Source organism: Pseudonocardia ammonioxydans (assembly GCF_900115005.1).
Taxonomy (GTDB): Bacteria; Actinomycetota; Actinomycetes; order Mycobacteriales; family Pseudonocardiaceae; genus Pseudonocardia; species Pseudonocardia ammonioxydans.
On the sequence record NZ_FOUY01000020.1, the window covers coordinates 1 to 110,398 of the forward strand.

Below are 110,398 nucleotides of genomic sequence, written 5' to 3' on the forward strand. Positions count from 1 at the left end.
TTGGCGGATCGGCGCGATCACCGCCGCCGCCCTGGTCCTGCTCCACCACGAACACGACCGGACGGCCTGATCAACTCGCTACTGGGAAACATTCATTCTCCCGACACAGCATTCATCGGACCGCGAGTCATACGGAGTACTCGTCGCGCTTGCGCGGCCAGTCGGAGAAGTCCTCGCCGCGCCCCCGGGGTGCCCGGTCCAGAAGTTGCCAGGTGGCGTTCAGCGCCTCGGTGCCGCGGTCGTAGGTCGAGTAGGTGTGATGGACGACCCCGTCCTCCAGCGCAAAGCAGCTCAGCGCCATCAGCTCCATCACGTCGAGCATGCTCCCGCTGCCCGCTCCGTAGTCCCGGTGTGGCGTCGGGACGTGCATGTACCCGAAGAAGTCGGCGTCGAAGTCGCTGTCCCCGGACGACACCCACTCGACGTCCCAGCCCATCCGCTGCTTGTACGCGGTGAGCAGCGGTAGCGGCGAGCGCGAGGCGAGGACGAACGTCACGTCGCGGCGTGCCAGGTGCGGTACCGCGCCGATCAGGTTGTCCGTTTCGAAGGTGCACCCCGGGCACCCGTCCGGAGTGTTCGGCCCGTGCATGAAGTGCCGCACGATCAGCTGGGAACGTCCGTCGAACAGCTCGCCGAGCGTGCGCCGACCGGCCGTGGTGTCGAACCGGTACTGCTTCTCGACCGGCACCCAGGGCAGCGCCTGCCGCTCCCGGGCGAGCGCGGTCGCCCGGCGGGTCAGGTCCTTCTCCGCTTCCAGCTGCCGCTCATAGGCGGCGCGCCACTGTTCGCGCGTCCCGGTCGCGTGCGTCGTCATCGCGTCCTCCCCTGTCACGGACGGGTCCACCGGGACAGACCCCCGGCGGTGCCGGGAGTCATCGGTGGAATCCGCGTGAACGGGGAGGCGGCGGGAGTGGCAACTCGTCTTCCCCGCCCACTTCAGCTTATACAGGATCCACGGGCCTCATGAGGACTTATTTCCTCCGCCATACTCGCCGCCGCAATCCGGATCGGGGCGACGAGGGGGCAGTGAGTGGACCGTGCGGTGCAGGTCAGCACAACGGGGGGCGACGCAGCGGGGATCGGCACGGCGGGGATCAGCACGGCGGGGCCCGGTGTGGTGGGGCTCGACGCAGTGGGGATCAGTGGGACCGGGATCGACGAGGTCGGCGGCAAGGGAGCCAACCTGGGCGAACTGTCCCGGATCGAGGGGATCCGGGTACCCGACGGCTTCTGCGTGACGGCGGAGGCCTACCGCCGTGTCGTGGCGGGCTCACCGTCGTTCGCCGGCGCGCTCGACGGGCTGACGGACCTGACCCCGGCCGACCGGGAGGCGATCGGCGCGGCGAGCGCGGAGATCCGCCGGGTGGTCGAGGCGATCCCGCTGCCCGACGACCTCGTGACGGCGGTCGGCGGTGCGCTCTCCCGGCTCGGTGCCCACACCGCCTGCGCGGTCCGGTCCAGCGCGACCGCGGAGGACCTGCCGGGCACCTCGTTCGCGGGCCAGCACGACTCCTACCTCGGCGTCGTCGGTCCGGCGGCAGTGCTCGAGCACGTCCGGCGGTGCTGGGCCTCGCTGTTCACCGAGCGGGCGGTGACCTACCGGCTGCGTCACGGCGTCGACCACCGGCGGGTCGACATGGCCGTCGTCGTGCAGGCGATGGTCGCCGCGGAGGCGGCCGGCGTCCTGTTCACCGCCGACCCGGTGACCTCGAACCGCAAGGCCGCCACCGTGGACGCCGTGCGGGGCCTCGGCGACGCCCTGGTCTCCGGCACGGTGAACCCGGACACCTGCACCGTGCGCGACGACGCGGTCGTCACCAGGGCCGGGCACGACCGGCCGGTGCTGACCGACGACCAGGCGCTGCGGCTGGTGCGGCTCGGCCGGCGGATCGAGGCCCACTTCGGCCGCCCCCAGGACATCGAGTGGTGCCTGGCCGGCGACGAGTTCCACATCGTCCAGAGCCGGCCGATCACCACGCTGTTCCCCGTCCCGGAGGCCGACGACGGGGAGAACCACGTCTACGTCTCCGTGGGCCACCAGCAGATGATGACCGACGCCATGCGACCCCTCGGCCTCTCCGTGTGGCAGCGGACGACCCCACGGTCGATGGCCGAGGCAGGCGGACGGCTGTTCGTCGACGTCGCCGCGGCCCTGGCCGCCCCGGAGAGCCGCGCGAGCATCCTGGTCGGCCTCGGTGAGTCCGACCCGTTGATGGGCGACGCGCTGCAGACCGTCCTCGACCGTGAGGGTTTCCTGCCGGTGCCTGCGGACCCGGGTCCCGCCGGGGCGCCGAAGGTCGCCGGCGAGGCCGGCCCGGGCGACCCGATCGAGGCCGACCCGGCACTCGTCGCCGAGCTCGTCGAGGACACCCGGGCGTCCGTCGCCGCGCTGGAACGCGACCTGCACGCCCGGTCCGGACCCGAGCTGGTCGAGTTCGTCCTGGCCGACTTCGCGGAGCTGCGGCGGACCCTGTTCACCCCGCGGAGCGGCCAGGTGATCAGGGCGGGCATGGCGGCGGCGTCCTGGCTCAACAGTCACGTCCTGGAGTGGCTGGGCGAGCGCAACGTGGCGGACACGCTGTCCCAGTCCGTCCCGCACAACGTCACCTCGGAGATGGGCCTGGCGCTGCTGGACGTCGCGGACGCGATGCGCCCGTACCCGGACGTGGTGGCGTTCCTGGCCGGCGTCGAGCACCCCGAGGAACCCGACGACCCCGACCACGGCTTCCTCGACGAGCTCGGGGCGGTCGCGGACGGCGGGCCGGTGGCCCGGGACGCGCTGGTGGCGTTCCTCGACCGCTACGGCGTGCGCTGCGCCGGCGAGATCGACATCACCCGGCCGCGCTGGAACGAGCGCCCGGCCCTGCTCGCGTCGACGCTGCTCGGCTACCTCCACAACCACGAGCCGGGCGCGGCCGAGCGGCTGTTCGAGGACGGGCGCCGGCAGGCCCGGGAGAAGGAGCAGGACCTGCTGCGCCGCATCCGGGAGCTGCCGGACGGGCAGTGCAGGGCCGACGAGACCGAGCAGATGATCGACCGCGTCCGCGCCTTCGCCGGGTACCGGGAGTACCCCAAGTTCGGCATGATCCAGCGCTACGCCCTCTACAAGGAGGCGCTGCTCCGGGAGGCGGGTCGCCTCGTGGACTCCGGGGTCCTGCGCGCGGCCGAGGACGTGTTCTACCTGCGGCTCGAGGAGTTCGCCGAGGTCGTGCGCACGAACCGGGTGGACGAGGGGCTGATCCGCACGCGGCGCGCGGAGTTCCGGTCGTTCCAGGACCTCACCCCGCCGCGGGTGATCACCTCGGACGGGGAGGTCCCGGCCGGCGCCTACCACCGCGACGACGTCCCGGCCGGGGCGCTGGCCGGGCTGGCGGTGTCCGCCGGGACCGTCGAGGGACGGGCGCGCGTGGTCCTGGACATGGCGCGCGCCGATCTGGCGGCCGGCGACATCCTCGTCACCACCAGCACCGACCCCGGCTGGACGCCGCTGTTCGTCGGGATCGCCGGCCTGGTCACCGAGGTGGGCGGGTTGATGACGCACGGCGCGGTGATCGCCCGGGAGTACGGCCTGCCCGCCGTCGTCGGGGTGGAGAACGCGACCCGGCTCGTGCAGGACGGGCAGCGCATCCGCGTGCACGGGACGGAGGGCTACGTGGAGGTCCTGGGCCCGTACCCTCGGGGGTGATGACCTCGTCACCGGCACGTTCCCCGCGGCGGATGACGCCGCAGGCGCGGCGGGCCCAGCTGGTGTCCGCCGCGCTGGACCTCTACGGCCGGCAGGCCCCGGAGGACGTCGCGGTCGAGGACGTCACCCGCGCCGCGGACGTGTCCCGGGCGCTGTTCTACCGGTACTTCTCCGGGGTCGAGGAGCTGCAGGTCGCCGCGCTGGGCAGCGTCGTCGACGAGCTCGTGTCCCGGGTCGCGCTCTCCGGGGACGGGCCGCTGGACGCGCAGCTGGCGACGGTGCTCGACGTGTTCCTCGACGTGGTGGAACGGCACGCCCGGGCCTACGTCGCGCTGCTGCGCAGCGGTTCGGTGGTCTCGACCGGGGCCACCGACACGCTCGTCGACAGCGTCCGCGACCACATGGTCGAGCTGCTCTGCGCGCGCGGCGGGCTGGGCGAGCCGACGCCGCTGCAGCTGATGACGCTGCGCGGCTGGGTCGCGCTCGTCGAGGGCTCGGTGCTGGCCTGGCTGGAGGCCGGTCGCGCGCCGGACCGCGCCGAGCTGCGGGACTGGCTGGTGGAGCAGCTGTTCGCGATGCTCGAGGTGACCGTCCGGCGCTCGCCCTGAGCGTCAGCCCCCGACGATGCCCAGCGCGTTCGGGACCGCGCGGTGCGCGTCGTCGGAGGGGTTGTTCACCACCTGCCCCCGGTACACCAGGGTCGAGGAGCCGCCCCCGTCGAGGTTGACGCCGTCGACGGCGCCGGCCGCGCGCAGCTGCTCGGCGGTCTCGGCGAGGGTGAGACCGGCACTGGTGGACTCGCGCCCGTCCGCGGTGAGCAGGACCAGCCGTCCCTCGGCGGTGACGCCCGCGGCGCTGCGCGGGTCGCGCTCGGCCCCGTCGAGGCCGGGTACCGGGGCTCCGTCGCGCAGGATCGGGCTGCCCCCGACCGCCGTGTCGGCCGGCACCCCGGAGGCGGTCCCGGCCGAGTGCCGCACGGTGACCCGGTCGCCGACGGCGAGCCCGCGCAGCGCGGCCGCGCCCTCGTCGCGTCCGGCCAGGATCTGCTCGCCCTCCGGGATCGGGCCGCCGCCGGGCGGGCGGACGTCGGTGACCCGGCCGTCCCGGACCACGACCTCCACCCGGTCCGGCGCGCACGGCGCGTCCCGGTCGGTGTCGCTGCCGCACAGGGCGGCGGCCCGGTCGCCGTTCCAGTCGGGGGTGAACAGCCCGATGCCCCCGACCGGGACCGCGTAGGTGTTCAGTGCCCGGATCGGGAGCTTCCCGCCGGGCCCGGTCGCCGAGGCCACCAGGTCCAGCCGGTCCACCCGGGGCGTGCCGGTGGCGTCGACGGTGAGCGCGTCCCCGGGCTCGCTGCCCGGCACGGCGGGCGCGAGCCGCCGCCCGGGCGGGACCGCGGAGGTGAGCATCCGGCCGTCGCGGACCGACGGCCCGGCGGGTGCGTTGCTGCGGGCGAAGTCGAAGAAGTCCCCGTTGACGGCGGCGACGGTGCCGGCCCGTGCGGCGTGCTCGGGAACGGTGGCCCGCTCCCCGACCGCCGCACCGGTGAGCAGCGTGGCCTCGACGCCCGACCGGCGCAGGTCCGCGACCACGATGTCGGTGGTCACCGGGCCCGAGGGGGTGTCGATCCGGTTCTCCCGGTGCGTGACGGCGGGCGCCTGCTGCGCGGGAGCGGACTGCTGCTCGGCCGTCGCACCGGCCCGGGCCGCACCGCGCACGGGTCCCGCGTGGCCGGCGTCCGGGGCCACGAACGCGGCGGCACCGGCCGGTTCCGGGGCGCCGGAGCCGGTCCGGACGAGGCCCTCGGCACCGGCCGGGATCAGTGCCCCGACCACGGCCGCGGCCAGCAGCGCGGTGCCGCGGCCACGCACCCGTCCCGACATTGCCTGCTCCCCCGGATCGACGACCGAACCGGGAAGAGACGATCACGACGGGGCGGGCACGACACGGAGGATCCGGGCATGGACGGCGGGTTTCACCCGGTCGTGGGTGGTCCGTCCGTGGTGGCGGGCGACCGCGGTCACCGCCGCGACACGCGGGGGGGACTTCCGTCAGGAGCCGAGCGTGCGGTGCCCCGCCCCGGGGTGCTCCTTCGCCAGCCGGGCGCCGTCGCCGGTGCCGTACCGCTCGCGCAGGGTCGGCCCGCCGGCGTCGGCCGCCTGCGGGACCCGCCCGCGCCGGCGCAGCTCCGGCACGACGTGCGCGACGACGTCGGCCATCGTCCCCGGGGTCACCGCGTAGGCGAGGTTGAACCCGTCGAGGTCGGCCTCGTCGGCCCAGCGCTCCAGCTCGTCGGCGACCGTCGCCCCGGACCCGACGACGACCGGTCCCCGGCCGCCGACCGTGATGAACTCGGCGAGCTCGCCGACGGTCCAGTCCCGGTCCGGGCCGGTGAACGACGCCAGCGCCGAGCGCGTCGACTCGGTCTGCACGTACTCCAGCTTCTCCCCCGGCGCGGCCCCGGACAGGTCCACACCGGACCAGCCGCCGAACAGCGCGAGCGCGGCCTGCGGGTCGGTCAGCGCCAGGTACTCCTCGAGGGTCGCGCGGGCGGCCTCGTCGGTCTCCCCGGCGATCGCGGTGAGCATCGCGAAGATCTTGACCGAGCGCGGGTCCCGGCCGGCCCGCTCGGCCTCGGCGCGGATCGCGTCGACCGAGCGGCGCACCACGGCGGGCGAGGGGCCCGAGACGAACACCGCCTCGGCGTGCGTGCCGGCGAACCGCGCGCCGCGCGGCGACGCCCCGGCCTGGAAGATCACCGGGGTGCGCTGCGGCGAGGGCTCGGACAGGAACGGGCCGGGCACGTCGAACCACCGCCCGTGGTGGCCGATGTCGTGCACCCGGGCGGGGTCGGTGAACACCCCGCGCTCGCGGTCCCGGACGACGGCGTCGTCGGACCAGGAGCCCTCCCACAGCTTGTAGCAGACCTCGAGGAACTCCTCGGCGAGCTCGTAGCGCTCGTCGTGCGGGAGCTGCCCGGACCGGCCCAGGTTGCGCGCCGCGGAGTCCAGGTAGGACGTCACGACGTTCCAGGCGACCCGGCCCCGGGTGAGGTGGTCCAGCGTGGTGAACCGGCGGGCCAGTGCGTAGGGATGCTCGTAGGCGACCGACACGGTCACCCCGAACCCGAGCCGCGAGGTCGCCCCGGCCATCGCCGGGACGAGCAGCAGCGGGTCGGCCAGCGGCACCTGCGCGGCGGCGCGGACCGCGGCGTCGCGGGAACCGCCGTACACGTCGTAGACGCCGAGCACGTCGGCCAGGAACAGCGCGTCGAACCCGCCGTCCTCGAGCATCCGGGCCAGCGACGTCCAGTGCTCGAGCTCGGTGTAGCGGTGGCCCTCGTCGGAGGGGTGGCGCCACAGCCCGGCGGACTGGTGCCCGACGCAGCCCATGTCGAAGGCGTTGAGCAGGATGCGACGGCTCATACGGTGAGTTCCTCCCGTTCGGGTGTGCGGCGCAGGCCGGTCCGGAGGGTCTCCGGGGCCAGCACGGTGGACACGATGCAGATCGCGAACAGCAGCCCGAAGTATCCCCAGATCAGCCACGGACGTCCGCCGCCCGCCATCAGGAGCGCGGTCGCGACCAGCGGCGTCGTCCCCCCGATCACGGACCCGATCTGGTAGCCGAGCGACGCACCGCTGTAACGGACGCGGGTGTCGAACAGCTCCCCGTACCAGGCGGCCTGCGGTCCGTACATGGCGTCGTGGAACAGGTTCACCAGCACCAGCATCGCGACGACGATGAGCAGCGTGGACCCGGAGTCGAGCAGCAGGAAGAACGCCCCGAGGAACAGCGGCGCCCCGATCGCCCCGACCAGGTAGACCGGCTTGCGCCCGACCCGGTCGGACAGGATCGCCCACAGCGGGGTCGAGAACAGCCCGATCGCGGACGCGACGATGACCGCGGTCAGCCCGGCGTTCTCGGCGGCGTCGGTGCCCTGGGCCAGGTAGGTCAGCGCGAACGTCGTCGCCAGGATGTAGACCGAGTTCTGCGCGATCCGGGTGCCGACCGCCAGCAGCACGGTGCGCCACTCGGTGCGCAGCACCTCCAGGACGGGCTGCTTGGCCAGGGACCCGGAGTCGCGGGCCGCGGTGAACACCGCGGGGTCGGCCAGCGTCAGCCGGATCGCCAGCCCCACCACGACGAGGACGAAGCTGAGCAGGAACGGGATCCGCCAGGCCCCGGCGAGGAACGCCTCCTTGCCGGCGATCGCGAGCACCGCGGCGTACACGCCGGAGGCCAGCAGCATGCCGGCCGACGAGCCGATCTGCGGGAAGCTGCCGTAGAAGCCGCGGCGGCGCTCGTGGTTCTCCCCCTCGGCATGCTCGACCGCCATCAGCACCGCGCCCGCCCACTCGGCACCGACCGCGAGCCCCTGCAGCAGGCGCAGCACGACGAGCAGGATCGGCGCGAGCAGGCCGGCCGTCGGGTAGGTGGGCAGCAGGCCGATCAGGGTCGTCGCGGCGCCCATCAGGACCAGCGAGCCGACGAGCACGGTGCGCCGTCCGACCCGGTCGCCGAGGTGACCGGCCACGACGGCGCCGATCGGACGGGCCCCGAACCCGGCGGCGTAGGTGGCGAACGAGGCGAGCACCCCGGCCGCGGGATTGACGTCGGTGAAGAACAGCGGCGCGAACACCAGCGCGGCCGCGGTGGCGTAGAGGTAGAAGTCGTACCACTCGATGGTGGTACCGATGAGGCTGGCGACGGCGGCGCGGCGCGGGGTGGCACCGGGGCGCGCGGCGGTGGACGTGCTGGACACGGGTGACCTGCCGGGGGTGAGGGCGGACCGCGGACGATCCGGTGTGGATGCGGACGGGGCGGCGTCAGCGACAGGCCTGCGACGACAGGCGGCCGTGGTCCACCCACCGCCGTCGCGTCAGCTCCGTCCGCTCCACGCCGGACAGCCGACCAGATCGGACCTGCTCTGCGCAACGGAGAGTGATCGGAAACGCTCACGATCGGGCCCGCGCGTGCAGTTCGGCCCACTGCCCCGGGCCCAGGTCCCGGGGCAGCGCCCGCCGGTCCACGCCGCACTCCGCGGCCCACCGACCCGCGACGTCGCGGCCGAACCGCCGCCCGACCACGTCGACCACCCCACGGCCGCGTCCGGTGAACACCGAGTCGACCAGCCGCTGGTAGGGCCGCACCGGGCCACTGACCAGCGGATGTTCCCGGCGCACGATCTCCAGCACACCGCCGTCCACCGACGGCACCGGCCGGAAGGCGCGCGCCGGCACCCGGTCGTGCAACCGGAACTCGAACCACGGCCACCAGCGCGCGGTGAGTGCGGTGGTCCCACCGACGGCGGCCCGCTTGCGGGCGACCTCCCACTGCAGCAACAGCAGCGCGTGCGCCCAGCGCGGCGCGCCGAGCAGCCGGCGCAGCAGCGGGGTGGTCAACGCGTACGGGACGTTGGAGACGACGTCGACGGGCCGGTCCAGCCGCTCGCGGGTCAGGTCACCGCGGTGCACCCGCACGGTGTCACCGAAGCGCTGCCGCAGCCGGACCACCCGGTGCGGGTCGAGCTCGATCGCGGTGACGGGGCGGCCGAGCCGCAGCAGCGCCGCGGTCAGCGCGCCGTCGCCGGCGCCGAGCTCGAGCAGCGGGCGCGGGGACCAGCGGGCGGCGACCGCGGTGAGCGCAGCGGGGACGGCGGGGTCGACGAGGAAGTTCTGGCCGTGCTCGTGCCGGCCGAGAGGGCGTGACAAATCGAGGCTCCCTGCGAGGGAGCCGGACGCGCGCAGACGAGGGCGCCGCCCGGCAGGGGTACGGGGACCGGCTGCGGGACGGCGGTGCCGCGGGGAGGACCGTCGGGGTCGGGGACCGGGCGCAGCGCCGCCGTCAGGCGACGCGCAGGCGTATCGAGGCTGTCACGGGCCGCAGGTTAGACACGCGCCTCCGGTTGGCGCACCCGGTTTTCGAGGCGCCGGGTGTGCACGGTGACGCCGCCGTGCGGGCGGCCGCCGGCGAGCCGGGCGGCCCGGATGCAGGCATGCGTCCACATGTTGAGCTGCACCTCCTTGGCGACCCGCAGGCGGTTGTAGAGCAGGTGCGAGAGCCGGTCGCCGGGCCGCGCCCACGACTCGATCGTGAACCGCAGGTCCGCGCCGTCGCGCTCGACCCGGAACTCGATCCGGCCCGCTTCCAGGTGCCCGCGCAGGGTGACGAACGAGAACCCGGCCGCGTCCGCGGCACACACCCGGACCGGTCCGTCCCACGGTCCCGGCATCCGGATGAGGAACTCGTCGCCGACCGCCATCGAGCCGTCGTCGCCCCGGGTACGGCGGAACACCGCGAACTCCGGTGACCACCGGTCCGGGTCCGCGGCGAGCCGTTCCAGCAGCTCCTCGGGGCCCAGCGACGACCCGCGGATCCGGACCGCGTAGCGGCGGTGCAGCAGGGTGCCGTAGCCGTCGTCGGGGCGCTGTACGTCTCTGTCCGCCGGGGCGGGCGGCGGCAGGTCCGACCGGTCACCGGCGACGTCACTGCGGTGGATCGGGGTGGTGCGCCAGAAGTACCGCCAGGACACGAGCGCGACACCGAGCGGCCAGCGGACCAGGGCCGCCACCGACCGGGAACGCCGGTCGCCGGTCACGGGTGCACGACGGGTGCCCATGACGCCATCGCAGCACGGGTGTAGGCCCGGCGCCACGCGGGAAAGCCCTGGGCATGACGGTCGGAGGAATCCTGCGCCGGGGCGGGCTGCGCGGCGCACACCTGCAGTGGCTCTCGCTGGGATCGGTGGGGCTGGCGATCGTGATGTGGCTACGGGCCAAGACCGTCGACCAGGACGAGCGGGGCAACGCCGAGCGCCGGGCGATCTACGTGGGGTTGTGGCCGTCGATGCTCTGGGCGATCGGCGAGTCGTTACGCCGGGACGAGGGCCGCCGCGACGAGTCCGGTGCGCGGGGAGGCCGGTCCTGACCGGGCGGCGGCACGCCCGCCCGTCGGCGGTGCACCGTGCCGACGACCTGTCCGGGCTCGCCGGGCGGCCGGTGAACGTCGACCCTGCCGAGGCCCCGGACCGCCCCGGGGCGGGCTGGTACGTCGACCACGGCCGCGCGCTGGTCGGGACCGAGCCACCCGGCGACCCGGTCCCGGACGGGGACTGGGAGCGGGCGTGCGCCGTCGTGCGCGACTACCAGTTCACCGACCACCGCCGGGTCCGTGGGTTCTTCCGGCCCGCCGACCCGCTCCTCGGCCGCGACATGCTGCTCGAGGGCCGGTTCGGCCCGCTGCGCTTCCATCTCGGGGTGCGGGTCACCGAGGTCGTCGACGAGGTCCGCGACGGCGTCCGGGTGTGGGGCTGGACCTACGACACGCTGCGGGGTCACCTCGAACGGGGCCGGCTCACCTACGAGGTGGTGAAGGACCTGCGCACCGGCGAGGTGGAGTTCGTGATCCGCGCGTTCTCCCGGCCCGCCCGCATCCCGAACCCGCTCTACCGGCTGGGGTTCGCCCTGTTCGGGCGCGGGGTGCAGCTGGAGTTCTACCATCGGGTGGGGCAGCGGGTCCGCGACCTCGTCGGCGCGGCACGGGCCGGGCACCCCCTGCCACGACCGGCCCCCGGTCCGGACGGGGTCGTCGTGGCACCCCAGGGCGCCCCGCGGCACCGGACCGACGCCGTCGCGCTGCTCGTCCGCCATCCGGGGGTGTGAACCGACACGTCACCCGGGCGGTGAGGGTCACCTAAGATGGAGGCCGACATGACTCGCCCGAACCCGTTCCGCTGGCTGGCCTACGCCTTCGGCGCCCGGCTTCCCGAGCGGTACCACCGCTGGGTGCTGCACGACGTGACGTGCCGGACCTGGTGGCTGCGCCACCTCCTCCGCACCACGGTGCAGCTCGTCCCGCTGCTCCTGCTGCTCTACCTGGTCGTGCCGGGTCCGCCCTGGGTACGGCTCGGCGCGATCGTGTCCGGTGCGTTCATCGGCTACTTCTACGCGATGGTCTACGTGGTCGAGGCCTCGGAGACGCGGGTGATGAAGGCCGGGTACCCGGTGGGGGCGGCCGCGGCGACCCGGGAGGCGCGCCGCGCCGAGCAGCACGTCGAGGCCCGGATGCGCCACGACGAGCTGCACCACGACGACCGCCGCCGGGGCGACCGCGCGGGCTGACCGCTGTGGGCCGGGCGCTGTGCCACGATGAACGGCATGGAGCCCGTCCTCGCGGATCTCGGGGAGGTGTTCCGCGCGCACGGCGTCGCGGTGGCCTACCTCTTCGGTTCGCGCGCCGAAGGTCGCGCGCGCGACGGGAGCGACCACGACGTGGCCGTCCTCTTCGCGGCGGACGACCCTGCCTTCGACGCGACCGAGCGGCTCGCCGCGGACCTGGCCACGCGACTGGGAACACCGGTGGATGTGGTCGACCTGGCACGGGCCGGCCTCGAGCTGCGCGGGACGGTCGCCGAGTCCGGCAGGCTCCTGCTCGGCGCGGACGAGCCCGCGCGGGTCCGGTTCGAGGTCGACGCCCGCATACGGTGGATCGAGTTCCGCCCGGTCGTGCAGGAGACGACGCGGTCGTTCCTGCGCCGGGTCGCGCAGGAAGGACTGCGGTAGTGGTCGACGCGGACCGGGTCCGTCGCCTGCTGGTGATGCTCGAGCGCTACCGGGGCCTGCTGGCCGAGGACGCGCCGGACCCGTACCGACGCCGGCACCTCGTGCAGACCGCGGCCCAGATCTGCATCGACCTCGCGAACCACGTGATCGCTGCCGACGGTCACCGGACCCCGCGGGACTACGGCGACGCCTTCCGGGTGCTCGCCGAGGTCGGGGTGCTCGACGACGGGCTGGCCGGTCGCATGGTCGCTCTCGCCGGTGCCCGGAACCTGATCGTGCACCTCTACGCCGAGGTCGACGACGAGCTCCTCGCCCACAGTATCCGGGACGGCGGTCTCGCCGACCTGGGTGCGTTCGCCGTCCGGATCGCGGCACTCGCGACCCCGCCGGCTTGAGCGCTCAGGGACGGGCGAGGCCGAGCCGGTCGCGCAGCGTGGTGCCCTCGTAGGCGGTCCGGTACAGCCCGCGCCGCTGCAGCTCCGGCACCACCATCGCGACGAACTCCTCGAACGCCCCGGGCAGGTGGGTCGCGGCCAGCACGAAGCCGTCGCACGCCCCGGAGCGGAACCACTCCTCCATCCCGTCGGCCACCTGAGAGGGCGTCCCGACGAACCGCGGCCCCTGCAGCAGGGTGGCCCGGTGCGCGGCGAGGTCGCGGACGGTCACCGGCCGGTCGAGGTGGCGGGCGACGCCCTCGGCCAGCCCGCGGATCCCGCGCCCGGCGGCCATCATCTCCTCGGTGACCGGGTCGTCGAGGTCGTGCGCGGCGAAGTCGTAGTTGTTGACCTCCGACAGCAGCGCCAGCGACGCCAGCGGGTGCACGTACTCGTCGAGGAACAGCCGCTCCTTCTCCCGGGCGATGGCCTCGGTCTCCCCGACCACGGTGTAGGCCATCGGGAGCAGCCGGACCTCCTTCGGGTCCCGCCCGGCGTGCGCGACGGCCTCCTTCTGCTCCGCGTACTGCTGTTGCGCGACCGCGATCCCCGGCGCCGCGGTGAACACCAGATCGGCCCAGCGTCCGGCGAAGGACCGGCCCCGTCCCGACGACCCGGCCTGCAGGATCGTCGGGCGGCCCTGGGGGGTGCGCGGGACGGTCAGCGGGCCGCGCACCGCGAAGTACTCGCCGCGGTGGCCGACCTCGTGCACCTTGTCCGGGTCGGCGAACACCCCGGACTCGCGGTCCAGCACCAGGGCGTCGTCCTCCCAGGAGTCCCACAGTGCGGTGACCGCCTCCAGGAACTCGTCGGCCCGGTCGTAGCGCTCGTCGTGCCCGAGGTGGGTGTCGCGGCCGAAGTTCTGCGCCTCCGAGTCGTTGACGGAGGTCACGACGTTCCACGCGGCCCGGCCGCCGGAGAGGTGGTCCAGGGTGCCGAACGTGCGGGCGACGTGGAACGGGTCGTAGTAGGTGGTGGAGTAGGTTGCGCCGACGCCGATCCGCTCGGTGGCGGCGACGATGCCGCCGAGCACCGCGGTCAGGTCGAGCTTGACCGGGCGGGCCCCGTAGCGCACCGCGTCGGCGACCGAGTCGCCGTACACGCCGGGCATCGCCAGCCGGTCGTCGAAGAACATCAGGTCGAACAGTCCGCGCTCGAGCGTGCGGGCGATCCGCGTGTAGTAGTCCATCGACAGGAACGACAGGTCCGCCGACGGGTAGCGCCACGACCCCGAGTACACGGTGACGTTGCCCGCCTGCATGAACCCGACCAGGGTCATCCGTTCGGTCATCGGTCCTCCCCGCCGTCCAGGCCCAGCAGGGCCGCCTTCGTCCGTACGGTCTCGGCGTGCCGCAGGTGGGCCGCGTCGACCAGCATCCCGTCCAGCCCGGTCGCGCCCCGGCCCGCGGCCTCCGCGTCGCGGTAGGCGGCCACGGTGCGCCGGGCGTGCGCGATCTCCTCCGGCGTCGGTGCGAACACCGCGTTCGCCGGCTCCACCTGGGACGGGTGGATCGCCCACTTGCCGGCGAAGCCCATCGCCCCGGCCCGCTCGCACGCGAGCCGGTAGCCGTCGGGGTCGCGGTAGTTCGGATAGGGCGCGTCGACCGCCTCGATGCCGGCGGCCCGGGCCGCGACGACGATCCGCGAGCGGGCGTAGTGCCAGAGGTCGCCCGGGTAGTCGGCACGCGGGTCGAAGTTGGTGTCGACCCGCGCGCCCTGCGAGGCCGAGAAGTCGCCGGCGCCGAAGATCAGCGCCTCGAGGCGGTCCGACGAGCGGGCGATCGCGTCGACGTCCTGCAGGCCCTCGACCTCCTCGATCAGCACCTCCAGGCCGATCCGCTCCCCCAGCCCGAGCGTCTCCTCGAGCTGGGTGAGCAGCACGTCGACCCACCACACGTCCCGGGCCGCCCGGACCTTCGGCACGATGATCACGTCGAGTGCCTCGCGGGCGGCGGTGACCACCTCGATCACGTCGCCGTGCGCCCACCGGGTGTCGACGCCGTTCATCCGGATCGCCCGCGTCGTCGTGCCCCAGTCCAGCTCGCGCAGCGCCCGCGCGGCCTTGCCGCGGGCAGCCTCGCGTTCCGCGGGGGCGCAGGCGTCCTCCAGGTCGAGGAACACCAGGTCGGCGCCGGCGGCGGCGGCCTTGGCGAACATGTGCTCGTTGCTCGCCGGGGTGGCGAGCTCGCTGCGACGGGCACGGACCGTCCGGGACATCACAGCACCTCCTGTGCACGGAGTTCGGCGAGCCGGTCGTCGTCGAGTCCGAGCAGCTCGCGGTAGACCTCGTCGGTGTGCGCCCCGAGCGCCGGGCCGAGGTGGGTGATCCGGCCCGGGGTCGCCGAGAACTTCGGCACCGGTGCCTGCACCCGCATCTCGCCGAGCTCGGGGTCCGGTACGACGGGGTAGGTGCCGCGGGCGGTGAGCTGCGGGTCGGCCAGCAGCTGCGGGGCGTCGTAGACGGGGGCGGCGGCGACCTCGGCCTCCTCGAACACCGCCATCGCCTCGTCCAGGGTCCGCCCGGCGACCCAGTCGGCCATCACCGCGTCGATCTCGCCGGCGTGTTTCAGCCGTTGCTGGGCCTCGGCGAACCGCGGGTCCGAGGTGAGGTCCGGCCGGCCCACCGCGCGCAGCGCCCGCATCGCGATGGTCGGGGCGGACCCGGACATCGCCAGCCAGTGCCCGTCGGCGGTGCGGTAGGTGTTGCGCGGCGCGGAGATGTCCCAGCGGTTGCCGGTGCGGTTCGGCACGGTCCCGAGCTGGTCGTGGGTCAGCACCGGCTGCTCGATCAGCCGTGCGAGCGGCTCGATCAGGTTCAGGTCGATCAGCTGCCCGGGACCGCCGTGCACGTCACGGTGGTAGAGCGCCATCATCACCGCCCAGGTCGCGGTCAGTGCCGCGACGCCGTCGGCGAGCATGAACGACGGCAGTGTCGGCGGCCCCTCCGGATGTCCGGTGAGGTGGGCGAACCCGCTCATCGCCTCGCCGAGGGTGCCGAACCCGGGCCGGTCGGACTTCGGGCCGCCCGCGCCGTAGCCGGTGACGTGCACCGTCACCAGGCCCGGGTTGCGCGCCGACAGCGTCGCATGGTCCAGCCCCCAGCGCTCCAGTGTGGACGGGCGCAGGTTGAGCACGACGACGTCCGCGGTGTCCACCAGGCCGCGCAGCAGATCCCGGCCGGCCTCCTGACGCAGGTTCGCGGTCACCGAGCGCTTGTTGCGCGACACCGACTTCCACATCAGACCGACGCCGTCGCGCTGGGCGCCCCACTGGCGCAGCGGGTCACCGCCGTCGGGCTGCTCGACCTTGATCACGTCGGCGCCGTGCTCGCCGAGCCAGGTGGCGATGAGCGGTCCCGCGGCCAGGGTCGCGGCGTCGACGACCCGCAGGCCCGTCAGTGGTCCGGTGCTCGCCGCGCCGGTCATCGGCCGACCTCCTCCGCCTCGGTGCAGGGTGCAGGCTCTCGCAGATGTAAAGGTTTACACGCACAGCCTGCACCGAGTAGAGCACGCAGGCCACGAACGGGTCAACCACACCCCGCCACCGCACGGTCCACCCGGACCGCAGGGCGGGATCGCAGCACGTGGAACCCACCCGGCCGGGGTTGACGGATCCCGGTCGGCCGTGTCTGCTGAGGACCCACGGCACCGGTTCCGCGGGGCCGGGTCCGCCCGCTGTCGATGTAAAGGTTTGCGCCATGCCGGCTCGCTCGCGTCGCGGCGAGGTGGGTGTGGTGGACCTGGCCCGCGAGCTGGGGGTGTCGACCGCGACCGTCTCGCGGGCGCTGAACGGCAGCTCCCGGGTGCGGCCGGAGCTGGCCCACCGGATCCGCGAGCACGCCCGCGACCGCGGCTACATCGCGAACCGACACGCCCGCGCGCTGTCGTCGAACTCGAGCCGGGCGTTCGTCGGCTTCGTGATCCCCTACGTCGACACCCCGGCCTACTCGGCCGTCGCCGCCCAATGCGCCCGGCTGCTCTCCGCGGACGGCACGCAGATGATCCTCACGATCACCGAGAACGACCCGCGCCGCGAGCTCGACCAGCTCCGCGACCTGGTCGCGACCCGGGTCGCCGGCGTGGTCCTCTCCCCCAGCACCGGGATCCTGCCCGGCACCCGCGAGCTGCTGCAGGACCTGCCGGTGGTGCAGTTCCACCGCGGCTGCGGGATCGACGCCCCCGGGGTCTTCAGCGACGACGCCGCGCTGGGTGATGCGGTGACCCGGCTGGCCGACCTCGGGCACCGGAGGATCGGCTACATCGGACCGAGCCGGTCGATCTCGAACGGTGCCCGGCGGCTGGCCGCCGTCCGCGACGGCGCCGCGGCCGCCGGCCTCGACCCGGACGCACTGGCCGTCCGGCTGCTCGAGCCGGCCACCGACCACGGTGCGGGCGCGGCACGCGAGCTGCTGCACCGCGCCGACCGTCCGACCGCACTCGTCGTCGGCGGCGGGACCCTGTCGCTGTCCGTGGCCCGCGAGGTCCGGTCCTCCGGGCTGCGCGTGCCCGGGGACCTGTCGCTGGTCGTCTACGGCGACCCGGCCTGGTTCGCGCTGCACGACCCGCCGCTGACCGTCGTCTCCGTGGACTACCCGGAGCTGGCGCGGCGGGCGGCCCGCCTGCTCGTCGGCCGCATCGGCGGGGACGGCCCCGCCGACGACGTGCTGCTGACCTCCGAGCTGCATCCGGGTGGATCGACCGGTCCCCCGCCGCCGGGAGCCTGAGACCGAGCACCGACCGAGGAGGACAGTGTTGTCCGGACCGCCGTTGCCCGAACCGACGCCGCCCAGACCTGCCGTACCCCGACCCGTACCGGCTCCGGCACGCCGGGCGGCCGTGCTGCTCGTGGCCGTGCTGTGCCTGGCCGCCTGCGGTGCGGCACCGTCCGGTGCGCCACCGGGGGTGACCACGCTGCGGATCGGCGACTCCTACCCGCCCAGCCACCCGGCGTCGCGCGACGGGGTCGACTTCTTCGTCGAGCGGGCCGTCGAGCTCTCCGACGGGCGCCTGGCCTTCGACTACTTCCCGTCCGCGCAGCTGGGCGAGGCCGAGGACCACGTCGCGCTCACCCGCTCCGGCGCGATCGACATCGGCGTCGTGTCCCCGCCGTACCTGGCCGACCGGCTGCCGCTGTCGAACGTGGCCGACCTGCCCGGCATGAGCACCGACGCCTGCCGCCCGGCGGCGGCGCTGAGCGAGCTGATGTCCGCGGGCGGTCCGGACGGCTCCGGCGCCGGGATCCTGCACACCAGCGAGTACGGCCCGCAGGGGCTACGGATGCTGTTCGTCGGTGTCCAGCCCGGCTACGAGGTGATGACGGTGGGCGTCCCGGTCACCGGTCCGTCCGATGTGGCCGGCCTGCAGCTGCGCTCGTCGGGTGGGGTGCTGGACGCCGCGGTGGATGCACTCGGCGCGGCCCCGGTCTCGATCGCCGGGCCGGAGATGTACGAGGCTCTGTCCCGCGGGACCGTCGACGGGACGACGCTGCCACCGATGAGCGCCACCCCGTACCGGCTCGACGAGGTCGCCACGGACTCGACGCTCGGCGCGCCGCTGGGCAGCTTCACCCTCAGCTACACCATCGGCGAGCGGACCTGGCGGGAGCTGCCCGAGGACCTGCGCGCCGTGCTGACCCGGGCCGGGGCCGAGACCACCGCCCACCTGTGCCGGGGCATCGAGGAGGAGAACGAGCGGGCGCGCACCGCGCTCGCCGAGGGCGGCCTGCACTTCACCCAGCAGACCCCCGAGCAAGTCGCGCAGTGGCGCACGGCGCTGGAGCCGGTGCGCGGGCAGTGGGTCGCGGACATGGAGGCCCGCGGGCTGCCGGGTGCCGCGACGCTGACCGCGATGGAACAGGCACTCGCCACGGCCGAGCGGGGTGGTTCGGATGGCTGAGCGCATGCTGCGCCGCGTCGAGGACGCGCTCGGGCTCGTCGCCGGGCTCGCGCTCGCGGCGATGGTGCTGCTGATGTGCACCGAGGTGGTGGCCCGCTACGTGCTCGGCTCGCCGCTGTCGTGGTCGGTCGGGATGGTCAGCAACTACCTCATGGTCGCGTTCTTCTACCTGGGCCTGCCGGTCACCGTGCGGGAGGGCGCGCACGTGGCGATCGACGTGCTCTACGACCGGCTCCCCCGCGCGGTGCAGCCGTGGTGCGACCGGCTGGCCGCGGGAACCGGACTGGTGTTCCTGCTCGCGGTGACCGTGGGCGGGATCCTGCTGACCACCGACGTCGCCGCCGGCGGGTACGCGCCGCCCGCCGGGTCCGCGGAGCTGTCCTGGCCGGTGTGGACCTCGACGGTCATGGTCCCGCTCGGCGCACTCGTCACCGCCGCCCGGCTCGTGCTGCTGCTCGTCACCGGGGCGCCCGCCTCGGTCCCCGATACCGGGTCCGCCGTCTCCGAGCCGGAGGTGCACTGATGCTCGTCGCCGGAGTCCTGCTCCTCCTGCTGGTCCTGCTACTGCTCCGGGTGCCGGTGGGGTTCGCCATCGGACTGTCCGGTCTGGTCGGTCTGATCTCCTACGGCGGCCTGCCGGTGCTCGCCGGGTTCCTGGAGACGGTCCCGCACTCGGCCATCGCGTCGCACTCGCTGGCGCCGATCCCGCTGTTCATCCTGATGGCGCAGTTCGTGCTGCTCAGCGGGGTCGCCTCGGAGCTGTTCGACGCGGCCCGGGTCTGGGTCGGGCGGCTGCCGGCCGGCCTCGGCGTCGGGACGACGGTGTCCGGCGCCGCGTTCGCGGCCGTGTCCGGATCCTCGACCGCCGCCGCGGCGACCCTGGCCGCGACCTCCATCCCGGAGATGGAGGACCGCGGCTACGACGGCAGGCTGGCCAACGGGCTGGTCGCCGTCGTCGGGACCCTCGCGGCGATGGTGCCGCCGAGCATCATCCTGGTCTTCTACGCGATCCTCGCCGAGGCCAGCGTCGGCAAGGTCCTGCTCGCCGGGTTCCTGCCCGGCCTGCTCGTCACGCTGGCGATCATCGCGACGACGTTGCTGCTGGTCCGCCGCAACCCCGACCTCGCCCCGCGGGGTGAGGCGCACCCGATCGCGGTCAAGGTCCGCACGCTCACCGCGGTCGGCCCGGTCCTGCTGCTGTTCGCGCTCGTCGTCGGCGGGATCTACTTCGGACTCGCCACACCGACCGAGGCCGCCGCGCTCGGCGCGCTCGGTGCGTTCGGGCTGTGCGCCGCACGCCGGCGGCTCACGCTCGCCGGGATCCGCGCGGCACTGGGCGCCACACTGGCCTCCAGCGCGATGATCCTGCTGATCATCATGGCCGCGTTCCTGCTCGGCTACTTCCTGACCCTGACCCGGGTCACCCAGGGCCTGGTGGACACGATCGGCGGGCTCGCCGCCCCACCGACGGTGGTCTTCCTGCTGATCGCCGTGGTCTACCTCGTGCTCGGCGCGTTCATGGACCAGATCGCGATCCTCGCCCTGACCGTGCCGATCGTGCTGCCGGTGGTCGAGGAGCTCGGCTTCGACCCGATCTGGTTCGGGGTGATGGTCGTGCTGCTGGCCGAGATCGGACTGGTGACCCCACCACTGGGCCTCAACGTGTTCATCGTCGCCCGGGCCACGGGACGACCGCCCGAACAGATCTTCCGGGCGGTCGTGCCCTACATCGCGGCGATGCTCCTGCTGGTGCTGCTGTTCACCGCGTTCCCGCAGATCGTGCTGTGGATCCCGGAGACGATGGGGGGCTCGTAGGCCGGCCCGGGGGCGCGGCCGGCCTGCCCCACAGCAGCACCGAAACGCTCACCGGCTCTGCCGACGCTCACCGGATCTGCCGACGCTCACCGATTCCGTGGACGTTCGCGCGATCGGGTGCGCATCCACGGCAATCGGTGAGCGGTTGCGGCAGGCGCAGCGGGGCGGGCGGGGTGTCCCCGCCCGCCCCGGCTGTCCGGTCAGGGGATGACGACCGGCCCGGTGACCGGCGCCGGGTCGTCGGCCCAGCGGTGGCCGGTCTCGCGCGGGGTGACGCCCTGCTCGGTCCACGCGGCCATCAGCTGCGCGACCTTGGTGTGCATCACGGTGCGCAGCCGGTCGAACGAGGTGTCCGGGGCATCGTCGACCTGGCCGAGCAGCAGCCACCAGGCCCAGGCGACGGCGCCGGCGTTGGCGACGAAGTCCGGCAGCACCGGGACGCCGCGCGCGGCCAGCATGGCCTCCGCCTCCGGGGTGGTCGCGGCGTTCGCGGCCTCCACGACGACGCGGGCCCGGACGTCGAACGAGTTGTCCGGGGTGATCGCGTAGGAGATGGCGGCCGGGACCAGGATGTCGGCCTCGGCGGAGAGCACCGCCGAGCGCGGCAGCTGCTCGACGTTCTCCGGCAGCCGCGTGCGGTCGACCTCGTTGTACTCGTCGCGCAGGTCCAGCAGCGCCGGGATGTCCAGGCCGTCGGCGCAGTGCAGGGTGCCGGCCGCGTCGGCCACCGTGGTGACCTTCATCCCGGCCTCGTGCAGGTAGTAGGCGGCCGAGCCGCCCATCGTGCCGATGCCCTGGATCGCGACGGTCGTCTCGGCCGGGACCTGCCCCCAGGAGACGGCGGCGGCGAGGCAGGAGTGCGCGACGCCGTAGCCACCGATCACGTCACCGAGCAGGAACCCGCCCTCGACCTCGGCGTTCAGGCCCCGGCGGACCCGCTCGCAGGTGGCGGCCGGGTCGGCGGCCCGCCGGATCGCGGCGTGGAAGCTCTGGTCCAGACCGAGCCGGTCGAAGACCTCGTCGATCAGGTGCTGCGGCACGCCCAGGTCCTCGGCGGTCACCCAGTGCGCGTCGAGCCACGGGCGCATGGCCTCGAAGTAGCGCTCCATCACCTCGACGGCGCGCGGGTCCTTCGGGTCGAAGTCGACACCGCCCTTGGCCCCGCCGATCGGCAGGTCGAACGTCGCGGTCTTGTTGGCCATGCCGCGCGCCAGGTCCTCGACCTCGCTGAGCGTGCAGCCGGCGCGCATCCGGGTGCCACCGGTGGCCAGGCCGGCCCGCAGGGTGTGCACCACCAGGTAGCCGACGGCGCCGGTGACCGTGTCGTTCCACTGCAGGCGCAGGTACGGCTCGGTGCGGCGGGTCGCCGGGGCGACGGCGGGGTTCACCCCGGTTCCGGGGAGCCCGGCAGCGGTCTGCGCGGCAACCTGCGGGGTGCTCCCGCCCGGGTTCTGCATCGTCGTCATGGCGACCCACCTCCTCGTCTGTCGCACCGGCCGTCACCACCTCGGGAGGGGGCGCCGGTCGCGTATCACCTGCCGGACCTCGTCGTCCCCCGGGCGGCGGCGCCGTCCGGTGACCCCACCATGGGCCCGCACCTCGACCGGCGTCCATTTACGGATCATTCAGTGCGGTGTTCAGGGTTCCTGCACAACGACGTGGGGCCACTACCCTCGTCCGCATGGACCTCTCGCTTCCGCGCCTGCGCATGCTGCGTGAGCTGCACCGACGCGGGACGATCACGGCGGCCGCGACGGCGCTGCACTACACCGCGTCCGCGGTGTCGCAGCAGCTGGCGCAGCTCGAACGCGACGTCGGCACACGGTTGTTCGAGCGGCGCGGGCGCCGCGTCCGGCTCACCGACCTCGGGGTCCTGCTCGCCGAGCACGCCGAGGAGATCCTCGCCTCGGTGGAACGCGCGACCCAGGCGCTGGAGGAGGCCGGCGAGTCGGTGGCGGCGCGGCTCACCGCCGGGGTGTGGGCGTCGGTGGCGTCGGGGCTGCTGCCCGACGCGCTGACCGCGCTGGCCCGCAGCCATCCGGGCATCGAGGTGCGGACCCGGGAGCTGGCCCCGGAGGAGACCGCCGCCGCCGTCCGGGACGGCGCGCTCGACCTGTCGTTCGTGATCGACTACTCGAACTACCCGATGACCTGGGACCGCAGCCTGCACCGCGAGGTCGTCGCGGTGGAGCGGCTCTACGCCGCCGTCCCGGCCGGGGCGGTGCCGATGGCCAGCGTCACCCTCGCCGAGCTGGCCGAGCACCCGTGGATCGTGTCGCCGGCTCGCTCGCACTTCGGGCACGCGATCCGGCTGGCCTGCCAGTCCGCCGGGTTCGCGCCGCGGATCGACCACGAGGTCGAGGAGCAGGCGACCGCGATGGCGATGGTCGCGGCCGGCCTGGGCGTGACGGTGGTGTCGGACCTGGGGCTGGCGCTGCGGCCGCCGGGGGTCGACGTCGTCGCCCTGGGTGACGCCCTGACCCGCACCGTGTCGCTGGCCTACCGGACCAACTCGGCGCGCCGGCCCGCGCTGCTGCTGGTCGTCGACGCCGTGCGGACCTCGGCGGCCGAGAAGGGGCTGGCCGCCGACACGGCCCTGCCGGCGCCGACCACCGAGCCCGACACCGAGCAGGTCCCGCCGGCACGTGCGGCACTCGAGGAGCCCGGCGAGCGGCTCGAGCTGCGCTGACCGGGATTTCGCCGCACATCCGAACCGCACCCCACCCGTTCTCCGAAGAACGGGTGTGCCGACCGAGGAACGCGCACCGGACGACGGGCGCCGTGCGATTCTTCCGCGATTCGTGGCCGCCGCGGTGGAAATGCTCGCGATCGTCGCGGCAATCGCGTCCGGTCACCTCGTCGCGGGATTCCTGACACCCACGTCGTCACCGTTCTTCGCGGTCGGCGACGCGGTCGTGCGGCTCTCCCCCCGGCCCGTCGTCGAGTTCGCGAAGTCGGCGTTCGGGACGGCGGACAAGCCGGTCCTGCTCGCCGGGATCGGCGTGCTCCTGCTGGCGGCCGCGGTCGCCGGTGGGCTGGCCGCACGGCGCCGTCCGGCACCCGGGACCGTCCTCGTGGTCGTCCTGGGCGTGGTCGGGGTGGCGGCGGTGCTGGGTGCGCCCGCGGTGCGTCCGGCCGGCCTGGCGGCGCCGGTGGTCGCGCTGCTGGTCGGGGTGGCCGTCCAGCGGGGCCTGCACCGCCGAGCCGTCGAGGCGGCCGCGGACCGGCCTACCGGCCCGCCCGACGACCGCGACGGCCCCGGCGAGGAGGACCGCGACACCGCCCCGGTCCGCCGGCGCACCGTGCTGGCCGGGGCCTCGGCGGCGGTCGCCGTGGGTTCGCTGGTCGCGGGCGGGGCGGGTGCCGCGCTCGCCTCGGGGCGTGGCCTCGCCGACTCCCGTGCCGCGCTGACCCGGCGGCTCGCCGCGGCCCGGCCGTCCGGGCCCGGCCCCACCGTGCCCGCGTCGGCCACCTTCCCCGGCCCCGGCACGGTCCCGTTCGTCACGCCGAACGCCGACTTCTACCGCATCGACGTCGCCCTGCAGGTCCCCGCCGTCCCCGCCGAGGACTGGTCCCTGCGGATCCACGGGCGGGTGGCCCGCGAGCTCACGCTGACGATGGACGACCTGCTGGCCCGCCCGCTGGTCGAGCGGATCATCACGATGACCTGCGTCTCGAACCCGATCGGTGGCCACCTGGTGTCCACGGCGGTGTTCACCGGGGTCGAGCTGGCCCCGCTGCTGCGGGAGGCCGGCGTCGACCCGGGCGCCGACCAGATCGTCTCCACCAGCCGGGACGGCTGGACCGCGGGCACTCCGACGGCGACCGTGCTCGAACCCGGCCGGGGCGCGCTGCTCGCCGTCGGGATGAACGGGGAGGCGCTCCCGGCCGAGCACGGCTTCCCCGCGCGGATGGTCGTGCCCGGCCTGTACGGCTACGTCTCGGCGACCAAGTGGGTCACCGAGCTGGAGCTCACGACGTTCGCCGAGCGCAGCGCGTACTGGCGTGACCGCGGGTGGGCCGTGCGCGCCCCGATCAAGACCCAGTGCCGGATCGACGCCCCGGCCGGGTTCGCCCGCCTCGCCGCGGGCCGGGTGCAGGTCGGTGGCGTCGCCTGGGCGCAACCGGTCGGGGTCGCCGCGGTCGAGGTCCGGGCCGACGACGGGCCGTGGGTCCCGGCGGAGCTGGCGACCGAGGTCGGCCCGGACACCTGGCGGATGTGGCGGGCCGAGCTCGACCTGGGCCCCGGCAGCCACACCCTCCAGGCCCGTGCCACGGACCGGCGCGGCGACACCCAGACCGGGCAGCGGGCCGACCCGGTGCCGGACGGCGCGACCGGATGGCCCTCGGTCCTCGTCACCGTCACCTGATTCCGCGGAAACTGCTGCGTCACCGTTTTTCCACCGCTTCCGGCGAACCGTACGGCGGCGGGATCCGAATACCCACCGGCACCGACATATTCTTCCGAGAGGAACCGAGACAATGCGCGCGACCCGTACCCTCGCCACCATCGGCCTGTTCGCCACCCTGACCCTCGGCCTCGCCGCCTGCGGTGGCGGCGCCGAGCCGGCGGCCCCCGCGGAGTCGGCGCCGCCGATGTCGTCCGGGCAGCCGATGTCGTCCGCACCGGCCATGCCGGCATCGGACGGCGTCACCACCGACGCCGACGTCTTCGGCCCGGCCTGCGGGCAGCTCCCGCAGGGCGACGAGCCCGGGTCGATCGACTCGATGGGACCGCAGCCGGTCGCCACGGCGGCGAGCAACAACCCGCTGCTGAGCACGCTGGTGACCGCGGTCGGCAAGGTGCCCGGCCTGGCCGACACGCTGAACCAGCAGGAGGCGATCACGGTGTTCGCGCCGGCGAACGACGCCTTCACCGCCGTGCAGGAACAGCTGGGCGAGGAGCAGTTCAACGCACTGCTCGCGGACACCGAGACGTTGCAGGGCCTGCTGTCCTACCACGTGACGCCGCAGCGCATGGACGCCGCGGGCCTGGTCGAGGCGAAGACCCTGACCCAGCTCGCCGGTGGGGACCTCACCGTCGGCGGCACCCCGGAGGCCCCCACCGTCACCGACGGCATGGGGAACACGGCCAACGTCCTGTGCGGCAACATCCCGACCGCGAACGCCACCGTGTTCGTGATCGACAAGGTCCTGATGCCGAAGGGCTGACGCACCCGCCGGACCCGTCCGCTCGGAGAGGCGCGCGGCCGGGACCCCGGCTGATAGACAGGTCGCGATACCCGCACGCGAGGAGCAAGGGAGCTTCCCAGTGGCTTTCCCCGGACTGCAGCACGTCGCGCTGACCGTCAGCGACCTCGAGCGCAGCACGACGTGGTACGCGGCCCTGTTCGGCGCCGATCCGGTCCTCGACGAGGACGAGGACGGTGGCCGCTTTCACCACACGGTGTTCGCCCTCGACGGCGGCATGCTGTTCGGCCTGCACACCCATCAGGGGCGCGAGTCCCGCGACCGGTTCGACGAGCAGCGCACCGGGCTCGACCACGTCAGCTTCGCCGCCGGCTCGCACGCCGAGCTGGAGCAGTGGGCGAGGAAGCTGACCGAGCTGGGCATCGAGCACGACGGCATCAAGAAGTCCCACTACGGCAGCGGGATCTCCTTCCGCGACCCGGACGGCATCGCGCTGGAGTTCTTCGCCTTCCCGGAGAGCTGAGATCCACCCGCGGGCCCGGCGTGTGCCGGGCCCGCGGGCCGGCTCAGGCCGCCGGCGTCCGGCGGCGCAGCGCGGTACGCGCCACCGCCAGGTGCTGGGCGACCTCGGCGGTGATCAGCTCGACGTGCAGCCCCTCGGAGTCCTCGGTCCGGAGGGCGCGATGGCGCCGGACGAGGTCCTCGAGGCCGTCGAGCAGCCGGGTACCGGGATCGGTGGGACCGGTCATGGTGCTCTCCCGTGGTCACAGGGTCGATGGACGGGAACGGGTCACGGCCGACAGAGTGACGCGTGCGTGAGCCCGTGGTCGACGACACGCCGCCGGGACAGGACGGTGCGGGTCATGTCACCACTCCCGCCCGTCTACCGGCGACCGCAGCGAGCAGCTCTCTGGTGTGGTCGTCCCGCGGGTCGGTGAACAGCTCCGCGGTCGGCCGCAGCTCACGCAGCCGACCGTCCCGCAGGACGCCGGTACGGTGCGCGACCCGGCGGACGACGGCCAGGTCGTGCGAGATGAACACATACGACAGGCCGTCGCGGTCCTGCAGCTCGGCGAGCAGCTCCAGCACCCGGGCCTGCACCGACACGTCGAGCGCGGACACCGGCTCGTCGCAGACCACCAGGTCCGGGGACAGCGCGAGTGCGCGGGCGATCGCGACCCGCTGCCGCTGCCCGCCGGAGAGCTCCGCCGGCCGCCGGTCCAGCACCGACGACGGCAGCGCCACCCGGTCGAGGAGCTCCGCGGCCCGGGCGTCGCGCTCGCGGGCGGTGCCGACGGAGAACGCGCGCAGCGGCTCGGTGACGACCTCGCGGATCCGGAACCGCGGGTCCAGCGACGCGTACGGGTTCTGGTAGATCAGCTGGGCCCGTCGGCGCAGCCGCCGCCACGCCTCCCCGCGGACCGCCGTGACGTCCTCGCCGCCGATCAGCACCTGCCCGGAGGTGGGGTCCTCCAGGCGCAGCAGCAGCCGGGCCGTCGTCGACTTGCCCGATCCGGACTCGCCGACCAGGGCGAGCGTCTCGCCGCGGGCGACGGTGAACGACACCCCGTCCACGGCGCGGTGGGTGCCACGGGTCCATTCTCCCCGGGCCCGGGGCAGCGGGAAGTCCTTCACCAGGTCCCGCACCTCGGCGACCGGCGTGCCGGAACCGTCGACGGCGGGCCGGTCCCGCGGTGCGGTCACGGCGAGCCCGGGCGCGGCGTCGAGGAGCTCGCGGGTGTAGGGGTCGCGGGCACCGGCGAGCAGCTCGGCGGGTGTGCCCTGCTCGACGACCCGCCCGTGCCGCAGGACGACGACCCGGTCGGCCCGGTCGGTGGCGACCGCCAGGTCGTGGGTGATCAGCAGCAGCGCGGTGCCGAGCTCGCGGCGCAGCGTGTCGAGGTGGTCGAGGATCCGGCGGGCGACGGTGGCGTCGAGCGCGCTGGTCGGCTCGTCGGCGATCACCAGCGCCGGGCCGGCGGCGATCGCGATCGCGATGAGCACCCGCTGGCGCATCCCGCCGGACAGCTCGTGCGGGTACTGCCCGGCCCGGGTCCCCGGGTCCGGCAGCCCGGCCTGCTCCAGCAACTCCACGGCGCGGGCGGGCGCCGAGCGCCGGTCGGCGAGCCCGTGCGTGCGCAGCACCTCGCCGACCTGGGTGCCGATCTTCTGCACCGGGTTGAGCCCGACGCCGGGGTCCTGCGGCACGAGCCCGATCCGGGCCCCGCGCACGGTGCGCAGTGCCCGTCCGGACAGCCCGGTCAGCTCGGTGCCGTCGAGCACGGCGCTACCGCCGGTGACGCTCCCGCCCTCGGGCAGCAGCCCGATCACGGCCTGGGCGAGGGTCGACTTGCCCGACCCGGACTCGCCGACCAGGGCCACGACCTCCCCCGGCGCGACGTCGAGGTCGACCCCGCGCACGGCCTGCACCGGCCCGCCGGTCCCGCGGTAGCTCACCGCCAGGTCCCGCACCGTCAGCAGCGCGCTCACACCGACCGCCCCCACTCGCCGTCCAGGGCACGGGAGATGCGGTTGACCGACAGCACGGTCGCCGCGATCACCAGGCCGGGCATCGCGCAGATCCACCAGGCCACGGCCAGGTAGTTGCGGCCGTCGGCGACCAGCGAGCCCCACTCCGACGCGGGCGGCGGGGCGCCGTAGCCGAGGAACGACAGGGCGGACACGGCGAGGATCGCCAGCCCGAACTCGAGCACGGCGAGCGCGGTGACCGGCCCGGCGGCGTTCGGCAGGACGTGCCGCCACAGCGTGGTGAGCCGGCGGGTGCCGACCGCGCGGGCGGCCTCGACGTAGAGCGAGCGGCGCACCCGCAGCGTCTCGGCCCGCGTCACCCGCGCGAAGCTCGCCACCCCGGCGATGCCGACCGCGATCGCCACCTTCACCGTCCCGAAGCCGAGCGCGGTGATCAGCGCCAGCGACAGCAGGATCGCCGGGATCGCGAGCAGCACGTCGACCCCGCGCATCAGGAGCTCGTCCAGCCGGCCGCCGGCGTACCCGGCCGCGAGCCCGACCAGCCCGCCCACGACGAGCGCGACGGCCACCGCGAGCACGGTGGCCTGCAGCGACAGCGCCGCACCGTGCACCACCCGGGTCCACACGTCGCGGCCGAGGTGGTCGGTGCCGAACCAGTGGCCCGGGCCGGGCGGCAGCATCCGCTGCGCGGTGTCCCCGACGGCCGGGTCGCCCGGTGCGAGCAGCGCCGGGACGAACGCGGCGGTCAGCACCAGCACGACGACCACGACGGCGGCCACCAGCCCGGGACGGCGGCGCAGGAACCGGCCGAGCCGGGCGCCACCACCGGACCGCCCGGCCCGGCGCGGCCCCTCGCGGCCGGCCGAGCCGGTACCGGCCGGGTCGGGTGGAGTGCGGTCGCGCAGCTCCGGTGGCGGGTGCAGCGTGGTCATCGGGCACCTCCGGAGACGGTGATCCGCGGGTCGAGCAGCGGGTAGGCGAGGTCGACGAGCAGGTTGACCACGACGAACGCCAGCGCGGCGAACAGCACGACCCCCTGCACGACCGGGATGTCCTGCACCCCGACCGAGGCGACGGTGAGCCGTCCCAGCCCGGGCCGGGTGAAGACGGTCTCGACGACCACCGACCCGGCCACCAGGTTCCCGACGACAGTGCCCAGGACCGTCAGCGCGGGCAGGGTGGCGGTGCCCAGCGCGTGCCGCAGCAGTACCGCCGCCTCCCCGACTCCCTTGGCCCGGGCGGTGGTCACGAACGGCGACTGCAGCGAACGGGTGAGGCTCGCGGCGAGCACCTGGGCGATCAGCGCGCCGGTCGGGAGCCCGAGCGCGATCGCGGGCAGGACCAGCGACCCCGGCCCGCGGGCCCCGACCGCGGGCAGCCAGCCGAGCCGGAAGGAGAACAGCTGCACCAGCATCAGCCCGACCCAGAACACCGGCAGCGACACTGCGAGCGAGGGCACCGCCCCCAGCGCCTGGCGCAGCCACGCGTGGCGGCTACCGGTGGCGGCCAGTGCGACCGCCGTGCCACCGGTGACCGCGACCAGCAGGCCGGCGCCGGCGATCTGCAGGGTGGGCGGGAGCGCGGCGCCGATCGCGGACCGCACGGGCTCGCCGGTCGCGAACGAGATGCCCAGGTCGCCCTGCAGCGCAGCCCACAGCTTGGTGCCGTACTGCACGATCAGCGGCTGGTCCAGGCCGTAGCGGGCACGCAGCGCGTCCAGCTCGGCCGGGCTCGGCTGCTCACCGTCCCCGGCGGCGGCCATCGTCGCCACCGGGTCGCCGGGCAGCAGGTAGAGCACGACGAACGAGACCGTCCACGCCGCCCACAGCACGGCGACCGCCAGGCCCAGGCGGCGCAGCAGGTACGGCAGGCTCACCGGTCCACCACCCTCACTCCGGCTTCCCTCACTCCGGCTTCCCTCACTCCGGCTTCCCTCACTCCGACTTCCAGGCGTCGTGCAGCTGGATCCGCGACGACGCGTCGAAGGCGACGTCGTGCGCCGTGGGCCCGACCCCGAGGACCGTGGTCAGCTCGACCACCGGGATCTGGTGGTGTCCCGCGGCGAGCAACCGCTGGGCCTCGCCGGCCTGCCGCGTCCGCTCGGCGGGGTCGACGGCGGCGGCCTGGGCGACGAGCGCGTCGTCGAGCGGGCCGCCGGCCGGGAACCGGTAGAAGTTGTTCCCGCCGGACCAGTAGCTCGAGCGCAGGATGTCCGGGTCGGCGCGGGTGAGGTTCGCCCAGAGCGCGACGAAGTCGCCCTTCTGCTGGATCACCGCGGTCTCCGAGATCTGCCGTTCGACGAGCTGCAGATCGACACCGATCCGGCGCAGCTGCTGCTGCACCAGTTCCAGCGCCGGCTTGGTGGTCGCGATGTTCTGCGCGAAGTTCAGCGGCACGGTGAGCCGCTGCCCGCCCTTCGCCCGGATCCCGTCCGGCCCGGGCAGCCAGCCCGCGGCGTCCAGCACGGCGGTGGCGCGGGCCGGGTCGTGGCCGAGGTGCCCGGTCTGGTCGGCGTGGGACGGGGTGGTCGACGCCAGCGCGCTGGTCGCCGGCCGGGTCTGCGAGGGATACACCGCGGCCACGAGCTCGTCGCGGTCGATGCCGCGCGCGAGGGCCTCGCGCACCGCGGGGTCCGCACCGAGCGGGGTGTCGTGGTTGAACGTGATCCCGAACGGGATGCCGGGGTTGGCCCGGGCCGGCAGCTCGGCGCCCGCGGCGATGAGCGGGGCCTCGTCCTGCTGGCCGACCGAGGCGATGGCGTCGATCTCGCCGGCCTGCAGGCTGCCCGCCCGCACCCCGGACTCGGGGACCACGCGGAACTCGGCGCGGTCGAGGTACGCCTCGCCGGGGTGGGTGAACAGCGCCGAACCCCAGTCGTAGCCGGGCCGCTTCGCGAGCACGGTGACGTCGTCGGTGACGTAGCGTTCCAGGGTGAACGGCCCGGAGCCGATCACCCCGGCGCAGCGCTCGTCATCGGAGGCCGCGGCGCTGTCCGGGGACAGCAGCCCGAGGCTGTGGGTCGAGGTGCCCTGCAGGAACTGCACGTTGGGCTCGTCGAACCGGACGGTGAACTCGGTCGGCCCGGCGACGTCGGTGCCGGCATATCCGGCCAGATAGCCCTTGGGCAGGCTCCCCCGGGCGCCGAGCTCCGGCACCCGGTCGAAGTTCGCCTTCACCGCCGCCGCGTCGACCGGGACTCCGTCGGAGAACGTCGCACCGGGGCGCAGGGTGAACGTCCACGCCGTCGCGTCGGCGTTCGACGACCACGAGGTGGCCAGCCAGGGCACGATCTCGCCGGTGTCCGGGTCCTGGTCGGTCAGCGAGTCGACGACCTGGCGCAGCGCGTAGATCGAGTCGTTGCTCGTCACCTGCTGCGGGTCGGCGCAGCCCTGGTCGGAGGAGACGGCGACGACGAGCGTGCCGCCCGGGCGGGGCGGCCCGGCGTCGGCCTGCGCCCCGCCGGCCCCGGAGCCGCAGGCGGTCAGGGTCAGGGCGGTCGCTGCGAGGAGCACGGCGCCGCGCCCCGCGGGCAGGAACCGCAGCAGCCTGCTCACGACGCCACCGCCGGCCGGCGCCGCTGCCCGAACCGGGACGGGTGCGCCAGGCCGAGGTTCTCGCGCAGCGTCCCGCCGCCGTAGTCGTTCCGGAACACCCCGCGCTCCTGCAGGATCGGCACGACCCGGTCGACGACCTCGTCCAACCCGGACGGGCTGACGTGCGAGCCGAGGATGAACCCGTCGCAGGCGTCGGCCTGCACATAGCGGTCGATCTCGTCGGCGACGCGCTCGGGGGTCCCGACGAACACGGCCCGGTCGAACACGTGCTTGACCGTCTCCCGCAGCGACCAGCCGCGGTTGCCCGCCAGCTCGCGCCAGGCGGCGACGGTGGCGTGCGCGTCCTGGGTCAGCGGCGCCCGGCCTTCGATCCACTTCGGAGCGTCGGGGGTCGGGTCGACATCGGGCAGCGGACCGTCCGGGTCGAACGCCGACAGGTCCCGGTTCCACACCATCTCGGCGAGCACAATCGCCGTCCACGGGTCGACCTGCCGGTCGTGGATGTCGGCGTGCCGCTCGCGGGCCTCGTCCTCGGTGTCACCGAGCACGACGCCGGCGCTGGGCAGGATCCGGACCTCGTCCGGGTTGCGGCCGGCGGCGCGGACCCGGGCCTTGACGTCGTCGTGGAAGGCGCGGGCCTCCTCGAAGCGCTGGTAACGGGAGAAGATCGCGTCCGAGTGCGCGGCGGCGAAGTCGCGCCCGGCCGGGGACTCCCCGGCCTGCAGGATCACCGGGTGCCCCTGCGGGCTGCGCGGGACGCTGAACCGCCCGGCGATGTCGAACTGGTGGCCCGAGACGGCGAAGTCGCCGACGTGGCCGTCGCGCAGGAACCGTCCCGACGCCGGATCGGCCACGACCGCATCCGACCCCCACGAGTCCCAGAGCGCCCGCACCGCGGTCAGGGTCTCCCCGGCCCGCTCGTAGCGCTGGTGGTGGCCGAGGAAGCCACCGCGGCGGAAGTTCTCCCCGGTCGGGACGTCCGAGCTGGTGACGACGTTCCAGGCGGCCCGCCCGCCGGAGAGCGTGTCGAGGGTGGCGAACTTGCGAGCCAGCTCGTAGGGCTCGTTGAACGTCGAGTTGATCGTCCCGGCGAGTCCGATGTGCTCGGTGACGGCGGCGAGCGCGGCGAGCACGGTGAACGTGTCCGGGCGGCCCACGACATCCTGGTCGAAGACCTCCCCGCCGCGGGTGCGCAGGCGCAGCCCCTCCGCCAGGAAGAGCAGGTCGAGCTTCCCGCGCTCGGCGGTGCGCGCCCAGTGCTCGAACGACTCCCAGGCGATGTGGCTGCCGGAGGCGGGGTCGCTCCAGACGGTGTCGTGGTTGACGCCCGGGAAGTAGGCGCCCAGCACGATCTGCTTCCGGTCGGTCCTGCTCATGCGGTGGCTCCGGTGGGGGTCGGGGCGGGGACGAGCGCGGGGTCGGCTCCTGCGGCGTAGCGGCTGGCCGGGCGGGGCAGCCCGAAGCGTTCGCGCAGGGTGGTCTCGGTGTAGCCGGTGCGGAACGCGCCGCGGCGCTGCAGCTCGGGGACCAGGCCGTCGACGATCGCGTCGAGGTCGGTGGGCAGCACGGCGGGGCGCAGCCGGTACCCGTCGAGGCCGGCTCCGCGCCAGGCGAGCAGCGTGTCGGCGAGTCCGGACGGTGTGGTCGCGAGGACAGCGGCGTCGCTGGAGAGCGGGTCGCGGGCGTCGAGCCGCGCCAGCCGGTCCCGCGCCTCGGCATCGGTGTCGCCCAGGACGACGACCAGATCACCGAGGATGCGCAGCGGCGGTGCGGTGCGCCCGGCAGCCCGCTCGGCGGTGCGGACCTGGGTGACGATGCGGGCGGCGTCGTCGGCGTCGTGCGGGGTGGTGAACACGACGTCGCCGACCCGGGCCGCCAGCAGCGACGGCGCGTACCCGTGCGCGAGCGAGGTGACCAGCGGCTGGCCCTGCGGCGGCCGGGGCACGATCGACGGGCCGCGGACGGAGAAGTAGCGGCCCTCGAAGTCGACGTGGTGCAGCGCGTCCCGGTCGACGAACCGGCCGGTGGCCGCGTCCCGGATCTCTGCGCCGTCCTCCCAGGAGTCCCAGAGCCTGCGCACGACCTCGACCGCGTCCGTGGCCTCGCCGAACAGCTCGGCGACCAGCGCGCGCCCTCGCGCGGTGTCCAGCTCGGAGCGCCGGACGCCGGGAATCACGCGGCGTCCGACGTGCGCCGCCTCGTCCGCGCGGATCGAGGTCTGGACCCGCCAGCCGGCCCGGCCGTGCGAGTCGTGGTCCAGCGTGGACAGCGCCGAGGCCACGTGGAACGGCTCGGTGTGCGTGGTGGTGACGGTCGGGACCAGCCCGATCCGCGACGTCAGCGGGGCCAGGAACGCCGCGACCAGGGACGCGTCGAACCGGCCCTGCACGCGGTCGGTGCGGCGCTGCGATCCGGTGAGGTGGTCGCCGGACTGCAGACCGAACGCGTCCTCGATGGTGAGCAGGTCGAGCAGCCCGCGCTCGGCGGTGTGCGCCAGGTCGGCCCAGTAGCGGGCGCCGAACAGCTCACCGGGCCGGGCACCGGGCTCACGCCAGGCCGCGGGGTGCCAGCCGGCACCGTCGAGGGCCACCGCGAGGTGCAACGACGAGGGCGCTGTCCGATCCTGTGTGGATTGGTCGTTTGGAGACACGAGGGGTCGCTTCCTTCACGCCGGGGCGTGGGACGAGAGGGGGCCGCGACGACCGGACGGTCCGTCGCGCGAACGCGACCGGAGGTCGCGCGGGATGCTCGGGTCAGGCCGGACAGGCCGCGCCGGCGACCCGCAGCAGATCCACATGACGCCGGTAGCGCGGGTGGTGCGCGGCGCGCACCTGCTCCCCCGTCGACCGCATGACTCCTCCATCGTCCCCGGCGGGAGCACCCGCACCCGCGTACTGCGGGGGGTTGCTGCGGCGTCGTCGAACCGGGTCTCTCGGCCGCTCCGGATGGTGCGTCACCGACTGTACGGAGATCGGGCAGGCTTCTGTCAACCCGTCGGGGCGCTCCGTGACCCGCGCCGCGCTCCCCGTCCCGAGCAGCAGGAACGCGACACCGCCGGACGCCCCCGCTGTCCGGACACCCGCTCCGGGGTCCACCGGCCGGGACAGTGAGGGCAATCCCAACACCGAGGGTTGGGTTTCCGGCCCGGTGCGGCTAGCGTCATCGTCATGACCGGGACCACGCTGCTGACGACGCGGGGGCACATCGACCTCCAGCGGGTCGCGTCGGCGCTGTGTCCGGGCTCTCCGCGGTAGCCGCAGCACCGCCCACCCGCCCCGCGCTCTCGCGGGTGCTCCACCGGACGCGCACCACCGATGCGCTCCGCCGTCCACCCCGCACCGCACCGCCGTCCACACCGCGCGCACCTCCGGTCCGCTGTGGACGGTCACGGTGCCGGTTCGTCCTGTCCACCCTCGCAGGGAGCCCCCATGACCACGACCAGCGAGCGGGCCCGCGCCCAGGCGCCGCCCGCCGTCGAGACACTCCGGACCGTCCGCGAGCGCGGCCCGGACCGGGTACCGCGCTGGCTGGTGAAGACGGCGTCGCCGGTCGTGCTCGTCGCGCTGTGGCAGGTGCTCTCGAGCACCGGCCTGCTGCCGCGCGACGTGCTCGCCTCGCCCGCCACGGTCCTCACCACCGCCGCGGACATGTGGGCCGAGGGGACGGTGCAGAGCGCCGTCGGCGTCTCCCTGTTGCGCGTCGTGGCCGGGATCGCGATCGGGCTGGTCACCGCCGTCGTGCTCGCCACCCTGTCGGGCCTGTTCCGCCGGGGCGAGGACGTGATCGACGCCCCGGTCCAGATGCTGCGCACGGTGCCGGTGATCGGCCTGATCCCGCTGCTGATCATCTGGTTCGGCATCGGCGAGGAACCGAAGATCGTCCTGATCGCGCTGGCGGTGACCTTCCCGCTCTACATGAACCTCTTCGGCGGCATCCGCAACGTCGACGCCACGCTGGTCGAGGCGGCCCGCACCCTCGGGCTCGGCTGGTTCGGCCAGGTCCGGCACGTGATCCTCCCGTCGGCGATGCCCCAGTTCCTGGTCGGGCTGCGCTACTCGCTCGGCACGGCGTGGCTGGCGCTCGTCTTCGGCGAGACGATCAACGCGACCTCGGGCATCGGCTACGAGATGAACACCGCGCGGGAGTTCTTCCAGACCGACGTGATCGTCGTGTGCCTCGCACTCTACGCACTGCTCGGCCTGCTCGGTGACGGCATCGTGCGACTGCTGGAGAGGGGGTTCCTGTCATGGCGACCGGCGTTCAGCGGGCGGTGAACCCCGTCTCGGTCCGCGGCCTCAGCCGCCGCTTCGGCGACCGCACCGTGCTCTCCGATCTCGACCTCGACATCGAGCCGGGCCAGTTCGTGGCGCTGCTCGGTGCGTCCGGCTGCGGCAAGTCGACGCTGCTGCGGATCCTCGCCGACCTCGACCACGACGTGACCGGCGAGGTCACCGTCGCGCGGCGGCGCGCGGTCGGCTTCCAGGCGCCGCGGCTGCTGCCGTGGCGGAAGGTGTGGCGCAACGTCGTCATGGGCCTCCCGGGCCGGCCCGACCGGGCCCGGGCCGAGGCGGCGCTGGAGGAGGTCGGCCTGTCGCACCGCAGCGACGTGTGGCCGAAGGTGCTCTCCGGTGGCGAGGCGCAGCGCGCCGCGCTGGCCCGGGCCCTGGTCCGCGAACCCGACCTGCTGCTGCTCGACGAGCCGTTCTCCGCGCTCGACGCGCTCACCCGGATCACCGCCCGCGGGCTGGTCGACGAGCTGTGGCAGCGGCACGGCTGCGCGGTGCTGCTGGTGACCCACGACGTCGAGGAGGCGCTCGTGCTCGCCGACCGCGTCCTGGTCATGGACGGCGGGCGCATCGCCCACGACGCCCCCGTCGACCTGGACCGCCCGCGCGAGGTCACCGATCCCGACTTCCAGCACCTGCGCGCCGAGCTGCTCGGCCGCCTGGGTGTGCACTGACACCGAGGAGCAACGATGCCCGTCGAGTTCATCGGCATGATCGGGACCCAGGAGGTCTCCGAGATCCGCCCGGCCACCGGCCCGGTGATCGACCGCAGCACCGTGCGCCGGTTCGTCACCGCCCACGAGGCCGCCGGTTTCGACAAGGTCCTGGTCGGACACTCGTCGTCCACACCGGACGGCCTGCAGGTCGCGGCGTACGGCGCCGCGCACTCCGAGCGGCTCGGGTTCCTGGTCGCGCACCGGCCGGGGTTCACCGCGCCCACGCTGGCCGCCCGCCAGTACGCGACCCTGGACCACTTCTCGGGCGGCGGCCGGGTCGCGATGCACGTCATCTCCGGCGGCAGCGACACCGACCAGCGCCGCGACGGCGACTGGCTGGACAAGGAGCAGCGCTACACCCGCACCGACGAGTACCTGTCGGTGCTGCGCCGGGCCTGGGCCGCCCCGGAGGCCTTCGACCACCACGGCGAGCACTACCGGGTCGCGGGCGTCCGCCAGGAGATCCGCCCGCTCGCGCCGATCCCGGTCTACTTCGGCGGGTCCTCGGACGCCGCCTACCGGGTCGGCGGCCGGCACGCGGACGTGTTCGCGCTGTGGGGCGAGCCGCTCGCCGGAACCCGCGAGCAGATCACCCGCGTGCACGACGCCGCCCGGGCCGCCGGGCGCAGCGAGCTGCCGCGGATCAGCGTGTCGTTCCGCCCGATCCTCGCCGACACCGAGGAGCAGGCCTGGGCCCGGGCCCACGCGATCCGCGACCGGATCGTCGCCGCGAAGGGCGGCCACGGGTCCTTCACCGGCACCCGGATGCGGGAGGCCGGTGCGCCGGCCAACGTCGGCTCGCAGCGGCTGCTCGCCGCCGCGGAGGCCGGCGAGGTGCACGACCGCTGCCTGTGGACCGCGACCGCCGCCGCCTCCGGTGCGGCCGGGAACTCCACGGCGCTGGTCGGCACCCCGGACACGGTCGCCGCGGCGCTGGCCGACTACGTCGACATCGGCGTCACGACGCTGCTGATCCGGGGGTACGACCCGATCGCCGACGCCGAGCGGTACGGCCGGGAGCTGCTGCCCGCGGTGCGCGCCGAGCTGGCCCGCCGCGGCACGGCGGCCGTTGCGGCGGGGGTGCCGGCATGAGCGCCCCCGCTCCCGCCGCACCGACGGTCTGGACTCCGGAGGGCACCTCGCGCGGCACCGTCGTGGTGCTGCCCGGACGGGGCGAGCACCCCGGGGTCTACGCCCGGCTGGGGCGGCGCCTGTCCTTCGACGGCTGGACCGTCTCGGTGCCGGACCTCGCCGGGCCGGGGCCGGCCGGGCCGGTCGCAGCCGCCCTCGGCACGGGCGGGACACGTCCGACCGGACCGGGCCCCGACGGACCCACCGCGATCGACGGTCCCGGCCCGGCGGGGGATCTCCCTGCCCCGGCGGGCGGAGGTCCGGCCCCCGCTGCCGACACCCCGGTTCCGGCAGCCGGCACCCCCGGCGGAGCCGGGCCCGTCACCGGCGTGACCGACCCGGCCGCCGCCGCGGTGAACTCGGCCCTCGACGACGCGACCGGTGCCCGGGTGCTGCTCGGCTCGGACACCGGGGCGCTGCGTGTGCTCGACCTCGTCGCGTCGGGGTCGGTGCGGGCCGATGCGGTGGTGCTGGCCGGGCTCCCGGCAGGCGACGCCCCGACCGGGCCCGCTCCCGGCGACCACGTCGCGGAGCTCGACGCGCGCACCGCCTGCCCGATCCACCGCGGCGTGCTCGAGGCGGACCCCGACTTCCGCTGGGGCGAGCTCGCCGACCCGGTCCCCGCTCCCCCGGGCCCCGCACTCCCGGACACACTGCCCGACCTGCCGGTGCTGTGGCTGCACGGCGACGCCGACCCGATCGCCCCGGTCGCGGCGGTGCGCGCGCTGGCCCGCGGCACCGACGACCTCGCCGTCGTCGCCGACGGGGTGCACGACGTGCTCAACGACCAGTTCCACCGGATCGTCGCCGCCCGGCTGGTGCAGTTCCTGGAGCGGGTGGCCAAGGGCGCCCGGTTCGTCGAACCGGCCCCGGCTGCACCGGCCTCCGGGCGCCGCGCCGCGCCGCTGCAGGTCTCGGCCCGGCTCGACCACGCCATGCGCGGGCTCGCCGAGCTGGTCGCCTCCGGCGACGGGCCGGTGACCTGCGAGGCGATCTCCCGCGCGCGTGGGGTCCCGCTGAACTCGCTGGTCAACGTCATGTTGCAGCTGCGCCGCGCCGGGCTGGTGACCAGCCGTCGCGGCTGCGAGGGCGGCTACCGGCTGGCCCGCCCGGCCGCGGAGATCACCGTCGCCGACGTCGTCCGCGCCACCGAGGGGTCGCTGGCCGCGGTCCGCGACACCGGACCGGCCGCTCCGCTGTGGGCCGACCTCGAGCGGACCGTCGCCGACTTCCTCACCACCCGCACCCTGACCGCGCTCACCACGGAGGCCCCGACACCGTGACCGACACCTTCCATCCGGACCTCCCGGCCGGCCCGGCCGGACCCGCCGCGCACGCCCGCGTGCACCTGATCCGCGGTGCCGAGCTGTCCGGCGACACCGCGCAGACCTCCGGCATGTCCCGGCGCGAGGCCGTCAGCGGCCGCACCGTCGGCTCGCACAAGCTCTGGACCGGCGAGACGCACGTCGCCCCGGCCACGAACTCCGGCGACCACCACCACGGCGAGGCCGAGACCTCGATCTACGTGGTCAGCGGACGGCCGCGGTTCGTCTTCCACGACGGCGACGGCGAGGTCGTGCTGCAGACCGAGCCCGGCGACTACGTGTTCGTGCCGCCCTACGTCCCGCACCGCGAGGAGAACCCGGACCCCGACAACCCGGCGGTCGTCGTGATCTCCCGCAGCACCCAGGAGGGCATCGTCGTGAACCTGCCCTCGCTCACCCCGCTCACCGATCCGGAGCCCACCCCGTGACCCGCCTGCTGCTGCCCCTGCTCGCCGCGCTCACCCTCCTGCTGGCCGGCTGCTCGGGTGGTTCGTCCTCCGACGGCCCGGTCGACCTGTCGCAGGTGACGCTGCGGGTCGGCGACCAGGCCGGGATCCAGCAGGCGCTCGTCGAGGCCTCCGGCGTGCTCGAGGGCGCCCCGTACACCGTCGACTGGGCGCAGTTCCCGGCCGCCGCGCCGGTGCTGGAGGCGCTGCGCGGTGAGGCGATCGACGCCGGCATCGCCGGGGACGCGCCCACGCTGACCGCGCTGTCGTCCACCGACCGGATCAGGATCGTCACCGCGACCCGGTCGCCGAGCCAGGGCGGTCTGGCCCTGCTCGTCGGCAAGGACTCCCCGATCCGCTCGGTCGCCGACCTGCGCGGGAAGACCGTCTCCCCGACCACCCAGGGCAGCATCGGCCACTACCTGCTGCTGCGCTCGCTGGAGGAGGCAGGCGTACCCGCGGACCAGGTGAACATCTCGTTCCTGCAGCCGGTCGACGCGGCCGCCGCGATGAACTCCGGCGCGATCGACGCCTGGTCCACCTGGGACCCCTACACCGCGGTCGCCGAGCAGGAGTCCGGCGCCCGGATCCTGCGCGACGCGACCGACCTCGGCACCGGCCTGACCTTCCTCAACGCCAACACCGCCGCCCTCGACGACGCCGGCACCCGCGCCGCGCTCGCCGACTTCACCGAGCGCTACGCCCGGGCACTGCAGTGGGCCCGGGACAACCCGCAGGAGAACGCGGCGATCTACGCGAAGCTGACCGACCGCCCCGCCGCCGTCGCCGACCTGATGGCCGACCGGGCCCAGCGAGCGGCCAAGCCGCTGTCGCCGGAGCTGACCGCCGAGCTGCAGGAGGTCGCCGACCGCTACGTCGGCTACGGCGTGCTGCGCAGCCCGGTCGACGTCGCTGCGGCCATCGAGGACCTCGGCGCCCCGGCGCCCTGACGGACTTCCGTCCCACCGTGCCGGGCCGTATGTCCACCTCCTACCGGTACCGGACGGTGCGGCGGAGCCCCTCGACAACCTGCACGAGCATTGGCGAACTGAATTCACTTTGGTGGCTTCGTCCCATGACGGCGGCATCGACGCACCCGGCAGCAGCTCCCATGACGATCGGGGGCCTCACCCTGCGGAACCGGCTCGTGGTGTCCGCCCACGGCCTGGCCACGGTCACCGACGGCGCCCCGAACGCCCACGACGAGGCGTACTGGCGGCGCCTCGCCGCGGGAGGTGCGGCACTCATCGTCGCGGGAGGCACACAGGTCTCACCGGAGTCGATGCCGAGGAACCGCATCCTGACCGAGGCGTTCAACGAACGTGCGGCTCCCGGGCTCGCCGCCCGGGCCGCGGCCATGCGGTCCGGTGGCGCTGCCGCAGGAATTCAGCTGGGCCACCTGGGGCGCGAGACACTCGGTGCCGGAACCTTCCTCCCGTTCGTGGCCCCGAGCCCGATCACCGGCCCGCGCGAACCCGCACCGGCCCGACCACTGGGCATCGACGAGATCACGGTGATCGCGGAGGACTTCCGCCTCAGCAGCCGCCGTTGCGCCGACGCCGGCTTCGAGGTCGTCGAGATCCACGCGGCCCACGGGTACCTGCTGGCCCAGTTCCTGTCGCGCTCGGCGAACGCCCGGCGGGACCGTTACGGCGGTGCACCGGCCAACCGGGCGCGCGCGTTGAGTCAGGTCGTGCAGGCCGTTCGCGCCGGTGCAGGTGAGGACGTCGTCGTCGGTGTCCGGGTCTCGGTCGAAGGCGACGGCCCGGCGCATCTGCGACTGGAGGAACTCGCGGAGCTGCTGACCCACGTACAGGCCGAAGCACCCTTCGACTACCTGAACCTGACGTGGGGTGATCGCGGCCGCTACGTGCCGGACATGGCCACCACCCACCCGCCGCTGCTGGGACGCACACACGAGCTGCGGGACACGCTGGACGTGCCGCTGCTGCTCTGCGCCGCGTTCCGACGGCCGGCCGACATCGCCGAGGCACTGGAGTCGGGCGCGGCCGATCTCGTCGGGTCGGCACGCGCCCACATCGCCGACCCCGACTTCGCCACCAAGGTCCTCGACGGCCGTTCCGACGACATCCGGCCGTGCGTCGCCTGCCTGCAGGACTGCCGCAGCTATGAACCGACCGGTCTGTGCGCGGTCAACCCCGACCTGGCACCCGCGGGCTCGCCGCGGAAGCCGGCGTTGCCCTGGCGACCGAACGGGCACCGGCCGCAGGGCTCACGCGTCGTGGTCGTCGGCGCCGGGCCCGCGGGGCTGGAGTTCGCGGTGACCGCGGCGGCCCGGTCCGGGATCGAGGTCACGGTGCTGGAGCAGTCGGACCGGATCGGGGGCCAGCTGCGCATCGCCGCGAGCGCACCGCACCGTGCCGGATGGTCCGACCTGCTGGGCTACTACCAGCGCCGCCTCGAAGCCCTCGGAGTCGATGTCCGGCTCGGCACCGAGGCGACAGAGGACGACCTGGCCGGCGCAGACGAGATCGTGTGGGCGACCGGAGCGCGGGAGAACCCGCCGTCGCTGGACGGCGCCGTCACCGCCGAGGCGTTCCTCCGCAACCCGTCGGAGCTCCTGGCCGGCGCGGACAGCGTGGCGGTCTGCGACGACGGGTTCGGCAGCTGGCCGGGGATCGGTGCAGTCGAGGCGGCCCTCGCGGCGGGGCTACCGGTCACGCTCGTCACCCCCGGCACCGGGTTCGCCGGCGGCATCCCGGCGGAGTCCCGGACCCAGTTGCTCGAACGGTTGACCCGCCGGCCACTCGAGGTGCGGCCGCTGACCGGGCCGGACCGGTGGTCGGACGGCGTGCTGCACGTGCGCACCGTGCTCGACGGAACCGCGCACGCGGTACCGGCCGACGTGGTCGTGCAGGTCGGCACCCGGCATCCGAATGAGGTGCCGTTCCCGGGCCGGACCGCGACGTGGATCGGGGACTCCGTCGCGCCGCGGGGAGTGAGCCACGCGATCGCCGAGGGCCGGGCCGCTGCCGAGGAGCTGGCAGCGCCCATCGGCTAGATGTGTGGTTCGGAGAGGTGGGTGACGCGGTCGGCGGGTACGCGGCCTCGGATCTCGGTGTGGGGTCGGTGGAGGTTGTACCAGTCGAGCCGATCCCCGATTGCGACCTGCCGTTCGGTCTCGGGCTGATAGCTCCGGCCCAGCAGGTGGTGATGGGCGACCTGACAGTGCTCCGCGGCGCGACGCAGGTCCGGCCGTCGTCGACGACGCACCGGGCCGGGCGTTACGGGAGCACGACCCCGCGCACGTTCTGCCCGGCGGCCTGGTCCGCGAAGCCGTCCTGAATCCGGTCCAGCGGGTAGCGGGCGGTGACCAGGCGGTCGAGCGGGATGCGGCCTCGCTGATACAGGTCGAGCAGCGTGCGCAGGCCTTCCCGCGGCGACCACGATCCGGCCAGGCAGCCGACCAGCTGCTTCTCGTAGGACTGCATGTCGCGCAGGCTCATCCGGACCTCGTGCTCGGCGTCTCCGTGCACGTTGACCACGACCGCACGTCCCTGTTTCCCCAGCAGTGCCATGGCGTCGGCCGTGGCGGAGCTGTCGCCGGTGCCCATACAGAGCACGACCTGATCCGCCAGCCGCCCCCGCGTCTCGTCGCGCAGCACCGGCAGGAGCTCGGCCATCGACGCCGCCGTTCCGTCGGCACCGAGGTCGGTCGCGGCCGCACGTTTGCCCGGGACGGGGTCGACCGCCCACACCTGGGCGGCCCCGGCGTACCGGGCGCCGAGCAGGGCCATCGCTCCGATCCCGCCCATCCCCACGATCACGGCCGTGTCTCCTGTCCGGATAGCGGCCGTGTTGACCGCGGCGCCCCATCCGGTCACACCGGCGCAGCCGAGCAGGCAGACCGACTCCATCGGCAGGGAGGGGTCGCACCGCACCACACTGCGCTCGTGCACGACCGTGCGGGTCGCGAAGGAGCCGAGGAAGCAGAACGACCCCAGCTCGGTGCCCCGGGCCCGCCTGCGGGCGGTCCCGTCCGCGATGGCGAGCCCCTGCGGGACCCCCGCGCCCAGCTCGCAGAGGTGCTGCCGGCCGCAGGCGCAGTCCGTGCAGACCCCGCACGCCGGCATGAAGGCGAACACGACGTGGTCGCCCTCCCGGACCAGGGTCACGCCCGGGCCGACCGCCTCGACGACGCCCGCGCCCTCGTGCCCCCCGACCATCGGCCGGCGCAGGCCCGCATATCCGCCCGACGCCAGGTGGGCGTCGCTGTGGCACAGGCCCGCAGCCTCGACGCGTACCAGGACCTCGCCCTGGCCGCGTGGGTCCACGTCGACCGCCTCGACCGACCAGGTGTGTCGATCGGGCCAGACGACGGCGGCTCGTTCCTTCACGGCGTCCTCCTTCGGGGTGCGCTCAGCGCCGGCTCGGCTCGCGATCGACCGCGAGCGAGCGCGCGAGCCGGGTCGCGTCAGGCCGGGACAACTTGCCGACCCGGTTCTGCGGGAGCGCATCGACGACGAACACGTGCTCGGGCCACTTGTTCTTCGCCAGGCCCGCGTCGCGTAGGTGCTCCTGCAGTACCTCCATTCCGAACTCGCGCTGCGGGGTCACGAGCAGCACCGCGACCCGCTCTCCGAGCACGTCGTCCGGGATCGGGACCACGCAGACCTGCTCGATCGCGGGGTGGCGGGCGACGGCGCTCTCGACCTCGTGAATGTCGATGTTGCGGCCGCCCCGGATGATGATGTCCTTTTCCCGGCCGCGCACCGACACCCGGCCCTCGGCGTCGATCGACATGAGGTCGCCCGTCGTGAGGTAGCCGTCGGCCGTCAGGTCCGGGGTCCCGACGGTGCCCGAGCGGGCGTACCCGGCGTACAGCGAGGGCCCCCGGACCTGGGCGCGCCCGGCCGTCCCGGCCGGGACGACGGACCCGGACTCATCGACGACCCGCAGTCGGGTGCCCGGGAAGGGCACACCATCGGTGCCGAGGCGGACGTCCTGCGGGTCGGACGGACGCGACGTCGTGTGGCCGAGGCACTCCGACATCCCGAACACCCGCAGGATCCGCGTTCCCAGCCACTGCTCCGCTCGCGCCAGTGCGCCCCGGTCCATCGGGCCACCGCCGACGGTCATCGCCGTCATCGCCGAGAGCATCCCGGATTCGGGCGCCTGCATGCCCATCTGCAGGGCCATCGTCGGCACGCACATCGTCCACCGGGCACCGTGCTCGGACAGCATCCGGACGGCGTCGGGCGGGCTCCACTTCTCGGCGAGCAGGGCCGGGCCGCCGAGCAACAGCGGAAGGTACAGGCCGAAGCACACGGCGGCGGCGGACGACAGCGGCACGATCGCGCCGATCGGGTCTCCCGGCTGCAGACCGATCGCGTCGATCGTCGAGCGGCAGGCGTACCGCAGGGCTGCTTCGGACTGGACGACGCCCTTGGCCCGGCCGGTCGACCCGGAGGTCAGACCGATGACCACCCCGTCGCCCCACCGGCCCGGGCGGGATCCGGGCCGTCCGGCGAGGACCCAGCCGTCCAGGACCGGCGCCCCGATCGGCCCGACCGCATCGATCGCCCATGCGTTGGCGAGCACCGGGTCCGCGACGACCACGTCCGGGTCGATGTCCTCGCGGGCCGCCGTGAACTCCGGGCCGGTGGCATGCCCGTTCAACAGCGCGAGTGTCCCCCGCACCCGCCCGACCGCCAGCGCACACACGACCGTGCGCCACGTGTTCTCGGCCTGGAGCAGGACGGTCGGGCTGGGGCCACTCGCCTCGGTGAGGGCGTCCGCGAGTTCCGCCGCGGCCGTCATGACCGAGCGCAGGGTGTGCGGGCCGGCGCTGTCGATGGCCACGATCTGCTCGGGGTCGCCCGCGACCCGACGGTCGAGATCGGAAATCAGCTCATGCATGTCGGAACATCTCGCGCTCGTCACCGAGCAGGGCCAGACGCCGCCCACGCATGGAGCCGACGTGGCGCACCGCGGCCTTCCACTCTTCGCTCGCGAGGGCGGCCCGAGCCGCCTTCTCGTCGTCGAAGCTGAGAACCGACAGTCCGTCCCATCCCTCGGAGCGCTCCTCGAGGGCGCTTGTGACAGCGGTGTGCCGCCACGCACGCAGGCCGGGGAGCGGGTAGGTCACTTCGGCGTGCTCACCACGCCACCAGGCGATGAACTCGTCGTGCGTCCATTCCGGAGGCCGGGCGGCGAGCAGGGCGAGGTTGAACATGACGCCTCCTTGCGGCAGTGGTCGGCAGGTCCCGACTCAGAGCTTCTCGATGTCCATTTCCGGCGACCGGCCGATCATCAGTGCCGCCACCCGCCCCTCGGGGTCGAGCCGGGCCGAGGCCACGAACGTCGACTCGAAGACACCGGATCGGCGGGCCTGGCCGAGCACCATCTCGTCGCGACCGACTACGGCCTGCGACAGCACGTGATGGGTCAGTGAGCCCTTCTCCCGCTGGGCGAGGTAGCCCTCCATCTCCGTGCGGCCACCGGCGAAGTCCGTCGCCGCGCCGCCTCCGGTCCCGAACACGATCGAGAACCGGAACCCGGGCGCGATCAGGTCGAGGATCTTCTCCGGTTCGGCCGAGTCCATCGTGGCGAACCAGCGGGTGAGTACCCCGTCCGACGGCGTCATGCGGGCACCCCCGGCAACGGATACATCGTGAAGCTCGGGTGGAAGAAGGCCTGGTACCGGGCGAGCCGCCCGTTCTCCGACACGAGTCCGACGGAGACGAACCCCCCGGTACCCCGGCCGTCGCCCTCAGTAATGACGCCGTAGACCATCTCGAGATCACCGTCGACGGACCGGCGCAGCACATTGTGCCGGCGTCCGACGTCCGGCCGGCCGGAGATGTAGTCGGCCAGATCGTCGTGCCCGGAACCGGCGAGCTCACCGGCCGGCAGCGCCAGCAGGAACTCGATGTCCGGCTCGACCAGCTCGAGTCCACTCAACGGACTCGGCCCGTCGAGGCGGGCCAAGTAGTCGTCGATGACCATACAACCGTCCTCTCCGACGGAGTGACTTGAATTCAGTTCTGCTAATGGACCCTAGATCGTGTCCGACCATCGGGCAAGAGCCGCAGCGGATCACGGAGTGCGTGCCCGACCGGCTACTCCGAGGGGCCGGAAACGACCATGCGGGCGCAGCACCCGCCGATGAACTCGGCGATGGCCGGCAGCTCCGTGGAGCCGTCCGGCCGGTACCACCGCCAGACGCTGACGACGAGACCGAGCAGGCTCCGTGCCATGAGTACCGGGTCGTGCCGTGCGAACTCTCCGCGCTCGATACCCTGCTGTACGAGGTCCGCCCAGTTGCGCTCGATCCGCGCGACGAGCTTGCGGCACGCCTGTCGCTCAGCCTCCTCGCGCTCCGAGGCACGCCGCCCGGACAACAGAGCGATGTTGGCCTGCAGGATGCGGTTCTGCTGAACCTCCTGAGGCGATACCTCGAACGCCGCCCGAACCGCGGCGCGCAGCGCGTCGTGCGTCGCCCCCTCCTCTGCCACCGCCGCCCTGAAGGCATCGTCCGAGTTGCGCAGCCCGAGCCGCATGATGGTCAGCAGACAGTGGGTCTTCGACTCGAAGTAGTGGTAGAGGGCCGGTTGGCCGATACCGACCCGGTCGGCAACCTGCGACCACTTGGTGGCTTCGAAGCCGACTTCCCCGAAACACTCGACGGCCGCCGCCAGGATGGCCGGCCGCTTGGAGCGGGGACCGTCGTCGGCCTCGGTCAGCGCTTCGATGCTCATCCGGGCAACCTTTCGCGAGGCGGTGCCACCAGCGTAGCCAGTGACCCGAACCGGCTTCGGGTCACCTCGCCCGCGCCGGCTCGAGGATGTCGTCGAGCAGGTCCTCGACACCCCCGGGGGCACCCTCGGGCAGCACCCGACTCGAGGCGGCCCGCCGCACGTGCAGATGGGCGGGGTGCTCCCAGGTGAAGCCGATCCCGCCGTGCACCTGGACGTTCTCACCGGCCACCCAGGAGTACGCCTCCCCGCACACGAGCGCGGCGGTGGCCGCGGCCGTCCGCAGCTGATCCCGGTCATCGGCGGCGCACGCGGCGGCCCAGAGCGACGCCGATCGGGCGGCCTCGAGCCGGACCAGCATGTCCGCACAGCGATGCTTGATCGCCTGGAAGGTGCCGATCGGCCGCCCGAACTGGATGCGGTCACCGGCGTGGCGGACCGACATGTCGAGTGCCGCGGCGGTCCCCCCGGTCTGCTCGCACGCCAGCGCCGCCCGGGTGCGGTCCCGTACCCGCTCGAGCACCGCACCCGCCGTGTCCGGCCCGGTGACCAGCCGAGCCGGGCTGTCCCGGAAACCGAGCGTCGCCAGCGGGCGGGTGGGGTCGAGGGTCCGTGCGGGAGCCGCCGTCACCCCGGGTGCGGCGGCCTCGACCGCGAGCACCACCGGCCCGTCCGGCGACGCCGCCGCAACCAGCAGGACGTCCGCGGTGGCCCCGTCGACGACCAGGTTCTTGGTGCCGGTCACCCGCCAGCCGCCGCCCGGTGCCGGCTCCCCGGTGACCGGACCGGCAGTACGGTCGGTGACAGCGGGGGCGTCGAGCAGCGCGACCGCGGCCGTCTCCGCGCCGCCGGCCAGACGGGCGGGCAACTCCTCGTCGCCGGCCTCGGCGAGCAGGCCGAGTGCCATGACCGAGGTCGAGAGCCACGGCAGGCCGGACAGTGAACGGCCCATCTCCTCGGCCACCACCGCGACCTCGCGGAAGCTCGCTCCGGCGCCGCCGAGGTGTTCGGGCAGGTCCAGCGCCGCGGCACCCAGCTCCCCGGCGAACCGCCGCCAGACGCGCCTGCGCGCCGGGACGTCGTCCGGTTGTCCGCGCAGCACGGCGTCGGTGTCCCCGTGGCGGGCGAGGAACTCGCGCACCACCTCCCCCAGCGCCGCGGCGTCCGGGTCGGGCAGCAGGGCGGGGGTCATCGCAGCTCCCCGTCATCGCCGGCCTCGGCGAGGACCTCGGCGAAGCGTTCCCGCGCCTGCGCCTGTCTCGTCGGACGGATGTAGGGCGGGAACAGACCGTCATCGGGTTCGGTACCGCGCAGCAACACCTGAGCCAGGTTGACCTTGTGCACCTCGGTCGCCCCGTCGGCCAGGCCCATGTGGAACGACTCCATGACCCACTTGCCGAAGGGGAGCTCCTTCGAGATGCCGAGCGAGCCGTGGATCTGGATCGCCCGCCCCGCGACGTCGGCGAGTACCCGGGGCATCGCGGCCTTGACCGCGGCGATGTCGGCGCGCACCCGCTTGTAGTCGTTGTACCGGTCGATCCGCCACGCCGTCCGCAGCACCAGCAGCCGGAACTGCTCGATCTGGATCCACGAGTCGGCGATCATCTCCTGGACCAGCTGCTTGTCGGCGAGGCGGGTGCCCTTGCTGGTCCGGGAGACGGCCCGGCGCTTCATCATGTCGAAGGCGGACTGCACCAGCCCGACGGTGCGCATGGCGTGGTGGATCCGACCGCCGCCGAGTCGGGTCTGGGCGACGGCGAACCCGGCGCCCCGCTCGCCGAGCAGGTTCTCGGCCGGTACCCGGACATCGTTGTAGCGCAGGTACTGGTGGGTTCCGACCGGTTCCTCGTGCCCCCACACCGAGACGTCCCGGACCCGCTCGACGCCCGGCGAGTCGGCCGGCACGACGAACATCGACATGGACCGGTGCGGCGGCGCGTCCGGTTCGGTCACCGCCATGACGATGAGGAACTCGGCGAACAGGGCGTGGCTGGAGAACCACTTCTCCCCGTTGATGACCCACTCGTCGCCGTCCCGGTGGGCGGTCGTCCGGAACCCCGTGGGATCCGAGCCGCCGTGCGGCTCGGTCATCGAGAAGCAGGACACGATGTCGCCCGCGACGAGGGGATCGAGGTAGGTGCGGCGCAGGTGCTCGGTGCCGTAGTGCGCGAGGATCTCCGCGTTGCCGGAATCGGGCGCCTGACATCCGAACACGACGGGCCCGGAGTGGGTGCGGCCCAGTTTCTCGTTGAGCAGGGCCAGCCGTAGCTGTCCGTACCCCTTCCCGCCGAGCTCGGGGCCGAGGTGGCAGGCCCACAGATTGTGCTCGCGGACGGTCTGCTGCAACGGCTTGATCAGCGCATTGCGGACCGGGTCCCGCGGGTTCCACGCATGCTCGACGACGTCGTCGACCGGCTCGACCTCCTCCCGGATGAACGTCTCGACCCAGTCGAGCTCCCGTTCGACGTCCTCGTCGGACTCGAAACCCCAAGCCATTTCTCGACTCCTCAGCGTGTGAGCACCGTGCAGGCGGAAATGCCGGGTGCTCCGTAGACGTGGGTGAACCCGACCTGCGGCGCGCCGGGTACCTGGCGCGCACCGGCGTCACCGCGCAGTTGCAGCACGTTCTCGTGCACCTGCCGCAGCCCGGACGCGCCGATGGGTTCCCCGTTGGCCAGGCAGCCGCCGTCGGTGTTGATCGGCAGCCGGCCGTCGATCTCGGTCGCCCCGGCCCGGATCAGGTCCGCCTGCTCGCCGTCGGAGCACAGCCCGGTCTCGGCCATGTGCATGAGTTCGGCACCGGACTCGGTGTCCTGCACCTGCGCGAGATCGACGTCGGACGGTGCGACGCCCGCGGCCTCGAACACCGCGCGGGAGGCCTCGACGGTCGGTGACGCGGCACGATCGAGCGCCACCCAGGGCGAGAACACCTCGAACGAGCCGTAGCGTCGGCTGCGGAACGCGGCGCCGCGCAGGAACACGGGGCGGTCGGTGTAGGTCCGGGCGAGGTCGTCGCGGCACAGGACCAGCGCGACCGCCCCCTCCCCCGGCGAGCAGTACATGTACTGGGTCAGCGGGTGGGAGATCATCGGTGCCGCGGCGATCTCCTCGGCACCGAGCGCCGTCCTCCGCCAGGCCATCGGGTTGCGAGCGCCGTTGCGGAACGCCTTCTCCGCGATGGTGGCGAGCACGGCCGGGTCGATGTCGTGCTCGTGCAGGTAGCGCTGGATCTTCATACCGAAGAACTGTGTGGTGACCATCAACCCGGTCTCGCCGTACCAGGACCCGATCCCGTGATCTGCGGGGTCGGTGTCGAACGCCCCGCGGGGGTGCTTGTCGAAACCGATCACGATGCCGACGTCGTGCGCCCCCGACGCGATCGCCGCCTGCGCGGAGATCAGCGCCGAGCCGCCGGTGGCGCACCCGTTGGCGACGTTGATGAACGGCAACCCGGTCAGGCCGAGCTCGGAGACCAACGTGTCGGCATCACCCGCGGAGTGCGAGCCGCCGAAGCCGAACTGCATGTCCTGGAACGTCAGGCCGGCGTCGGCGAGCGCGGCGCGTGCGGCGTGCACAGCCTGCGCACGGCCGGACACACCTTCGGTGCGGCCGAACCGGTGCATCCCGGCCCCGACGATCGCGACGCCGGTCATCGGTCCGCTCCGGTGACCGGTGCGAACGCGAAGGTGCGGGTCGGTCCGCCGCCACCGTCGTCGTCGCGGAAGGAGCGGATCACGAGTTCCATCGGCAGTCCGATCCGCAGCCGGTCGGGGTCGGACTCGGTGAGCCTGGACTCGACCAGCAACTGGTCGGCGAGCTCGACGTAGCCGACCCCGTAGGGCTCGTGGGTCTCGGTGCCGGTGTAGGGCGGCTTGGGACGGAACCCCTGCACCGTCCACGTCCACAGCCTCCCGGTACGGGCGAGCGGAACGTCCTCCATCGCGGAGCCGGTGCAGCGCGGGCACCCGGCCTGGCGGGGGAACGTGTGGGCCGAGCAGTTCGTGCACCGGCTCCCGAGCAGGGCCGGCCCCTCCGGGGTCTCGGTGAGCAGCGAGTCGTCGACGAACGTCACGGCGCGGCCAGCCGTCCACCGTCGACGGCCAGCAGGCTGCCCGTCGTGTACCCGGCCGTGGGTCCGCACAGGTACAGCGCGGCACCCACGATCTCCTCGGGCTCACCGACGCGGCGCGACGGCCAGCTCTGCGCCATCTCGTCGACCGCGTCCATGTCCCAGGCCTTGCTGATGTCGGTCCGGAACGGCCCGGCGACGATGGTGTTGACCCGCACCGTCGGGCCGTACTCCTGGGCGAAACCCGCGGTGAGCGTGTTGAGGGCCGATTTGGCGGCCGCGTACGGGAGGTCCGCTGCGGTCGGCCTGCCGGACGCCATCGACGAGACGTTCAGCATCACTCCCCCGCCCCGCTCGGCCATCCGCCGTCCGGCCACCGCCATCATGCGGAACGGCCCCTTGAGGTTCACCGCGAGGACCTTGTCGAACAGCTCCTCGCCGACCTCGTCCAGGCTGGGATAGACAGGGGCGATTCCGGCATTGTTGACCACGACGTCGACCGGCCCGAGCCCGTCCTCCACCTCGTCGAGCAGCCCATCGAGCTGCCCCCACTCGCCGACGTGCGCGCCGTGTCCGGTGACGCGCTGCCCGGTAGCGGCGGCCAGCTCGGCGGCGAGTTCGACGCACGCGTCCTTCTTCCGGGAGACGATGGCGACATCGGCGCCGGCGGCGGCGAACGCGATCGCGATCTCTCGGCCCAGCCCGCGCGACCCGCCGGTGACCAGCGCGGTACGGCCGGCCATCGGTGAGTCGGCCGAGCGGGTCGCCGCCACGGCTTCGGTCACGGTTCTACTCATCGGGGGATGTCCTTCCAGGGCACGCCTCGGTCGGCGCGCGGTTCCACGGGGAGGCCGAGCAGGCGCTCGGCAATGATCGTGCGCTGGACCTCGTCCGAGCCGCCGGCGATCCGGTAGCCGGGGGCGCCGAGCACGTGCTCGGTCCAGTGGTACGTGCCGTCTCCGGCATCGGCCACGAGGCGGGGACCCAGGATCCGCGCCGCCGTCTCGGAGACCAGGGCGAGCCGCTGTGCCCAGACGAGCTTGCGCAGCGACCCGAGCGCACCCGGCTCGTTCCCGGCGAGCCGGGCCTCCCGGTCACGCTGTGCGGACAGCTCCGCGATCTTCTCGGCGACCCACACCTCGCCGAGCAGCCGCCGGGCCTCCGGGTCGTCGGTACGCCCGAGCTTGCGGGCGTCGCGCAGCAGGTCGGCGAACCCACCACCCAGATCGGCGTTCGCGCCGGAGTGGCCGCGTTCGAAGCCGAGCGTCGCGAGCGTGACGCCCCAACCCGCGCCGTCCTCGCCAAGGCGCAGCGCATCCGGGATGCGGACGTCGTCGAGGAAGACCTCGCAGAACGAGGTCCCGCCGGACATCTGCCGCAACGGCCGCACCTCGACGCCAGGGGTGTCCATCGGCAGCAGGAACGCCGTGAGCCCCTTGTGTTTCGGCGCGTCGGGGTCGGTGCGGCAGATCAGCTCGCCCCAGCCGGCGAACTGGGCCCCCGAGCTCCACACCTTCTGCCCGTTGACCACCCAGGTGTCACCGTCACGGACCGCACGGGTCGAGAGACCCGCGAGGTCCGATCCGGCCGAGGGCTCGGAGAACAGCTGGCAGGCGAGCTGGTCCCCGCGCAGCAACGGACGCACGAGCCGGTCACGCTGCTCCGGTGTGCCGAACCTCTGCACCGTCGGCGCGATCAGCGCGGTGCTCACCGAGGTGAGTTCGTGCTGGCCGGGGGCCTCGAACTCCCGCTCGGCGTCGGCGAAGACCTCCTCGTGCAGGCCGGTCAGCCCGGCCCCACCGTCCTCGACAGGCCAGGTCAGGGCGCCGTAACCGGCGTCGAACTTGATTCGGAGCCAGTCCTGGATACGCGCGATGAGCGCCTGCTCGTCGGCGAAGGGCAGGTCATGGAAGACCGACACCGGACGCCGGTCGTCGTCGCGGCGCGCAGGCAGCCGGTCGGCGAGCCAGGCTCGCGCCGTCCGGCCGAACTCGGCGAGCTCCTCCGCACCCACCGCAGTGGTCGTGCTCATCGGGCTGTCCACCCCCCGTCCACGGCCAGGACCTGCCCGGTGACATAGGAGCTCGCCGGGGAAGCCAGGAACAGCAGCGCGGTGTCGAGCTCGGCAGGATTCCCGGGCCGTCGAAGCATGGTGTTCCTCTCGATCCAGCGGACCGAACGCTCGTCGGCGAACAGACCCTCGTTCATCTCCGTCCGGAACCACCCCGGCGCGAGTGCGTTCACCCGGACCCCCGCCCCACCCCAGTGGCCGGCCAGCTCGCGCGTGAGCCCGGTCAGTCCGGCCTTCGACGACGCGTAGCTCGCACCGCCGAGCGGCGCCGCGGACACCAGGCCGAGCACCGAGCTGATGTTGACGACGGACAGCCCGTCCGAACCCGGGTACCGCGCGGCGAGCTGGGACAGGTGGAACGGGGCGACGAGGTTGGTGTCCAGCACCCGGCCGAATGCAGCCGGGGTCTCCTCCGCGGGCTTCGCGCCGCTGTCGACACCCGCGTTGTTCACGAGGACGTCGATCGCGCCGGAGCCCGCTGCCCGTGCCGCGTCGATCAGTGCCACGCGGTCGGTCTCGTCGGAGACGTCGGCCACCACCGGATGCAACCGGTCGTCGTCCGCGGTGATCTCGGTCAGCTTCGCGGCACGGCGCGCCGCGACGACAACCGTCGCCCCCGCCGCGGCGAGGACGCCGGCGAAACGCACGCCCAGTCCGGAGGACGCGCCGGTGACGACCGCGGTCCGCCCGGTCAGGTCGAACAGCTCGGCCGGGGCGTGTGCCGTCACGCCGGCGCGCCGTCGAGCACCGACCCCGCCGACCGGATGAGGGCGAGGATCGTCGGGGGCAGCTGCTCCTGCACCGGGTCGTGGTGCCTGCCCTCGCGGTGTCGGCGCAGGTTGTGCCCCATGATCGCCGCCATCTTCAGCCGCCCCAGCGCCCGGAACCACGGGACGGCCTCCCCGGTGCCACCGTCGGTCCCACGAGCCTCCCGGTATACCTGCGCGAGCTCGTCCTCGTCGGGCAACCCGGACACGGCGCTCCCGACCCCGGGAAACACGGCACCGTCGGTGAAGACGCCGAACCAGCCCAGATCGACCCGGGGATCACCCAGCCCCCAGATCTCCCAGTCGATCAGTGCGGTCGGCCGGGCACCGTCGCAGAGCAGGTTGCCCAGGCGGAAGTCGCCGTGCACGAGGACGGGCTCCACGGGCGCGGGAACCGTCGCGGCGAGACATTCGAGAAGCTCCGCTGCGCCCGGCCGCAGGTCGGCCGGCACCGCCTCCATGGTCCGGGTCCACTGTTCCAGCTCGTCGGCCGGACCGGACACCTCCGGCGGCGTCCCGCCGGCCGCGGCGATCCCGTCGGTGGCCACGTCGAGCGCGACCGCGTGCAGGGCACCGAGCACGCGGGCCGCCGCCAGCATCCGCGTCCGGGACAGCACGCCGTCGGGTCCGGGAGCAGGCTCGAGGACCGGCTCGAGGGCCTCACCAGGCGCGAACTCCATCGCGAACCACCCGGGTGGCTCCGCATCGCTCGCCACCACGGCCGGGACGGGAACGCCGGTGCCCGCCAGCGTCGACAACACGTACGACTGCCGAAGGACATCGTTGCGCCCCACCGGCTCGCGGCCCGGCGGCACCGCCTTGACCACGAGCGGATGCCCGTCGACGTCGATCCGGTAGGTCAGGCCCGAGCGGCCGCCCTCCAGCACCGTGAGAGGCCCCGAGGCGTCCGCTCCCAGCTCGGCGCGCACTCGTGCGGCGAGCTGCGGATCAGCGTCCGGGGGGACGTCGGTCCTGGGCATGTCTGTTCTCCTCGACGAGATCGGGGCCGCGTGGGTGGAGCCGACGGTTCGGGCGGCACACCGAACCGTCGGCGTCAGGCGGTCGGGTCTCAGCGACCCGTCCACTTGGGCTCGCGCTTCTCGAGGAAGGCGGCGACCCCTTCGGCGGCGTCGTCGGAGTTCAACGTGACCCCGACGGCCATGTGTTCGAGCACCATCAGCGAGGCGATGTCGGCGTCGAGGCCCCGGTCGACCGCCATCTTGGTCAGCTTCATCTGGAACGGGCTCTTGTCGGTGAGGTGGCCGATGAACTCCTCGACCGTCGCGTCCAGCTTGTCGGCCGGTGCGCTGGCATTGACCAGATCGAACGCGTCGGCCTCAGCACCGCTCAGCAGCTTCCCGGTCAGCATCAGCTCCTTGGTCTTGCGGATACCGAGCATGCGCGGGAGGCGGTAGATCGGTCCGGCGCCGCCGAACAGCGCACGACGGATGTGGAAGTCACCGATCTGCGCGGTCTCGTCGGCGATGGCGAAGTCACACGAGATCATGACCTCGAACCCACCGGCGGTGACGTAGCCCTCCAGCACCGCGACCGACGGCGTCGACATGTTGTACAGCCGGTCGCACACCTTCGCCGACACCACCGCGACGTCCATCGCCGTGCTGGTGCCGATGTAGTCGGACTGCAGGTTGTCCAGGTCGAACCCGGAGGAGAAGGTGTTGCCCCGGCCGCGCACGACCGTGACCCGCAACTCCGGATCCGCGTCGATCTCGGTGATGATCTCGTCGAGTCGATGCAGCATCGCGACCGTGATGCAGTTCCGCTTCTGCGGGCGGTTCAGCCAGATCCGGGCGACGTGACCGTCCCGCTCGAACTGGATGTCGTCCTCGACTGCCATGCGTCCTCCAGAAATTGAATTGAACTCAGTTAAGCTTGCGAGAGTGGGCTGATCCTGTCAAGCCCCACGCGCTCACGAGGGGCGCAGCACGCCCTTCAGCGGCTCCGGCCCCGCCCGCGTCGCGTCCCAGCCGTCCCAGTGCACGACCTCGTCGACCGACGGCCTGCCCGCTCGGCGGAAATCCGTGCCCACGGTCCATGCCAGCGGAGTGAGACAGACCTGCTGCACCCGGTCGTAGGGGATGTCGAGCAGCTCGGCGGCCTCGCGTTCACGGGCGAGATGCATCGTGGTCCAACAGGTCCCCAGCCCGCGGGCACGTGCGGCCAGCATGAAGCTCCAGATCGCCGGCAGCACCCCGCCGAGGAGCGAAGAGCTCGTCATCGCCGGAACCCCGTCCAGGCGGACCCCGTCCAGACAGCCGACCACGAGTGTGCCGACCTCGTGCAGCGCCCGATCGAGGGCGTCCGCGGACCGCGCGGTCCGCTGCTGCCGGCGCGCCGCGGCCGGATCCGATGTGGGCACCCGCCCGATGTAGCCCGGCGAGTCGCGGTAGCTGTGGCGGTAGACGTCGGAGTAGAGGTCCGCCAGCCCCTTCCGGAGCGTCGGATCCCGGACGACGACGAATCGCGTCCGGGTGACCGCCGAACCGGCAGGCGCTTGGAGTGCGAGATCGACGCAGTCCCGGACGAGCTCGACAGGCACCTCGCGACTGGGGTCGAGCCGCCGCCGGACGGCTCGCGTCGTGGACAGGGCCTCGTCGATGTGCATAATCTGAACCAATATCAATTCAGGTTGGATGTCAAGACAGTCGCGGCCAGGGTCGGCACACGACCCACCCGGGAACGGAGTAAGACATGACCGCACGCCTGCTCGACCACACCGTCGTGCTGACCGGAGCGACCGGCGGCCTCGGCACCGCCATCGCATCCCGGCTCATCGAGGAGGGTGCCGAGGTCGTCCTCACCGACGTCGACGAGGACCGATGCGCCGAGCTCGCCGCGACGCTCCGTGGCCGTACGCGCACCGCCGTGCTCGATGTGTCGTCCGAACAGGACTGGGCGGGGCTCGTCGGGCGGCTCGGACGGCTGGACGGCCTGGTCAACAATGCCGGGGTCGGCAGCCTGGGCACCGTCGTCGACGAGACCCGGGCACGGTGGGACGACGTCATCGCCATCGACCAGCTCGGGACCTGGCTCGGCATGAAGTACTGCGGGCCCCTCCTGGAGGACGGCGGCGGCGCCGTCGTCAACATCGGCTCGATCCTCGGCACGACGGGCGGCCTGGGCAACAGCGTCGCCTACGCCGCCGCCAAGGGAGCCGTCCGCTCACTGACCCTCAACGCCGCGCTGCACTGGGCCACGTCGGGTGTACGGGTCAATGCGGTCGTCCCGGGGTTCATCGGCACCGACCAGCTCCACGAGCGATTCGCGGGTACCGATCGGCATCGATCGATGCTCGCCAACACTCCGATGGGCCGTTTGGGGCGGCCGGCCGAAGTGGCAGCCGCGGTCGCCTTCCTGCTCAGCGAGGACGCCGCCTACACGACCGGCACGGAGCTGCTCGTCGACGGTGGCTGGTCTGCTCGCTGAGCGGTTTGCTGAGCGGCTCAGTCCGGGACGAGTACGGCACGTCCGACGATCGCCCCCCGGCGCAGCTCGGCGAACGCCCGCTCCGCCTCGGACAACGGGAACGTGGTCGTGCGTGCCGTGAGCACCCCGGACCGGGCCAGGTCCACGGTGGCGACCAGTTCCTCCCGCGAGCCCCAGAACGGCAGTCGCAGCACCATTCCGGACGGGAGCGGCCCCGGCTTGCCCACCGGGATCATGCCGCCGGCACCGCCCACCAGCACGAGCTCGCCCGCGGTGCGCAGCAACGGCACCGCGACGTCCAGGGTGGACTGCGCCGCGACGAAGTCCAGCACGACGTCGGCCCCCCGCCCCTGCGACAGCTCGGCCACGGTGGCGGCCGCGTCCGGCCCCGCGACCGCGTGCGCCCCGCAGGACCGGGCCAACTCGAGCGCCTCGGCCCGGGTGTCGACGGCGACGATCCGCGCGTCGGTGCACGCGCGCAGGATGGCGACCGCCATGTGCCCGAGGCCACCGACCCCGATGACCACCGCGACGGCGCCCGGCTCGACGAGCGCGTCGGCACAACTCGTCACGGCGTGATAGGAGGTCAGGCCGGCGTCGGTCAGGGCCGCCGCCGTGCTGGGATCCAGGCCGTCGGCGGGTACCAGCCGGGACTCATCGACCGTCACCGTATCGGCCATCCCGCCGTCGACCCCGAGCCCGATACCGGCGGCGGGGAGCGAGGCCCGGTGATCGCAGTAGTTGGTCCGGCCGCGCACGCAGCGGGGACATCGGCCGCAGCCGACAGGAGCGTGCACGACGACCTGGGTGCCGATCAGCTCCTCCCGTACACCGGGGCCGACCGCGTCCACCCGCCCGCAGATCTCGTGGCCGAAGGTGAACGGGAGCTGCCAGCCCAGTCCGCCCCGGTCGACGACGTGCAGGTCGGAGTGGCAGAGACCGGCCGCCAGCACGGCCAGCCGGACCTCGCCGGCCGCCGGGTCCGGCACCGGGAGAGCCATCGTCCCGGCCGCGCCGGAGGACGTCATGCGGTAGGCACGCATCAGACCGCGCTGTAGCCGCCGTCGACGGCGTACGCCGCCCCGGTGACGAATGATGCGCGCGCGCTCAACAGGAACGTCACGACGTCGGCGATCTCGGTGGGGGCGGCCGCCCGCCGGATCGGCGGTACGACCCGTCCCGGCACCCCGGTCCGGGCCTCCGGATCGAGGCCGACCCGCGCAGAGCTGTTCCCGGCCAGCCCGGTGTCGACCAGGCCGGGGCAGACACAGTTGGCCCGGAGGCCACGATCGGCGTACTCCGCGGCGAGGCCACGGGTCAGTGCCAGCACCCCGCCCTTGGAGGCGTCGTAGGCCGCGGAACGACCCGCCGCCACCAGGGACCCGACCGAGCCGACAGTGACGACGGCGGGCGCCTCGCCGGCCAGGAGCGACGGCAGCGCGGCACGGATGCAGAGGAAGGTCCCGGTCAGGTTCACGCCGAGGACGGTCTCCCAGGACTGCAGGGTCATCTCGGTCGTCGGCGAGCCGTCGGTGACTCCGGCACAGGTCACCAGCCCGTCCATGCCGCCCAGGAAGTCGGTGGCCGTGGCGAACGCTGCGGCCACCGACGATTCGTCGCGAACGTCGCAGCCCACCGGCAGGAGCCCGTCATCCGTACCCGCGGCGGCGTGGTCGCGGTCCGGGACGAGGTCCATGGCCACCACCGACGCGCCCTCCTCCCGCAGCCGGGCGGCGACGGACCGTCCGATGCCGCTCCCGGCACCGGTCACCACGACACGGCGCCCCCGCGCCTCGCCTGACATCGTCATGAACTCCTTCTGTCGAGAGGTGGTTCCGATCGGCGCTCGATCACTGTGCCCGTCACACGGCCGACGCCGAGCTGTCGGTCCGTTGCGCGTCGCCGGCCAGCTCGTCCCGGGAGGTCTCGCGCATCCAGCCGACGGTCAGCAGGCCGACCACCGCGGCGAAGACCATGTAGAAGCCGGGGGCCAGCGTATTGCCGGTCATCGAGACCAGGCCGGTCGCCACCACGGAGACGGCGCCCGAGCCGATGACCCCACCGATGTTGAAACCGATCGAGACCCCGCTGTACCGCACGCGGGTGGGGAACTGCTCCGTGTACACGGTGTAGACGACGCCCTGGGAGACGGCGAAGGGCACGTTCAGCACGAGCGCGGCGATCGTCGCCAGGACGAGCGAGCCCTGCTGCATCACCCAGAAGCACGGCACCGCGAGCACGAGGAAGCTGACGAGCCCACCGGCCAGCACCGTCCGCCGGCCGAATCGGTCGCTCAAGGCCCCGGCCCACGGGATCAGACCGATCGGCAACAACATGATCAGCACGATCAGCCAGAGCGACCAGGTCAGCGAGTAGCCGAGCACCGCGGAGAGGTGCACGAGCAGATATACCGAACTCAACCCGCCCGTGGTCATGGTCGCGTAGGCGATGAGCACCACCCGGAGGACCGAGCGGGGGTGGTGGCGCAGCACCTCGGTGATCGGCGCCTTCGGCGGGGCCTTCTCCGCGACCATCTCCTGGAACAGTGGCGAGTCCTCGACCCGCATCCGGTAGAGGACCGCGAGCACCAGGAGCGGGCCGGCGACGATGAAGGGGATCCGCCAGCCCCAGGCCGCCATCTGCTCGGGAGTGGCGAGCGCGCTGATCGTCCCCACGACACCCGCTGCTCCGGCCATACCCAGCGTGATGCCGATCGAGGTCGCCGACCCGAAGAGTCCACGCCGGCGCTGAGGCGCGGACTCGGTCGCCAACGACGCGGCACCGCCGATCTCTCCCCCTGCCGAGAAGCCCTGGGCGATCCGCAGGACGGTGAGCAGGATCGGGGCCAGCACACCGATCTCCGAGTAGGTCGGGAGCAGTCCGGTGAGCACCGTCGCGATCCCCATCACGGCGACGGTCACCATCAGCACGGACCGGCGACCACGACGGTCGCCGAGCCGGCCGAAGAAGAAGCCACCCAGCGGGCGCGCGACGAACCCGCTCGCCGCGATACCCAGCGTGCCGAGCAGACCGATCAAACCGTCCGTGGTGGGGAAGAACAGCGGGGCGAGAACGACCGCCAGGTAGCCGTAGATCGCGAAGTCGTAGTACTCGATCGCAGTTCCTACCGCGGCTGCGGTGCTGGCCCGGCGTCCTGCCCGTTCGGCGGTCCCTGGAGATGACTGTGACATCGGCGCTCCTTTGCGCATGCGAGTGGCGCGACACATCCTCTCGACGGAAGTTACGCCTAAACTGATCTCAGTTCAATCTGTTCGACCGCATCGTCGACCGCAGACAACCCGAGGACGACGGCCGGGGCGAGACCACCGGCGTAAGCGTTGCGGTAGAGACCACCGATGTCGGAGCCGGCGGCGTACAGCCCCGGGACGGGAGCACCTGTACTCCCCCGCACCCGGCCCCGGCCGTCGACCCGGACACCGGCGAACGGGAACGTGATCGCCGCCGTCGCCTCCAACACGTAGTAGGGCGGCTCGTCGAGCGGGCGTGGGTCCCGGGCCCGGCCGGGCGTGGGTGCGCCGGACAGGGTGTGCGCGAGCTCCGCGGCGATACGCTCGCCGTCGTATCCCCACTCCGGTGGCATGCTCGCGAAGTCCTCGACCGAGTCGGCCACCACGGCACGAGCCCCCCTCCGGCCTGCCAGCGCGAACTTGTCGTTCGCCGGCCCGCCCTCGACATAGGACGCCACCACGTGCTCGCGGTACCCCTTGGCGTCGGTGACCAGCAGACCGCGCGCCTCGGGCTGATCGACGAGTGCCATCGTGGTGAGGTGGTCACCGAGCGTCTCGTCGACGAATCGCTCGCCGTGCAGGTTGAACAGCACCGCGTGCTCGCTGTAGTAGAGCGCCAGCTCGACGAAGATCTCGGGCGTGAGCGTGACGCCGGTCGGCACCAGGTGCCCGTAGAATCCACCGCCGCTGTTGGCGACGACCCCGCCGACCGCCTCGGCGAGGCGGAGGCCGGCACCGTTGCTGTGCGGGTTCGACCGCAGCGGGATGTCCACCGCGGACCGGTGGACGTGGGCCGCCCGCAGGCCGGGGTCGGCCTGGAATCCGCCGGTCGCCAGCACCGTCGCTCCCGCCCGGACCGTACGGCGCGTTCCGTCGGCGAGCACCAGCTCCGCACCACGGATGCGACCCTCGTCGTCCGGGCACAGCCGCTCCGTCCGCGCCCCGAGCAGGAGCTCCCCCGCCGCGGCGATCCTCGATCGGGCCCCATCGATGAACGCGGAGGTATCGAACTGGTGACCGATCCCGTACCTCAGCACCGGGACGCCGGGACCGCACGGCACCCCCAGGTCACGGACGAATTCCAGTGCCGCGGGAAACCCCTCGACCACGGCAGCGCGCAGGTCACGATCGCCCTGCGGGTTCACCTCGTCCATCACGTCACGGCTCGGCGCCGTCCAGAGGTACCCTGCGTACCGCGCGGATCCCCCCACCTCGGCGGCCTTCTCCACCAGCACGACGCGCAGACCGCGCTGGAGCGCCCGGACAGCCGCCGTGAGCCCTGCCATGCCACCCCCGATCACGAGGATGTCGACGTCGTCCGGGGCGTGCGCAGAGCTCACGAGTCCTCCTGCTGCTTGACCGACTAAACTGAAATTACTTCAATTCAGGATTGTCGCCAGCGCGGCTCCGGTCAAGAGTGACGTCACGCCACCGGCCTCCGGGCACGCCCCGTCGGCTCCAGCGGGCGGCCGAGCCGTTGTCGCCGGAGCTGACCGCCGAGCTGCAGGAGGCCGCCGACCGCTATGTCGGCTACGGCGTGCTGCGCAGCCCGGTCGACGTCGCTGCGGCCATCGAGGACCTCGGAGCCCCGGCACCCTGAGCCACTCCGTCAGCTCGGGTGCCCCGGCAGGAGGCTCATGGCGACGTCGATGATGTCGGCACGGGGCTCGAGGCGGGGCACCTCGGCGATCGGTACCCACCGTGCGAAGTCGGTCGTGCCACCCACCTCGGTGGTACCCAGCTCCCCGCCCGTGATGGTGGCCGCGAGGACGAAGCGCTGGGAACGCCACGGACGACGATCACCGGTGCGTGGAGCGGTGACGTGGTGCTCGGCCAGGACCTGCCCCACCTCCACCCGGTAGCCGGTCTCCTCCCACACCTCCCGGACGACCGCGGCCCCGATGGACTCGTCGAACTGACCCCGCCTCCCGGCATGGTCCAGCACGGATCGGCGTGTGCACTCCCGTTGAACCAGGTCAGCAGGATCTGGCCGTCGTCGGTCGTCAGCAGTCCGTAGGCCGCGAGCCGGATGTCGTACTCGGTGAAGTGCACGGACCGACGCTACCGCTCGATGATCACCGGTCCTGGACGGTCTGCCGGTCCCGGACCGCGGCGAGGAGCACCAGCGCGGCGACCGGCGCGACGGCCGTGGCGGCGAACCCCGCCGCACCGACATCGGTGTAGAGCGGGACCCAGATCAGCGGCGCCAGCGCCCCGCCGAAGAACTGGAACGCCAGCGCCAGCGACGCCGCGCCGGCGCGGTTGCCGTCCGTGCTGGTCGCGGCGATCGCGTTCACGGTGGTCCGCAGGCCGGTGACGGCGACCCCGACCGCGGCGATCCCCAGGCCGAGCAAGGCGACCGAGGGCCCCAGTGCCGCGACCAGCAGCCCGGCGGCGAGCAGCAGGTTCATCAGCACCCCGGTGCGCCGCGGGCCGAACGCGTCCAGCCGCCGTCCCAGCAGCGGCGCCGCGAGCAGCCCCGCGACGCCGAACGCGGCCGCGAGCAGACCGCGCTGCCACGGGCCCAGCCCGAAGTCGTCCTCCGCCCGCAGGATCGCCAGCACCGTGAGCCCGACCGCGGCGAGGTAGCAGAGGAACGACAATCCGCAGGCCAGGGCCAGGTCCCGGTTCAGCAGCGCCCGCACCGGGGGCGGGCCGGTCGGGCGCGGGCCGGCCGTCATCGTCGGTGGCAGCACGGCCAGCACGACCGCCACCAGTGCCGGGAAGGCGAATGCGAGCCGCCAGTCCAGCGCCGCCGCCGGGCCGGAGACCAGCGGGCTCGCCGCCTGCCCAGCCGCCTGCATCCCCGCGAACAGGCCCAGCGCGCGCCCGAGCCCGGCCCGCGGGACGAGATCGGTGATCGCGGCGACCAGCAGGGGGGTGGTGAACGCGTTCGTGACGCCCTGCAGCGCGCGGGCCGCGAGGAACCACCCGATCGTCGGCGCGAGCACGCAGCACGCGCAGGCCACGACGAACGCCACCAGCGAGACCTGCATGGTCCGTGCCCGGCCCCAGCGCTCGGCGAGCGTGCCCGACACCAGCATCACCGCGGCGAACGGCAGCATGTAGGTGGTCACGGCGGCGGCCGCAACCTCCGGCGTGCTCCGCAGGCCGGTCGCCACCTCGTGCACCATCGGCGTGACCATGGTGCTGGCGTACGGACCGAGGAAACCTCCGACGTAGAGCGGCCACGCCCGGACACCCGGGCGTGGCCGCGTGCCGGCGGTCGCCTGCTCAGACATTCACCAGGTTCTGCACCAGCGCATCGAACTTCTTGTCGTCCTCGATCAGTCCCCAGGACACCATCCAGTCATAGGTGCGCTGGAACTGCGCCTCCGGGTACGGCGCCGGGTCGACGTAGCGCAGCCGGCCCAGCGGGATCTCGTGCGGCTCGACGGTGCCGAGCTCCGCCGGGATCTCCGCGGTGATGTGGTGCAGGTACGGCCGCGGGTCCTCGTTGATCTTCGCGACGGCCCGGACGACGGCCCGGTTGATCCGCGCGTAGGTGTCCTCGTCGACCTGCGGGCTCGCGATCTCGGCGCCGACGTAGAACGCCTCGGCGAGGATCTTGTAGCCCTGCTTCTCGGCGAGGGTGATCCACGGCTCCATCAGCGCGGCGGCCTCCACGGTACCGTCGCGCAGCGCCTCGAACCGGACCTGCGGGCCGCCGTAGTGCGCGACCTGGATCTCCTCGCGGGGCAGGAAGCCCTCCAGGGTCTGCAACGCGACGTAGTGCGAGCCGTGGTGGAAGTTGACCGCCACGGTCAGCCCGGCGAGGTCCTGCGGGTGGGTCGCCGGGTGGTCGCCCCGGACCATGATCGCCTGACCGTTCACGGCCGCCCGCTTGGAGACGACCCGGCCGCCGACCGTGGTGTCCTGGGCGCGGCGGACCTGACCCCACTCGCACGCCCGGTACAGCGAGGCCTCGCCGCTCTCGAAGTGCGACTTGGTCTGCCCGAACGCGCTGAGCAGCTGGTGGTCCTCCAGCGGGGAGACGCCGGCGTCGGCGTAGGCCTTGGTGACGAACTCGACGTCGACGCCCTCGTCGGCGAAGTAGCCCTCGTCCTGGGCGACGAGCTGGGGCAGGGAGAACACCAGGGAGAGCAGCTCCATGGTGACCTTCGGACGCTCGGTCATGTCGGTGGTCCTTCCGGTGGGTGCCGGCTCAGGCGAGCGCGGCGACGATGCGGGTGTGCAGGTCGAACAGGTACGGGTCCTCGGCCGAGCGGGGCCGCTCCCGCTCGATCCGGTGCTCGGCGGCGACCCGGGCCGGGCTGCCGGCCAGGACGAGCACGCGGTCGGCGAGCAGCGCCGCCTCCAGGGGGTTGTGGGTGACGAGCAGACCGGTGCGCGGACGGCTCATCCACAGCTCCTGCAGCAGCAGCCGCAGCTTGCGGGCAGTGAGCTCGTCGAGGGCGCTGAACGGCTCGTCGAGCAGCACGAGATCCGGCTCGACGGCGAACGCCCGGGCCACCGCGACCCGCTGGCGCTGCCCGCCGGAGAGCACGCTCGGGTAGGAGCCCGCGTAGCGGGTGAGCCCGACCGCCTCGAGCACGGTGTCGGCGGCGTCCGGGTCGAGCCCGGCCGCCTCCAGGGCCAGCACGACGTTCTGCCGAACCGGCAGCCAGTCCAGCAGCCGGGGCTGCTGGAACACGACACCCAGGCGGGGCCGTCCGATCTCGACGGTGCCGCGGTCGGGTGTGCTCAGTCCGGCGACGATGTGCAGCAGGGTGGTCTTGCCGGTCCCGGACGCGCCGACCAGCGCGACCAGCTCCCCCTCGTCCACGGTGAGGGAGAAGCCGTCCAGCACGGTCTGCGGGGCGCCGGTACGGGCGTCGACGAAGGTCTTGCCGACCCCGTCGAGCCGGATCGCGGTGGTGGTGGCGAGCTCGCTCACACGATCACCGCCTTCCGCCAGCGGCCTGCGCGGCGTTCGAGTCCCTGCAGGACGCCGTACTCCAGCACCGCCATGACGACGGCGAACAGCAGCGTCCAGGCCAGCACCGCGGCGACGTTCTGCTCGGCGAAGGCGTTGTTGAGCTGGTAGCCCACGCCGGAGGACATCCCGAAGACCTCCACGAGCACGATCACCTTCCAGCCGAGCGAGAGGCCGAGCCGTGCGCCAGCGAACAGCGACGGCGCCAGCGCGGGCAGCCAGAGCCGGCGCAGCCGGGTGGTCCGGGAGAACCGGTAGACGTGTGCCATCTCCAGCAGGTCCGGGTCGACCGACCGCACGCCCTGGTAGATCGTCAGCGCCAGGGCCGGCGCCGACGACAGCGCGACCGCGATGACCGGGTTGGCCAGCCCGACGCCGAACCAGATGACGCACAGCAACGCCCACACCAGGCCGGGGATGGTCAGTCCGAGCAACACCGCCGGCTCCCCGAACCGTCGGACGAACTCGTTGCGCCCCATCGCGATCCCGGCAGCGACGGCGACGACGAAGGCCAGCGCGAAACCGAGTGCGACCCGCAGCACGGTGATGCCCAGATGCTGGGCGAACGAGCCGTCGACGACGATCCCGACGAGCTCGCCCGCGACGTCCCCGACGCCCGGGACCAGCACCGAGTCCACCAGGACGGCCATGAGCTGCCAGGCCGCCGCGGCGAGGACGACGAACAGCGCGGCCGGGCCCACGGCCCGCAGCAGGCGGCGGCGCCGCGGCGTCGGGACCGTGGCGTCGGTCGCTGCACCTGCCCCGGCGCCGGTCGCCCCGGTCCCGGGCGCATCGGTAGCGGTCGATCCGGCAGCAGTCGATCCGGCAGCAGTCGATCCGGCAGCAGTCGGTCCGGCAGCGGTCGGTCCGATGGCGGTCGATCCGGCAGCGGTCGATCCGGCAGCGGTCGATCCGGCAGCGGTCGATTCGGTAGCGGTCGATTCGGTAGCGGTTCGTCCGGTGCCGGTGCTCATGCCGCCCCCAGCTCGGTCCACGGCTGCTGCGCGGGCACGGCCTTCACCAGGCCCACCTGCTGGGCGATCTCGACCTGGCGCGCGAGGTTCGTGAACGCCGTCGCGCCCCATTCGACCGGGTAGACGTCGCGCAGCCGCTCGGGCAGCAGCGCGATCGCCGCGCGTTCCTCGGCCGGGATGCCGTAGGCCTCGTGCAGCTCCGCGAGGACCGCGGGGCGCTCCCGGATCAGCTCGTGCACGCGCAGCCGCACGCCGGCGACCGCACGGGCGGCGGCCGGGTCACCGTCGAGGAACTCCCGCAGCGCCCCCTGACCGTTGAGGATCAGCGAGTTCGGGTCCTCCCCGGTGCCCTGTGCCCACAGCTCGCCGACGGTGGCGATCTGCCGGGCACCGCGCCCGACCAGCCGGGTCGCGTTGGGCTCGATGGTGACGATGGCATCGACGTCACCGCGGTCGAACAGGGCCAGCCCCGCCAGCACGGCACCCGGGAACAGCTCGTACTCGGCGTTCAGGTCGGTGCCGTTCACGGCGGCGGCCAGCTGGGTCGACCGGAACGCGTCGCTGTTGTTCGGCGGGATCGCGATCCGCTTGCCGCGCAGGTCGGCCGGGGTGCGGTAGGGGCTGTTCTCCGGCACCAGCCAGCGGACGTGGTTGTTGAGGTTCGGCGAGAACAGCACGACGTCGGACCCGGCCTCGCCGGCGACGACCGCCCCGAGCGGACCGAAGCTGGCCGCGTCGAGCGCACCGGAGAGCAGCTTGTTCTGCACGTCGCCGGGGCCGGTGCCCGCGACGTAGGAGAAGTCGAGGTCGGTGAGCAGGCCGTTCTGCTCGGCGATCGGGCGGATCACCGAGCTGGCGGTGCCGCCGCCGGAGTCCTCGACCCGGGCGCTCACCCGCCCGCCCGGTCCGCCACCGCAGGCGGCGAGCAGCGGGGCGGTGGCCAGGCCGGCGGCGCCGAACAGGGCGGCGCGCAGGAGCGTGCGCCGGTCGGTGGTCAGGGGGCGTGCGGGCATACGGGTACTCCGTGGAGGTGTGCGGGTCCGCGGCAGGGCGCGGCGAGGCGACCGGTCGCGCGCGGCGCGGCCGGTACCGGAGGAGGTCGTGCGAGGTGTCGGAAGGGGCGTCAGCAGCCCGGACAGGTCCCGCCGTTGACGTGGCAGTGGTCGATGTGCCGGCGTCGGGTCAGCACGCGGGCGCCGCTCACCGCAGCGCCTTCAGCGTCTCGTAGCCGGAGCGGCCATCGGTGAGCCGCCAGGAGCGCATCCAGGCGTAGGTCTCGGTGAACCGCCGCTCGGTGAACGGCACGATGTGGGTGTACCGGTGGTAGTCCCGGCGCAGGTCGGCCGGGTCGAGCCGGTCCCCGGCCTCCGCGGCGATCAGCGGGGCCCAGCGGTCCCGGTCGGCGTTGATCAGGTCGACGGCCCGGTCGACGGCGGCCCGGTAGGCCTCCTGCTCCGCTGCCGTGAGGTCCGGGCTGATCACCTGGGAGCCGCGGTAGCTGTAGGTGCCGAGCACGTGGGCGCCGCGGGCCAGTGCCGCGCTGAGGAACGGCTCCATCAGCATCGTGGCGCGGGAGTCCCCGGCCAGCAGGGCGTCCAGCCGGTCGGCCGGCGGGCCGCCGTGCACCAGGGTGATCCGCTGCCGGGGGACGGTGCCCTCGAGCAGGTGCAGCGCCGTGTAGTGCGAGCCGGTGTACTCGTTGATCGCGACCGGGACGTCGGCCAGGTCGTGCGGCTCGTTGAGCCCGCCGTCCAGGCTGACCAGGGCCTGGGCGACGACGGCGGCACGCAGGTGCCCGATCCGGCCGCCGCGGGCACCGCGCTCCAGGCGGTCGATGCCGCCCCACTCGCAGACGTTGTAGACGTCGGCGTGCGCAGCGGCGAACTGCGACTCCTTGTGCCGGGCAGCGGGATTGCGCCGGGTGTCGGCGGCCGGGTCGGCCGGTGTCCCGAAGCGCACGGTGAGCCCGGCCTCGGCGAACAGACCCTCGCGGACCGCGACCAGCTCGGGCAGGTCGAACACGACATGGTTCGGCGACACCACGATCTCGTCGCGTCCGGCGCCCATCGTCCGACCTCCCTCCCCCGATCCGGTGATCTCGGGCGATCTCACCGTAAGGAGCCGGGACCATGCCCGTCAACAGGTGATTTGCAGGATGCGGGACACATTCCCGCAGTGCGCAATGTACGGACAGGTGTCCATTTCCGCGGCGGTGGCCGGGTCAGAACTCGCCGAAGGCCATGGACACCGGGAGCCCCTCGAGAGCGTCGGCGGCCGACCGGACCTGCGCACCGATCTCGTCCAGTGCGGAGTCGGGCAACCGGCTGACCGGGCCCTGGATCTCGACGGCCATCCGCACCAGGTCCCCGGCTCCCAGCACGGGTGCGGCGATCGCCCGCAGTGCCTCGTCGTGCGGGTCGTCCAGCACGGTGTAGCCGCGGAACTGGCCGGCCATCAGGTCGACCTGCGCCGCCCAGGTCTCCGGCCCACCGGAGCGGGCCAGCACCTCGGCGGCCCGGTCGACCGGATCGGCGCCGAACGCGACGATCGCGCAGCCGATCGCCGACTCCAGCAGCGGGACCCGGTCACCCGGACGCCCGGTGTAGCGCAACGACCGGGTGGAGGGCACCGAGAGCACGATGAGGACGTCGTCACCGCGACGCATGCCGATGCTGGCCGTCTCGCCGGTGCGGTCGGCGAGCTCCTTGAGCACGTCGGCGGCCTCGGGCACGCCCGAGGCACCGAGCGACTTGCGGGCCAGCCGCAGCAGCAACGGGCCGGGCAGGAACCGCTCGGAGGTGGCGTCCCGGCACAGCAGGTCGCCCGACACCAGGGTGTGCGCCAGCCGGTGCACAGTGGACACGGTCATCCCGGTGATCTTGGCGATCTCGGTGGTCGTGAGCCCCTCGTCGCTGTCCACGACGATGCCGAGCACCGCCGCCGCCCGGGCGACCGACTGGATCTCCGAGCCGCGGGCGGGAGCGCCGGGCTCACGTGCGCGGCCGGTCACCAGCGGTCCTCGTGCACCGATCTCGACACCGGCCCACCGTAGTCCGACCCGGTGACGAGCCGGTTCAGGGAGCCAGCAGCCGGCGGGCCGCGGAGTCGAGGCCGTAGCCCAGGGCGCCGATCACCAGGATCACGGCCATCACCTTGTCGTAGGCGAGCTGGTCACGGGAGTTGAGGATCTCGTAGCCGAGACCGGAGGTGACACCGAGCATCTCGGCCGGCACCAGCACCACCCAGCCGATGCCGAGGGCGAGCCGGATACCGGTGAGCAGGTGCGGGCGGACGGTCGGCAGGACGATCGTCGTCAGGGTCTCCCGCCGGGTCGCCCCCAGCGAGCGTGCGACCAGGGTGAGCTTCGGGTCGACCGCGCGGACCCCGGCAACGACGTTGAGCACGATCGGCCAGATCGCGGCGGCGGCGACCAGGAACACCACCGGGCGGTGCCCGATCCCGAACACTCCGATCGCGACCGGGGCCCAGGCCAGCGGTGAGATCATCCGCAGGAATTGGAACACCGGCCGGGTGCCCTGCTCCAGCAACGCCGACGAGCCGACCGCCAGCCCGGTGACGACACCGAGCACCCCGGCGACGAGCAATCCGAGCACCAACCGCCAGAGGCTGGTGGCGATGTCGGTGACGAGCACGCCGTCGGTGGCCAGCGCGCCGACGGCGGGGATCGCACTCTGGGGGGCGAACGCCCGCAGCAGGCTCTCCGGCCCGGCGAGGACCGTGGTGATCAGCCACCAGACCCCGACGGCGGCGGCCGTACCGGCCACGGGCGCGACGAACGCCGTCCGGAGGCCCGGTGACGCGGGCCGGGTCGTGCGGGACGCGACGACGGTGCTCATACGGCGGTCACTTCCTCGGTGCGGGTGAGCGAGGCGGGCAGGCCGAACGCGGCGGGTCCGCCGTGCCGGTCGATGCTGCGGCGGACGAAGCGGTCGTCGGTCAGATCGGCGTGCACGGCAGCCGGGTCCAGCCGGTCCAGGAACGTGGTGTCGCCGTCGACGACGGTGTCGCGCATGGCCTCGACGAGGCGGCGCGTGTACCCGGGGAACGGGAACGGTTCGAACCCGATGCGCTCACCGTGCCAGTCCGGGTTGTGCGGTGAACCGGGCGGCTGATCCAGCGCTCGGCTGATCGCCGGTAGCGGCTGCGGCAGGTAGCGGCCGCTCGAGAGCACCGACGCGGCGTCGCCGCGGGCACCGTCGATCCAGCGTTGGGCGCCGGTGATCGCGTCGGTGACCCCCTGGACCGCGCCGGGGTCGGTGTCGACGAGCTCCTGCCGGACGACGACCACACAGCAGGCGTGCCGGCGCCAGGCGTCGCCGACGAACCGGGCGATCCGGCCGACCTCGCGGATCTCGGCGGCCGCGTTGAACGGGTCCGCGACGATGTAGCCCGCCACCCGGCCGGTGTCGAGTGCCGGGAGCATGTCGGCCGGGCTGAGCACGACCAGGCCGACCGTCCCGTCACGGGCCGAAGGGTTCTCACGGACCACGGGCCGCAGCCCGGCACCGCGCAGCATCCGCTGCAGCACGACGTTGTGCACCGACCACCAGAACGGGATCGCCACCTGTCGACCGGCGAGCGCGGCGAGTTCGCCGATGTCCGGGGAGACGGTCAGCGCGGAGCCGTTGGTGTGCCCCCAGGCGATCATCCGGATCTTCGCGCCGAGCGCGTAGCGCAGCTGCACCGCGAACGGCATGAGCAGGTGGACGACATCGACCTCGTCGGCGAGGAACGCCTGGGCCAGGGACTCCCAGCCGCGGAACAGCACCGGGCGCTGCACGTCCAGACCAGCCGCGGCGAACCGGCCCTGGGCGTGTGCGACCAGCAGCGGGGACGCGTCGGTGATCGGCAGATAGCCGACCCGCAGCCCCTCCCCGGTGCGCGCGGTGCTGCGCCCGGCGGTGGCGAGGTCGGCGATACCGGCCACGCCACCGCCGACGGCCGCGACCGCACCGGCCCCGGCGGCGGCACGCAGCAGCGTGCGCCGGTCGACCGGGCTCACCGGGCGCCCACGACCTGGGAGCGGTACCCGGCCAGCACCTCGTCGCGCAGCGGGTGGCCGCCGGGCGCCTCGGACGGCTCCGGGATCCAGCGCCCGCCGATACCGCCCTCACCGTCCAGTGCCGCGACGTGTGTGCCCAGGTAGAGCGCCTCGTCGACGTCGTGGGTGACCAGGACCAGGGTCAGGCCGTCGGCCTCGGCGAGCCCACGCAGCCAGGTCTGCAACCCGGCCCGGGTCGCCGGGTCGAGCGCCCCGAACGGCTCATCGAGCAGCAGGACGTCCGGCCGGACCGCCATGCCGCGGGCGATCGCCACCCGCTGCGCCTGCCCACCGGACAGCGCCGCCGGTGGCGCGTCGGCGTGCCCGGCCATCCCGACGCGGTCGAGCAGGGCGTCGGCGTGCGTGTCGGTGAACCGGTCGCGGTTGGCGCGATAGCGGCCGCCGAGCCGGACGTTCTCCCGCACGGTCAGCCAGGGCAGCAGCAGTGGCTCCTGGAAGACGGTCGAGGTGACCAGGTCGTCCGGCCGCGCCACGGTCCCGTCGTCGAGGGTTTCCAGTCCGGCGAGCAGCCGCAACAACGTCGACTTCCCGCTGCCGGTCGGGCCGAGGACGACCTGCCGGACGCCCCGTTCGATCTCCAGGTCGACACCGTCGAGGACAGTGTGCGATCCGTAGCGGCGTACGCCACCGTTCACTGCGAGCGCGACAGTTCCCATCGCAGGTGTCCTTCCGTGGGGGCCTGGACCGGGAGGAACGCGCCCTCGCGGAGCCGGCGGGCGACGTCGCTGGCGGCGACGTAACCGGCACCACCGTGGGCCGCGGACTCGACCCGGGTGGCGTCGGTGGCGGTCGTCGCCGCGTCCAGGCGCAGCCGCAGCAGGTCCGCCGGGGCCGCGGCCACCGGATCGGCGGCCAGGGTGTGCAACCGGTCGTGGACATCGGAGGCGCGGGCCGCGACGGCGCGCGCGTCCGGGGCGAGCGGCTCGGCCCCTCCGGTGGCGGCTTCGACCGCGGAGGTGGCGGACCGGGTCGCGAGCCCGCTGCAGAATGCGCTCTGGACCAGCAGGAACGTCGGCCGGATCGCGCCGACGAAGCCCGGGAGGTCCTCGGAGAGCACGGCCTCGGCCGGGATCCGGACCTCCTCGAGGCGGACCGAGGTGGACCCGGTGCCGTTCAACGCGAGCAGGGTCGGTCGCGGTGCCCGGACGACACCGGTGTCCGCGGTGCAGATCCGCACGACGGCCCGGGCACCGCCGGTGGGGCCGAGCCGGACCGGGAGGACGACCACGGCGTCGTCGAACAGGTTCGACGCCCACCGGATCGGCCCGTCGAGAACCAGCCCGCCGTCCGACGACGGCCTCGCGACCACCGGCACCGGTTCGAGCCCGGCGAGGTCACGCAGAGCCGGGGCCATCGCGGTGGCCCCGACCCTGCTCCCCCGCCGGATCTCATCGCTCAGCACGTCCTCGGGGTGCGCCGCCCGAACCAGGTACTCGTAGGCCATCCGCTGCGCCCAGGTGGCGAACGCCGAGCTCATGCACTCCCCGGCGATCCGCTCGACGAGCGCTACCGCGTGCGCGGTCCCGGACCCGGGCGGCGCGATCAGGTCGGCGTCGCCGAGCCGGCGCAGGCCGGTCCGGACGTCGTCCTCACCACGGTCGACCGGCCCCGCGGCCGCCCGGAACCAGGTACCGAGGTCGGGGTCGGCCGCGGCTGTCACCGGTCGTCACCCGCCAAGGTGTGCAACCGGTCGATCGGGGTGTCGACGGCCTTGCGGCCACGGACCACGTCCTCCTCGCCCGGGGCGTCGTAGAAGCACAGACACTTCTCCATGTCCTCGCGGACGTAGGTGCGCAGGAAACTGACCTCCGGGACGTCGGCGTACCGCGGGGCCTTCGCCTTCTTCCGCTCCAGGTAGGTGTCCATGTCCAGGCCGTCGGGCAGGTCCCACTCGACCAGGTAGCCGGCACCGGGCCGGGCCGCCTTGAGCGCGTCCAGGTCGGCACCGACGAGCCGGACCTCGTCCGGCCCGGACGTCGCGGCGACTCCCGGCAGGGCGTCGAACCGGCCGGCCAGTGCCTCGCGCGAGGCCGCCTCGACGACGGTGAACACGCGGTCGTGCGCGCCGGTCACCTGGGACTCGATCAGCGTGCCGCCCGCGGCCGACGCCACCCGGTCGACGGCCGCGAGCAGGTCGGCCACCGCGGAGCGCTCGGCGGTGCTGGGCACGAACTCGAACAGGAACAGCGACATGGAGCGGCCTCCTCAAGGATGCGTCACGGGTGCCGCGACCGGGTGCCACAGGGCTCCGGAACGCGCGGGGCCGGCCGGCCGCGCTCGGCGTCTCGGAGCGGCGACAGGCCCGGTCACGGTTCACGGGGCACCCACGCAACCGGGTCGGGACCGGACGTGACGCGGGACGAATGGAACGGATCGACGGAGCGCGCCACAGGAACGGGCGCGCGCGGCAGGTGTGTCAGGCCTGCGGCGAGGGACGACGACACGCCGCGGTGACGACCCTGAGCAGGTCGACATGGCGGCGCTTCACCAGCCAGAACGTCCTCACGGCGACGACATTAACAGACAGATCGGTCTATCTGTCCAGTCCGGCGTTATGCTGATCTCGTGCCGACCACCACCGCCGGCCCCGCCCAGCGTCTGCTCGACGCGGCGGCACGGCTCTTCGACCGGGAGGGCATCCGCGCGGTCGGCATCGACCGGATCCTCGCCACGGCCGGGGTCGCCCGGGCCAGCCTCTACCAGCACTACGGCTCGAAGGACGCCCTGGTCACGGCGTACCTGGAGCGTGCCGACCGGAACGACAGGAGCCGTTACCGGCAGAGCGTGCGCGGGCTCGACGACGACCCGCTGGGCCGGATCCGGGCGGCGTTCGACCTGGCAGCGGCCGCCGCGCGGCGGCGCGGATACCGGGGCTGCCTCTACCTCAACGCCGCCACCGAGTTCCCGGGCCCGGCCTCCCCCGTCGCGGCTGTCGTGGCGGAGCACCGAGCGCGCCAGCGCACCGTGTTCCGCGAGGCCCTGGTCCAGCTCGGACACCCGGACCCGGACGAGACCACCGCGCGGATCCAACTGGTCTACGACGGCGGGCTCGCCGGGTCGAAGGCCGAGCGCAGCTCGGAACCGATCGAGCGCGCCGCCGGCCTCGCGATCGCGATGGCGACCTCGTCCTGAGCCGGATTCCGCGCGTGGTGCTCGGAGCTGCCCGACCGGCTCGACTGCTCCCGCAGTGCGGACACGGCTCCCACGGCGGCACCGGGTGTCCGCACATCTGCGCCCACGTCCCGCGGACCGGACGCCCGTCTTGCCCGGCCCGGACACCCCGTGGTCACCTGCCGGGGTGACCGAGCGCGCGACGGGGACCGGACCGCTCGGCGGCCCGGGACACCTGCTCACCCGCCGCCGGCACGTCGACCTCCTCCGGCTCGCCGGCTGCACCTGTCGCTGACGCCCGGCCCCGGCGCGCAGCGCACCCGCCCCCTGCGCCCGGGCCGCTCCGTCCCGTTCGGACCCGCCCCGCCGTGCGGCACCCGCCGGCGGGCGCACACCCACGCGCCCCGGGAGACACCTGTGTCCTCGACCACCCTCGCCCGCACCGCGGGCGACCGGGACGTCGCCGCCACCCGCGCGACGACGCCCCGCCCGACCCGCCGCCGGCCCGACCTGCGCCGGTGGATCTCTCCGGTCACGATCGTGCTGCTCTGGCAGCTGGCCTCGTCCACCGGTGTGCTCGCCGAGGACGAGCTGGCCTCACCGGTCCGTGTCGTCACCGCGGCGATCGACGTGACCGTCAGCGGGGAACTGCCCGAGGGCCTGCTCGTCTCCCTCGGCCGCGTCGCGCTCGGCCTCGTGCTCGGGCTGACCGTCGGCGTCACGCTGGGGCTGGTGTCCGGGTTGTCCCGCTGGGGCGGCCATCTCGTCGATCCGCCGGTGCAGATGCTGCGCACGCTGCCGCACCTGGGCCTGGTGCCGCTGTTCATCCTGTGGTTCGGCGTCGGGGAGCTGCCGAAGGTGCTGCTGGTCGCGCTCGGCGTGCTGTTCCCGATGTACCTGAACGTGCACGCCGGTGTCCGCGGGGTGGACCCGAAGCTGCTGGAGGCCGCGTCGGTCTCCGGCTTCACCCCCGCCGAGCGGCTGCGGCACGTGGTGCTGCCCGGCGCGATGCCCTCGACCCTGACCGGGTTGCGGCTGGCGCTCGGGATCGCCTGGCTGTCGATCATCGTCGCCGAGACCACCGCGGCCGACGCGGGTCTCGGCTACATGATCATGAATGCCCGGGAGTTCCTGCGCACGGACGTGATCGTCGTCGGGCTCGCGGTCTACGCGCTGCTCGGGCTCACCACCGACGCCCTGGTGCGCCGGCTGGAGCGCACCGTGCTGGCCTGGCGTCCGGCCGGCCCGGCGGGAGCGGACCGGTGAGCGCGCGCGTCCACGACCTGGTCCGCGAGTTCGGCGGCCGCCGGGTCCTCGACCGGCTCGACCTCACCATCGGCGACGGCGAGTTCGTGGCCCTGCTCGGCCGGTCCGGATCCGGCAAGTCGACCCTGCTGCGGCTGTTGGCCGGGCTCGACGGCAGTGCCGACGCCGGGGTGAGCGGCACGGTCGAGGTCCCCGGCTCGGTGGCGGTCGCGTTCCAGGAGCCCCGGCTGCTGCCGTGGCGGTCGGTGCGCGAGAACGTGTCCCTCGGCCTGCACCGCGACCTCGGTGCCGACACCCCGGCCGGGGTCGCCGACACCGCGCTCGCCGAGGTCGGCCTGGGCGCACGGGCCGACGCCTGGCCGCTGACGCTGTCCGGCGGCGAGGCCCAGCGCGCGTCGCTGGCGCGGGCACTCGTGCGTGAGCCCGGGCTGCTGCTGCTCGACGAGCCGTTCGGCGCCCTGGACGCGCTGACCCGGATCACGATGCACCGCCTGGTGCTCGACCTGTGGCAGCGGCACCGGCCGGGCGTGCTGCTGGTGACCCACGACGTCGACGAGGCGCTGCTGCTCGCCGACCGGGTGCTGGTGCTCACCGACGGCCGGATCGGCGCCGAGCACCGGCCCGGCCCGCGGCCGCGGGACCCGGACACGCTGTCCGCACTGCGCCGCACCGTCCTCGACGAGCTGGGGGTGGCCGCCGATGCCGCGTGAGGCCCACCGCGTGCCCTACCGGTGGGTCCTCCCCGCACTGCTCGCCGCGCTGACGCTCACCGGGTGCTCCTCGGTGCCGCTGGAACGACCACCCGTCCAGCCCCCGGTCGACGACGCCGCGCTGGCCGGGGTGACGCTGCACGTCGGCGACCAGAAGGGCGGCTCGCAGTCGCTGCTGCGCGCGGCGGGCCTGCTCGAGGACCTGCCGTACCGGATCGAGTGGCGGACCTTCACCTCCGGTCCGCCACTGATCGAGGCCGCCCGGGCGGGCGCGATCGACGTCGGCGCCACCGGCAACACCCCGGCGATCTTCGCGGCCGCCGCGAAGGCCCGGGTCCAGCTCGTCGCGGCGAACCGCGGCAACGTCACGAGCGATGCGATCCTGGTCCGCGAGGACTCGCCGCACCACGCGGTCGAGCAGCTGCGCGGCACCCGGATCGCGGTCGCCAAGGGCAGCTCCGCCCACGGCCAGCTGCTCTACACGCTGCGTGCGGCCGGGCTCACCCTCGACGACGTCGACCTGACCTTCCTGGCCCCCGCCGACGCGTTCGCCGCGTGGCAGCAGGGCGAGGTCGACGCCTGGGCGGTCTGGGACCCCTACACCGCCCAGGCCGAGGCCGAGGGCGGGCGGGTCCTCGCCGACGGCGAGGGCACCGCCAACGGGTTCGGGTTCCAGGTCGCCTCGAACGCCGCGCTCGCCGACCCGGCGCGCAGCGCCGCCGTCGCCGACCTGCTGGCCCGGGTCGCCGCCGCGCAGACCTACTCCGACACGCACCGCGCGCAGCGGGCGGAGGTCTGGAGTGCGGAGACCGGCCTGCCGCTCGCGGTCACCCGCCGGGCCGTCGACCGCGGCCCGGACCTGCCGATCCCGTTCGACGACGGGGTGGTCGCCTCCCAGCAGGCGCTCGCCGACGCGTTCTCCGACGCCGGTGTCATCCCCGGCCGGGCCGACTTCGCCGCCCTCGTCGACCGGCGTTTCGAACCGACCACCCGGCACGCCGCCCGGACCGGGATCCCGGGCACCCCGACCCACCGAGGAGGCACTCCGTGAGCCCCATCGTCCCGCACTGGTTCCTGCCCACGTCGGGTGACGGCCGCACCATCCTGGCGCGCCGGCACGCCGACCGCGGCCAGGCAGGCCACGCCGACCGCGATGCCGGCATCGACTACCTCGCCCAGGTCGCGCGCGCCGCCGAGGCCCAGGGCTTCCACGGTGTCCTGACCCCGACCGGCACGTTCTGCGAGGACGCCTGGCTCACCACGGCCGCGCTGCTGCGCGAGACCCGCACCCTGCGGTACCTGGTCGCGTTCCGGCCCGGGGTCCTCTCCCCCACCCTCGCCGCGCAGATGGCGTCGACCTACCAGCGCGTCGCCGACGGGCGGCTGATGCTCAACATCGTCACCGGCGGCGACACCGTCGAGCAGGAACGGTTCGGCGACCACACCGGGCACGACGAGCGCTACACCCGCACCGACGAGTTCCTGTCCGTGCTGCGCGGGGCGTGGGGCACCGACTCGTTCGACTTCACCGGCCGGCACTACGACATCCGGGGCGCGACCACCCTCGCCGCCCCGGACCCGGTGCCGCCGGTCTACTTCGGCGGGTCCTCGGACGCGGCGCTGCCGGTCGCGGCGCGGCACGCCGACGTCTACCTCACCTGGGGCGAGCGGCCGGACGCGGTCGCGGAGAAGATCGGCCGGGTCCGCAAGCTCGCCGACGACCTCGGCCGCAGCCCGCGGTTCGGCATCCGGCTGCACGTGATCACCCGGGACACCGCCGGCGAGGCCTGGGCCGAGGCGCAGCGGCTGCTCGACGCACTCGACCCGGCCGAGATCGAGACGGCGCAGGCCGCGCTGCGCACCAGCCAGTCGGTGGGTCAGCAGCGGATGCTCGCCCTGCACGGGGGCACGCACACCGGCTCCGCCGCAGACCTCGCGATCGCGCCGAACCTGTGGGCCGGTGTCGGGCTGGTCCGCGGCGGCGCCGGGACCGCCCTGGTCGGGAGCCACGCCGAGGTGGCCGACCGGATCGCCGAGTACCACGACCTCGGGATCGACGAGTTCGTGCTGTCCGGCTACCCGCACCTGGAGGAGGCCTACCGGGTCGGCGAGGGGGTCCTTCCCGAACTGCGCCGGCGCGGCCTGCTGTAGGGCAGGCCGATCCGGGAACACCGCCGGGGGCGGGGGCGGTTGCAGCAGGGAGACGGTCGGTGCGCCACCCCCGCACCACGGACCTCGGGAGGCCACCGCATGCCGCGCAAGCAGATCCATCTCGCCGCGCACTTCCCCGGCGTCAACAACACCACGGTGTGGAGCGACCCGGCGTCGGGCAGCCACATCGAGTTCGACTCGTTCGCGCACTTCGCGCGCACGGCCGAGCGGGCGAAGTTCGACTTCCTGTTCCTCGCCGAGGGGCTGCGGCTGCGCGAGCACCGCGGGCAGATCTACGACCTCGACGTGATGGGCCGGCCGGACACCTTCACGGTCCTCAACGCGCTGGCCGCCGTCACCGACCGGCTCGGCTTGGCCGGGACGATCAACTCGACGTTCACCGAGCCGTACGACGTCGCCCGCCAGTTCGCCAGCCTCGACCACCTCTCCGGCGGGCGGGCGGCGTGGAACGTCGTCACCTCCTGGGACGCGTTCACCGGCGAGAACTTCCGCCGCGGCGGCTTCCTGCCGAAGGACAAGCGCTACTCCCGGGCGAAGGAGCAGCTGGCCGCCACCGCCGCGATCTGGGACTCCCGGACCGGGCCCGACGACCGCGGCACGTTCGAGTTCGCCTCCGACCAGTTCGACATCCACGGTCGGTTCGCGCTGCCGCGCAGCCCGCAGGGCCGTCCGGTGATCCTGCAGGCCGGCGACTCCGAGGAGGGCCGCGAGTTCGCCGCCGCGTCGGCGGACGCGATCTTCTCCCGGCACTCCGAGCCGGTGGCGGGACGGGCGTTCCTGGCCGACGTGAAGGGGCGCCTCGCCCGTTACGGCCGCGGGTGGGACGACCTGAAGATCCTCCCGTCGGCGACCTACGTGCTGGGTGACACCGACGCCGAGGCGGCCGAGCGGGCCGAGGTGGTCCGCTACCAGCAGGTCAGCCCGCAGACCGCGATCGTGTTCGCCGAACAGCTCTGGAACACCGACCTCTCGGACCGGGACCCGGACGGCCCGCTGCCCGAGTTCGACCCGGTCGAGGGCGAGCTCGTCTCGCAGGGCCGGGCCAGCGTCCGCCAGTACCGGGACCCGAAGGCGGTCGCCGAGCAGTGGCGGTCACTCGCCGCCGAGAAGAACCTCTCGTTGCGCGAGACCGTGATCGAGGTGACCGGGCGGCACACCTTCGTCGGCAGCCCCGCGACGGTCGCGGCGGCGATCGACGACGCCGTGCAGTCCGACGCCGCGGACGGCTACGTCCTGGTCCCGCACGTCACCCCGGGCGGGCTGGACGAGTTCGCCGACCGGGTGGTCCCGCTGCTGCAGGACCGCGGCTCCTTCCGCACCGACTACACCGGGACGACGCTGCGCGAGCACCTCGGGCTGCCCCCGGTCGCGACCACCACCGACCCGACCGAGGCCGCCGTCTCCGCGCCGGGGGCCTGAGGAGGGACCCGGGCCCCGGCGCCGTCCGAACCGCCGGGACCCGGGAGCTCAGGGGCGGCGGTCCTCGCCGTCGTCGCGCTGTCCCTCCTCCTGGCCCTCCCGCTTCGCGCGGACGGCGATCATCGCCATCGCGAACGGGATGCCGAGCAGCAGGCCGAACGACAGCAGTCCGGCCAGCCACTCGTTCGGCACCAGGACCAGCACGATCACCCCGATCGCGACGGCCTGCAGGATGCGGTCGAGCGGCGCCCGGTCGGCGGCGCCCGACCCGGCGCCGGTGGACTCCAGCGACGACATCTCGGACTCCAGGTCGGGGTCCGAGCTCCGCAGCTCCCGCTCCAGGCCGGAGAGCGAGCGCTCCTCGGCACGGTTCAGCGGCTCGGCGGACGGCCGCGGTTCGGGGTCCGGCCGGCCCCCGGCCGGCTGCGACGGCGGGGGTGGCAGGGGCGGTGGCGTGACAGACATGATCTTCCTCCTCGGTGCCGGCGGTCCGGCCATCCGAGCTACCCGTCGGAACCCCACCCATGGTATCGAAACGGACAAAGTTCCGCGCCCGGGCCGAACGGCCTATCGCTCGGTGTCGCGCCCGCTGCCGGGGGTCCCGGCGAGCTCCTGCCCGTCGGTCCCGGCGGCGCGCCGCCGGCGCGAGACGACCAGGCTGGCGACCGCCGCGACCGCGATCGTTCCCGTGATCACCAGCAGCGACAGCCAGATCGGCACCTCGGGCACCGGCACCGGCTGCCCGCCGTTGATGAACGGCACGTTGTTCTCGTGCAGCGCGTGCAGGGTCAGCTTCACGCCGATGAAGGCGAGGATCACGGCCAGGCCGTGCGCCAGGTAGATCAGCCGCTCGAGCAGGCCACCGATGAGGAAGTAGAGCTGGCGCAGCCCGAGCAGGGCGAACGCGTTGGCGGTGAACACCAGGAACGGCTCCTGGGTCAGGCCGAAGATGGCCGGGATCGAGTCGAACGCGAACAGCAGGTCGGTCAGCCCGATCGCCACGATGACCAGCGCCATCGGGGTCAGCATCCGCTTGCCGTCGATCCGGGTGAGAAGCTTCGACCCGTCGTACTCGGTCGAGGTGGGCAGGACCTTGCGGACCATGCGGATCAGCTTGGTGTCCCCGGCGTCGGCCGGGTCCTGGTCGTGCCCGCCGGACAGGGCCTCCTTGATCTGGGAGTACGCCAGCCAGAACAGGACGATCGCGAACAGGTAGAACGCCGCGACGAACCGCTCGATGATCACCGCACCGACCGCGATGAACGCGCCGCGCATGACGATCGCGATCGCGATGCCGATCAGCAGCACCTTCTGCTGGTGCACCCGGGGCACCGCGAACGCCGTCATGATCAGCAGGAAGACGAACAGGTTGTCGACCGAGAGCGCCTTCTCGGTCAGCCAGCCGGCCATGTACTCGCCGCCGTACTGCCAGCCGGAGAAGACGCCGACACCGACACCGAAGAGCAGGGCGAGCGCGATGTAGCCGGCCGACCAGATCGCCGACTCGCGCAGGGTCGGCTCGTGCGGGTCGCGGGCGTGCCCGATGAAGTCGAAGGCGAGCATGCCGATGATGGCGGCGATCGTCGCCAGCCATACCCAGAGCGGGACGTTCACAGATCCTCCAGCGCAGGTTCGAGCGCTGAAGGTCTCCTCCGCCCGCCGGTGGCGGACCGGCGCCACCGGGACCAGCACGTCCTGGTTCCGTGGTGACGGCAGCGCCGTGTTCGGGAGTACTCCCCTTCGCTGAACCGAACGCTAGGGCACGACGCCCGATTCCTGACACCCGGGGTGCAAGCGAGCTTCGTCACCCCTGTCCGGATACGCCCGAATCACCCGTCGGGTGGACGGCTCAGCCGGTGGCCAGCCGCACGGTGGCGCCGTGGTACCCGGGCCCCTGGACCGGGCGCGGCGGCCCGGGCAGCCGGTGGACGACGACCCGGGTGCGCCCGGTCCCCTCGATCCCCGGACGCGCCGGCACCGCGGGCAGCGGTCCGGTGCCGGACTCCCGCGCGACCGGCGACCCCGCGGCCGGGACGTGGGCCGGTCGGGCCGGCAGTTCGGGCAGCACGGACGGGCCGCCACCGCCGGCCGGGACCGCGCGGACCGGGGACGGCGCGTCCCGGAACGGCGTCGGGACGGGCGAGGGCCGGGTGTGCCCGGCCATGGGCCCCGGTTCCGGCCGGGGACGCCCGTGGCCGGTGACGCGGGCCGCCAACCGCCCGGCGGGCCGGGTGACCAGGCGCTGCAGCCGGCCGGGCAGCGACACCGTGCGGCCCCGGGCCAGGTCGCGCAGCGAGCGGTGCACGACCTCCGCGGGCTGCGACGCCGCCCGCCCGGCGACGACGACGGTGATCGTCACCCCGGTCCCGTGCAGGGACGCGGCGACCGGGCCGGCGATCGCCGCCGGCCGGGACCATGCGTCCTCGTCCGGACCCGGGTCCTCGGCGACGGCGAGGATCCCGCCCCGTCCGCGAGCGGTCATGGCGGTCGCCGCCGCCCGGACCAGCTGATCAGTGGCCCCGGCGGCGATCCCGGTGGCCCCGGCCGCGGTGTGCACCAGCAGCTCGACCGGCGGGGCGGGGTCGGCGATCCGCCGCTCGACCGCGGTCACCCCGGCCGGGTCGGCGAGATCCGCGGCCAGCGGCTCGACGATGGCGCCGGTGGCGCGGCCGATCCGCTCGGCCATCTCGGCCAGGAGATCGGCGTCCCGGGCGACCAGGACGATCGAGTACCCGCGTTCGGCGAGCTCGCGGGCATAGGCCTCACCGAGCCCGTGGCTCGCCCCGGTCACCAGTGCTGTCGGCATGCAACGCACGGTAGGGACCGTTCGCTGTGGCGCCACTGAGAAGCTGTGGGCACGCTCAGGTCCGTGTCCGGCGGGGTTGTCGGCACCGGGGTCGAGGACTACGGTCGGCGATCCGGCTCGCACGGCTCCCCGGGGCCGTGCCTCGATCCGTTCAACACGCAGCGGACCCCGCACCAGCCACCGGCGAACGCGAGGACGTCCATGCGCACCTCCACCCTCCCCGCCGCGGCGGACACCGCCCGCGACGGCCGGCACGCCTACGACCACCTGACCCCCGCGCTCGAACGGCTCGCCGCCATCCCCAGTGGGGACGCGGAGCGCCACGAGCTGCGCGAGCACGTCATCCGGGAGTTCCGGCCACTGGTCCGCAACCTGTCGCGACGGTTCGCGCCGGGCGGTAACGGCGCCGAGGACGTCGAGCAGGCCGGCATGCTCGGCCTGGTCAAGGCCGTCGACCGCTACGACCCGGCCGCCGCGACCGGCGGGCCGCTCGGCTTCCTCGTGCCGAGCATCCGCGGCGAGATGAAGCGCCACCTGCGCGACCGCTCCTGGTCGGTGCGGGTGCCGCGCGACCTCAAGGAGCTCGCCATCCGGGTCCGCAACACCGCGGACACGCTCGGGCAGCAGCTGGGGCGTGCGCCACGCCCGTCCGAGCTGGCCCGCGAGCTCGGCGTGAGCACCGACGAGGTCATCGACGCCCTCGGCGCCCTCGACTCGCACCACGCCCGTTCGCTCGACGCCCACGCCGGCGCCGGTGACGGGTCCGACTCCGGCGACGACACCCCGCTCGGCGAGCTGATCGGTACCGACGATCCGGGCCTCGAGCTCGCCGCGCACCGCGCGGAGCTGCACACGGTGATCGGCGAACTGCCCGAGCGGGAGCGGACGATCCTGACGATGCGCTTCTTCGGCGACCACACCCAGTCGCAGATCGCGACGCAGCTGGGGATCTCGCAGATGCACGTGTCCCGGCTGCTGTCGCGCACGCTGCGCCGGCTGCGCGAGCAGCTCGCCGAGCAGGACTGACCCTCCTCAGCCCGGCATCGTCTCCCCACCGACCGGGGCGAGCACCTCGCCCGTGTAGTACGACGACAGCGCCGGGGCCGCGAAGAACACGTACGACGGGGCGATCTCGTCCGGGGCGGCGGGCCGGCCCATCGGGACCTGCTGCCCGAAGCCCTCGACCTTCTCCTCCGGCATCGTCGCCGGGATCAGCGGCGTCCACACCGGACCGGGAGCGACGCAGTTGACCCGGATGCCGCGCGGGGTCAGCGACTGCGCGAGCGAGTAGGTCAGCGACTGCACCGCACCCTTGGTCGCCGAGTAGTCGAGCAGGGACTTGTTGCCCCGCAACCCGTTCACCGAACCGGTGTTGATGATCGCGGCACCGTCGGGCAGGTGTTCCAGGGCGGCCCTGGTGACGCGGAAGAAGCTGTGCACGTTCACCTCGAAGGTACGCAGCCATGCCTCGTCGGAGATGTCGGTCAGCGAGTCGTACGGCTCCTGGGTCGCGATGTTGTTGACGACCGTGTCCAGCCGGCCCAGCTCGTCGACGGTGCGGTGCACGATGTCCGAGCAGTGCGCGGCGTCGCCGAGATCGCCGCGCAGCAGCAGGCACCGCCTGCCCTCGGCGCGCACCAGGCCCGCGGTGTGGTCGGCATCGGCGTCCTCGGACAGGTAGGCCACGGCGACGTCGGCACCCTCCTTGGCGAAGGCCACCGACACCGCGCGGCCGATCCCGGAGTCACCCCCGGTGACCAGCGCGACCGTGCCCTCGAGCAGGTCACGCCCGCGGTAGTCGCGCATCTCGTCGCGGGGGTTCGGCTCCATCTCACCGGTGTCACCGGGCGGTGGCTGCTGCTGGGCGGGCGGGTTGTCGCTCACTGATCCTCCCTCGGAGCGTCGGTGGGGTCGGGACGGCGGCTACCCCGCTCCGGGTACGGCAAACGGTCGCACCCGGCCCGCGGCGGCTCGATCCCGGGCGACGCGGGACCGGAGGGTTCCGCGCGGCGTGCGCGGGTAGTCGCGGGGCACGAGCCGATCCGGCAGGCCAGATCATGGAGGTGAACCGTGCGACACGGCGAGTCCGGCCGCGGGCAGGCCGACCTGCACCCGCACGACCACGTCGACCGGATGACCATCGACCCGAGGGACCCCGGCCCGAGCAACGCCGCCCCGGGGACGGCGGCACCGCGGGACCCCGGTGCACCGCCGGGCGGCGCCGTGCCGACCGGTCCGGAGGACGACCCGGCGCCGGACCTGCCCGAGGCCGGGCGCTACCCGCCCCCGGAGGCGGCGGCGGACCCGTCCCCGACGATCGCCCCCGGTCCGGGACCGGTGATCGTCGGCGTGGACGGCACGCCCGCCTCGCGGGCCGCGTTGTCCTGGGCGGTGCGCACGGTGGCGACCGACGGCGCCCGGATCGTGGCGGTCGCGGTCTGGCAGGAGCCGGTGCAGACCTCGGCGATCGCGGCCCGCGGCGGCCACCGCCGCCAGGCGGACGCGGAACGGATGCTCGACGACGCGCTGCGGGGCGCGGGCGCCCCGGACGGGGTCGAGCGGGTGGTCGAACGCGGCCGCCCGGGCACCGTGCTGGCCGAACGGTCCCGTGAGGCCCGGCTGCTCGTGCTCGGCAACCGCCGGCGCGGACCGCTGGGCTCGCTCGGCTCCGCCGTGCAGGACTGCCTGCGACACGCGTCGTGCCCCGTCGTGGTCGTCCCCGACGGCGGCCCGGACGGCCGGCCCTGACCACAAAAACCGAGAGGAGCACCGATGGATTCCGAGCGGGCACGGACCCTGCTGAACGAGGAGCTGACCCGGACCGACGAGACCGCCGACATCGCCACCGCGGGCCCGTCGGAGGGCGCGGGCGCGGACCGCCTGGCCGCGGGGACGGACTTCGGCGACGCCGGGGCCCGCGCCACCGAGTCCATGGACCGCGACCTCACGGTGAACACCCTGCAGGGGCGCCGCGAGCGGGTGGAGGCGGCGCTGGCCCGGCTGGACCGGGGCGAGTACGGCCGGTGCGCGGTCTGCGGTGCCGAGATCGACGACGAACGTCTGGAGATCCGGCCCGAGACCGACCGCTGCCGCGAGCACCCCGAGGACGACGCACAGCTGCCGGGGCCGGTCGAGGACTGACTCTCCGGCCCGCGCGCTCCCCGGCCCACGCACGAGCGGCCCGGACCCTGCACGGGTCCGGGCCGCTCGTCGTCCGTACGGCGGTTACGCCGTCGCGCCCTGCGGGTGCACCGGGTGCTTCCCCTCCGCGAACTCCTCGATGATCTTCGCGCAGAACGCGTCGAGGTCGTCGGGGTTGCGGCTGGTGACCAGCCCCTCGTCCGTGCAGACCTGCTCGTCGACGACGGTCGCGCCGGCGTTGCGCAGGTCGGTGCGGATGCTCGGGTACGACGTCACGGTCCGGCCGCGGACGACGTCGGCCTCGACCAGCGTCCACGGGCCGTGGCAGATCGCGCCCACCGGCTTGCCCGCCGCGAAGAACGCCTGCACGAACCCGACGGCGTCGCCGTTCACCCGCAGGTTGTCCGGGTTGACGGTGCCACCGGGCAGCACCAGCGCGTCGTAGTCGTCGGCGGACACGTCGGCGACCGCCCGGTCCACCTCGAACTTCTCCGCCGGGTTGATGTCGGAGTTCATCGACTGGATCGGCTCGGTCGACAGCGACACCAGATCGACCCGCGCCCCGGCCCTGCGCAGTTCCTCGCGGGGCCGGGTCAGTTCGACCTGTTCGACGCCGTCGGCTGCCAGGATCGCGACCGTCCGGCCCTCGAGTGCGTTCGCCATCTCGGATCCCTCCGTTCTCGTGGATGCCGTCACCGGTGTTGTCCGGCTCTCTCGCCCGCTGCATTCCCCGCGACGCGGCGTCCAATCCCGCCGGCCGGCCCCGTCACGCCGCGGTGTGCCCGTGCCGCCACCGGGTAGCCGCCGTGCGGACCCCGGCACCGATCGAGGAGGTAGGCGATGAACACCGGCTCGCGGAGCACGGGATCGCGGAGCACGGGATCGCGGAGCACGGGATCGCGCAGCACCGGACAGGACAGGGCCGAGCGGGAGCGCCGCCGCGAGGGCTACCGCCAGGGCCTTCCCGACCACCACGACCCCACGGCGGGTGTCGGGGGTGCGCCGCCAGCGCACAGCGCACTCACCCTGCGGGCGGTGCTCGCCGGGTTCGGCCTGGTCGTCGCCGTCGTCGGCGCCGTGCTGGCCGGGGCGGCCGGGATCACCTGGTTCGCCGTGGTGCTCGCGGTGATCGCGGTCGTCGCACTGGTCGATCTGGTCTGGATCCTCCACCGCAAGCGCCGCGGCGAACCGGGCTGATCCGTCGCCGTCGTCGCGGGTCGGGTAGCCTCCCCTCTGAGTAGCTCAGCGATACCCAGACCAGCGCTAGTCAGGCCCACCGGGGAGCAGAAGATGGACGCACGGGAGGCCGCCGCGGCCCAGGTCTGCTCCGTCGCGCGCACCGCCGCGGTGCTGTCCGACCCGTGGACCGTGCTCGTCGTGCGCGACCTCGGCCGCGGCGTGCACCGGTTCGACGACCTCGTCCGCGGCCTCGGCGTGGCCCGGACCGTGCTCAGCCGCCGGCTGGCCACACTGGCCGAGGCCGGCGTCGTCGAACGGGTGGACTACCGCGAGCCCGGCTCCCGGACCCGGGCCGAGTACCGGCTCACCCGGCGCGGCCGGGACCTGGGTGTCGTCGTCGCGGCGCTGATGGACTTCGGTGACCGGCACCTCGCCGACCCCGCGGGGCCGCCGGTGCTCCGCGTGCACGAGGACTGCGGGGCACCGGTCCGGCTGGTCAGTGTCTGCGCCGACGGGCACCGGCTCGGCGCCGGGGACCGCGTGCTGCTCCGGCCGGGGCCCGGTGCCCCGGCCCGTGACCCCGACCTCGATCCCGGCCCCAACCCCGATCAGGAGCAGCGATGACCGCCGAGACCAGCACCCGCCGCCGCGAGCACGAGTGGTCCGACCCGCGGGAGCTGGCCGCCGCGGCCACCGGCCTCGACGGGCTGGAGTTCCTGCAGCGGATCACCGACGGCCGCCTCCCCGGCGCCCCGATCGGCAGCCTGGTCGGCTTCCGCCCGGTGTCCGCGGAACGCGGCACGGTCGTGTTCGAGTTCGAGCCGGGCGAGCACCAGTACAACCCGATCGGCTCCGTGCACGGCGGCGTCTACGCGACGCTGCTCGACTCGGCGTGCGGCTGCGCGGTGCACTCCACGCTGCCGGCCGGGACCGGCTACACCAGCCTCGACCTGTCGGTGCGGTTCCTGCGCCCGATCACCGTCGACACCGGCACGGTCACCTGCACCGGGCACGTCGTGCACGCGGGCCGGCGCACCGCGCTGGCGCGGGCCGAGCTGACCGACGCGGCCGGGAAGCTGCTCGGCGAGGCCACCTCGAGCTGCATGATCCTGCCCGGCTGAGGCTCGGCCTCAGTCGTCCCGCGCGGCCGGTGAACCCGCCACCCGCTCGGCCGCGTCGACACAGCTCGCGGCGCGGACGACGGCCGGTGCGCCGGCGTCGATGCCGTAGAGCTGCGGGCCGGGCAGGTCCGGGGTGAGCGCGCGGGCGTCGTCGGTGACGGCGGCGAAGCCCTGGCGGCCGTAGGCCCAGACCGCCCGGTCGCTGTCGGCCCCGGTCAGGTCGTCGCCGGTCACCCGGGCGGCCAGCAGGACGTGCGCGCCGTCGGTGACGGCGTAACGCTCGTCGGCGGCCACGGTGTCCGCGGGCAGCGCGCCGGCGAGCGCGTCGAAGTCGGTGGCCCGGGCCGCGGTGCAGGAGGCGAGCGCGGCGCGCGGGTCGTCGGCGGCGAGGCGGGCGAACCGCTGCGCGGACGTGGCGGCGCCGTCGAGCTCCTTGCCCGCCTCCGCCTCGGCCGGGCCGACGAGCGCCCCGAGCCCGACGACCACGGCGCTCAGCACCGCCGCGCCCGCCAGGACGACCCCCACACACCAGGCCACGGTCCGCAGGACCAGGGACCGGGGTGCGCGCATGCCGTCGACGGTAGCGGCGTCGCGGGCCCTCGGCCGCACGATCATGCGGTCGTGCACGATTTTCACCCCGCCCGCTCAGCGGAGGGATGCGGAGGCGCGTGGTCGTGACCGGCCGCCCGCCCGGCGAGCCGCGTCGCGCGGGTGCCCACCTCGCCGTCGCCGATCCGGCCGGCACCGACCAGGACCTCCTCCAGCACGGCGAGCCAGCAGGCGTAGTACGCGCGTGCGGGGTCGACGGAGATCCGGGCGATCAGCCGCTCCCGGAACTCGTCCCAGGTGATCCGGCCGCTCTCGGCCAGCGCCACCGCCATCCCGAACGCACGGCCCTCCCACGGTGCGGCGAAGACCAGCTCACCGTTCGCCCGCGGCGGGGCTCCCGGCCCGGTCGTGTCCGTCGTGATGCTCACCGGGCGGCCACCTCCGCCACGCCGACGATCGCGTCCCGGGTGACGAGCGCGGCGAGCTCCTCGGCGGGCAGCCCGGCGGTGCCGGCGGGCCGGCGCGGCAGCGTCAGGTAGCGGACCTCGGCCGAGGAGTCCCACACCTCGATCCGGCGTTCCCGCGGGACGTCGAGGCCCATCTCGGCGAGCACCGTCCGCGGTTCGCGCACCACCCGGGCCCGGTAGGCCGGGTCCTTGTACCAGCTCGGGGGCAGGCCGAGCACCGGCCACGGGTAACAGGAGCACAGCGTGCAGACCACGACGTGGTGCACGTCGGCGGTCTGCTCCAGCACCACCATGTGCTCGCCCTGCGGCCCGGTGAACCCGAGCGAGGCGATCGCGGCGGTGCCGTCGTACAGCAGCCACGCGCGATATCCGGGGTCGGTCCAGGCGCGTGCGACGACGGTCGCGCCGTTGAGCGGCCCGACGTCCTGCTCGTAGGTGCGGACGAACCCGTCCAGCACGGCGCGGTCGACCAGCCCGCGCTCGACGAGCAGCTCCTCGAGCGCCTCGGTGCGCAGCGACGGGCCGGGGGGCCCGGCGGGGTCCGGGGTCATCGCGGCTCCAAGTGGGACTCGAACAGGTCGGCGTGCACGGTGGCGTCCTCGGCACCGTCGCCCCACAGCTCCCGGGCCGCGAACGCGACGCCGTAGACGTGCTGCGGGTGCTCCCCCGCGAACACGGCGTGCGTGTCCGGCAGGACGTGCGGCGGCCGGACGGCGGTGACGACACCGGCCCGGCCACGCAGGTACCGGGGCAGCTTCGCGGCCGGGGCGGGGGCCTCGGCGAGCGGGCGGACCGGGTCGCCGGTGGCGAACCGCGGCGCTCGCGCGAGGCGACGCAGGGATCCGGGTGCGGTCGGGGCGTAGTCGGGCCGGGCGGGCTCGGGCACCGGCGGCTCGGCGAGCTCCTCGCCGCGCAACCGCCGTGCCCGCGCCTGCACCGCGCCGGGTGCCAGGACCGCCGAGTCGGTGAGCATCTGCTCGGCGGCGTGCAGCCAGCGGCCGTAGTAGCCGTCGTCGAGGTAGGCGGAGCGGTCCAGCCGGGACAGCGCGTAGCGGAACGCGTCGAGGTTCCGCCCGGAGACCCGTCCCATCGTCAGGACCGTCAGCGCGAACGCCCGGCCCTCCCACCGCTGCCCGAAGGGCGGTTCGGGCTCGACGTCACCCGGCGCGACGACCGGCCCCCAGCCGGCTGTCCCGCCGAGGTCGGCGGTGTCCATTCAGGCCCCCAGCGCGAGCACGTCGCAGACGTCGCCACGGCCGCCGGTGGAGGTGATCCCGCGCCGCGAGCGGATCCGCTCGCCGAGGAACTCCGCATCGGCGCCCACCCCGGAGAAGCGCCCGGAACCCCAGGTCCACTGCCAGGGGAGGCCGAGGAAGAACAGCCCCGGCGTCCCAGTGACGCCCCGCCGGTGGCTCGGCGTGCCGCGCCCGGTGAACACCGGGACGTCCACCCACGACCAGTCCGGCCGGAACCCGGCGCACCACACGACGGAGGTGATCCCGGTCGAGGCCAGCACGAGCTCAGTGGGCTCGCTCTCCGGGCGCCACACCGGGGAGTAGCGCTCCTCGACCGGCGCGTCGATCCCCCGCGACGCGACGAACCCGTCGATCGTGTCCTTGATGGACTCGCTGACCTCGTCCGCGTGGTCCAGCGACGCGGCCAGACCGGGCCGCAGGTGCAGCGTCCCCGCGCGGTGGTCGACGAGCGCGCCGTGCAGCCGCATCCCCTCCGTGGCGAAGCGGCGCAGGTCGATGTCCCGGCCGCCGTCGCGACCGGTCACGTAGTGGTTGGCCTGCGCGCGGACGGCCTCGCGGCGCGGATGCCGGGTGACCGGCATCCGGTAGTAGCCCATCTCGTCGAGCCAGTCGGTGACGTCGCGTCCCCGGTAGAACCGGGCCACGCGCGGCGCGTTCCCGACGACGAGATGTACCTGCCTGCCCTCGAGGTGCAGGTCCTCGGCGATCTGGGCCCCGGACTGGCCGGAGCCGACGACCAGTACCTCGCCCGGGGGCAGCTGCCCGCCGTTGCGGTAGTCCTGCGACTGGACCTGGGTGATCGACGGCGGCAGCGGCTCGGACAGGGTCGGCGTGACCGGGGTGTGATAGCCGCCGGTGGCGACGACGACCTGGTCGGCCGTGCAGGTACCGGCCGAGGTCTCCAGCCGGAACGTGCCGTGCTCGTCGCGCGAGACCCGGGTGACGGACACGCCCTCCCGCAGCGGCGGGTCGACGAACGCCCGGTAGGCCTCCAGGTAGTCGACGATCTCGCTGCGGACCATGAACCCGTGCGGGTCCGGGCCCGCGTACGGGAAGTCCGGCAGGTCGCACTGCCAGTTCGGGGTGACCAGGCAGAACGTGTCCCAGCGGTGCCGTTTCCAGGAGGACGCGACCACGTCGCGCTCCAGGACGAGATGGTCGATCCCGCGCACGTCCAGGCAGCGGCTCATCGACAGGCCGGCCTGGCCACCGCCGACGACGATCACCGCCCGGTGCTCCCCGTCCAGATCGGACGTCATCGGACCTCCTCCACTCGTGTGTTGGGCGGTCCACACTCGACCCGCGAGATTGCGGAACCGTGTCGTCCGGACGACCGGAATGTTGCCTCGTGTTACGCAACGAAACGTTCACAACTCCCCCATTCGGAATTGCTTCCGCAGTCCGCACGAAACGGTTCCGAAACGCGGCGCTGATGTCGTGTGGCCCGTCGAAACCGGACCATCACGAGGAGTCGCACCATGACCAGCGCCGAGCTGACCGACATCGAGAAGAAGAGCCTGGAGGAGATCCCGCACCCCTCGCTGCCCGCGGGGTCGAGCATCTACGGCGGCACCAAGGTCTTCCCCGATCTGCAGGCCGAGAACGGCGAGGCCTACTTCACGCTGGTCCACGGGATCGCGCACGAGTCCTCGGTCAGTTTCGTGGCGGTCCTGCAGGCGACCCGGGCCCTGCGCAAGGGCTTCGAGTCGGCGATGTACTTCTACGGCCCCGGCTCGCTGAACTGCCTGGCCACCCGCGGGTTCCCGACCACCGGAACGTCCGCCTTCCCGGGCGAGCACAACATCAACGACCAGCTCGCGACGTTCATGGGCGAAGGCGGAAAGGTCTTCTGCTGCCGGTTCGGGCTGTCATTGCACGGCGCCCGCGAGGAGGACCTCATCTCCGGCGTCATCCCGACGCACCCGCTCGACGTCCAGGACGCGCTCATCCACTACGCCCGCAAGGGCGCGATCATCAACTCGACCTACCAGCTCTGAGCGCCCGTGAGTGGTTATCGCGGTCCTGACCGCGATAACCACTCACGGCCCAGGAGGTCCGCCGTATGTCCGCTCCCTCCCCCGATCCCACCGACCTCGCCGAGCTCACCGAGCTCGGGCTGCAGGCCCGCGCCGAGATGGCCGTCCGCGGTGTGGCGCTCGATCCCGGCACCCCGCCGGGCCGCGGCTCCGGCACGGTCACCGAGCTCGGCTCCGTGATCCCGCTGCGCCGCCCCGGCGGCGCCGGCCCGTCGGCCGACGGTCACGTGCTCGTCGACGGTCTGAGGACCACCGTCCCGATCGTCGCCGACTCCCCGTTCCGGCTCCGCGACGGGCGCCTGGTCCGCAGCGAGCCCGGCGGCGGGGTGACCGACATGGGCGTCGCCGTCGACACCGTCGCGCGGCCCGCGTTCTACGACCTGACCACCGCCGACGGCGTCTCCTACGAGCAGATCGCCCGGCTGCACGGCAACGACGTGCTCGCCTCCACCGTCGTCCAGACGTGCGTGCGCTACGGCGAGTCCGACCGCTGCCGGTTCTGCGCGATCGAGCAGTCGCTGCGCTCCGGCGCCACCACCGCGGTGAAGACCCCCGCCCAGCTCGCCGAGGTCGCCGAGGCCGCGGTCCGGCTCGACGGGGTGCGCCAGATGGTGCTGACGACCGGCACGTCGAACGGCCGCGACCGCGGCGCCCGGCACCTGGTCCGCTGCGTGCGCGCGATCAGGGCCGCGGTGCCGGGCCTGCCCGTGCAGGTGCAGTGCGAACCGCCCGCGCCCGAGGACATCGCCGTGCTCACGGACCTGAGGGCGGCCGGCGCGGACGCGATCGGCATCCACGTCGAGTCGCTCGACGACGACGTCCGCCGGCGCTGGATGCCCGGCAAGGCGACCGTCCCGCTGTCGCAGTACCGCGCGGCATGGGACGAGGCGGTGCGGGTGTTCGGCCCGGACGCCGTGTCCACCTACCTGATCGTCGGGCTCGGCGAGGACCCGGACGAGCTCGTCGCCGGGGCCGCCGAGCTGATCGCGCGCGGTGTCTACCCGTTCGTCGTCCCCTACCGCCCGATCCCCGGCACCCTCGCGTTCGACGACGGCGTGCCCGGCCCCGATCCCGCGCTGCTCGCCGAGGTGACCGCCCGGGTCGCGGCCGAGCTGCGGGCGTCCGGGATGCGCGGCGCCGACCAGGCCGCGGGCTGCGCGGCCTGCGGGGCGTGCAGTGCCCTGTCGGCGGCGGGGGGCTGAGGCATGACCGTCCAGGACCACGGCGCCGCTGCTGCGCACCGGCTGACCCCGGCGTCCCGGTGGGTCGCCGACGAGCTGCTCGGCGGTCGCCCGCGGACCGCCACCGGCCGGGCCACCACGATCACCGAGGTGCGCGCCGCCGACGCGGCCGACCCCGGCGTCGTCGCCTACCGGGCGCTGCGCCGCGAGGTGTTCGGCCGCGAGCAGGCGCTGTTCGCCGACACGACCACCGGCGACCTCGACGACCACGACGCCGACCCACGGTCGGTCGTGCTGCTGGCCCGCGACGCCGCGGGGACGCTGCTCGGCGGCGTCCGGCTCGGGCCCGCCGATCCCGCCGGGCCGGACATCGGCTGGTGGAGCGGCAGCCGGCTGGTCGTCACACCGGCGGCCCGGCGGCGCGCCGGGATCCGGATCGGCGCGGCCCTCGTCCGCGCCGCGTGCGCCCGCGCCGAGTCCGCCGGTGCGCTCCGGTTCGACGCCGACGTGCAGCTCCGCAGCGCGGCGATGTTCACCCGGCTGGGCTGGGACCGGGTGCGCGACACCGTGGTCGCCGGGGCGCCGCACGTACGGATGCGGTGGCCGCTCACCCGGCTCCACGCGCTCGTGTCGGCGACCAAGGCCCCGCTCGGGGCGCTGCTCGGCGCGGTCGGCCCGGCCGGCTTCGTCGGCGACGACGGCGCCCCCGTCCCCGGGACCGACGTCGTCGCCTGCTGCGACGCGATCGTCCCGGCGATGGTGGAACGCGACCCCGAGTGGGCGGGCTGGGCCGGCGTCCTGGTCAACGTCAACGACCTCGCCGCGATGGGCGCCACCCCCGTCGGGCTGCTGGACGCGGTCGGCGCCCGGGACGCGTCGTTCGCGTACCGGGTGCTGTCCGGGGTGCGGGCCGCCGCCGACGCCTACGGCGTCCCGCTGCTCGGCGGCCACACCCAGCTCGACGTCCCCGCCGCACTCTCGCTGACCGCGCTGGGCCGCACCGCACACCCGGTCCCGGCCGGTGGGGGGCGGGTGGGGCACGCCGTCCGGCTGACCGCCGACCTCGGCGGCGGCTGGCGGCCCGGCTACCGCGGGCGCCAGTGGGACTCGACGACGTCCCGGACCCGTCCCGAGCTGGCGGCGATGATCGGCGCCATCGGCCCCGCCGCCGCGCACCGGCCCGCCGCGGCGAAGGACGTCTCGATGGCCGGCATCGCCGGGACCCTCGGCATGCTCGCCGAGGCGTCCGGCACCGGCGCCGTGCTCGACGTCGCCGCCGTCCCGCGCCCGGACGGCGCGAGCGCCGGCGACTGGTTCACCTGCTTCCCCGGGTTCGGCCTGCTCACCGCGGACGTCCCGGACGCCCCCGCGATCGAGGCCGGTCCGGCCGTGTCGGCCGCGTGCGGCGAGCTCGTCGCGGGGGCCGGGGTCCGGCTGCGCTGGCCGGACGGCGAGGAGACCGAGGCCGTGCCCGGCGGCGTCACCGGGATGGGACCGGCCGCCGGAGAGGAGATCGCATGACCACCACGACGTTCGCCGCTGCCGCGCAGGGCTTCGTGCGGGACCTGGAGGAGGACTTCGCCCGGGTCGCCGCGACGATCGCCCAGGCCCGCGCGAGCGGCGCCGACCTGCTCGCCCTGCCCGAGGCGGCGCTGGGCGGCTACCTGTCCTCGCTGCACGACGACGGCACCGGCGGCGCAGGTCCGGACGTGCCGCCGGTGCTGGATCCGGACGGCCCGGAGATCCGCAGGCTCGCGGCGCTGGCCGGGGACATGGTCGTCACCGCCGGGTACTGCGAGACCGGCGACGACGCGTCCGGTGGGCGGCCGTACAACAGCTGTGTCGCCGTGACCGGTGACGGCGTGCTGGGCAGGCACCGCAAGGTGCACCAGCCGCTGAACGAGCACAGCTCCTACGCCGCGGGCGACCGGTTCACCGCGTTCGACACGCCGGCCGGCCGGATCGGGATGATGATCTGTTACGACAAGGCGTTCCCGGAGGCGGCACGGGCACTGGCCCTCGACGGGGCACGGACGGTGGTGTGCATGTCGGCCTGGCCCGCATCGCGGACCGACCGGGCCCCGGTCCTCGCCGAGGACCGCTGGGCGCGGCGGTTCGACCTGCACGACCGCGCCCGCGCCCTGGAGAACCAGATCGTGTGGGTGTCGGCGAACCAGGCCGGCACGTTCGGGGACATGCAGCTCGTGGCCGGTGCGAAGGTCGTCGACCCGGGTGGTGAGGTCCTCGCGACCACCGGGCCCGCCCCCGGGCTCGCGGTCGCGAGCATCGACGTCGACGCCGCGGTCGACGCCGCCCGCCGCCACATGGGGCACCTGCGGGACCGCCGCCCCGCCACCTACGGGGCCGCCCCCGTCGCCGCGGGGGCGTGACGGGTGCGGGTCGCCGCGGCCGCCGCGCACTTCGGCCGGGACCTCACCTTCGACATCGGCCGGATCGGCGTGATCATCGCGCACGCCCGGGAGGCAGGCGTGTCCGTGCTCGCGCTGCCCGACGGCGCCCTCGGCGGGTACGTCCACGACCTGCGCGCCCCGGACCCGGCCGACCACCGGGTGCTGCCACCGGAGCTCGACCCCGGCGGGCCCGAGGTCCGGGCGGTCGTCGAGCTGGCCCGGGAGATGGTCGTCTGCCTGGGCTTCTGCGAGGCGGGCGGCGCCGACGGCGAGCGGTACAACGCGGCGGTGTGCCTCACCGGCGACGGTGTGCTCGGCCGGCACCGCAAGGTGCACCAGCCGGCGGGCCTCGCCGGGGTGTTCGCCTCCGGCGACGGGTTCACCGCCTTCGACACGCCCGCGGGGCGCATCGGGATGCTGATCGACCACGACAAGACCTTCCCCGAGGCGGCCCGGTCGCTGGCCCTCGACGGGGCCCGGACGATCGCCTGCCTGTCGGCGTGGCCGACGTCGCTGACCAACCGGGCACCGCGGATGGCCCAGGACCGGCAGGCCCGGTTGTTCGATCTCTACGACCAGTCCCGGGCGGCCGAGAACCAGGTGCTCCTGCTCTCGGCGAACCAGAGCGGGCGCCACGGCTCGCTGCACTTCCTGGGCCGGGCGAAGGTCGTCGGGCCGGGCGGGGAGGTCCTCGCCCGCACCTGGTCGAAGGGCGGCCTCGCGGTCGCCGACGTCGACCCGGACGCCATGATCGACGCAGCCCGGGCCGTGCTGCACCACCTGAAGGAGCGCCGCCCTGATCTCTACCGCGCCTGACCGGCTCCGGATCCGGCTGTCCACCTACTCGACCCGGCCCCGGGGCGGCGTCGTGCACACCCTGGCCCTGGCCGAGGCGCTCGCCGCGGCCGGGCACCAGGTCGAGGTGTGGTCGCTGGCCCGCGGCGGGGACTCCGGGTTCTTCCGCCGGGTGTCCCCGCGGGTCCGGGTCCGGCTGGTCCCCGTGCCGGAGGTCCCCGGCGAGCCGGTCGGCGCCCGGATCCTCCGGTCGATCGACCTGCTCGCCACGGCGCTGGGCACCGGCGGGGAGACGGACGTCCGGCACGCCCAGGACTGCCTGTCCGCCAACGCCGAGGGCCGGGCGCACGGCTACCGGACGCTCCTGCGCACCGTGCACCACATCGACGAGTTCGCCACCCCGGAGCTGGCGGCCTGCCACGAGCGGGCGATCGTGTCCCCCGCCGCGCTGGTGTGCGTGTCCCGGGCCGTCGCCGCGGAGGTCGGCGCCGGCTGGGGCCGCGCGGCCACCGTGATCGGCAACGGGGTGGCCGCCGCCCGGTTCGCCGGAGCCGACGGAGCTCCCTGGCGCGCACGGTTCGGCCGCTACGTGCTCTCGGTCGGTGGCATCGAGCCGCGCAAGGGCACCGCCGACCTGGTGGAGGCGATGGCGCTGCTCCCCGGTCTGCGGCTGGTGATCGGCGGCGGCGAGACCCTGTTCGACTACCGCGACTACCGGGCGGCGGTACTGGCCCGCGCCGCCGGTCTGGGGGTCGTCCCGGAGATCCTCGGCCCCGTCGACGACGACGAGCTGCCCGGCCTGATGGCCGGTGCCGCCGCGTTCGCGTTCCCGTCGGTCAAGGAGGGCTTCGGGCTGGCCGCGATGGAGGCCCTCGCCGCCGGGGTGCCCCTCGTGACCCGGGACCTGCCGGTGCTGCGGGAGGTGTTCGGCGACGCGGCCCGGTTCGCGACGGACCCGGCCGGATTCGCCGCCGCGCTGGCCGCCGCCGCGACCGAACCGGACCCGGCCCGCCGCCGCGCCGGCCGGGAGCTGGCCGCGGCGCACTCGTGGGCGACGGCAGCGGACCGGCACGTCGCGCTCTACCGGCGGTTCCTCCGGGCCGGGCCCGCGCGCCCCGGCCGGTGACCGGCGCGTCAGCCGGTGGTCTCCAGCACGGCGGTCCCCAGCGTCCGGCAGGCCAGCAGGGCGACCTCGAGGTCCAGGCGCCCGTCCGAGAGCGATCTCCCCCGCGCCTCCTCGGCACGGCGCAGCCGGTACTGCACCGAGTTCTTGTGCAGGTGCAGCTCCCCGGCCGCGGCGGCGAGGCTCCCGCCCGCGCCCAGGTAGGAGCGCACGGTCTCGCGCAGCCGCTCGTGCTGCTCGTCGTCGGTCGCGAGCCCGCCCAGCACCTCGCGCACCCACGAACCCAGCAGCTCCACGTCGGCACCGAGCAGCAGCAGCGGGCCGAGCGCGGCCGCCGTGGTGACCGGCCGGCGGGCCCCGGGCGCGGCCGCGGTCACGACCGCTTGGACCTGCCGGGCCCGCCGGTGCGAGCGGCGGAACCCGTCGAGGCCGGGCTCCGGGGTGCCGAGCGCCGCGAACACCTCGCCCGGCCCGAGCTCGACCGGGGCGGGCCCGGGCGCCGGGTACCAGGCCCACAGCGTGGCTCCGTCGGGGGCGACGACCAGCGGCGGCCGCGGGCACCCGAGCGTCTCGCCCGCCGCCGCGACCGCCCGTTCCAGCGCCCGCCCCGGGTCGGCCGCGCCGGGCGCGGACCAGAACACCGCGGCCAGGTGCTCGCCGTCCAGCGGGTGTCCGAGCGCGCGTTCCACCTCGGCCGCCGACCCGCCCCGGCCTGCCAGGACGGCGTCCACCATGGCCAGGCGGGCCGCGTCGCGGCGACGCACCCAGCCGTCCCGCTCGGCCTGGTGCACCGCGACCATCTCCTCCGAGACCCGGTCGACGTAGCCGAAGGCCACCGAGGACAGTTCCCGCACGACGGCCGCGACCTCGTCCGCGGCCAGACCGGCCGTCGCGATCCGGGAGATCAGCACCTGCTGGAAGGCCGCCTGCCCGAGCCGGTAGGCGCGCAGCAGCACGGTCACGGCGACGCCCTGCTGGGCGAGCCGGCGGGCGATGTCGGTGGCGGCCGCGGGGACCGGCGCGTCGTCCGGGTCCCCACCGCCGGTGAGCACACTCAGCGCGCCGTCCAGCGAGCCCTCGACCGTGGCGACCAGCAGCTCGCGGACCCGGGGATCACGGCCCAGGTCGGGCAGCCCGGCGTCGATCTCGGCGAGCACACACCCGGCAAGGTCACCGGCGTCGTCCCGGACCGCGGCGGCCAGGCGGGCGAGGACGTCGGTCACCGGTGGCACGGCCGGACCGTAGCGCGCCCGCCCGCGCCCGGCTCACACCTCCTCGGGGCTCAGGGCCACGAAGTCGACCTTCTCCCGGACGCCGCAGTCCGGGCAGGTCCAGTCGTCGGGGATCTCCGACCAGGCGGTACCGGCCGGGAAGCCCTCGGCCTCGTTGCCGGCCGCGACCTCGTAGGTGTAGCCGCAGCCGGGGCAGCGGGCGGCGGTGACACCGTCGGCGTGCTCCCGGCGGGAGACGTCGGCGAGCTCCTCCTCGGCCGCCACACCCGGCGGCGGGTAGGTGGCCAGCAGCGCCTCCCGCTTCGACGGCTGCAGGTTGGCGAGCCGCAGGTCGCCGTCGTAGTGCGCGAGCACCAGCGGATCCATGAGCCTGCGGAACAGCGGCGGGATCAGCGCGGCGATCATCATCCCGGTGTAGCCGGTCGGCAGCACCGGGGCCTCCGGGAAGTCGCGCAGCGTCTGGAAGCGCCGGGTCGGGTTCGCGTGGTGGTCGCTGTGCCGCTGCAGGTGGTAGAGCAGCACGTTGGTGGCGATGTTGTTGGAGTTCCACGAGTGGGCCGGGGTGACCCGCTCGAAGCGTCGGCGGTCCGGCGGGCCGACCTTCTGGCGCAGCATCCCGTAGTGCTCCATGTAGTTCACCAGCTCGAGCAGGGTGAACCCGACGACGGCCTGCAGCAGCAGGTAGGGCAGCGTGCCCCAGCCGAACAGTGCGATCACCGCGCCCCACAGCACCACCGACATCAGCCAGGCGTTGAGCACGTCGTTGCCGATCCGGTACGGGTGCCGGTCGCGGCGGGCGAACCGCTTGCGCTCCAGCCGCCAGGCGCTGGTCAGCGAGCCCGCGACGGTCCGCGGCCAGAACCGGTAGAAGCTCTCGCCCATCCGGGCCGAGGCCGGGTCCTGCGGGGTGGAGACGCGGACGTGGTGGCCCCGGTTGTGCTCGACGTAGAAGTGCCCGTAGAAGCTCGGCGCGAGCGCGATCTTGGCGGCCCAGCGCTCGACGTCCTCGCGCTTGTGGCCGAGCTCGTGCGCGGTGTTGATCGCGACGCCGGCGACCGTGCCGAGCGTGACCGCCAGCCCGATGTCACCGGCCAGGGGTGCGCCCGCGTTCGCGATGTACCACATGCCGGTGAACAGTCCGGCGTACTGCAGCGGGAGGTAGGCATAGGTGACCCAGCGGTAGTAGCGGTCCTCCTCCAGCTCCTCCATCACCTCGTCCGGCGGGTTCGTCGGGTCGTGCCCGGCGACCAGGTCGATCGCCGGGACGACGACCAGGACGACGACCGGCCCGAGCCACAGCACCGCCGACAGGCCGGTGAGCAGGTGCAGCCCGATGGCGAGGAACGGCAGGATCGGGACGACCAGGCCCAGCAGCCAGGCGTAGCGCTTGCCGTCCTGCCAGGTGTCCTCCCCGTCCACCGGCCGGGACAGTGCGTAGGTCTTCACGGCGGTCTCCCTTCGCGTCGGTGCGATGGGCCGACCGTAGGGAGATCACGGCGGCGTTCCTTCGGTCCCGGGGACGAACCCGGCCGCCGCGTTCGGTCCGGGAGACCAACGGGGTCACTCCCAGCGGAACCAGCGGGCCGCCCCGAGACCGGCGACCACGGCGGTGACCGCCGGCCCGAGCACCGGTGCGAGGTCCGGTGGCACCCCGCGCCAGGCCGCGCCCAGCACGTGCACGGTCGCCCCGAACGGCAGCACCCGGCCGGCCTCGGCGAGCGGGCCGGGCAACGCGGACGCGTCCCCGAACATCCCGCCCACGGCACCCGTGCCGAGGAACAGCACCAGGCCCGCGGCGATCGCCGCGTTCGTCGTCGGGGCCAGCGCGGCGACCAGCCCGCCGAGCGCGAAGAACGCGGCGCTCGCGAGCAGCAGACCACCCAGCGCGACCCCCGGCGACGACGGCGGCCCGGCGCCGAAACCCCACATCGCGACCAGCAGGGCCAGCAAGCATCCGGCCACGACCTGGGCGAACCCGACGACACCCTGGGCGACGAGCACCGGTACCGGCCCGGCCGGGGTCACCCCGAGCCTGCGCAGCACCCCGGCGCGCCGGTAGTGCGCCAGGAAGCTCGGCACGTTGACCACCCCGACCATGCCCACGACGACGGCCGCCGCGAGCGGGAGCCCCACCACCTCCAGCGGGGTGCGGCCGCCGAACACCTCGGGCGGCACCCCGGCCGTGGTCAGCCCGACCATCACCAGGATCAGCAGCGGCAGCCCCAGCGGGACGACCAGCCCGGCGGTGTCGCGGGCGACCATCCGGGCCTCGGCGCCGACCAGCGCCGCCCAGCCGGCGGGCGGGAGGCGGGTGCTCATGCCGCCACCTCCCCATTCCGGCCGGCGCTGTTCCGGCCGGCGCTGCTCCGGCCGGCGTCGAGCCGGCGGCCGGTCAGCTCCAGGAACGCGTCGTCGAGGGTGGGCCGCTGCTCGCGCAGCCCGGTCGCGACGACCCCCTGGCGCACCAGCTCGGTCCCGACGACGCCGACGAGGTCCCCGGCCCCCGAGACGACGACCTCCTCCCCCACCCGGGTCACCTCGTCCACACCGGACAGACCGAGCAGTGCGGACCGGTCGAACCCCCCGGCCGTCCGGAACCGCACCCGCTCGGTGAGCCCGGCCGCGGAGATCAGCCCGGCCGGATTCGCGTCCGCGACCAGCCGGCCGTCGTCGAGCAGCAGCACCCGGTCGCAGAGCCGCTCGATCTCGTCCATCCGGTGGCTGACCATCAGGACCGTCACCCCGCCCGCCGCCAGCTCGCGGACCAGCTCGAGCACGTCCTCGCGCGAGCGGGGGTCGAGCCCCGTGGTGAGCTCGTCGAGGATCACCACCCGGGGCGCACCGACCAGCGCCAGTGCCACCGACAGCCGCTGCTGCTGCCCGCCGGAGAGCCGGTCGAACCGGGTCCCCGCCGACTCCTCGAGCCCCACCGCGGCGATCAGCCGTTCCGGGTCCGCACCGTCGCGGTGCATCGACCGGTGCACCCGCACGAGCTCGGCGACGGTGAGCATGTCGTGCAGCGCCGCCTCCTGCAGCTGCACCCCCAGCACCGCCCGCAGCGCGCGCCGGTCCCGGCGGGGATCCAGCCCGAGCACCCGGACGGTGCCGCGGTCCGGGCGGCGCAGCCCGGCGATGCACTCGACGGTCGTTGTCTTCCCGGCGCCGTTGGGGCCGAGCACGCCGGTCACCGAACCGTCCGCGGCGGTGAAGCCGACCCCGTCGACGGCTACCCGGCCGCGGTAGCTCTTGTGCAGGTCGTGCACCTCGATCGCTGTCATGGTGGCCACGATGCGGGTCCGGCCGGGCCGCCCACGAGTGCCGGAGGTCGTGATCGACGACCATGACTTCCGGCACTCGGCAACGGCGCCGGTTCCTTCTAGTCTGTCCGATATGCGCAGGATCGACCCCAACGTCGTGGCCGGGGCGATCATGACCGCGCTCTGCGTGCTGCTCGCCGTACCGGTGGCACTCGAGCAGCTCGCCGGGTCCACCCGCACGCTCGGTCCGCAGTGGGTCTGGTGGGCCGTGTTCGCGGTGTTCGTGGCCGCGCTGGTCCTGGCAGGCTGGCTGGACGAGTTCCTCGGACCAGCCGTGACCCGGTGGCTGCTCGCGGTCCTGGTCACCGCGGCCGCCGCGCTGGTGCTGCTGGCTCCCCGGTTCGGCTGGGTGCCGATCCTGCTGGTGTTCACGGCCGCGCTGTCGGTCTACCACTCCCCCGGCCGGGTCACGGCCGCGATCGTGGTGACCAACGTCGGCGTCGTCGCCGCGGCCGGGTTGCTGTCCGGCTCGCCCACCTCGGGTGCGCTCACCGCCGGCGGGATCTACCTGATGCTGCAGACCGCGTCGGTCCTGAGCGTCATGGCCCTGCGCCGCGAGGAGCAGGGACGGCGGCGCCTCGCCGAGGCGCACGCCGAACTCGCGGCCGCCGGGGCCGTCCTGGCCGAGACCAGCCGGGCCGAGGAACGGCTGCGGATCTCCCGCGAGCTGCACGACCTCGTGGGGCACCAGCTCACCGCGCTCACGCTCGAGCTCGAGATCGCCACCCACCGCGCCGACAACGCCGAGCACGTCGAGCGGGCCCGGGGCATCGCCCGCGACCTGCTCACCGACGTCCGGTCCACGGTCGGGGAGCTGCGCCGGCGCGCCCCGGACCTGGCGACCACGCTGCACCGGATCACCGAGCAGCTACCGCGCCCGCTCGTGCACGTGAGCGTCGCCGAGGCCGTGGCCGGGGTCGCCGGTGCCGGGGGCACCGCACCGGACGAGGAACGCACCGTCGCCGTCGTCCGCTGCGTGCAGGAGATCCTCACCAACGCGATCCGGCACGCCGACGCCGAGAACGTCTGGATCGAGATCGGCCCGGGACCGGACGGCGGGCTGCGGCTGCACGCCCGCGACGACGGCCGCGGCGCCGCCCGCGCCGTGGTGCCCGGCAACGGGCTGCGCGGGCTCACCGAACGGGCCGCGGCGCTCGGTGGCACCGTCGACTTCGGACCGGTGCTGCCGCGCGGCTTCGCGGTGACGGCGGTGTTGCCGTGACGGTGCGGGTGTGCCTGGCCGACGACCAGACGCTGGTCCGGCACGGGATCCGCGGGCTGCTCGAGCTGGCCGGCGACGTCGAGGTCGTGGCGGAGGCGGGCGACGGGGCCGAGGCCGTCGACGCCGTCGTCGCGCACCGCCCGGACGTCGTCCTGCTGGACCTGCGGATGCCCCGCCACGACGGGCTGTGGGCGCTCGACGAGCTGCGTGCCCGCGCCCTCGACGTCCCGGTGCTGGTGCTGACCACGTTCGACGACGACGAGCTGGTCCTGCGTGCCCTGCGCGCCGGCGCCCGCGGCTACCTGCTCAAGGACGTCACCCTCGAACAGCTCGTCGGGGCGGTGCGCACGCTGGCCGGCGGCGGCACGCTGATCAGCCCGGCGATCACCGAACGGCTGCTGCGCGCGGTACGGGACGTGCCGGCCCCGCCCGACGGCGGCGGCCCCGTCCAGGAGCTCTCCGAGCGGGAGCTCGAGGTGCTGCGGCTGCTCGCGGGCGGATACGCCAACCGGGAGATCGCGCAGGTGCTCGTGCTGGCCGAGGGCACCGTGAAGAACCACGTGTCGAGCGTGCTGGGCAAGCTCGGCACCCGCGACCGGACCCGCGCGGTACTGCGGGCCCTGCACCACGGACTGCTCGCCCCGCCCCGCCCCTCGGAGGACGCACCGTGACCACGCCCGCACCCACCACCCGGATGGCGGCACCCGACCTCGCCCGCGGCGCGATGCTGCTGCTGATCGTGCTCGCGCACGCGCCGCTGTACCTGACCGGGACGCCGCCGGCACCGTCGCTCGCCGACGAGGTGGTCGCGGTGGCGGGCACGCTGCTCGTGGACAGCCGGGCGTACCCGATGTTCGCCGCGCTGCTCGGCTACGGCCTCGTACTCAGCGTCACCCGGCTGCGCGCCGCCGGGGTGTCCGACGACGACGCCCGCCGCTCGATCCGCCGCCGCGGCCGCTGGCTGCTCCTGTTCGGTCTCGTGCACGCCCTGCTGGTCGCACCGATCGAGATCCTCGGCGCGTACGGCCTGGCGCTGCTGCTGATCGCGGGGCTGGTGTTCTGGCCGGACCGGGTACTGCGCCGGACCGGGTACGCCCTGCTCGCACTGAACGCCGTGGGCATCCTGCTGTTCAGCTCCGGTGGGGTGGACGGTGGCGCGTCCGGCGAGTACGCGCCCGGGATGCTCGGGCACGACGTCGAGGGCCTGTTCGTGCGGCTGATCGTCTGGACCGTGGCGGTGGTGTCCAACGTGGTCGTCTGGCCGGTGCTGGTCGCGCTGCTCGCCGGCGTCCTCGCGGCCCGGCACCGGGTCCTCGAGGAGCCGGCCCGGCACGCCGTGCTGCTGCGGCGGCTGGTGTGGACGGGCATCCCGGTGGCGGTGCTGGCCGCGGTCCCGCTGGTGCTCGTCGAGCAGGGCGTGCTCCCCGCGTCGCTGACCGCCCCGGCGACGCTGGTACAGATCATGTCCGGGCTGGCAGGCGGGCTCGGCTACGCGGCCGCGTTCGGGCTGCTCGGCGCACGGCTGTCGGGGGCACCGCTGCCCCGGGCGCTGCGACCGCTCGCCGCGACCGGCCGCCGGTCGCTGACCTGCTACCTGCTGCAGTCCTGCCTGCTGGTGGGGATGCTGTCGCAGGCGTTCGCCGGGTTCGGGGCGGGTACCGGCGAGGCCGGGGCGGTGCTGGCCGCGGTGCTGGCGTGGGTGGTTGCGGTGCTGGTCGCGACCGGGCTGGAGCGCGCCGGGCTCCCCGGCCCGGCGGACGCGTTGCTGCGCCGCCTGGTGCGCCGAGGACTGCCCCACCGCGACACCGACCACGACCCCGGTGCCCGTACCGGACCCTGAGCTCACGAAGATCACCCGTCTGCCGCGGTTGTGCCACAGCGGGATGGGTACCTCGCTCCCGACAGAGTTCGATCACGGGAGGACGACACACATGGACGAGCCGTGGACCGGCGCGGGTGATGCGGTCACCCGCCTGCTCGCCGAACTCGGGCCGGGTACCTGCCCGGACACGGTCGCCTCCGTCGTCCGGGAGGCCTGCGACGACCTGCGCGGGAGCCCGGCCGGGGCGCTGCCCGAGCTGGTGGAGCGGCTCGCCCGGGTCCGGCTCGCCCCGGCGACGGCGGACGTGTGACGGTGGTGCCGGTGTGCGTCCCGGGTCCGCGGGGTACCCGGATCCCGTGACACAGCAGGACCGCAGCGACGGACCCGGCCGGGAGCCGGACACCCCGCTCGACCCGGAGACCGCGGTCGACGAGCTCGAGGAGCGGGTCACCGGCCGCCGGACCGCCGAGGAGGACGAGCCCGACCACGACGCCGGCGACGACGGCCGCAACCCCGTGGAGGGCGACTCCGGCACCGGCGTCGACGAGGAGTCCAGCGGCTGACCGGGGGGCGGGTACCGGTGGCGGCATCATGACCGCTGCCCGTTCCGGACGACCCGAGGAGTCCACCGTGCCCGTCGAGCCGACACCCGTGCGCTACGGCCCCGAGCCGTCACAGTTCCTCGAACGCTGGGAGCCCGGCGGGGCCGTGACGCGTCCGGACGTCCTGCTGCTGCACGGCGGCTGGTGGCGCCAGAAGTTCGACCTGCACCTCAACGACGGGCTGGCCGCCGACCTGGCAGGCCGGGGCCACCGGGTGTGGAACGCGGAGTACCGGCGCATCGACGGCGGTGACGGCGGCTGGCCGGAGACCCTGACCGACGTGCTCGCCGCCTGCGAGGCGATCGCCGAGGCAGGCACCCGTCCCGGCTCGGTCGTGGCGGTCGGACACTCCGCGGGCGGCCACCTGGCACTGCTGGCCGCGGCCGGGGCCGGGCTCGCCGGTGCGGTCGCGCTCGCCCCGATCGTGGACCCGGTCGCCTGCGCCACGGAGGGCCTCGGCGAGGGGGCGACCCCGCTGTTCTTCGGCGGAGGGCCCGACGCGGTGCCGTCCGCCTACACCGCCGGGTCACCGCTGGACCGGCTGCCGCTCGGTGTGCCGCAGCTCGTCGTGCACGGCACCGAGGACGAGCGGGTCCCGGTCGCGCACAGCCGCCGCTACGTCGAACGGGCCCGCGCACTCGGGGACCCGGTGGAGCTGCGCGAGGAGGTGGGCGGTGACCACTTCTTCGTCCTCGACCCGCTCCATCCGTACTGGGCCGGCACGGTGGACTGGATCGCCCAGCGCTGAGCGCGGCCGCGGACCGTACGATGTCGTCGTGACGACGGTCGCAGAACCGGAGGAGATCCTCGCTCCGGTCCCCCCTCGCCGGTTGATCGTGAGCGTGTACGGCCTGTACGCCCGCGAGCGCGGCGGCGTGCTGTCGGTGGCGGCGCTCGTCCGGCTGCTGGGTGATCTCGCGGTCGACGGGCAGGCGGTGCGCTCGGCGGTGTCCCGGCTCAAGCGGCGGGGGCTGCTCGAGCCGGAGAAGGTCGGGGGCGCGGCCGGGTACCGGTTGTCGGCGGCCGCGGGGGACGTACTCGCCGAGGGCGACGAGCGGATCTTCTCCCGGCGCCGCGCCGGGGCGGGTGAGGGCTGGCTGCTGGTCGCCTTCTCGGTCCCGGAGAGCGCCCGCGACCAGCGTCATCAGCTGCGCACCCTGCTGATCCGGCTCGGGCTGGGTACCGTCGCCCCCGGGTTGTGGGTGGCGCCGGCGCACCTGGAGGCGGAGATCTCGCACGCGCTGGAGCGCGCCGGGCTGCGCGGGTACACCGAGCTGTTCCGCAGCCGGCACGTCGCCGGGCGTCCGCTGCCGGAGACGGTCGCGTCGTGGTGGGACCTCGACGCGCTGGATGCCCAGTACACCGCCTTCCTCGACCGCCACGAACCCGTCCTGCGGGCCTGGCAGGACGCCGACGGGACCCCGGCACAGGCGTTCGCCGACTTCGTGACGGTGGTGACGGTGTGGCGACGCCTGCCGTACCTCGACCCGGGGCTCCCCCTGGAGGGGCTCCCGCACGACTGGGTCGGCAGCCGCGCCGAGGAACTGTTCGGTGACCTGCGGGCCCGGCTGGCCGGCCCGGCCCGCGAACACGTCACGACGGTCCTGGACGGGACCTCGACGCAGCCGGAGAGATGATCCCGGCGGATGCTGTGACGCGACCCGGGGACGCCCCGGGAGCAGCCGCGCGGGTCAGGCCCGCCGCGCCGCCACCGCCTCGATCTCGATCAGCGCCTCCGGCTGCCACAACGCGCTGACCCCGACCCCGGTCATCGCCGGGAAGGTCCGCCCGCACAGCTCCTTCCAGGCCGCACCGATGTCCTTGCCCCGGGCCTGATAACCGGGGACGTCGGTCAGGTAGATCCGCACCGACAGCAGGTCGGACGGCTCGGACCCGGCACCGCGCAGCGCGGTGAGCACATTGGACATCGCCTGGCGGAACTGGTCGACGATGTCGCCGTCGACGATCCGCCCGCTCGCGTCCATCGCGGTCTGCCCGGACAGGTGGATCGTGTCGCCGTACCGCACGGCGTGGGTGAAGCCCGACGGCTTCGCCAGGGTCTCCGGGTTGATCAGCTCGATGGGGGCGGTACCGGTGGTCATCGCTTCCTCTTCCTCATGTCGGCGGCCAGGGAGACGGCTCGGTGGTCGGGGAGATCGCGCAGCTCAGACGCCCACGTCGGTCAGGTGCTCGAAGCGCAGCCCGAGGTCGGTGACGGCGACGGCGACCGGGGCGAGCGCGGCGCGCAGGTTCGCGGCCACGCACGGCGGCAGGTCGTCACGGGCCAGCGTCTCGGTGAGCCGGGTGTAGAGGTCGAGCACCGCGCGCTCGTGCTCCTCGAGCGGGTTGCCCAGCAAGTCGGTGGTCATTCCCGTGGTCCCTTCAGCGCGCCGGGCGGAGGTCGGTCAGCCGCTTGGCCTTCAGCTCGAACCGGGGCAGCTCCCCGGTGGCGGCGCGGCGCAGCAGGAACCGCAGTCCCTCGTGGGCGTCGGCCAGCTCCACGCCGAGCCGGCCCGACAGCAGGTCCCAGCCGCCGGCGTCGACGGTCGCGCAGGTCTCGACGAGCAGCTCGATCTCGTCGCGCTCGCCCTGCCGGGAGATCCGGACCTGGAACTCCTCGATGCCGTCGAACCCGCGGACGATCGCCTCGATCGCGCCCGGGTAGACGTTCGTGCCGCGGACCAGCTTCATGTCGTCGACCCGGCCGATGATCCCGCCCTCGTAGAGGTCCCAGGTCCGTCCGGACGACGAGCGGCTGTGCGGGATCTTCACGACGAGGTCGCAGGTGCGGTAGCGCAGCAGTGGCGTGGTGGAGCGGCCGAACGAGGTGCAGACCCGCTCGCCGCGCTCGCCGTAGCCGACCTCCCGCCCGGTCTCGGGGTCGATCACCTGTTCCAGCAGGTGGTCCTCGATCACGTGGCAGGCGATGGGCTGCGCCGCACCGATCTCGCGCCCCGGTGTGTCCGGCTCGAACATGACGATCGTCGACACCTCGGTCATGCCGGCGGTGTCGAACGCGTGCGCACCCCATTTCCGCTCGATCAGTGCCTTGGTCTCGGGGATCGAGCCGGCCGGCTCACCGGAGAGGATCAGCGTGCGGACCGGGCCGTTCACCAGGTCGATGCCGAGCTCCTCGGCCTCGCTCGCCAGCCGCAGCGCGTAGGTCGGGGTGGAGGCGACGACGGTCGCGCCGAAGTCGTGGATCTGGTGCACCCGCTGCGCGGTCGTCTGCGCCCCGCCCGGGATCGTCAGCGCGCCGATCTTCTCGAGGCCGTTGTGCAGTCCCCAGAACCCGATGAACGAGCCGTAGCCGAAGGCGACGTAGCCGATGTCGTGCGGCCGCACGCCGGCACCCCACAGCGCGTAGCACCACATCTCCGCCGCCCAGGACCAGTCCTTGCGCGAGTCGAGCGCCCGCAGCGGTGTCCGCCCGGAGGTGCCGGACGTGGTGTGCATCCGGATGGCGTTCTCCGGGCCGGTGACCGGGAGCTCGCCGAACGGCGGATGCGCATCCTGCGAGGTCATCCACTCCTCGCGGGTGAGCAGCGGGATGCGGTCGATGTCGGCCCAGGTGCGGATCTGCTCTGGCTCGACGCCGGCGAGCGTGCGCCGGTAGTGCGGGCTGCGCGCCTTCGCCCACGCGACGACCCGGCGCAGCT

General features: G+C 74.0%; 120 protein-coding genes (1 of these 120 cut by a window edge). 51 read left to right on the forward strand and 69 right to left on the reverse strand.

Annotation, left to right across the window (positions count from 1 at the left end; all coding sequences use genetic code 11):
- Positions 1-127 precede the first annotated feature (127 nt).
- Positions 128-814, reverse strand: coding sequence for a DUF899 domain-containing protein (locus tag BM093_RS19015; RefSeq protein ID WP_093346433.1), 687 nt, complete (start codon positions 812-814; stop codon positions 128-130).
- A gap of 228 nt (positions 815-1,042) precedes the next feature.
- Here BM093_RS19015 and rph point away from each other — a divergent pair, with 228 nt between their 5' ends.
- A complete protein-coding gene (gene rph / locus BM093_RS19020) occupies positions 1,043-3,685 on the forward strand; it encodes a rifamycin-inactivating phosphotransferase (RefSeq protein WP_245773635.1) in 2,643 nt (880 codons plus the stop codon).
- Complete coding sequence (locus BM093_RS19025; RefSeq protein WP_093345921.1) at positions 3,685-4,293, forward strand: TetR/AcrR family transcriptional regulator; 609 nt, start codon at positions 3,685-3,687, stop codon at positions 4,291-4,293. The genes rph and BM093_RS19025 overlap by 1 nt, the downstream gene beginning before the upstream one ends.
- Before the next feature lie 3 nt (positions 4,294-4,296).
- On the opposite strand, the gene BM093_RS19030 is transcribed toward BM093_RS19025, so the two are convergent.
- The 5 genes from BM093_RS19030 to BM093_RS19050 form a co-directional block, all read right to left on the reverse strand.
- A complete protein-coding gene (locus BM093_RS19030; RefSeq protein WP_093345925.1) occupies positions 4,297-5,568 on the reverse strand; it encodes a phosphodiester glycosidase family protein in 1,272 nt (423 codons plus the stop codon).
- A 168-nt stretch (positions 5,569-5,736) separates the two neighbouring features.
- Complete coding sequence (locus tag BM093_RS19035) at positions 5,737-7,110, reverse strand: LLM class flavin-dependent oxidoreductase (protein ID WP_093345929.1); 1,374 nt, start codon at positions 7,108-7,110, stop codon at positions 5,737-5,739.
- Positions 7,107-8,447 carry an MFS transporter gene (locus BM093_RS19040; protein ID WP_093345933.1) on the reverse strand — a complete coding sequence of 447 codons (1,341 nt, stop codon included), beginning with the start codon at positions 8,445-8,447 and terminating at the stop codon, positions 7,107-7,109. The genes BM093_RS19035 and BM093_RS19040 overlap by 4 nt, the downstream gene beginning before the upstream one ends.
- A 193-nt stretch (positions 8,448-8,640) precedes the next feature.
- A complete protein-coding gene (gene erm, locus BM093_RS19045; RefSeq protein ID WP_093345937.1) occupies positions 8,641-9,396 on the reverse strand; it encodes a 23S ribosomal RNA methyltransferase Erm in 756 nt (251 codons plus the stop codon).
- Between the two features lie 176 nt (positions 9,397-9,572).
- On the reverse strand, positions 9,573-10,304 hold the full coding sequence (locus tag BM093_RS19050; RefSeq protein ID WP_093345942.1) for a DUF1990 family protein: 732 nt from the start codon (positions 10,302-10,304) through the stop codon (positions 9,573-9,575).
- Between the two features lie 53 nt (positions 10,305-10,357).
- Between BM093_RS19050 and BM093_RS19055 the strand changes: the two genes are divergently transcribed.
- From BM093_RS19055 to hepT, 5 genes are read left to right on the forward strand one after another with little or no spacing between them, the layout of a single operon-like run.
- The gene (locus tag BM093_RS19055) at positions 10,358-10,612 is read left to right on the forward strand and encodes a hypothetical protein (RefSeq protein WP_093345947.1); all 255 of its coding nucleotides are present in this window, start codon (positions 10,358-10,360) and stop codon (positions 10,610-10,612) included.
- A 29-nt stretch (positions 10,613-10,641) separates the two neighbouring features.
- On the forward strand, positions 10,642-11,346 hold the full coding sequence (locus BM093_RS19060) for a DUF1990 family protein (RefSeq protein ID WP_093345952.1): 705 nt from the start codon (positions 10,642-10,644) through the stop codon (positions 11,344-11,346).
- A gap of 48 nt (positions 11,347-11,394) precedes the next feature.
- A complete protein-coding gene (locus tag BM093_RS19065; RefSeq protein ID WP_245773636.1) occupies positions 11,395-11,805 on the forward strand; it encodes a DUF5313 family protein in 411 nt (136 codons plus the stop codon).
- Between the two features lie 36 nt (positions 11,806-11,841).
- Positions 11,842-12,246, forward strand: coding sequence for a type VII toxin-antitoxin system MntA family adenylyltransferase antitoxin (mntA, locus tag BM093_RS19070; RefSeq protein WP_177238575.1), 405 nt, complete (start codon positions 11,842-11,844; stop codon positions 12,244-12,246).
- Positions 12,246-12,641: a type VII toxin-antitoxin system HepT family RNase toxin gene (gene hepT, locus BM093_RS19075; RefSeq protein ID WP_093345967.1), complete on the forward strand. Its 396-nt coding sequence runs from the start codon at positions 12,246-12,248 to the stop codon at positions 12,639-12,641. The genes mntA and hepT overlap by 1 nt, the downstream gene beginning before the upstream one ends.
- A gap of 4 nt (positions 12,642-12,645) precedes the next feature.
- Here hepT and BM093_RS19080 read toward each other — a convergent pair whose 3' ends face one another.
- Genes BM093_RS19080 through BM093_RS19090 form a run of 3 tightly spaced genes read right to left on the reverse strand, consistent with a single transcriptional unit; the run spans position 12,646 to position 16,105 of the window.
- Complete coding sequence (locus BM093_RS19080; protein ID WP_245773637.1) at positions 12,646-13,971, reverse strand: LLM class flavin-dependent oxidoreductase; 1,326 nt, start codon at positions 13,969-13,971, stop codon at positions 12,646-12,648.
- Complete coding sequence (locus tag BM093_RS19085) at positions 13,968-14,897, reverse strand: HpcH/HpaI aldolase/citrate lyase family protein (RefSeq protein WP_093346444.1); 930 nt, start codon at positions 14,895-14,897, stop codon at positions 13,968-13,970. Before BM093_RS19085 ends, BM093_RS19080 begins: the two co-directional genes overlap by 4 nt.
- Positions 14,897-16,105: a CaiB/BaiF CoA transferase family protein gene (locus tag BM093_RS19090; protein ID WP_093345972.1), complete on the reverse strand. Its 1,209-nt coding sequence runs from the start codon at positions 16,103-16,105 to the stop codon at positions 14,897-14,899. The genes BM093_RS19085 and BM093_RS19090 overlap by 1 nt, the downstream gene beginning before the upstream one ends.
- A gap of 272 nt (positions 16,106-16,377) precedes the next feature.
- On the opposite strand from BM093_RS19090, the gene BM093_RS19095 reads away from it, so the two are divergent.
- The 4 genes from BM093_RS19095 (at position 16,378) to BM093_RS19110 (ending at position 20,389) form a co-directional block, all read left to right on the forward strand.
- Positions 16,378-17,403 (forward strand): LacI family DNA-binding transcriptional regulator, encoded by a 1,026-nt coding sequence (locus BM093_RS19095; protein WP_093345977.1) that lies wholly within the window; start codon positions 16,378-16,380, stop codon positions 17,401-17,403.
- A 112-nt stretch (positions 17,404-17,515) separates the two neighbouring features.
- Positions 17,516-18,574, forward strand: a complete 1,059-nt coding sequence (locus BM093_RS19100; RefSeq protein ID WP_177238576.1) for a TRAP transporter substrate-binding protein — start codon at positions 17,516-17,518, stop codon at positions 18,572-18,574.
- Positions 18,567-19,097, forward strand: a complete 531-nt coding sequence (locus tag BM093_RS19105; protein WP_093345984.1) for a TRAP transporter small permease — start codon at positions 18,567-18,569, stop codon at positions 19,095-19,097. Before BM093_RS19100 ends, BM093_RS19105 begins: the two co-directional genes overlap by 8 nt.
- On the forward strand, positions 19,097-20,389 hold the full coding sequence (locus BM093_RS19110; RefSeq protein ID WP_093345988.1) for a TRAP transporter large permease: 1,293 nt from the start codon (positions 19,097-19,099) through the stop codon (positions 20,387-20,389). Before BM093_RS19105 ends, BM093_RS19110 begins: the two co-directional genes overlap by 1 nt.
- A gap of 200 nt (positions 20,390-20,589) precedes the next feature.
- Here BM093_RS19110 and BM093_RS19115 read toward each other — a convergent pair whose 3' ends face one another.
- Positions 20,590-21,855, reverse strand: coding sequence for a Glu/Leu/Phe/Val dehydrogenase dimerization domain-containing protein (locus tag BM093_RS19115; protein WP_177238577.1), 1,266 nt, complete (start codon positions 21,853-21,855; stop codon positions 20,590-20,592).
- A gap of 215 nt (positions 21,856-22,070) precedes the next feature.
- Here BM093_RS19115 and BM093_RS19120 point away from each other — a divergent pair, with 215 nt between their 5' ends.
- The 4 genes from BM093_RS19120 to BM093_RS19135 all read left to right on the forward strand — a co-directional run bounded on the left by BM093_RS19120 (position 22,071) and on the right by BM093_RS19135 (position 26,063).
- Positions 22,071-23,078, forward strand: a complete 1,008-nt coding sequence (locus tag BM093_RS19120; protein ID WP_245773638.1) for a LysR family transcriptional regulator — start codon at positions 22,071-22,073, stop codon at positions 23,076-23,078.
- A gap of 55 nt (positions 23,079-23,133) precedes the next feature.
- Positions 23,134-24,759 (forward strand): molybdopterin-dependent oxidoreductase, encoded by a 1,626-nt coding sequence (locus BM093_RS19125; RefSeq protein ID WP_245773639.1) that lies wholly within the window; start codon positions 23,134-23,136, stop codon positions 24,757-24,759.
- A 112-nt stretch (positions 24,760-24,871) separates the two neighbouring features.
- Entirely contained in the window at positions 24,872-25,561 is a 690-nt protein-coding gene (locus BM093_RS19130) for a fasciclin domain-containing protein (RefSeq protein ID WP_093345992.1), read from the forward strand.
- Positions 25,562-25,661: 100 nt separating this feature from the next.
- Entirely contained in the window at positions 25,662-26,063 is a 402-nt protein-coding gene (locus BM093_RS19135) for a VOC family protein (RefSeq protein ID WP_093345996.1), read from the forward strand.
- 43 nt (positions 26,064-26,106) lie between these two features.
- Here the strand turns inward: BM093_RS19135 and BM093_RS19140 are convergent, their stop codons facing one another.
- From BM093_RS19140 to BM093_RS38205, 8 genes are all read right to left on the reverse strand, one after another.
- Positions 26,107-26,289, reverse strand: coding sequence for a hypothetical protein (locus BM093_RS19140; RefSeq protein WP_093346000.1), 183 nt, complete (start codon positions 26,287-26,289; stop codon positions 26,107-26,109).
- 112 nt (positions 26,290-26,401) lie between these two features.
- Positions 26,402-28,030, reverse strand: coding sequence for a dipeptide ABC transporter ATP-binding protein (locus tag BM093_RS19145; RefSeq protein ID WP_218162832.1), 1,629 nt, complete (start codon positions 28,028-28,030; stop codon positions 26,402-26,404).
- Positions 28,027-28,962: an ABC transporter permease gene (locus tag BM093_RS19150; RefSeq protein WP_093346006.1), complete on the reverse strand. Its 936-nt coding sequence runs from the start codon at positions 28,960-28,962 to the stop codon at positions 28,027-28,029. The genes BM093_RS19145 and BM093_RS19150 overlap by 4 nt, the downstream gene beginning before the upstream one ends.
- Positions 28,959-29,906, reverse strand: a complete 948-nt coding sequence (locus BM093_RS19155) for an ABC transporter permease (RefSeq protein ID WP_342743022.1) — start codon at positions 29,904-29,906, stop codon at positions 28,959-28,961. Before BM093_RS19155 ends, BM093_RS19150 begins: the two co-directional genes overlap by 4 nt.
- A 58-nt stretch (positions 29,907-29,964) precedes the next feature.
- On the reverse strand, positions 29,965-31,584 hold the full coding sequence (locus tag BM093_RS19160) for an ABC transporter substrate-binding protein (protein ID WP_245773640.1): 1,620 nt from the start codon (positions 31,582-31,584) through the stop codon (positions 29,965-29,967).
- Positions 31,581-32,960 (reverse strand): NtaA/DmoA family FMN-dependent monooxygenase, encoded by a 1,380-nt coding sequence (locus tag BM093_RS19165; protein WP_093346009.1) that lies wholly within the window; start codon positions 32,958-32,960, stop codon positions 31,581-31,583. The genes BM093_RS19160 and BM093_RS19165 overlap by 4 nt, the downstream gene beginning before the upstream one ends.
- Positions 32,957-34,186 (reverse strand): LLM class flavin-dependent oxidoreductase, encoded by a 1,230-nt coding sequence (locus tag BM093_RS19170; RefSeq protein ID WP_093346013.1) that lies wholly within the window; start codon positions 34,184-34,186, stop codon positions 32,957-32,959. The genes BM093_RS19165 and BM093_RS19170 overlap by 4 nt, the downstream gene beginning before the upstream one ends.
- Before the next feature lie 151 nt (positions 34,187-34,337).
- Positions 34,338-34,436 (reverse strand): putative leader peptide, encoded by a 99-nt coding sequence (locus BM093_RS38205; protein ID WP_342743023.1) that lies wholly within the window; start codon positions 34,434-34,436, stop codon positions 34,338-34,340.
- A 315-nt stretch (positions 34,437-34,751) separates the two neighbouring features.
- Between BM093_RS38205 and BM093_RS38370 the strand changes: the two genes are divergently transcribed.
- The 8 genes from BM093_RS38370 (at position 34,752) to BM093_RS19205 (ending at position 42,510) form a co-directional block, all read left to right on the forward strand.
- Positions 34,752-34,838, forward strand: a complete 87-nt coding sequence (locus tag BM093_RS38370) for a putative leader peptide (protein WP_425439180.1) — start codon at positions 34,752-34,754, stop codon at positions 34,836-34,838.
- A 174-nt stretch (positions 34,839-35,012) separates the two neighbouring features.
- A complete protein-coding gene (locus tag BM093_RS19175) occupies positions 35,013-35,858 on the forward strand; it encodes an ABC transporter permease (protein ID WP_093346017.1) in 846 nt (281 codons plus the stop codon).
- The gene (locus BM093_RS19180) at positions 35,831-36,544 is read left to right on the forward strand and encodes an ABC transporter ATP-binding protein (RefSeq protein ID WP_093346020.1); all 714 of its coding nucleotides are present in this window, start codon (positions 35,831-35,833) and stop codon (positions 36,542-36,544) included. The genes BM093_RS19175 and BM093_RS19180 overlap by 28 nt, the downstream gene beginning before the upstream one ends.
- A 15-nt stretch (positions 36,545-36,559) precedes the next feature.
- The gene (locus tag BM093_RS19185; protein WP_093346023.1) at positions 36,560-37,678 is read left to right on the forward strand and encodes an LLM class flavin-dependent oxidoreductase; all 1,119 of its coding nucleotides are present in this window, start codon (positions 36,560-36,562) and stop codon (positions 37,676-37,678) included.
- On the forward strand, positions 37,675-39,000 hold the full coding sequence (locus BM093_RS37420; protein WP_093346027.1) for an Rrf2 family transcriptional regulator: 1,326 nt from the start codon (positions 37,675-37,677) through the stop codon (positions 38,998-39,000). The genes BM093_RS19185 and BM093_RS37420 overlap by 4 nt, the downstream gene beginning before the upstream one ends.
- Positions 39,001-39,059: 59 nt before the next feature.
- A complete protein-coding gene (locus BM093_RS19195) occupies positions 39,060-39,470 on the forward strand; it encodes a cupin domain-containing protein (protein WP_245773650.1) in 411 nt (136 codons plus the stop codon).
- On the forward strand, positions 39,467-40,438 hold the full coding sequence (locus BM093_RS19200) for an ABC transporter substrate-binding protein (RefSeq protein WP_093346031.1): 972 nt from the start codon (positions 39,467-39,469) through the stop codon (positions 40,436-40,438). The genes BM093_RS19195 and BM093_RS19200 overlap by 4 nt, the downstream gene beginning before the upstream one ends.
- Before the next feature lie 161 nt (positions 40,439-40,599).
- Entirely contained in the window at positions 40,600-42,510 is a 1,911-nt protein-coding gene (locus BM093_RS19205) for an oxidoreductase (protein WP_218162833.1), read from the forward strand.
- A 223-nt stretch (positions 42,511-42,733) separates the two neighbouring features.
- Here the strand turns inward: BM093_RS19205 and BM093_RS19215 are convergent, their stop codons facing one another.
- The 16 genes from BM093_RS19215 to BM093_RS19290 all read right to left on the reverse strand — a co-directional run bounded on the left by BM093_RS19215 (position 42,734) and on the right by BM093_RS19290 (position 56,739).
- A complete protein-coding gene (locus tag BM093_RS19215) occupies positions 42,734-43,846 on the reverse strand; it encodes an alcohol dehydrogenase catalytic domain-containing protein (protein ID WP_177238579.1) in 1,113 nt (370 codons plus the stop codon).
- Between the two features lie 22 nt (positions 43,847-43,868).
- On the reverse strand, positions 43,869-45,368 hold the full coding sequence (locus tag BM093_RS19220; RefSeq protein WP_093346048.1) for a class I adenylate-forming enzyme family protein: 1,500 nt from the start codon (positions 45,366-45,368) through the stop codon (positions 43,869-43,871).
- Positions 45,361-45,684 carry an EthD family reductase gene (locus tag BM093_RS19225; RefSeq protein WP_093346053.1) on the reverse strand — a complete coding sequence of 108 codons (324 nt, stop codon included), beginning with the start codon at positions 45,682-45,684 and terminating at the stop codon, positions 45,361-45,363. Before BM093_RS19225 ends, BM093_RS19220 begins: the two co-directional genes overlap by 8 nt.
- Positions 45,685-45,720: 36 nt before the next feature.
- Entirely contained in the window at positions 45,721-46,095 is a 375-nt protein-coding gene (locus tag BM093_RS19230) for a hypothetical protein (protein ID WP_093346057.1), read from the reverse strand.
- Positions 46,092-46,457 (reverse strand): hypothetical protein, encoded by a 366-nt coding sequence (locus BM093_RS19235; RefSeq protein WP_093346063.1) that lies wholly within the window; start codon positions 46,455-46,457, stop codon positions 46,092-46,094. The genes BM093_RS19230 and BM093_RS19235 overlap by 4 nt, the downstream gene beginning before the upstream one ends.
- A gap of 113 nt (positions 46,458-46,570) precedes the next feature.
- A complete protein-coding gene (locus BM093_RS19240; protein WP_093346067.1) occupies positions 46,571-47,209 on the reverse strand; it encodes a TetR/AcrR family transcriptional regulator in 639 nt (212 codons plus the stop codon).
- Between the two features lie 61 nt (positions 47,210-47,270).
- Positions 47,271-48,398 (reverse strand): acyl-CoA dehydrogenase family protein, encoded by a 1,128-nt coding sequence (locus BM093_RS19245; RefSeq protein ID WP_093346072.1) that lies wholly within the window; start codon positions 48,396-48,398, stop codon positions 47,271-47,273.
- On the reverse strand, positions 48,395-49,702 hold the full coding sequence (locus BM093_RS19250) for an acyl-CoA dehydrogenase family protein (protein ID WP_093346076.1): 1,308 nt from the start codon (positions 49,700-49,702) through the stop codon (positions 48,395-48,397). The genes BM093_RS19245 and BM093_RS19250 overlap by 4 nt, the downstream gene beginning before the upstream one ends.
- A gap of 11 nt (positions 49,703-49,713) precedes the next feature.
- Complete coding sequence (locus tag BM093_RS19255) at positions 49,714-50,859, reverse strand: thiolase family protein (RefSeq protein ID WP_093346081.1); 1,146 nt, start codon at positions 50,857-50,859, stop codon at positions 49,714-49,716.
- Complete coding sequence (locus BM093_RS19260) at positions 50,856-51,278, reverse strand: Zn-ribbon domain-containing OB-fold protein (protein ID WP_093346084.1); 423 nt, start codon at positions 51,276-51,278, stop codon at positions 50,856-50,858. Before BM093_RS19260 ends, BM093_RS19255 begins: the two co-directional genes overlap by 4 nt.
- On the reverse strand, positions 51,275-52,072 hold the full coding sequence (locus BM093_RS19265) for an SDR family NAD(P)-dependent oxidoreductase (protein WP_093346089.1): 798 nt from the start codon (positions 52,070-52,072) through the stop codon (positions 51,275-51,277). Before BM093_RS19265 ends, BM093_RS19260 begins: the two co-directional genes overlap by 4 nt.
- The gene (locus tag BM093_RS19270; protein ID WP_093346473.1) at positions 52,069-53,307 is read right to left on the reverse strand and encodes an acyl-CoA dehydrogenase family protein; all 1,239 of its coding nucleotides are present in this window, start codon (positions 53,305-53,307) and stop codon (positions 52,069-52,071) included. Before BM093_RS19270 ends, BM093_RS19265 begins: the two co-directional genes overlap by 4 nt.
- On the reverse strand, positions 53,304-54,074 hold the full coding sequence (locus tag BM093_RS19275) for an SDR family NAD(P)-dependent oxidoreductase (protein WP_177238580.1): 771 nt from the start codon (positions 54,072-54,074) through the stop codon (positions 53,304-53,306). Before BM093_RS19275 ends, BM093_RS19270 begins: the two co-directional genes overlap by 4 nt.
- The gene (locus BM093_RS19280) at positions 54,071-55,093 is read right to left on the reverse strand and encodes a phosphotransferase family protein (RefSeq protein ID WP_093346093.1); all 1,023 of its coding nucleotides are present in this window, start codon (positions 55,091-55,093) and stop codon (positions 54,071-54,073) included. The genes BM093_RS19275 and BM093_RS19280 overlap by 4 nt, the downstream gene beginning before the upstream one ends.
- 89 nt (positions 55,094-55,182) lie before the next feature.
- Positions 55,183-55,971, reverse strand: a complete 789-nt coding sequence (locus BM093_RS19285; protein ID WP_093346098.1) for an enoyl-CoA hydratase/isomerase family protein — start codon at positions 55,969-55,971, stop codon at positions 55,183-55,185.
- 72 nt (positions 55,972-56,043) lie between these two features.
- A complete protein-coding gene (locus BM093_RS19290; RefSeq protein ID WP_093346103.1) occupies positions 56,044-56,739 on the reverse strand; it encodes a nitroreductase family protein in 696 nt (231 codons plus the stop codon).
- Between the two features lie 86 nt (positions 56,740-56,825).
- Between BM093_RS19290 and BM093_RS19295 the strand changes: the two genes are divergently transcribed.
- Positions 56,826-57,560, forward strand: coding sequence for an SDR family NAD(P)-dependent oxidoreductase (locus BM093_RS19295; RefSeq protein WP_093346108.1), 735 nt, complete (start codon positions 56,826-56,828; stop codon positions 57,558-57,560).
- A gap of 17 nt (positions 57,561-57,577) precedes the next feature.
- Here BM093_RS19295 and BM093_RS19300 read toward each other — a convergent pair whose 3' ends face one another.
- The 4 genes from BM093_RS19300 to BM093_RS19315 are packed head-to-tail and all read right to left on the reverse strand — an operon-like array spanning position 57,578 to position 62,148.
- Positions 57,578-58,603 carry an alcohol dehydrogenase catalytic domain-containing protein gene (locus BM093_RS19300; RefSeq protein ID WP_093346112.1) on the reverse strand — a complete coding sequence of 342 codons (1,026 nt, stop codon included), beginning with the start codon at positions 58,601-58,603 and terminating at the stop codon, positions 57,578-57,580.
- Positions 58,603-59,370 (reverse strand): SDR family NAD(P)-dependent oxidoreductase, encoded by a 768-nt coding sequence (locus BM093_RS19305; RefSeq protein ID WP_218162834.1) that lies wholly within the window; start codon positions 59,368-59,370, stop codon positions 58,603-58,605. Before BM093_RS19305 ends, BM093_RS19300 begins: the two co-directional genes overlap by 1 nt.
- Positions 59,371-59,422: 52 nt before the next feature.
- On the reverse strand, positions 59,423-60,751 hold the full coding sequence (locus BM093_RS19310; RefSeq protein ID WP_093346117.1) for an MFS transporter: 1,329 nt from the start codon (positions 60,749-60,751) through the stop codon (positions 59,423-59,425).
- A gap of 56 nt (positions 60,752-60,807) precedes the next feature.
- Positions 60,808-62,148 (reverse strand): FAD-dependent oxidoreductase, encoded by a 1,341-nt coding sequence (locus BM093_RS19315; protein WP_245773641.1) that lies wholly within the window; start codon positions 62,146-62,148, stop codon positions 60,808-60,810.
- A gap of 77 nt (positions 62,149-62,225) precedes the next feature.
- On the opposite strand from BM093_RS19315, the gene BM093_RS35215 reads away from it, so the two are divergent.
- Positions 62,226-62,408 carry a hypothetical protein gene (locus BM093_RS35215; protein WP_143105440.1) on the forward strand — a complete coding sequence of 61 codons (183 nt, stop codon included), beginning with the start codon at positions 62,226-62,228 and terminating at the stop codon, positions 62,406-62,408.
- A 9-nt stretch (positions 62,409-62,417) separates the two neighbouring features.
- On the opposite strand, the gene BM093_RS19320 is transcribed toward BM093_RS35215, so the two are convergent.
- The 14 genes from BM093_RS19320 to BM093_RS38210 all read right to left on the reverse strand — a co-directional run bounded on the left by BM093_RS19320 (position 62,418) and on the right by BM093_RS38210 (position 74,307).
- A complete protein-coding gene (locus tag BM093_RS19320; RefSeq protein WP_218162835.1) occupies positions 62,418-62,753 on the reverse strand; it encodes an NUDIX hydrolase in 336 nt (111 codons plus the stop codon).
- Between the two features lie 130 nt (positions 62,754-62,883).
- Positions 62,884-64,050: an MFS transporter gene (locus BM093_RS19325; protein ID WP_093346121.1), complete on the reverse strand. Its 1,167-nt coding sequence runs from the start codon at positions 64,048-64,050 to the stop codon at positions 62,884-62,886.
- Positions 64,043-64,945, reverse strand: coding sequence for an ABC transporter substrate-binding protein (locus BM093_RS19330; protein WP_093346124.1), 903 nt, complete (start codon positions 64,943-64,945; stop codon positions 64,043-64,045). Before BM093_RS19330 ends, BM093_RS19325 begins: the two co-directional genes overlap by 8 nt.
- A gap of 28 nt (positions 64,946-64,973) precedes the next feature.
- The gene (locus BM093_RS19335) at positions 64,974-65,705 is read right to left on the reverse strand and encodes an ABC transporter ATP-binding protein (protein ID WP_245773642.1); all 732 of its coding nucleotides are present in this window, start codon (positions 65,703-65,705) and stop codon (positions 64,974-64,976) included.
- Complete coding sequence (locus BM093_RS19340; protein WP_218162836.1) at positions 65,702-66,445, reverse strand: ABC transporter permease; 744 nt, start codon at positions 66,443-66,445, stop codon at positions 65,702-65,704. The genes BM093_RS19335 and BM093_RS19340 overlap by 4 nt, the downstream gene beginning before the upstream one ends.
- Positions 66,446-66,714: 269 nt before the next feature.
- A complete protein-coding gene (locus BM093_RS19345; protein WP_093346127.1) occupies positions 66,715-67,731 on the reverse strand; it encodes an ABC transporter substrate-binding protein in 1,017 nt (338 codons plus the stop codon).
- A gap of 187 nt (positions 67,732-67,918) precedes the next feature.
- Positions 67,919-68,785 carry an ABC transporter substrate-binding protein gene (locus BM093_RS19350; protein WP_093346132.1) on the reverse strand — a complete coding sequence of 289 codons (867 nt, stop codon included), beginning with the start codon at positions 68,783-68,785 and terminating at the stop codon, positions 67,919-67,921.
- A 154-nt stretch (positions 68,786-68,939) separates the two neighbouring features.
- Complete coding sequence (locus BM093_RS19355; protein ID WP_093346135.1) at positions 68,940-69,728, reverse strand: IclR family transcriptional regulator; 789 nt, start codon at positions 69,726-69,728, stop codon at positions 68,940-68,942.
- 64 nt (positions 69,729-69,792) lie between these two features.
- Positions 69,793-70,575 carry an ABC transporter permease gene (locus BM093_RS19360; protein ID WP_093346139.1) on the reverse strand — a complete coding sequence of 261 codons (783 nt, stop codon included), beginning with the start codon at positions 70,573-70,575 and terminating at the stop codon, positions 69,793-69,795.
- Entirely contained in the window at positions 70,572-71,741 is a 1,170-nt protein-coding gene (locus tag BM093_RS19365; protein ID WP_093346144.1) for an ABC transporter substrate-binding protein, read from the reverse strand. Before BM093_RS19365 ends, BM093_RS19360 begins: the two co-directional genes overlap by 4 nt.
- A complete protein-coding gene (locus tag BM093_RS19370; RefSeq protein WP_093346147.1) occupies positions 71,738-72,457 on the reverse strand; it encodes an ABC transporter ATP-binding protein in 720 nt (239 codons plus the stop codon). Before BM093_RS19370 ends, BM093_RS19365 begins: the two co-directional genes overlap by 4 nt.
- On the reverse strand, positions 72,433-73,461 hold the full coding sequence (locus tag BM093_RS19375; protein ID WP_093346152.1) for an acyl-CoA dehydrogenase family protein: 1,029 nt from the start codon (positions 73,459-73,461) through the stop codon (positions 72,433-72,435). The genes BM093_RS19370 and BM093_RS19375 overlap by 25 nt, the downstream gene beginning before the upstream one ends.
- Positions 73,458-73,994 carry a DUF4242 domain-containing protein gene (locus tag BM093_RS19380; RefSeq protein WP_093346158.1) on the reverse strand — a complete coding sequence of 179 codons (537 nt, stop codon included), beginning with the start codon at positions 73,992-73,994 and terminating at the stop codon, positions 73,458-73,460. The genes BM093_RS19375 and BM093_RS19380 overlap by 4 nt, the downstream gene beginning before the upstream one ends.
- Positions 73,995-74,217: 223 nt before the next feature.
- A complete protein-coding gene (locus BM093_RS38210) occupies positions 74,218-74,307 on the reverse strand; it encodes a putative leader peptide (protein ID WP_342743025.1) in 90 nt (29 codons plus the stop codon).
- 59 nt (positions 74,308-74,366) lie between these two features.
- Between BM093_RS38210 and BM093_RS19385 the strand changes: the two genes are divergently transcribed.
- The 7 genes from BM093_RS19385 (at position 74,367) to BM093_RS19410 (ending at position 80,479) form a co-directional block, all read left to right on the forward strand.
- On the forward strand, positions 74,367-74,933 hold the full coding sequence (locus BM093_RS19385) for a TetR/AcrR family transcriptional regulator (RefSeq protein WP_218162837.1): 567 nt from the start codon (positions 74,367-74,369) through the stop codon (positions 74,931-74,933).
- A gap of 166 nt (positions 74,934-75,099) precedes the next feature.
- Entirely contained in the window at positions 75,100-75,207 is a 108-nt protein-coding gene (locus BM093_RS38375) for a putative leader peptide (RefSeq protein ID WP_425439177.1), read from the forward strand.
- A 122-nt stretch (positions 75,208-75,329) separates the two neighbouring features.
- Entirely contained in the window at positions 75,330-76,178 is an 849-nt protein-coding gene (locus BM093_RS19390; RefSeq protein ID WP_093346162.1) for an ABC transporter permease subunit, read from the forward strand.
- Positions 76,175-76,888 carry an ABC transporter ATP-binding protein gene (locus BM093_RS19395; RefSeq protein ID WP_093346167.1) on the forward strand — a complete coding sequence of 238 codons (714 nt, stop codon included), beginning with the start codon at positions 76,175-76,177 and terminating at the stop codon, positions 76,886-76,888. Before BM093_RS19390 ends, BM093_RS19395 begins: the two co-directional genes overlap by 4 nt.
- Positions 76,878-77,939 carry an ABC transporter substrate-binding protein gene (locus tag BM093_RS19400; protein WP_093346171.1) on the forward strand — a complete coding sequence of 354 codons (1,062 nt, stop codon included), beginning with the start codon at positions 76,878-76,880 and terminating at the stop codon, positions 77,937-77,939. Before BM093_RS19395 ends, BM093_RS19400 begins: the two co-directional genes overlap by 11 nt.
- Positions 77,936-79,039, forward strand: coding sequence for an LLM class flavin-dependent oxidoreductase (locus BM093_RS19405; RefSeq protein ID WP_245773643.1), 1,104 nt, complete (start codon positions 77,936-77,938; stop codon positions 79,037-79,039). The genes BM093_RS19400 and BM093_RS19405 overlap by 4 nt, the downstream gene beginning before the upstream one ends.
- Positions 79,040-79,138: 99 nt before the next feature.
- A complete protein-coding gene (locus BM093_RS19410; protein WP_093346176.1) occupies positions 79,139-80,479 on the forward strand; it encodes an NtaA/DmoA family FMN-dependent monooxygenase in 1,341 nt (446 codons plus the stop codon).
- A gap of 48 nt (positions 80,480-80,527) precedes the next feature.
- Here the strand turns inward: BM093_RS19410 and BM093_RS19415 are convergent, their stop codons facing one another.
- From BM093_RS19415 to BM093_RS19425, 3 genes are all read right to left on the reverse strand, one after another.
- Positions 80,528-80,944 carry a DUF3040 domain-containing protein gene (locus BM093_RS19415; protein ID WP_177238581.1) on the reverse strand — a complete coding sequence of 139 codons (417 nt, stop codon included), beginning with the start codon at positions 80,942-80,944 and terminating at the stop codon, positions 80,528-80,530.
- A gap of 102 nt (positions 80,945-81,046) precedes the next feature.
- The gene (locus tag BM093_RS19420; protein WP_093346184.1) at positions 81,047-82,093 is read right to left on the reverse strand and encodes a TerC family protein; all 1,047 of its coding nucleotides are present in this window, start codon (positions 82,091-82,093) and stop codon (positions 81,047-81,049) included.
- 235 nt (positions 82,094-82,328) lie between these two features.
- Positions 82,329-83,285, reverse strand: a complete 957-nt coding sequence (locus BM093_RS19425; protein WP_093346188.1) for an SDR family NAD(P)-dependent oxidoreductase — start codon at positions 83,283-83,285, stop codon at positions 82,329-82,331.
- Between the two features lie 201 nt (positions 83,286-83,486).
- Between BM093_RS19425 and BM093_RS19430 the strand changes: the two genes are divergently transcribed.
- Positions 83,487-84,311 carry a SigB/SigF/SigG family RNA polymerase sigma factor gene (locus BM093_RS19430; RefSeq protein ID WP_143105442.1) on the forward strand — a complete coding sequence of 275 codons (825 nt, stop codon included), beginning with the start codon at positions 83,487-83,489 and terminating at the stop codon, positions 84,309-84,311.
- A 6-nt stretch (positions 84,312-84,317) separates the two neighbouring features.
- Here BM093_RS19430 and BM093_RS19435 read toward each other — a convergent pair whose 3' ends face one another.
- Complete coding sequence (locus tag BM093_RS19435; RefSeq protein ID WP_093346502.1) at positions 84,318-85,115, reverse strand: SDR family oxidoreductase; 798 nt, start codon at positions 85,113-85,115, stop codon at positions 84,318-84,320.
- A gap of 240 nt (positions 85,116-85,355) precedes the next feature.
- Here BM093_RS19435 and BM093_RS19440 point away from each other — a divergent pair, with 240 nt between their 5' ends.
- On the forward strand, positions 85,356-86,033 hold the full coding sequence (locus tag BM093_RS19440; RefSeq protein WP_093346198.1) for a universal stress protein: 678 nt from the start codon (positions 85,356-85,358) through the stop codon (positions 86,031-86,033).
- Between the two features lie 24 nt (positions 86,034-86,057).
- Positions 86,058-86,426: a TraR/DksA family transcriptional regulator gene (locus BM093_RS37425; RefSeq protein WP_093346202.1), complete on the forward strand. Its 369-nt coding sequence runs from the start codon at positions 86,058-86,060 to the stop codon at positions 86,424-86,426.
- Positions 86,427-86,510: 84 nt separating this feature from the next.
- On the opposite strand, the gene BM093_RS19450 is transcribed toward BM093_RS37425, so the two are convergent.
- A complete protein-coding gene (locus BM093_RS19450; RefSeq protein WP_093346206.1) occupies positions 86,511-87,089 on the reverse strand; it encodes a type 1 glutamine amidotransferase domain-containing protein in 579 nt (192 codons plus the stop codon).
- A gap of 177 nt (positions 87,090-87,266) precedes the next feature.
- Between BM093_RS19450 and BM093_RS19455 the strand changes: the two genes are divergently transcribed.
- From BM093_RS19455 to BM093_RS19465, 3 genes are all read left to right on the forward strand, one after another.
- Entirely contained in the window at positions 87,267-87,623 is a 357-nt protein-coding gene (locus BM093_RS19455) for a DUF6343 family protein (RefSeq protein WP_245773644.1), read from the forward strand.
- A gap of 93 nt (positions 87,624-87,716) precedes the next feature.
- Positions 87,717-88,229 (forward strand): winged helix-turn-helix transcriptional regulator, encoded by a 513-nt coding sequence (locus BM093_RS19460; RefSeq protein ID WP_093346210.1) that lies wholly within the window; start codon positions 87,717-87,719, stop codon positions 88,227-88,229.
- Entirely contained in the window at positions 88,226-88,726 is a 501-nt protein-coding gene (locus BM093_RS19465; RefSeq protein WP_093346213.1) for a PaaI family thioesterase, read from the forward strand. The genes BM093_RS19460 and BM093_RS19465 overlap by 4 nt, the downstream gene beginning before the upstream one ends.
- 9 nt (positions 88,727-88,735) lie before the next feature.
- Here BM093_RS19465 and BM093_RS19470 read toward each other — a convergent pair whose 3' ends face one another.
- From BM093_RS19470 to BM093_RS19490, 5 genes are all read right to left on the reverse strand, one after another.
- Positions 88,736-89,296: a hypothetical protein gene (locus BM093_RS19470; protein WP_143105443.1), complete on the reverse strand. Its 561-nt coding sequence runs from the start codon at positions 89,294-89,296 to the stop codon at positions 88,736-88,738.
- Between the two features lie 62 nt (positions 89,297-89,358).
- A complete protein-coding gene (locus BM093_RS19475) occupies positions 89,359-89,703 on the reverse strand; it encodes a nitrile hydratase accessory protein (RefSeq protein ID WP_093346222.1) in 345 nt (114 codons plus the stop codon).
- The gene (nthA, locus tag BM093_RS19480; RefSeq protein WP_093346225.1) at positions 89,700-90,293 is read right to left on the reverse strand and encodes a nitrile hydratase subunit alpha; all 594 of its coding nucleotides are present in this window, start codon (positions 90,291-90,293) and stop codon (positions 89,700-89,702) included. Before nthA ends, BM093_RS19475 begins: the two co-directional genes overlap by 4 nt.
- A complete protein-coding gene (locus tag BM093_RS19485) occupies positions 90,290-90,958 on the reverse strand; it encodes an SH3-like domain-containing protein (protein ID WP_093346230.1) in 669 nt (222 codons plus the stop codon). The genes nthA and BM093_RS19485 overlap by 4 nt, the downstream gene beginning before the upstream one ends.
- Positions 90,959-92,257, reverse strand: a complete 1,299-nt coding sequence (locus BM093_RS19490; RefSeq protein ID WP_093346234.1) for an MSMEG_0569 family flavin-dependent oxidoreductase — start codon at positions 92,255-92,257, stop codon at positions 90,959-90,961. It abuts the gene before it with no gap.
- A gap of 219 nt (positions 92,258-92,476) precedes the next feature.
- Between BM093_RS19490 and BM093_RS19495 the strand changes: the two genes are divergently transcribed.
- The 6 genes from BM093_RS19495 to BM093_RS19520 all read left to right on the forward strand — a co-directional run bounded on the left by BM093_RS19495 (position 92,477) and on the right by BM093_RS19520 (position 98,547).
- Complete coding sequence (locus BM093_RS19495) at positions 92,477-92,995, forward strand: MSMEG_0572/Sll0783 family nitrogen starvation response protein (RefSeq protein ID WP_093346239.1); 519 nt, start codon at positions 92,477-92,479, stop codon at positions 92,993-92,995.
- Positions 92,996-93,060: 65 nt separating this feature from the next.
- Entirely contained in the window at positions 93,061-94,236 is a 1,176-nt protein-coding gene (locus BM093_RS19500; RefSeq protein ID WP_245773645.1) for an MSMEG_0568 family radical SAM protein, read from the forward strand.
- Between the two features lie 3 nt (positions 94,237-94,239).
- A complete protein-coding gene (locus tag BM093_RS19505; protein ID WP_093346244.1) occupies positions 94,240-95,736 on the forward strand; it encodes an MSMEG_0567/sll0787 family protein in 1,497 nt (498 codons plus the stop codon).
- Positions 95,733-96,605, forward strand: a complete 873-nt coding sequence (locus tag BM093_RS19510) for a carbon-nitrogen hydrolase family protein (RefSeq protein WP_093346248.1) — start codon at positions 95,733-95,735, stop codon at positions 96,603-96,605. Before BM093_RS19505 ends, BM093_RS19510 begins: the two co-directional genes overlap by 4 nt.
- 3 nt (positions 96,606-96,608) lie before the next feature.
- Positions 96,609-97,442, forward strand: a complete 834-nt coding sequence (locus BM093_RS19515) for a carbon-nitrogen hydrolase family protein (protein WP_093346252.1) — start codon at positions 96,609-96,611, stop codon at positions 97,440-97,442.
- 16 nt (positions 97,443-97,458) lie between these two features.
- Positions 97,459-98,547: an MSMEG_0565 family glycosyltransferase gene (locus BM093_RS19520; RefSeq protein WP_281248714.1), complete on the forward strand. Its 1,089-nt coding sequence runs from the start codon at positions 97,459-97,461 to the stop codon at positions 98,545-98,547.
- Positions 98,548-98,555: 8 nt separating this feature from the next.
- On the opposite strand, the gene BM093_RS19525 is transcribed toward BM093_RS19520, so the two are convergent.
- From BM093_RS19525 to BM093_RS19540, 4 genes are all read right to left on the reverse strand, one after another.
- Complete coding sequence (locus BM093_RS19525) at positions 98,556-99,776, reverse strand: PucR family transcriptional regulator (protein ID WP_143105444.1); 1,221 nt, start codon at positions 99,774-99,776, stop codon at positions 98,556-98,558.
- Between the two features lie 33 nt (positions 99,777-99,809).
- Positions 99,810-101,222 (reverse strand): fatty acid desaturase, encoded by a 1,413-nt coding sequence (locus BM093_RS19530; RefSeq protein ID WP_093346266.1) that lies wholly within the window; start codon positions 101,220-101,222, stop codon positions 99,810-99,812.
- Positions 101,223-101,336: 114 nt separating this feature from the next.
- Positions 101,337-102,095 carry an ABC transporter permease gene (locus BM093_RS19535; protein ID WP_093346270.1) on the reverse strand — a complete coding sequence of 253 codons (759 nt, stop codon included), beginning with the start codon at positions 102,093-102,095 and terminating at the stop codon, positions 101,337-101,339.
- Positions 102,092-103,054: an ABC transporter ATP-binding protein gene (locus BM093_RS19540; protein WP_093346513.1), complete on the reverse strand. Its 963-nt coding sequence runs from the start codon at positions 103,052-103,054 to the stop codon at positions 102,092-102,094. The genes BM093_RS19535 and BM093_RS19540 overlap by 4 nt, the downstream gene beginning before the upstream one ends.
- Positions 103,055-103,166: 112 nt before the next feature.
- On the opposite strand from BM093_RS19540, the gene BM093_RS19545 reads away from it, so the two are divergent.
- The 7 genes from BM093_RS19545 (at position 103,167) to BM093_RS19575 (ending at position 108,376) form a co-directional block, all read left to right on the forward strand.
- The gene (locus BM093_RS19545; protein ID WP_093346276.1) at positions 103,167-104,315 is read left to right on the forward strand and encodes a sensor histidine kinase; all 1,149 of its coding nucleotides are present in this window, start codon (positions 103,167-103,169) and stop codon (positions 104,313-104,315) included.
- The gene (locus BM093_RS19550; protein ID WP_093346281.1) at positions 104,312-104,986 is read left to right on the forward strand and encodes a response regulator; all 675 of its coding nucleotides are present in this window, start codon (positions 104,312-104,314) and stop codon (positions 104,984-104,986) included. Before BM093_RS19545 ends, BM093_RS19550 begins: the two co-directional genes overlap by 4 nt.
- Entirely contained in the window at positions 104,983-106,155 is a 1,173-nt protein-coding gene (locus BM093_RS19555) for a DUF418 domain-containing protein (protein ID WP_093346285.1), read from the forward strand. Before BM093_RS19550 ends, BM093_RS19555 begins: the two co-directional genes overlap by 4 nt.
- A gap of 91 nt (positions 106,156-106,246) precedes the next feature.
- A complete protein-coding gene (locus BM093_RS19560) occupies positions 106,247-106,447 on the forward strand; it encodes a hypothetical protein (RefSeq protein ID WP_093346290.1) in 201 nt (66 codons plus the stop codon).
- Positions 106,448-106,493: 46 nt separating this feature from the next.
- The gene (locus BM093_RS19565; RefSeq protein ID WP_093346294.1) at positions 106,494-106,700 is read left to right on the forward strand and encodes a hypothetical protein; all 207 of its coding nucleotides are present in this window, start codon (positions 106,494-106,496) and stop codon (positions 106,698-106,700) included.
- 28 nt (positions 106,701-106,728) lie between these two features.
- Positions 106,729-107,487 (forward strand): alpha/beta hydrolase family protein, encoded by a 759-nt coding sequence (locus BM093_RS19570; protein WP_093346299.1) that lies wholly within the window; start codon positions 106,729-106,731, stop codon positions 107,485-107,487.
- A gap of 28 nt (positions 107,488-107,515) precedes the next feature.
- Positions 107,516-108,376: a PaaX family transcriptional regulator gene (locus BM093_RS19575; RefSeq protein ID WP_093346304.1), complete on the forward strand. Its 861-nt coding sequence runs from the start codon at positions 107,516-107,518 to the stop codon at positions 108,374-108,376.
- 54 nt (positions 108,377-108,430) lie between these two features.
- Here the strand turns inward: BM093_RS19575 and BM093_RS19580 are convergent, their stop codons facing one another.
- The 3 genes from BM093_RS19580 to BM093_RS19590 form a co-directional block, all read right to left on the reverse strand.
- Positions 108,431-108,841 (reverse strand): RidA family protein, encoded by a 411-nt coding sequence (locus tag BM093_RS19580; RefSeq protein ID WP_093346309.1) that lies wholly within the window; start codon positions 108,839-108,841, stop codon positions 108,431-108,433.
- A 63-nt stretch (positions 108,842-108,904) separates the two neighbouring features.
- Positions 108,905-109,108 carry a hypothetical protein gene (locus tag BM093_RS19585; RefSeq protein ID WP_093346313.1) on the reverse strand — a complete coding sequence of 68 codons (204 nt, stop codon included), beginning with the start codon at positions 109,106-109,108 and terminating at the stop codon, positions 108,905-108,907.
- Between the two features lie 13 nt (positions 109,109-109,121).
- Positions 109,122-110,398: the 3' portion of a phenylacetate--CoA ligase family protein gene (locus BM093_RS19590; protein WP_093346318.1), read on the reverse strand. The gene runs 76 nt beyond the window's last position; only the last 1,277 of its 1,353 coding nucleotides appear in the window; its start codon lies beyond the right edge, outside the window; its stop codon occupies positions 109,122-109,124.

Excerpts from the sequence above, each read along its gene's own strand:
- BM093_RS19280 (WP_093346093.1), bottom strand. The coding sequence starts at position 55,093 with ATGCCCAGGACCGACGTCCCCCCGGACGCTGATCCGCAGCTCGCCGCA.
- BM093_RS19380 (WP_093346158.1), bottom strand. The coding sequence starts at position 73,994 with ATGTCGCTGTTCCTGTTCGAGTTCGTGCCCAGCACCGCCGAGCGCTCC.
- BM093_RS19110 (WP_093345988.1), top strand. The coding sequence starts at position 19,097 with ATGCTCGTCGCCGGAGTCCTGCTCCTCCTGCTGGTCCTGCTACTGCTC.
- BM093_RS19050 (WP_093345942.1), bottom strand. The coding sequence starts at position 10,304 with ATGGGCACCCGTCGTGCACCCGTGACCGGCGACCGGCGTTCCCGGTCG.
- BM093_RS19460 (WP_093346210.1), top strand. The coding sequence starts at position 87,717 with ATGGACGCACGGGAGGCCGCCGCGGCCCAGGTCTGCTCCGTCGCGCGC.
- BM093_RS19410 (WP_093346176.1), top strand. The coding sequence starts at position 79,139 with ATGCCGCGCAAGCAGATCCATCTCGCCGCGCACTTCCCCGGCGTCAAC.
- BM093_RS19080 (WP_245773637.1), bottom strand. The coding sequence starts at position 13,971 with ATGACCGAACGGATGACCCTGGTCGGGTTCATGCAGGCGGGCAACGTC.
- BM093_RS19305 (WP_218162834.1), bottom strand. The coding sequence starts at position 59,370 with ATGACGATGTCAGGCGAGGCGCGGGGGCGCCGTGTCGTGGTGACCGGT.
- BM093_RS19540 (WP_093346513.1), bottom strand. The coding sequence starts at position 103,054 with ATGACAGCGATCGAGGTGCACGACCTGCACAAGAGCTACCGCGGCCGG.
- BM093_RS19220 (WP_093346048.1), bottom strand. The coding sequence starts at position 45,368 with ATGCATGAGCTGATTTCCGATCTCGACCGTCGGGTCGCGGGCGACCCC.
- BM093_RS19085 (WP_093346444.1), bottom strand. The coding sequence starts at position 14,897 with ATGTCCCGGACGGTCCGTGCCCGTCGCAGCGAGCTCGCCACCCCGGCG.
- BM093_RS19270 (WP_093346473.1), bottom strand. The coding sequence starts at position 53,307 with ATGAGCACGACCACTGCGGTGGGTGCGGAGGAGCTCGCCGAGTTCGGC.
- BM093_RS19205 (WP_218162833.1), top strand. The coding sequence starts at position 40,600 with ATGACGATCGGGGGCCTCACCCTGCGGAACCGGCTCGTGGTGTCCGCC.
- BM093_RS19560 (WP_093346290.1), top strand. The coding sequence starts at position 106,247 with ATGGACGAGCCGTGGACCGGCGCGGGTGATGCGGTCACCCGCCTGCTC.
- BM093_RS19090 (WP_093345972.1), bottom strand. The coding sequence starts at position 16,105 with ATGACCGGCGCGGCGAGCACCGGACCACTGACGGGCCTGCGGGTCGTC.
- BM093_RS19545 (WP_093346276.1), top strand. The coding sequence starts at position 103,167 with ATGCGCAGGATCGACCCCAACGTCGTGGCCGGGGCGATCATGACCGCG.
- BM093_RS19120 (WP_245773638.1), top strand. The coding sequence starts at position 22,071 with ATGGACCTCTCGCTTCCGCGCCTGCGCATGCTGCGTGAGCTGCACCGA.
- BM093_RS19400 (WP_093346171.1), top strand. The coding sequence starts at position 76,878 with ATGCCGCGTGAGGCCCACCGCGTGCCCTACCGGTGGGTCCTCCCCGCA.
- BM093_RS19570 (WP_093346299.1), top strand. The coding sequence starts at position 106,729 with ATGACCGCTGCCCGTTCCGGACGACCCGAGGAGTCCACCGTGCCCGTC.
- BM093_RS19495 (WP_093346239.1), top strand. The coding sequence starts at position 92,477 with ATGACCAGCGCCGAGCTGACCGACATCGAGAAGAAGAGCCTGGAGGAG.
- BM093_RS19250 (WP_093346076.1), bottom strand. The coding sequence starts at position 49,702 with ATGGCTTGGGGTTTCGAGTCCGACGAGGACGTCGAACGGGAGCTCGAC.
- BM093_RS19230 (WP_093346057.1), bottom strand. The coding sequence starts at position 46,095 with ATGACGCCGTCGGACGGGGTACTCACCCGCTGGTTCGCCACGATGGAC.
- BM093_RS19225 (WP_093346053.1), bottom strand. The coding sequence starts at position 45,684 with ATGTTCAACCTCGCCCTGCTCGCCGCCCGGCCTCCGGAATGGACGCAC.
- BM093_RS19310 (WP_093346117.1), bottom strand. The coding sequence starts at position 60,751 with ATGTCACAGTCATCTCCAGGGACCGCCGAACGGGCAGGACGCCGGGCC.
- BM093_RS19245 (WP_093346072.1), bottom strand. The coding sequence starts at position 48,398 with ATGACCCCCGCCCTGCTGCCCGACCCGGACGCCGCGGCGCTGGGGGAG.
- BM093_RS19470 (WP_143105443.1), bottom strand. The coding sequence starts at position 89,296 with ATGCGCGCACCCCGGTCCCTGGTCCTGCGGACCGTGGCCTGGTGTGTG.
- BM093_RS19360 (WP_093346139.1), bottom strand. The coding sequence starts at position 70,575 with ATGAGCACCGTCGTCGCGTCCCGCACGACCCGGCCCGCGTCACCGGGC.
- BM093_RS19255 (WP_093346081.1), bottom strand. The coding sequence starts at position 50,859 with ATGACCGGCGTCGCGATCGTCGGGGCCGGGATGCACCGGTTCGGCCGC.
- BM093_RS19240 (WP_093346067.1), bottom strand. The coding sequence starts at position 47,209 with ATGAGCATCGAAGCGCTGACCGAGGCCGACGACGGTCCCCGCTCCAAG.
- BM093_RS19130 (WP_093345992.1), top strand. The coding sequence starts at position 24,872 with ATGCGCGCGACCCGTACCCTCGCCACCATCGGCCTGTTCGCCACCCTG.
- BM093_RS19430 (WP_143105442.1), top strand. The coding sequence starts at position 83,487 with ATGCGCACCTCCACCCTCCCCGCCGCGGCGGACACCGCCCGCGACGGC.
- BM093_RS19030 (WP_093345925.1), bottom strand. The coding sequence starts at position 5,568 with ATGTCGGGACGGGTGCGTGGCCGCGGCACCGCGCTGCTGGCCGCGGCC.
- BM093_RS19290 (WP_093346103.1), bottom strand. The coding sequence starts at position 56,739 with ATGCACATCGACGAGGCCCTGTCCACGACGCGAGCCGTCCGGCGGCGG.
- BM093_RS19285 (WP_093346098.1), bottom strand. The coding sequence starts at position 55,971 with ATGGCAGTCGAGGACGACATCCAGTTCGAGCGGGACGGTCACGTCGCC.
- BM093_RS37425 (WP_093346202.1), top strand. The coding sequence starts at position 86,058 with ATGGATTCCGAGCGGGCACGGACCCTGCTGAACGAGGAGCTGACCCGG.
- BM093_RS19580 (WP_093346309.1), bottom strand. The coding sequence starts at position 108,841 with ATGACCACCGGTACCGCCCCCATCGAGCTGATCAACCCGGAGACCCTG.
- BM093_RS19175 (WP_093346017.1), top strand. The coding sequence starts at position 35,013 with ATGACCACGACCAGCGAGCGGGCCCGCGCCCAGGCGCCGCCCGCCGTC.
- BM093_RS19140 (WP_093346000.1), bottom strand. The coding sequence starts at position 26,289 with ATGACCGGTCCCACCGATCCCGGTACCCGGCTGCTCGACGGCCTCGAG.
- BM093_RS19295 (WP_093346108.1), top strand. The coding sequence starts at position 56,826 with ATGACCGCACGCCTGCTCGACCACACCGTCGTGCTGACCGGAGCGACC.
- BM093_RS19235 (WP_093346063.1), bottom strand. The coding sequence starts at position 46,457 with ATGGTCATCGACGACTACTTGGCCCGCCTCGACGGGCCGAGTCCGTTG.
- BM093_RS19350 (WP_093346132.1), bottom strand. The coding sequence starts at position 68,785 with ATGGGCGCCGGACGCGACGAGATCGTGGTGTCGCCGAACCATGTCGTG.
- BM093_RS19065 (WP_245773636.1), top strand. The coding sequence starts at position 11,395 with ATGACTCGCCCGAACCCGTTCCGCTGGCTGGCCTACGCCTTCGGCGCC.
- BM093_RS38370 (WP_425439180.1), top strand. The coding sequence starts at position 34,752 with ATGACCGGGACCACGCTGCTGACGACGCGGGGGCACATCGACCTCCAG.
- BM093_RS19105 (WP_093345984.1), top strand. The coding sequence starts at position 18,567 with ATGGCTGAGCGCATGCTGCGCCGCGTCGAGGACGCGCTCGGGCTCGTC.
- BM093_RS19585 (WP_093346313.1), bottom strand. The coding sequence starts at position 109,108 with ATGACCACCGACTTGCTGGGCAACCCGCTCGAGGAGCACGAGCGCGCG.
- BM093_RS19435 (WP_093346502.1), bottom strand. The coding sequence starts at position 85,115 with ATGGAGCCGAACCCCCGCGACGAGATGCGCGACTACCGCGGGCGTGAC.
- BM093_RS19025 (WP_093345921.1), top strand. The coding sequence starts at position 3,685 with ATGACCTCGTCACCGGCACGTTCCCCGCGGCGGATGACGCCGCAGGCG.
- BM093_RS19490 (WP_093346234.1), bottom strand. The coding sequence starts at position 92,257 with ATGACGTCCGATCTGGACGGGGAGCACCGGGCGGTGATCGTCGTCGGC.
- BM093_RS19500 (WP_245773645.1), top strand. The coding sequence starts at position 93,061 with ATGTCCGCTCCCTCCCCCGATCCCACCGACCTCGCCGAGCTCACCGAG.
- BM093_RS19015 (WP_093346433.1), bottom strand. The coding sequence starts at position 814 with ATGACGACGCACGCGACCGGGACGCGCGAACAGTGGCGCGCCGCCTAT.
- BM093_RS19455 (WP_245773644.1), top strand. The coding sequence starts at position 87,267 with ATGAACACCGGCTCGCGGAGCACGGGATCGCGGAGCACGGGATCGCGG.
- BM093_RS19180 (WP_093346020.1), top strand. The coding sequence starts at position 35,831 with ATGGCGACCGGCGTTCAGCGGGCGGTGAACCCCGTCTCGGTCCGCGGC.
- BM093_RS19370 (WP_093346147.1), bottom strand. The coding sequence starts at position 72,457 with ATGGGAACTGTCGCGCTCGCAGTGAACGGTGGCGTACGCCGCTACGGA.
- BM093_RS19485 (WP_093346230.1), bottom strand. The coding sequence starts at position 90,958 with ATGGACACCGCCGACCTCGGCGGGACAGCCGGCTGGGGGCCGGTCGTC.
- BM093_RS37420 (WP_093346027.1), top strand. The coding sequence starts at position 37,675 with ATGAGCGCCCCCGCTCCCGCCGCACCGACGGTCTGGACTCCGGAGGGC.
- BM093_RS19505 (WP_093346244.1), top strand. The coding sequence starts at position 94,240 with ATGACCGTCCAGGACCACGGCGCCGCTGCTGCGCACCGGCTGACCCCG.
- mntA (WP_177238575.1), top strand. The coding sequence starts at position 11,842 with ATGGAGCCCGTCCTCGCGGATCTCGGGGAGGTGTTCCGCGCGCACGGC.
- BM093_RS19465 (WP_093346213.1), top strand. The coding sequence starts at position 88,226 with ATGACCGCCGAGACCAGCACCCGCCGCCGCGAGCACGAGTGGTCCGAC.
- nthA (WP_093346225.1), bottom strand. The coding sequence starts at position 90,293 with ATGACCCCGGACCCCGCCGGGCCCCCCGGCCCGTCGCTGCGCACCGAG.
- BM093_RS19345 (WP_093346127.1), bottom strand. The coding sequence starts at position 67,731 with ATGCCCGCACGCCCCCTGACCACCGACCGGCGCACGCTCCTGCGCGCC.
- BM093_RS19095 (WP_093345977.1), top strand. The coding sequence starts at position 16,378 with ATGCCGGCTCGCTCGCGTCGCGGCGAGGTGGGTGTGGTGGACCTGGCC.
- BM093_RS19185 (WP_093346023.1), top strand. The coding sequence starts at position 36,560 with ATGCCCGTCGAGTTCATCGGCATGATCGGGACCCAGGAGGTCTCCGAG.
- BM093_RS19150 (WP_093346006.1), bottom strand. The coding sequence starts at position 28,962 with ATGACCACGCTGCACCCGCCACCGGAGCTGCGCGACCGCACTCCACCC.
- BM093_RS19035 (WP_093345929.1), bottom strand. The coding sequence starts at position 7,110 with ATGAGCCGTCGCATCCTGCTCAACGCCTTCGACATGGGCTGCGTCGGG.
- BM093_RS19535 (WP_093346270.1), bottom strand. The coding sequence starts at position 102,095 with ATGAGCACCCGCCTCCCGCCCGCCGGCTGGGCGGCGCTGGTCGGCGCC.
- BM093_RS19300 (WP_093346112.1), bottom strand. The coding sequence starts at position 58,603 with ATGCGTGCCTACCGCATGACGTCCTCCGGCGCGGCCGGGACGATGGCT.
- BM093_RS19055 (WP_093345947.1), top strand. The coding sequence starts at position 10,358 with ATGACGGTCGGAGGAATCCTGCGCCGGGGCGGGCTGCGCGGCGCACAC.
- BM093_RS19165 (WP_093346009.1), bottom strand. The coding sequence starts at position 32,960 with ATGAGCAGGACCGACCGGAAGCAGATCGTGCTGGGCGCCTACTTCCCG.
- BM093_RS19325 (WP_093346121.1), bottom strand. The coding sequence starts at position 64,050 with ATGTCTGAGCAGGCGACCGCCGGCACGCGGCCACGCCCGGGTGTCCGG.
- BM093_RS19510 (WP_093346248.1), top strand. The coding sequence starts at position 95,733 with ATGACCACCACGACGTTCGCCGCTGCCGCGCAGGGCTTCGTGCGGGAC.
- BM093_RS38205 (WP_342743023.1), bottom strand. The coding sequence starts at position 34,436 with ATGCGGTCGACGGGGGAGCAGGTGCGCGCCGCGCACCACCCGCGCTAC.
- BM093_RS19450 (WP_093346206.1), bottom strand. The coding sequence starts at position 87,089 with ATGGCGAACGCACTCGAGGGCCGGACGGTCGCGATCCTGGCAGCCGAC.
- BM093_RS19425 (WP_093346188.1), bottom strand. The coding sequence starts at position 83,285 with ATGCCGACAGCACTGGTGACCGGGGCGAGCCACGGGCTCGGTGAGGCC.
- BM093_RS19265 (WP_093346089.1), bottom strand. The coding sequence starts at position 52,072 with ATGAGTAGAACCGTGACCGAAGCCGTGGCGGCGACCCGCTCGGCCGAC.
- BM093_RS19415 (WP_177238581.1), bottom strand. The coding sequence starts at position 80,944 with ATGTCTGTCACGCCACCGCCCCTGCCACCCCCGCCGTCGCAGCCGGCC.
- BM093_RS19115 (WP_177238577.1), bottom strand. The coding sequence starts at position 21,855 with ATGACGACGATGCAGAACCCGGGCGGGAGCACCCCGCAGGTTGCCGCG.
- BM093_RS19330 (WP_093346124.1), bottom strand. The coding sequence starts at position 64,945 with ATGACCGAGCGTCCGAAGGTCACCATGGAGCTGCTCTCCCTGGTGTTC.